At 57.5% G+C, this 115,343-nt stretch carries 93 protein-coding genes and 1 pseudogene; 45 read left to right on the forward strand and 49 right to left on the reverse strand.

Features of this window, described 5'->3' with window-relative positions; translation table 11 throughout:
- Positions 1-314: 314 nt before the first annotated feature.
- The 4 genes from SH661x_RS22385 (at position 315) to SH661x_RS22400 (ending at position 5,637) form a co-directional block, all read left to right on the forward strand.
- Positions 315-1,901 (forward strand): hypothetical protein, encoded by a 1,587-nt coding sequence (locus SH661x_RS22385; protein ID WP_437226231.1) that lies wholly within the window; start codon positions 315-317, stop codon positions 1,899-1,901.
- A gap of 202 nt (positions 1,902-2,103) precedes the next feature.
- A complete protein-coding gene (locus SH661x_RS22390) occupies positions 2,104-3,474 on the forward strand; it encodes a Gfo/Idh/MocA family protein (protein ID WP_437226233.1) in 1,371 nt (456 codons plus the stop codon).
- Positions 3,475-3,629: 155 nt separating this feature from the next.
- Positions 3,630-4,352 carry an RraA family protein gene (locus SH661x_RS22395; RefSeq protein ID WP_437226235.1) on the forward strand — a complete coding sequence of 241 codons (723 nt, stop codon included), beginning with the start codon at positions 3,630-3,632 and terminating at the stop codon, positions 4,350-4,352.
- A 154-nt stretch (positions 4,353-4,506) separates the two neighbouring features.
- Positions 4,507-5,637, forward strand: a complete 1,131-nt coding sequence (locus SH661x_RS22400) for an FtsW/RodA/SpoVE family cell cycle protein (RefSeq protein WP_437226237.1) — start codon at positions 4,507-4,509, stop codon at positions 5,635-5,637.
- 105 nt (positions 5,638-5,742) lie between these two features.
- Here the strand turns inward: SH661x_RS22400 and rlmB are convergent, their stop codons facing one another.
- Complete coding sequence (gene rlmB / locus SH661x_RS22405) at positions 5,743-6,474, reverse strand: 23S rRNA (guanosine(2251)-2'-O)-methyltransferase RlmB (protein ID WP_437226239.1); 732 nt, start codon at positions 6,472-6,474, stop codon at positions 5,743-5,745.
- A complete protein-coding gene (locus SH661x_RS22410) occupies positions 6,471-7,040 on the reverse strand; it encodes a nitroreductase family protein (protein WP_437226241.1) in 570 nt (189 codons plus the stop codon). Before SH661x_RS22410 ends, rlmB begins: the two co-directional genes overlap by 4 nt.
- Positions 7,041-7,226: 186 nt before the next feature.
- Between SH661x_RS22410 and SH661x_RS22415 the strand changes: the two genes are divergently transcribed.
- The 3 genes from SH661x_RS22415 to dtd all read left to right on the forward strand — a co-directional run bounded on the left by SH661x_RS22415 (position 7,227) and on the right by dtd (position 10,158).
- Positions 7,227-8,543 (forward strand): PQQ-binding-like beta-propeller repeat protein, encoded by a 1,317-nt coding sequence (locus SH661x_RS22415; protein WP_437226243.1) that lies wholly within the window; start codon positions 7,227-7,229, stop codon positions 8,541-8,543.
- Between the two features lie 55 nt (positions 8,544-8,598).
- Complete coding sequence (locus SH661x_RS22420) at positions 8,599-9,591, forward strand: phosphate acyltransferase (RefSeq protein WP_437226245.1); 993 nt, start codon at positions 8,599-8,601, stop codon at positions 9,589-9,591.
- A 117-nt stretch (positions 9,592-9,708) separates the two neighbouring features.
- Positions 9,709-10,158 (forward strand): D-aminoacyl-tRNA deacylase, encoded by a 450-nt coding sequence (dtd, locus tag SH661x_RS22425; protein WP_437226247.1) that lies wholly within the window; start codon positions 9,709-9,711, stop codon positions 10,156-10,158.
- A 46-nt stretch (positions 10,159-10,204) separates the two neighbouring features.
- On the opposite strand, the gene SH661x_RS22430 is transcribed toward dtd, so the two are convergent.
- On the reverse strand, positions 10,205-11,614 hold the full coding sequence (locus SH661x_RS22430) for a tetratricopeptide repeat protein (protein WP_437226249.1): 1,410 nt from the start codon (positions 11,612-11,614) through the stop codon (positions 10,205-10,207).
- A 795-nt stretch (positions 11,615-12,409) separates the two neighbouring features.
- On the opposite strand from SH661x_RS22430, the gene SH661x_RS22435 reads away from it, so the two are divergent.
- From SH661x_RS22435 to SH661x_RS22445, 3 genes are all read left to right on the forward strand, one after another.
- Positions 12,410-13,369, forward strand: a complete 960-nt coding sequence (locus SH661x_RS22435; protein ID WP_437226251.1) for an HAD family hydrolase — start codon at positions 12,410-12,412, stop codon at positions 13,367-13,369.
- Between the two features lie 93 nt (positions 13,370-13,462).
- Positions 13,463-13,966, forward strand: a complete 504-nt coding sequence (locus tag SH661x_RS22440) for a 3-hydroxyacyl-ACP dehydratase FabZ family protein (RefSeq protein ID WP_437226253.1) — start codon at positions 13,463-13,465, stop codon at positions 13,964-13,966.
- Positions 13,967-14,010: 44 nt separating this feature from the next.
- Positions 14,011-14,736, forward strand: coding sequence for a 3-keto-disaccharide hydrolase (locus SH661x_RS22445; protein ID WP_437226255.1), 726 nt, complete (start codon positions 14,011-14,013; stop codon positions 14,734-14,736).
- 46 nt (positions 14,737-14,782) lie between these two features.
- Here the strand turns inward: SH661x_RS22445 and SH661x_RS22450 are convergent, their stop codons facing one another.
- From SH661x_RS22450 to flgB, 14 genes are all read right to left on the reverse strand, one after another.
- The gene (locus SH661x_RS22450) at positions 14,783-16,177 is read right to left on the reverse strand and encodes an HD domain-containing protein (protein ID WP_437226257.1); all 1,395 of its coding nucleotides are present in this window, start codon (positions 16,175-16,177) and stop codon (positions 14,783-14,785) included.
- Positions 16,178-16,477: 300 nt separating this feature from the next.
- The gene (locus SH661x_RS22455; RefSeq protein WP_437226259.1) at positions 16,478-16,966 is read right to left on the reverse strand and encodes a hypothetical protein; all 489 of its coding nucleotides are present in this window, start codon (positions 16,964-16,966) and stop codon (positions 16,478-16,480) included.
- A gap of 213 nt (positions 16,967-17,179) precedes the next feature.
- A complete protein-coding gene (gene flhB / locus SH661x_RS22460; RefSeq protein ID WP_437226261.1) occupies positions 17,180-18,244 on the reverse strand; it encodes a flagellar biosynthesis protein FlhB in 1,065 nt (354 codons plus the stop codon).
- 186 nt (positions 18,245-18,430) lie between these two features.
- Positions 18,431-19,189: a flagellar biosynthetic protein FliR gene (locus SH661x_RS22465; RefSeq protein WP_437226263.1), complete on the reverse strand. Its 759-nt coding sequence runs from the start codon at positions 19,187-19,189 to the stop codon at positions 18,431-18,433.
- A complete protein-coding gene (locus SH661x_RS22470) occupies positions 19,186-19,455 on the reverse strand; it encodes a flagellar biosynthetic protein FliQ (RefSeq protein WP_437226265.1) in 270 nt (89 codons plus the stop codon). The genes SH661x_RS22465 and SH661x_RS22470 overlap by 4 nt, the downstream gene beginning before the upstream one ends.
- A gap of 84 nt (positions 19,456-19,539) precedes the next feature.
- On the reverse strand, positions 19,540-20,469 hold the full coding sequence (locus tag SH661x_RS22475) for a hypothetical protein (protein ID WP_437226267.1): 930 nt from the start codon (positions 20,467-20,469) through the stop codon (positions 19,540-19,542).
- A complete protein-coding gene (locus SH661x_RS22480; protein WP_437226269.1) occupies positions 20,462-20,935 on the reverse strand; it encodes a flagellar export protein FliJ in 474 nt (157 codons plus the stop codon). Before SH661x_RS22480 ends, SH661x_RS22475 begins: the two co-directional genes overlap by 8 nt.
- Positions 20,936-20,974: 39 nt before the next feature.
- Positions 20,975-22,306, reverse strand: a complete 1,332-nt coding sequence (locus tag SH661x_RS22485) for a FliI/YscN family ATPase (protein WP_437226271.1) — start codon at positions 22,304-22,306, stop codon at positions 20,975-20,977.
- Entirely contained in the window at positions 22,224-22,910 is a 687-nt protein-coding gene (locus SH661x_RS22490; protein ID WP_437226273.1) for a FliH/SctL family protein, read from the reverse strand. The genes SH661x_RS22485 and SH661x_RS22490 overlap by 83 nt, the downstream gene beginning before the upstream one ends.
- A 16-nt stretch (positions 22,911-22,926) precedes the next feature.
- Positions 22,927-23,901, reverse strand: a complete 975-nt coding sequence (locus SH661x_RS22495; protein WP_437226275.1) for a FliG C-terminal domain-containing protein — start codon at positions 23,899-23,901, stop codon at positions 22,927-22,929.
- Positions 23,902-23,969: 68 nt separating this feature from the next.
- Entirely contained in the window at positions 23,970-25,508 is a 1,539-nt protein-coding gene (gene fliF / locus SH661x_RS22500) for a flagellar basal-body MS-ring/collar protein FliF (RefSeq protein WP_437226277.1), read from the reverse strand.
- A 33-nt stretch (positions 25,509-25,541) separates the two neighbouring features.
- On the reverse strand, positions 25,542-25,850 hold the full coding sequence (fliE, locus tag SH661x_RS22505) for a flagellar hook-basal body complex protein FliE (protein WP_437226279.1): 309 nt from the start codon (positions 25,848-25,850) through the stop codon (positions 25,542-25,544).
- The gene (gene flgC, locus SH661x_RS22510) at positions 25,850-26,302 is read right to left on the reverse strand and encodes a flagellar basal body rod protein FlgC (RefSeq protein WP_437226280.1); all 453 of its coding nucleotides are present in this window, start codon (positions 26,300-26,302) and stop codon (positions 25,850-25,852) included. The genes fliE and flgC overlap by 1 nt, the downstream gene beginning before the upstream one ends.
- A 74-nt stretch (positions 26,303-26,376) precedes the next feature.
- On the reverse strand, positions 26,377-26,730 hold the full coding sequence (gene flgB, locus SH661x_RS22515; RefSeq protein ID WP_437226282.1) for a flagellar basal body rod protein FlgB: 354 nt from the start codon (positions 26,728-26,730) through the stop codon (positions 26,377-26,379).
- A 556-nt stretch (positions 26,731-27,286) separates the two neighbouring features.
- Between flgB and SH661x_RS22520 the strand changes: the two genes are divergently transcribed.
- Together SH661x_RS22520 and SH661x_RS22525 are read left to right on the forward strand one after the other, a co-directional pair.
- Positions 27,287-28,855: a sensor domain-containing diguanylate cyclase gene (locus tag SH661x_RS22520; RefSeq protein ID WP_437226284.1), complete on the forward strand. Its 1,569-nt coding sequence runs from the start codon at positions 27,287-27,289 to the stop codon at positions 28,853-28,855.
- Positions 28,856-28,981: 126 nt separating this feature from the next.
- Positions 28,982-30,925, forward strand: a complete 1,944-nt coding sequence (locus SH661x_RS22525; protein WP_437226286.1) for a protein kinase domain-containing protein — start codon at positions 28,982-28,984, stop codon at positions 30,923-30,925.
- A gap of 49 nt (positions 30,926-30,974) precedes the next feature.
- Here the strand turns inward: SH661x_RS22525 and SH661x_RS22530 are convergent, their stop codons facing one another.
- Positions 30,975-32,762, reverse strand: a complete 1,788-nt coding sequence (locus SH661x_RS22530; RefSeq protein WP_437226288.1) for a hypothetical protein — start codon at positions 32,760-32,762, stop codon at positions 30,975-30,977.
- 337 nt (positions 32,763-33,099) lie between these two features.
- Between SH661x_RS22530 and typA the strand changes: the two genes are divergently transcribed.
- The 3 genes and pseudogenes from typA to SH661x_RS22545 all read left to right on the forward strand — a co-directional run bounded on the left by typA (position 33,100) and on the right by SH661x_RS22545 (position 39,902).
- Complete coding sequence (typA, locus tag SH661x_RS22535; protein WP_437226290.1) at positions 33,100-34,920, forward strand: translational GTPase TypA; 1,821 nt, start codon at positions 33,100-33,102, stop codon at positions 34,918-34,920.
- 255 nt (positions 34,921-35,175) lie between these two features.
- Complete coding sequence (gene hrpA / locus SH661x_RS22540) at positions 35,176-39,081, forward strand: ATP-dependent RNA helicase HrpA (RefSeq protein ID WP_437226292.1); 3,906 nt, start codon at positions 35,176-35,178, stop codon at positions 39,079-39,081.
- Positions 39,082-39,122: 41 nt separating this feature from the next.
- Positions 39,123-39,902 (forward strand): annotated as a pseudogene (locus SH661x_RS22545) (zinc-dependent peptidase).
- A 3-nt stretch (positions 39,903-39,905) separates the two neighbouring features.
- Here the strand turns inward: SH661x_RS22545 and SH661x_RS22550 are convergent.
- Positions 39,906-41,258: a PhoPQ-activated pathogenicity-related family protein gene (locus SH661x_RS22550; protein ID WP_437226294.1), complete on the reverse strand. Its 1,353-nt coding sequence runs from the start codon at positions 41,256-41,258 to the stop codon at positions 39,906-39,908.
- A gap of 264 nt (positions 41,259-41,522) precedes the next feature.
- On the opposite strand from SH661x_RS22550, the gene SH661x_RS22555 reads away from it, so the two are divergent.
- Both SH661x_RS22555 and SH661x_RS22560 read left to right on the forward strand, forming a co-directional pair.
- Positions 41,523-41,927: a hypothetical protein gene (locus tag SH661x_RS22555; protein ID WP_437226296.1), complete on the forward strand. Its 405-nt coding sequence runs from the start codon at positions 41,523-41,525 to the stop codon at positions 41,925-41,927.
- 372 nt (positions 41,928-42,299) lie between these two features.
- Positions 42,300-44,099 carry a sensor domain-containing diguanylate cyclase gene (locus SH661x_RS22560; RefSeq protein ID WP_437226298.1) on the forward strand — a complete coding sequence of 600 codons (1,800 nt, stop codon included), beginning with the start codon at positions 42,300-42,302 and terminating at the stop codon, positions 44,097-44,099.
- A gap of 27 nt (positions 44,100-44,126) precedes the next feature.
- Here SH661x_RS22560 and SH661x_RS22565 read toward each other — a convergent pair whose 3' ends face one another.
- Positions 44,127-44,810 carry a hypothetical protein gene (locus tag SH661x_RS22565; RefSeq protein ID WP_437226300.1) on the reverse strand — a complete coding sequence of 228 codons (684 nt, stop codon included), beginning with the start codon at positions 44,808-44,810 and terminating at the stop codon, positions 44,127-44,129.
- Between the two features lie 269 nt (positions 44,811-45,079).
- On the opposite strand from SH661x_RS22565, the gene SH661x_RS22570 reads away from it, so the two are divergent.
- Both SH661x_RS22570 and rho read left to right on the forward strand, forming a co-directional pair.
- On the forward strand, positions 45,080-45,994 hold the full coding sequence (locus tag SH661x_RS22570) for a DUF6655 family protein (protein WP_437226302.1): 915 nt from the start codon (positions 45,080-45,082) through the stop codon (positions 45,992-45,994).
- 1,055 nt (positions 45,995-47,049) lie between these two features.
- Entirely contained in the window at positions 47,050-48,984 is a 1,935-nt protein-coding gene (rho, locus tag SH661x_RS22575) for a transcription termination factor Rho (RefSeq protein ID WP_437226304.1), read from the forward strand.
- A gap of 207 nt (positions 48,985-49,191) precedes the next feature.
- Here the strand turns inward: rho and SH661x_RS22580 are convergent, their stop codons facing one another.
- Positions 49,192-49,443, reverse strand: coding sequence for a hypothetical protein (locus SH661x_RS22580; RefSeq protein ID WP_437226306.1), 252 nt, complete (start codon positions 49,441-49,443; stop codon positions 49,192-49,194).
- A gap of 533 nt (positions 49,444-49,976) precedes the next feature.
- Here SH661x_RS22580 and SH661x_RS22585 point away from each other — a divergent pair.
- The 4 genes from SH661x_RS22585 to rsmD all read left to right on the forward strand — a co-directional run bounded on the left by SH661x_RS22585 (position 49,977) and on the right by rsmD (position 52,807).
- Complete coding sequence (locus SH661x_RS22585; RefSeq protein WP_437226308.1) at positions 49,977-50,570, forward strand: hypothetical protein; 594 nt, start codon at positions 49,977-49,979, stop codon at positions 50,568-50,570.
- A gap of 207 nt (positions 50,571-50,777) precedes the next feature.
- Positions 50,778-51,338 carry a response regulator gene (locus SH661x_RS22590; RefSeq protein ID WP_437226309.1) on the forward strand — a complete coding sequence of 187 codons (561 nt, stop codon included), beginning with the start codon at positions 50,778-50,780 and terminating at the stop codon, positions 51,336-51,338.
- Between the two features lie 79 nt (positions 51,339-51,417).
- Positions 51,418-52,047, forward strand: coding sequence for an FHA domain-containing protein (locus SH661x_RS22595; RefSeq protein ID WP_437226311.1), 630 nt, complete (start codon positions 51,418-51,420; stop codon positions 52,045-52,047).
- Between the two features lie 145 nt (positions 52,048-52,192).
- The gene (gene rsmD, locus SH661x_RS22600) at positions 52,193-52,807 is read left to right on the forward strand and encodes a 16S rRNA (guanine(966)-N(2))-methyltransferase RsmD (RefSeq protein WP_437226313.1); all 615 of its coding nucleotides are present in this window, start codon (positions 52,193-52,195) and stop codon (positions 52,805-52,807) included.
- 60 nt (positions 52,808-52,867) lie between these two features.
- On the opposite strand, the gene SH661x_RS22605 is transcribed toward rsmD, so the two are convergent.
- On the reverse strand, positions 52,868-53,140 hold the full coding sequence (locus tag SH661x_RS22605; RefSeq protein ID WP_437226315.1) for a hypothetical protein: 273 nt from the start codon (positions 53,138-53,140) through the stop codon (positions 52,868-52,870).
- 313 nt (positions 53,141-53,453) lie between these two features.
- Here SH661x_RS22605 and SH661x_RS22610 point away from each other — a divergent pair, with 313 nt between their 5' ends.
- From SH661x_RS22610 to SH661x_RS22620, 3 genes are all read left to right on the forward strand, one after another.
- Positions 53,454-54,848, forward strand: coding sequence for a phytoene desaturase family protein (locus SH661x_RS22610; protein ID WP_437226317.1), 1,395 nt, complete (start codon positions 53,454-53,456; stop codon positions 54,846-54,848).
- A gap of 110 nt (positions 54,849-54,958) precedes the next feature.
- Positions 54,959-55,174 carry a hypothetical protein gene (locus SH661x_RS22615; RefSeq protein WP_437226319.1) on the forward strand — a complete coding sequence of 72 codons (216 nt, stop codon included), beginning with the start codon at positions 54,959-54,961 and terminating at the stop codon, positions 55,172-55,174.
- 314 nt (positions 55,175-55,488) lie between these two features.
- On the forward strand, positions 55,489-55,797 hold the full coding sequence (locus SH661x_RS22620) for a hypothetical protein (protein ID WP_437226321.1): 309 nt from the start codon (positions 55,489-55,491) through the stop codon (positions 55,795-55,797).
- A 13-nt stretch (positions 55,798-55,810) separates the two neighbouring features.
- Here SH661x_RS22620 and SH661x_RS22625 read toward each other — a convergent pair whose 3' ends face one another.
- The 4 genes from SH661x_RS22625 to SH661x_RS22640 all read right to left on the reverse strand — a co-directional run bounded on the left by SH661x_RS22625 (position 55,811) and on the right by SH661x_RS22640 (position 61,092).
- A complete protein-coding gene (locus SH661x_RS22625) occupies positions 55,811-56,161 on the reverse strand; it encodes a DMT family protein (RefSeq protein WP_437226323.1) in 351 nt (116 codons plus the stop codon).
- A 120-nt stretch (positions 56,162-56,281) separates the two neighbouring features.
- On the reverse strand, positions 56,282-57,523 hold the full coding sequence (locus SH661x_RS22630; protein ID WP_437226325.1) for a DUF1015 domain-containing protein: 1,242 nt from the start codon (positions 57,521-57,523) through the stop codon (positions 56,282-56,284).
- A 104-nt stretch (positions 57,524-57,627) separates the two neighbouring features.
- Complete coding sequence (gene ettA, locus SH661x_RS22635; protein WP_437226327.1) at positions 57,628-59,301, reverse strand: energy-dependent translational throttle protein EttA; 1,674 nt, start codon at positions 59,299-59,301, stop codon at positions 57,628-57,630.
- 270 nt (positions 59,302-59,571) lie between these two features.
- Positions 59,572-61,092, reverse strand: a complete 1,521-nt coding sequence (locus SH661x_RS22640) for a Gfo/Idh/MocA family protein (protein ID WP_437226329.1) — start codon at positions 61,090-61,092, stop codon at positions 59,572-59,574.
- A gap of 240 nt (positions 61,093-61,332) precedes the next feature.
- Here SH661x_RS22640 and SH661x_RS22645 point away from each other — a divergent pair, with 240 nt between their 5' ends.
- A complete protein-coding gene (locus SH661x_RS22645; protein ID WP_437226331.1) occupies positions 61,333-61,641 on the forward strand; it encodes a hypothetical protein in 309 nt (102 codons plus the stop codon).
- 122 nt (positions 61,642-61,763) lie between these two features.
- Here the strand turns inward: SH661x_RS22645 and SH661x_RS22650 are convergent, their stop codons facing one another.
- Positions 61,764-64,859, reverse strand: coding sequence for a PVC-type heme-binding CxxCH protein (locus SH661x_RS22650; protein ID WP_437226333.1), 3,096 nt, complete (start codon positions 64,857-64,859; stop codon positions 61,764-61,766).
- 589 nt (positions 64,860-65,448) lie between these two features.
- Between SH661x_RS22650 and aceE the strand changes: the two genes are divergently transcribed.
- The 3 genes from aceE to SH661x_RS22665 all read left to right on the forward strand — a co-directional run bounded on the left by aceE (position 65,449) and on the right by SH661x_RS22665 (position 69,895).
- Positions 65,449-68,175, forward strand: coding sequence for a pyruvate dehydrogenase (acetyl-transferring), homodimeric type (aceE, locus tag SH661x_RS22655; protein ID WP_437231237.1), 2,727 nt, complete (start codon positions 65,449-65,451; stop codon positions 68,173-68,175).
- A gap of 183 nt (positions 68,176-68,358) precedes the next feature.
- Entirely contained in the window at positions 68,359-69,468 is a 1,110-nt protein-coding gene (locus SH661x_RS22660) for a rhomboid family intramembrane serine protease (protein ID WP_437226335.1), read from the forward strand.
- A 40-nt stretch (positions 69,469-69,508) separates the two neighbouring features.
- On the forward strand, positions 69,509-69,895 hold the full coding sequence (locus SH661x_RS22665) for a hypothetical protein (RefSeq protein ID WP_437226337.1): 387 nt from the start codon (positions 69,509-69,511) through the stop codon (positions 69,893-69,895).
- Between the two features lie 29 nt (positions 69,896-69,924).
- Here SH661x_RS22665 and SH661x_RS22670 read toward each other — a convergent pair whose 3' ends face one another.
- The 8 genes from SH661x_RS22670 to SH661x_RS22705 all read right to left on the reverse strand — a co-directional run bounded on the left by SH661x_RS22670 (position 69,925) and on the right by SH661x_RS22705 (position 80,012).
- The gene (locus SH661x_RS22670) at positions 69,925-72,675 is read right to left on the reverse strand and encodes an MGH1-like glycoside hydrolase domain-containing protein (protein ID WP_437226339.1); all 2,751 of its coding nucleotides are present in this window, start codon (positions 72,673-72,675) and stop codon (positions 69,925-69,927) included.
- A 68-nt stretch (positions 72,676-72,743) separates the two neighbouring features.
- A complete protein-coding gene (locus SH661x_RS22675; protein ID WP_437226341.1) occupies positions 72,744-74,702 on the reverse strand; it encodes an amylo-alpha-1,6-glucosidase in 1,959 nt (652 codons plus the stop codon).
- A gap of 341 nt (positions 74,703-75,043) precedes the next feature.
- Positions 75,044-75,835 (reverse strand): phosphoadenylyl-sulfate reductase, encoded by a 792-nt coding sequence (locus SH661x_RS22680; RefSeq protein ID WP_437226343.1) that lies wholly within the window; start codon positions 75,833-75,835, stop codon positions 75,044-75,046.
- Between the two features lie 263 nt (positions 75,836-76,098).
- The gene (locus SH661x_RS22685) at positions 76,099-76,299 is read right to left on the reverse strand and encodes a hypothetical protein (protein ID WP_437226345.1); all 201 of its coding nucleotides are present in this window, start codon (positions 76,297-76,299) and stop codon (positions 76,099-76,101) included.
- A 183-nt stretch (positions 76,300-76,482) separates the two neighbouring features.
- On the reverse strand, positions 76,483-77,187 hold the full coding sequence (locus SH661x_RS22690) for a hypothetical protein (RefSeq protein ID WP_437226347.1): 705 nt from the start codon (positions 77,185-77,187) through the stop codon (positions 76,483-76,485).
- A gap of 90 nt (positions 77,188-77,277) precedes the next feature.
- Entirely contained in the window at positions 77,278-77,979 is a 702-nt protein-coding gene (locus tag SH661x_RS22695) for a hypothetical protein (protein WP_437226349.1), read from the reverse strand.
- A gap of 136 nt (positions 77,980-78,115) precedes the next feature.
- The gene (locus SH661x_RS22700; RefSeq protein WP_437226351.1) at positions 78,116-78,532 is read right to left on the reverse strand and encodes a DUF2752 domain-containing protein; all 417 of its coding nucleotides are present in this window, start codon (positions 78,530-78,532) and stop codon (positions 78,116-78,118) included.
- A 358-nt stretch (positions 78,533-78,890) separates the two neighbouring features.
- Positions 78,891-80,012 carry a citrate/2-methylcitrate synthase gene (locus SH661x_RS22705; RefSeq protein WP_437226353.1) on the reverse strand — a complete coding sequence of 374 codons (1,122 nt, stop codon included), beginning with the start codon at positions 80,010-80,012 and terminating at the stop codon, positions 78,891-78,893.
- A gap of 318 nt (positions 80,013-80,330) precedes the next feature.
- Here SH661x_RS22705 and SH661x_RS22710 point away from each other — a divergent pair, with 318 nt between their 5' ends.
- The 3 genes from SH661x_RS22710 to SH661x_RS22720 all read left to right on the forward strand — a co-directional run bounded on the left by SH661x_RS22710 (position 80,331) and on the right by SH661x_RS22720 (position 83,001).
- Entirely contained in the window at positions 80,331-81,365 is a 1,035-nt protein-coding gene (locus SH661x_RS22710) for an aldo/keto reductase (RefSeq protein ID WP_437226355.1), read from the forward strand.
- Between the two features lie 8 nt (positions 81,366-81,373).
- Entirely contained in the window at positions 81,374-81,820 is a 447-nt protein-coding gene (locus SH661x_RS22715) for a hypothetical protein (RefSeq protein ID WP_437226357.1), read from the forward strand.
- A 155-nt stretch (positions 81,821-81,975) separates the two neighbouring features.
- Complete coding sequence (locus SH661x_RS22720; RefSeq protein WP_437226359.1) at positions 81,976-83,001, forward strand: sugar phosphate isomerase/epimerase family protein; 1,026 nt, start codon at positions 81,976-81,978, stop codon at positions 82,999-83,001.
- Between the two features lie 86 nt (positions 83,002-83,087).
- Here the strand turns inward: SH661x_RS22720 and SH661x_RS22725 are convergent, their stop codons facing one another.
- From SH661x_RS22725 to SH661x_RS22740, 4 genes are all read right to left on the reverse strand, one after another.
- On the reverse strand, positions 83,088-83,657 hold the full coding sequence (locus tag SH661x_RS22725; RefSeq protein ID WP_437226361.1) for a hypothetical protein: 570 nt from the start codon (positions 83,655-83,657) through the stop codon (positions 83,088-83,090).
- Positions 83,636-83,899, reverse strand: coding sequence for a hypothetical protein (locus SH661x_RS22730; RefSeq protein WP_437226363.1), 264 nt, complete (start codon positions 83,897-83,899; stop codon positions 83,636-83,638). The genes SH661x_RS22725 and SH661x_RS22730 overlap by 22 nt, the downstream gene beginning before the upstream one ends.
- A gap of 217 nt (positions 83,900-84,116) precedes the next feature.
- A complete protein-coding gene (locus tag SH661x_RS22735) occupies positions 84,117-85,337 on the reverse strand; it encodes a hypothetical protein (RefSeq protein WP_437226365.1) in 1,221 nt (406 codons plus the stop codon).
- Between the two features lie 432 nt (positions 85,338-85,769).
- Positions 85,770-88,721, reverse strand: a complete 2,952-nt coding sequence (locus SH661x_RS22740; protein WP_437226367.1) for a hypothetical protein — start codon at positions 88,719-88,721, stop codon at positions 85,770-85,772.
- A gap of 467 nt (positions 88,722-89,188) precedes the next feature.
- Between SH661x_RS22740 and SH661x_RS22745 the strand changes: the two genes are divergently transcribed.
- Positions 89,189-91,375: a hypothetical protein gene (locus SH661x_RS22745; protein ID WP_437226368.1), complete on the forward strand. Its 2,187-nt coding sequence runs from the start codon at positions 89,189-89,191 to the stop codon at positions 91,373-91,375.
- 101 nt (positions 91,376-91,476) lie between these two features.
- On the forward strand, positions 91,477-92,232 hold the full coding sequence (locus SH661x_RS22750; protein ID WP_437226370.1) for a hypothetical protein: 756 nt from the start codon (positions 91,477-91,479) through the stop codon (positions 92,230-92,232).
- Between the two features lie 41 nt (positions 92,233-92,273).
- Here SH661x_RS22750 and epsC read toward each other — a convergent pair whose 3' ends face one another.
- Positions 92,274-93,209, reverse strand: coding sequence for a serine O-acetyltransferase EpsC (gene epsC / locus SH661x_RS22755; protein ID WP_437226371.1), 936 nt, complete (start codon positions 93,207-93,209; stop codon positions 92,274-92,276).
- 681 nt (positions 93,210-93,890) lie between these two features.
- On the opposite strand from epsC, the gene SH661x_RS22760 reads away from it, so the two are divergent.
- From SH661x_RS22760 to SH661x_RS22780, 5 genes are all read left to right on the forward strand, one after another.
- Positions 93,891-94,223: an FmdB family zinc ribbon protein gene (locus SH661x_RS22760; protein ID WP_437226373.1), complete on the forward strand. Its 333-nt coding sequence runs from the start codon at positions 93,891-93,893 to the stop codon at positions 94,221-94,223.
- Between the two features lie 37 nt (positions 94,224-94,260).
- The gene (locus SH661x_RS22765; RefSeq protein ID WP_437226375.1) at positions 94,261-95,646 is read left to right on the forward strand and encodes a sensor histidine kinase; all 1,386 of its coding nucleotides are present in this window, start codon (positions 94,261-94,263) and stop codon (positions 95,644-95,646) included.
- A gap of 37 nt (positions 95,647-95,683) precedes the next feature.
- On the forward strand, positions 95,684-97,114 hold the full coding sequence (locus SH661x_RS22770; protein ID WP_437226377.1) for a sigma-54-dependent transcriptional regulator: 1,431 nt from the start codon (positions 95,684-95,686) through the stop codon (positions 97,112-97,114).
- Between the two features lie 31 nt (positions 97,115-97,145).
- Positions 97,146-97,667: a hypothetical protein gene (locus tag SH661x_RS22775; RefSeq protein WP_437226379.1), complete on the forward strand. Its 522-nt coding sequence runs from the start codon at positions 97,146-97,148 to the stop codon at positions 97,665-97,667.
- Positions 97,668-97,811: 144 nt separating this feature from the next.
- Positions 97,812-99,008 (forward strand): rhomboid family intramembrane serine protease, encoded by a 1,197-nt coding sequence (locus SH661x_RS22780; protein WP_437226381.1) that lies wholly within the window; start codon positions 97,812-97,814, stop codon positions 99,006-99,008.
- Positions 99,009-99,029: 21 nt separating this feature from the next.
- On the opposite strand, the gene SH661x_RS22785 is transcribed toward SH661x_RS22780, so the two are convergent.
- From SH661x_RS22785 to SH661x_RS22795, 3 genes are all read right to left on the reverse strand, one after another.
- Positions 99,030-99,776 carry a hypothetical protein gene (locus SH661x_RS22785; RefSeq protein ID WP_437226383.1) on the reverse strand — a complete coding sequence of 249 codons (747 nt, stop codon included), beginning with the start codon at positions 99,774-99,776 and terminating at the stop codon, positions 99,030-99,032.
- Between the two features lie 265 nt (positions 99,777-100,041).
- Positions 100,042-101,250 (reverse strand): 2,3-bisphosphoglycerate-independent phosphoglycerate mutase, encoded by a 1,209-nt coding sequence (locus tag SH661x_RS22790; protein WP_437226385.1) that lies wholly within the window; start codon positions 101,248-101,250, stop codon positions 100,042-100,044.
- A gap of 316 nt (positions 101,251-101,566) precedes the next feature.
- Positions 101,567-104,710, reverse strand: a complete 3,144-nt coding sequence (locus tag SH661x_RS22795; protein WP_437226387.1) for an inverse autotransporter beta domain-containing protein — start codon at positions 104,708-104,710, stop codon at positions 101,567-101,569.
- 478 nt (positions 104,711-105,188) lie between these two features.
- Here SH661x_RS22795 and SH661x_RS22800 point away from each other — a divergent pair, with 478 nt between their 5' ends.
- From SH661x_RS22800 to SH661x_RS22810, 3 genes are all read left to right on the forward strand, one after another.
- The gene (locus SH661x_RS22800) at positions 105,189-106,367 is read left to right on the forward strand and encodes a type IV pilus twitching motility protein PilT (RefSeq protein WP_437226389.1); all 1,179 of its coding nucleotides are present in this window, start codon (positions 105,189-105,191) and stop codon (positions 106,365-106,367) included.
- 93 nt (positions 106,368-106,460) lie between these two features.
- The gene (locus SH661x_RS22805) at positions 106,461-108,341 is read left to right on the forward strand and encodes a GspE/PulE family protein (RefSeq protein WP_437226391.1); all 1,881 of its coding nucleotides are present in this window, start codon (positions 106,461-106,463) and stop codon (positions 108,339-108,341) included.
- Positions 108,342-108,461: 120 nt separating this feature from the next.
- A complete protein-coding gene (locus SH661x_RS22810) occupies positions 108,462-108,785 on the forward strand; it encodes a DUF6793 family protein (protein ID WP_437226393.1) in 324 nt (107 codons plus the stop codon).
- A gap of 48 nt (positions 108,786-108,833) precedes the next feature.
- Here the strand turns inward: SH661x_RS22810 and SH661x_RS22815 are convergent, their stop codons facing one another.
- From SH661x_RS22815 to gap, 6 genes are all read right to left on the reverse strand, one after another.
- A complete protein-coding gene (locus tag SH661x_RS22815; RefSeq protein ID WP_437226395.1) occupies positions 108,834-109,199 on the reverse strand; it encodes a hypothetical protein in 366 nt (121 codons plus the stop codon).
- A 173-nt stretch (positions 109,200-109,372) separates the two neighbouring features.
- Positions 109,373-110,248, reverse strand: a complete 876-nt coding sequence (locus SH661x_RS22820) for a serine/threonine protein kinase (RefSeq protein WP_437226397.1) — start codon at positions 110,246-110,248, stop codon at positions 109,373-109,375.
- 160 nt (positions 110,249-110,408) lie between these two features.
- Positions 110,409-111,248: an acetyl-CoA carboxylase, carboxyltransferase subunit beta gene (gene accD / locus SH661x_RS22825; RefSeq protein ID WP_437231238.1), complete on the reverse strand. Its 840-nt coding sequence runs from the start codon at positions 111,246-111,248 to the stop codon at positions 110,409-110,411.
- Between the two features lie 224 nt (positions 111,249-111,472).
- Positions 111,473-112,033, reverse strand: coding sequence for a histidine phosphatase family protein (locus SH661x_RS22830; protein WP_437226398.1), 561 nt, complete (start codon positions 112,031-112,033; stop codon positions 111,473-111,475).
- 11 nt (positions 112,034-112,044) lie between these two features.
- Positions 112,045-112,734, reverse strand: coding sequence for a ribulose-phosphate 3-epimerase (gene rpe / locus SH661x_RS22835; RefSeq protein WP_437226400.1), 690 nt, complete (start codon positions 112,732-112,734; stop codon positions 112,045-112,047).
- Positions 112,735-112,973: 239 nt separating this feature from the next.
- Positions 112,974-113,993: a type I glyceraldehyde-3-phosphate dehydrogenase gene (gap, locus tag SH661x_RS22840; protein WP_437226403.1), complete on the reverse strand. Its 1,020-nt coding sequence runs from the start codon at positions 113,991-113,993 to the stop codon at positions 112,974-112,976.
- Positions 113,994-114,484: 491 nt separating this feature from the next.
- Here gap and rpmI point away from each other — a divergent pair, with 491 nt between their 5' ends.
- Together rpmI and rplT are read left to right on the forward strand one after the other, a co-directional pair.
- On the forward strand, positions 114,485-114,688 hold the full coding sequence (rpmI, locus tag SH661x_RS22845; RefSeq protein WP_437226405.1) for a 50S ribosomal protein L35: 204 nt from the start codon (positions 114,485-114,487) through the stop codon (positions 114,686-114,688).
- 167 nt (positions 114,689-114,855) lie between these two features.
- Positions 114,856-115,215 (forward strand): 50S ribosomal protein L20, encoded by a 360-nt coding sequence (rplT, locus tag SH661x_RS22850; protein WP_437226407.1) that lies wholly within the window; start codon positions 114,856-114,858, stop codon positions 115,213-115,215.
- Positions 115,216-115,343: the final 128 nt, after the last annotated feature.

The raw sequence follows: 115,343 nt of genomic DNA on the forward strand, positions 1-115,343 counted from the left end.
CGGCCCTGAACTGGAACGATGTGCGTCAAACTGGAAATGCGGATACGGAATTCTTTACGCGGGTCGATACTGGATTCAACGACGATTGTCAAGCGCCCCGCCAGGGCGGTTTCGCGTTTCAACCGGTTCATTCGGACGTTCCGGCCTGACCAGACCCCGTCCAACTTCCCGTGATTGTTCGACAGCAGGGAGTTGCATCGTTGAGTCACATTTTTGACAGTTCTCGCTTTTCCTCGAAAAAACTCTTCCCGAGACCGGTTCCGACACCGTGCTGGAACGTTGCAGTCCGCCTGCAGCGGCGATAACCTGAAGGAATGACCGCAAAACCTTCGCCACAGCCTGCTGATGACAATCTCGAATCCCTCGCGCACGACCTGCTGGGGATCGACTTCAACGCCAATGACGACTCCGACGAGCCGCTCGAGGTCGACGGCCTGGGGCTGGAGGATCTCGGCTTCGGTCCGCCGAAGGAAGCACCCGCTGCAACACAGCAGAGTGCTGCCGCTGCGCCGGATTCCGCGGATGACGAAGATCCGCTCGCCTGGCTCGTGAAAGCTGCCAAAGCACCACCGGCACCCGTTTCGCGACCTCAGCCCATCGATGACTGGGATGACGATTTCGGCGGCGGGCTGGGAGATGATCTGGACGACGAACCGGTCAGCTCAGTCACAATCTCAAAATCCAAGTTTGAGCGGGTCGAACTGGTTTCGGACGACGAGGGCCCGGAAGCTGCCTCCCAGGATCTCGACGAAGAAGAGGATTCTGAAGAAGAGCCGACCGCTCCCGCTGAGGATGCCGCTGCCAAGGACAAATACTGGGACGCCCTTGAAGGGTGGGACGGCTGGGAAGACAAAGCATCCGAGTCCACATCAAGCGGATCGCGAAGCGGTGGTTCTCGCAGTGGTGGACGCGGCTCCCGCCGAGACAGCGGACGCGGTTCCGACCGGCGTTCGGATCGACGATCGGGATCTGGTCGCCAGCGTGAGGAATCCCGCGTCGAAGAAACTGCACAAGAACCAATCCCGTCGACTTCAGCGGAACCGGCTGAAGAAACCCGAAGCGAACGGCCGCGTCGGGAACGGTCCGGTCGCAATTCCCGCCGACGCGGAGAGCGGACTTCGGAAGCCTCGGAGACCCGGGCACAGAACCGGGAGCCTCGCGATGTCGATGCTCCATCGAGCGAACAGCGACCTCCCCGTCAGCAGAATGCTGGGCGCGGCGGTCGCAAGGAGCGTTCTGATGAACCCCCAGTCTTCGTGGAACGTCTCCCTCGCAACTCGCGGGAAGAGAGCTCCGAACGACGCCCGGAGAGAACCCGCAAACCTCAGTCACCTCCACCAGCACCGGTCGCGGAGGATCTGGATGACGATTTCGGTATGGGCGTGCTGAGCGATCCGACTCCGCCGACATCGAAACCTGCCCGCCCACAGCAGAAGAAAGTCGTTTCAGAGTCCTTCGACGATGACGACTTCGGAGGCGGAATCGACGACGACTTCGAAGATGACGTTGTCCCCGAGAGCACCGTTGCCAAAGTGGAAGATTCCGATGATTTCGGTGCCGGAATCGATGACGATTTCGACGCGAAGCCCGAACCCCGTCGTCGTCGCCCACCTCGTCGACGCCGAGCCTCTTCGCCCTCAACGCAGACTTCAGATTCCGCAGCTTCAGAACCGGTCTCCCGGTCCCGGGGACGCGAGGAAGAACCGGCGGCAGCCCCAGCGCCCGCCCCGAAGCAGAACTACGATGACATTCCCACCTGGGAACACGCCATCTCTCTGCTGGTCAAGAAACAGGGACGGAGTTCCGGCAATCGTCGCGGCAGTGGAAGTGGTTCAGGCCGCGGCGATGGAAGACGCCGAAGCGGCCCGCCCCGAGGTGAACGCCGCAGCAGCGCCGAATGATTGGCTGAATCGGCAGTGCCAGACCGGGTTGGCTCCACTCGCAATTCATCGGGAATTGTGAGCACTGGACCGAAGCGCGCGGGCGAGTGAGCAAATTTTTGCACAAGCTGCCCAGAACTTTCAGGGTCACTTGAAAGTTTTATCGAATCTGCGAGAGTTGGGGATATCAGTCCCATCCGATCCTTCCTGGAGACTCTGTCCCATGCCCTCCTTCGGTCCCGCCGATCTCACCCGCCGCGACATGCTCAAAACCTCTGGAAAACTGGCTGCCGCAGTTGTTGCTTCCCAGCTGGTTCTTCCGAAAGCATATGCGAGCGAAGACAATACCATCGACCTCGCCCTTGTCGGTTGCGGAGGCCGCGGAAGCGGTGCTGTCGCTGACGCCTTCTCAAGCAACGCCGGCCCGGTGAAGCTGAAGGCCATGGCTGACGTCTTCGACAGCAAATTGTCCAGCAGCTACAACGCCCTGAATGCCCGGCACGGAGATCACGTCGATGTTCCGCCGGAACGCAAGTTCATCGGTCTGGATGCTTACAAAGAAGCAATGGACTGCCTGAAGCCTGGCGATATTGTCATTCTGACCACCCCGCCGGCATTTCGCGCTGTCCAGTTCGAATACGCGATCGAAAAAGGTCTCAACGTCTTCATGGAGAAGCCGGTCACGGTGGACGGACCGACTTCCAAGAAGATGCTGGAGCTGGCAGAGAAGGCTTCGGAAAAGAATCTGAAATGTGCTGTCGGCCTGATGTGCCGTCACAGCCCCGCCCGAGGCGAGTTGTTCAACCGGATTCAGGACGGAGAGATCGGCGATCTCAACCTGCTGCGGGCTTACCGCATGCATGGTCCGGTCGGTTCCGCATTTGTCGACCCGTTCACGGGCGGGATGTCGGAAGTGCTGTTCCAGATTGCCAACTTCCACGGATTCCTGTGGGCCAGCGGCGGTTGCTTCAGCGACTTCTACATTCACAACATCGATGAATGCTGCTGGATGAAGAATGACTGGCCTGTGAAAGCACAGGCTTCCGGCGGTCGACATTACCGCGGCGACTATGTCGACCAGAACTTCGACAACTACTCCGTCGAGTACACCTTCGCTGACGGTGCGAAGATGTACCTGTACGGTCGGACGATGCCGAACGTGAAGCAGGAATTCGCAACCTACGTTCACGGCAGCAAGGGTTGTGCAGTGGTCTCTGAAAACGGCCACTTCCCCGCCAAGGCCCGGACCTACTCCGGCCAGAGCTTCGACAAGTCGAAACTCATCTGGCAGTATCCGGAAACGGAAGGGAATCCTTACCAGTTCGAATGGGCTCACCTCATCGACGCGGTTCGGAACGACAAGCCGTACAACGAAGTTCCGCGTGGTGTGAAGTCCAGCCTGACCACCTCCATGGGACGCATGGCTGCTCACACTGGCCAGGAAATCACCGCGGACGAAATGCTCAACTGCGAGCATGAATTCGCTCCGGGCCTGAAAGATCTGAAGGCAGATGGTCCTGCCCCGGTCCAGATGACCGAGAACGGCAAGTATCCCATCCCTGCTCCGGGACTGAAGGGCAAACGGGAATACTAAGAGATCTGGTATTTCGAATTCAGGCGATTCAGGCGCATCCACGCATGAGTCGCCTTTTTTCGTATCTGCGAAGTTGAATGCTTGTCCCGAACAACATCTACTATCGTGGTGATTCCGTCCGTCTCCCGACACTCCTTTGAGCTCCCCCAATTCACATGAACAAAACGACGCTGGCTGAACTTGCACGTTACGACACCCCCACCGTCTGCAACGTGATCGAGCTGTTCGATGTTCGCCCGCGGAACACGGGATACATGAATGGGTCGATCCGGTCCTGCTTCCCGGCGCTCCCACCGATGGTCGGGTTCGCACTGACCTCGACATTTCGCAGCATGGCTCCTCCACCGAAAGGGGGAAGCTACGGCGGACTGACAGACCAGATCGAACTCTATGCCGATCACCCCGGTCCCCCGGTGATGGTCTTCCAGGATCTGGACGAGCCGACCGCCGCAGCGACCTTCGGCGAAGTCATGTGCACGATGTACAAGTCCTTCGGTTCGGCCGGCCTGATCACGTCCGGCGCGGGTCGGGATCTGGATCAGGTGCGCGTCCTCGACTATCCGGTGTTCACAAACGGCACGATCTGCTCGCACGGATACTGCCACATTCCTCAGCTCAATGTGCCAGTCACCGTCGGCGGCATCGTGATCGAGCCCGGAATGCTCCTGCACGGAGACTGCAATGGGGTCACGACAATTCCGATTTCCATTGCCAGCGAGATTCCCGACGCCTGTGCAGAACTCATGGCTGCTGAGCAGGTCGTGCTGGAATACTGCCGGAGCGGCAACATCAACCCGAAAGGATTGATCGCAGCCCGAAAGGAATGCACCGACATGATCGACACCCTGGCAAAACGGCTGACCCGCAAGGCGAATTAGCCCCTGCTTCAGAGGAATTCGGAACCACGACATCCGACCGGATTGTTGAACTGCTCTTTTGATCGTCCCCGGCAGACTTTAGTATGGGGACGGCGGGCTGGCTGGGAAACGGATTCCCTGCCGAAGTTCAGTGATTCCAACGCGGCTGAAGTGCATGTTCCAGGGACGGACCATCCCGGTCCCCTTCTGCATCGTCTTAACGGCGATGCTGTCGATCATCTGGCTCGGAATCTCGGGGATCGCCCGGGGTGACGAACTCGAGGGAGGTTCGCAGTTCGCCAGCCGACAGGTAGTGTGGCTGGCACTGGGATCCATCGTGGCGACCGTCACCGCGATGATTCCCTATCAACGGTTTCGCGGGATCAGCTACCCGTTCTATGCACTGACCCTCGTCCTGCTCGTTGCGGTTTATTTCTATCCCGCGCGATTTGGTGCCCGTCGCTGGATCTTCGTCGGTCCGATCTCCATTCAGCCATCGGAACTGGCCAAGCTCTCGTTCATCCTCGTGATGAGCGAGTATCTGATGTTCCGGAAGAATCATCGAACCTGGATCGGCTTGATCCCCCCATTCGTGATGACGTTGCTGCCGGTCCTGCTGATTCTCAAAGAACCGGACCTGGGGACGGCACTGCTGTTCTTTCCTGTTCTGTTCGCCATGCTCTACACCGCCGGTGCCCGACGCTGGCACCTGGGACTCACGGTTCTTGCCGGGGTTGCGGTTTCACCCGTGGTCTGGACCAACATGAGCGCGGAACAGAAATCTCGCGTGACCGCAGTCTTCCTGCAGCGGGACGGTGAAGCCCCTGACATGGAAGACGGGTATCACCTGCACCAGTCCAAGCAGATGCTGGCACTGGGTGGAGCGTGGGGAAGCGAATGGAACGGAGCTTCAGTCGAAGCGTCTCAGGCTTATCGACTCCCCGCTGGCCGGACTGACTTTGTGTACTGCCTCGTGGGTGAGCGCTGGGGTCTGGCGGGAACGCTTGGAACGCTGTTTCTGTTTTCACTTCTGTTCGCCGGGGGTCTTCAGGTCGCTGCCATGACTCGTGACCCGTTCGGTCGGTTACTCGCAACGGGGATTGTCTCAATCCTCGCAGCCCAGGTGATGATCAACACAGCCATGACAGTGGGACTTGCTCCTGTCACCGGGATTACCTTGCCGCTGATGAGCTACGGAGGGTCGAGCCTGATCACGACCGGCCTGAGCATGGGAGTCCTGTTGAACATCGCCCTCTCTCCGGGCTTCGACGTCGCGGGTCAGCCATTTCAATTTGGGAGCGAGTAACAGTCTGTCAGAGTACGAAGCGTCATCGAGTGCATCTGACTTCTTGTTGCTTCGTGCAGAGAATGCACTTGCTGACGCTGCGTGCTCTGAAAAAAAGCTGTCGAACTACGAACGTCGACTCAGACTCGCCATGAGAATTCCCGTCGCGACAGAGACGTTCAACGACCCCACCGCCCCACGTGCGGGAATGCTGCACAGCTGATCGCAGCGATCCTGCGTCAGTCGCCGGAGACCTTTCTCTTCATTGCCCACGACAAGTAACCAGCGGCGGTCGCGATCAATTGTGTCGACGTCTTCGGTTGCGTGCTCGGAACTTCCCAGCACCCACATCTGATGTTTCTTCGCCACTTCCAGACCCTGGGCCAGATTCGTCTGCAGCGTGAACGGAACGTGTTCCACTCCCCCGGAGGCGACATCATAAACCGTCGGAGAGAGCGGTGCGGACCGATCCACTGTCAGAAGAATTCCCTGCACGCCGAAGAAGGCAGCTGTGCGGAAGATCGCTCCCACATTATGCGGATCCTGCAGCTGATCCAGTGCCAGCCACAGGCCGCGGGCCGGTTCTGCCGCGAACAGTTTTTCCAAGGTGATCCCGGGCTTCTCTCGCACGATGGCAAACGTCGTCCCGACTCGGCCCCCTTCGCGATCTCGACGAGGGCTGTGATCCCGCTGCAACGGCTCACGGATGGCAATTCCAAGATTCCGTCCGACTTGCAGGACGCGCTTCCACCCTTCGTTCGCGCTGGCCCGGCTGGCGTGAATTTCCAGAACATCTTTGGGACGGGCTTCAAGCGCAGCCAGGACGCTGTGCGGATTGGTCAGTTTCAACGAATTCATGGGTAGCTGGTCGTAATTTCTGAAATCGGTTTTCGTCGTGCTTCGGGAATGGTGGCAGGGTATCCGTACCAGACCAGTCCGACAATCCGCTCGACCGCTGGATCAATCTTCAGCAGCTGGGCAACATCCGGATGCTGCAGGAAAATGTTCGTCGACCATTTCGTGCCGATTTCCCTGGACCACAGAAAGAGCATCAGATTTTCAATGGCACAGCAGACCGCGGCATAGTTCTCCTGATCCCGCACCGGATCCGGTGACGACTGACAGGTGACCACCATCCAGCCCGGAATGCGTGACCATTTGTCGGCCTTCTTGCGGGCAGCATCCGCCCCTTTTTGCGATGTCAGCAGAGCAGTATTGATTTGAATCAGTTGAGAAGCGGTCTGCTCGCCGAGGAGATAAAACCGCCACGGTTCGGTCATCTTGTGATTCGGCGCCCAGCGGGCCAGTTCGATCGCCTGCAGGATCAGGTCTTCCGGGGGAAGTTCCACCCGAAAGTCATTAATCGTTCTGCGTGTCCGCAGTGTCCGGGCAAACGGATCTTCCGCCGGCGAGGCTTCCAACATGACATCATCCAAAATCAAGATCTTGAAAACCGGTAGAATACTCCACGTGATCCCTCTTTCGATAGCGATGCTGACAGGTCGCGATCGACTGTCATTGAAATTCTTTGATGGACTCGACAAACCGGCCATCCATCTCCGAAACTTGAGTTCTGCACTCCTCCCGTTGCCCCGGCCAGGACCCTCCTCATGCCGCGATCTGCCTGCAGTCTGCTCACCGCATTCCTCTTCAGCATGGCGACACATCTGGTGACCGGCGCGGACCCGCAATCGCTCTCATGGCCTGATCGGGGCGGCCCCACCTGCGATGGCCACGCGGCTGCTTCTGACAGCGTCGGACTGCCGACAACCTGGGACGAAGCCACTGGAGAAAACATTGCCTGGAAGGTCCCGCTGCCGGAATTCGGACATTCGACTCCAGTGATCGGCGACGGGAAGATCTGGATGACGACTGCGACAGAAGACGGGACCCGTCAGTCCCTGCTCTGCCTCGATGAGATGACCGGGAAGACGCTGCATCATCAACTGCTCTTCGAGAACGAGTCCCCCGAGCCGCTCAACAACAAGGTCAACACATACGCCTCCCCCTCCTGTGTGCTCGAACCGGATGCTTTGTACGTTCACTTTGGTTCTTATGGGACAGCCAGGATTGATCCCCGGACCCTGAAGGTGATCTGGCAGCGGCGCGACATCGAATGTCGGCACTTTCGAGGCCCCGGGTCGTCTCCTGCCATCTTTCAGGATTTACTTATTCTGACGTTCGACGGTATCGACCATCAGTTTCTCATCGCTCTGAACAAACACACGGGAGAAACCGTCTGGCGGACATCGCGAAGCACGGACTATGGCGACCTTGACGAAAACGGAATGCCTCGCGGCGAAGGAGACTATCGAAAGGCTTACAGCACCCCGTCGTTGAAAGAAGTTGACGGAAGGATGCAGCTCCTCTCAACGGGGTCACGCGCCGCCTTCAGCTACGATCCTCTCACCGGCGAAGAGCTCTGGACGATCACGCACGACGACTTCAACGCTTCGTCCCGCCCCCTGTTTCATGATGGCCACACCATCATCAACACAGGCTCGGGCAATGCCAATCTGGTCTGTGTCGACCTGAATTCCACAACCCGGGGCAACGTGGATAAAACGCATGTGTTATGGAACCGTGAGAAGGGGAACTCGGATCTTTCGAGTCCCATTCTGATCGGCGATCGCGTTTACATGGTCACCGGAAATGGAGTCGCTGTCTGCATCAATGCGGACACTGGTGACGAAGTCTGGAAGGCCCGGATCGGCGGAACGTTTGTGGCTTCACCCGTGACAGCCAACGGCCTGATCTACTTCTGCAATGAAGAAGGAGTCACCGCGGTGATTGAAGCTGGCGACGAGTTCAAGGAGGTCGCAAAAAACACTCTGTCCGAGGGAATGAGGTCTTCCCCCGCCATCGCACACGGGGCCCTGTTCCTGCGGACCTTCGGGCATCTTTACAAGATCGCCTCCAGGCCCTGAGCTGGTCGCCCGCCACGTGATTCGCGTGATCGCCCGACGAAATGGACGTCGTTCGATGGATGGATCGATCCCGACCAGTCACAATGAGCGGGCGATCAAGTTTCGAAATGACTGCTCCTCCAAAGTCGAGTGGATATTCATGCCTTTGAAGAGTTTTCAATCTCTGTACGCTGCTGCCGATGAAACGACCAGTCCGGTTGCCGTTGCGGCCGCCGGTGGTGCGGATGCCACCGTGATTCAGGCTCTGGACCTGACGCGTCGCCGAGGCTGGGTCCGCCCGATCCTGACCGGCGATCCACAGCAGATCCGCGAAGTCGCCCGCCAGATTGATGTGGACCTGGCAGGCTTCGAGATTATTGAAGAAGCAAGCGACTCCGCAAAAGCCGCAGTCCGATCAGTTCGCAGCGGTCAGGCTCGACTGCTCATGAAAGGTCAGATCGCGACCCCTTCACTCATGAAGGCTGTGCTCGACAAGGAAGACGGGCTTCGGACCGGAAAAACCATCTGTCAGGTGGTGCTGATGGAAATCGAGAAGGACCAGCGTTCCTTCCTGATGACCGACACCGGGGTCACGATCCAGCCCACGCTCGAACAAAAACGACAACTGATCGAACTGATCGTCGACACCGCCCATCGGCTGGGAACGGAGTCTCCGCGCGTGGCCCTGATGTCAGCGACGGAAAAGGTGACACCCGCCCTCCCCGATACACTGGAAACCGAACAACTCGTCAAACTCGGTAACGAAGGGGCCTTCGGAAATTGCCTTGTTCAGGGGCCGCTGTCGTTCGACCTTGCATACGCATCAGAAGCGGGCCAGCGAAAAGGGATCTCCGGAGAGGTCACCGGAGCCGCTGACGCCATGGTCTTCCCGGATCTGCTTTCTGCGAATCTGACCGTCAAGGGGATCATGTATACCGCCAACTGCAGCTTCGGCGGAGTCCTTCGGGGAACGACGAGTCCGGTTGTCTTCATGTCCCGCGCGGACAGCGTCGAGACACGAATCAATTCCCTCGCTTATGCACTCCACCTGCTGCGGGAAGGTGATTAGCAGCTCATTTTCGAATCACGTTTAGCTGCACACTTGAAGTGTGCAGCTAAACCACATCATCACCTGGACTCTTCAATAACTCCCTGACCTCCGTCCCCTTCCCCCTGCGTACCACACATGCGTGCTGTCGTTCAACGTGTCACCTCCGCCAGCGTCAGCGTCGATGGAGAAATCATTGGGCAGATCGGAAGCGGCTTCCTCGTTCTTCTCGGAGTGACGTCTGACGATTCCCAGAAAGACGTCATCTACCTCGCAGAAAAACTGTGCGGCCTGCGGGTCTTCGAAGATGCCGAAGGGAAGATGAACTGTTCGATCGAGGAAGCAAAGGGGGCCATGCTGATTGTCAGCCAGTTCACCCTGTACGGAGACTGCCGTAAGGGACGCCGCCCCAGCTTCATCGACGCTGCCCGGCCCGAGATCGCCCAGCCTCTTTACAACAGTCTGGTTGCAGAGATCCGGGGACACGGAATTCACGTGGAAACCGGACGATTCCAGGCCCAGATGGCTGTCAGTCTGGTGAATGACGGTCCGGTGACCCTGCTGCTCGACAGCCGCAAAGTTTTTTAAAGTCCCCTCGGCCTGAAACGCCGTCCGGGTTCAAGCGGTTGCGTCCTTATTGAACTTCCGGTGCCGGACGGGCAGGGAGATTGGCCGATTCCTCGTAGCTCGCCTGTTCGATGACCATTTCACGCGGCTCCGCTTTCTCGACTGCCACAGTTGCGTCGGTCAGGCGTTTTTCGAGACCGGCTGCGAACTGTTCATCCGCACTTGCCAGCTGTTCATCCCCACTGGCGCGGAACTGTTCAGCCCGACGCCGATAAGCTTCCGCCACCCGTGCATCAAACCGCCGTGCGGATTCGTAATCAGCAATGGCGTCACCGAACTTCTCCAGAGCAAACTGGGCATCCCCCCGCAGGGATAACGTTTCGTAACTGTGTTCCCGTTTGAGCACTTCCGTACAATCGATGACTGCACCAGCGTAGTCCTGAGTCTGTAAACCCAGCTCTGCACGGGCAATGAGCGCCTGCAGATGGTTCGGGACAATCGCCAGGGCATTCTGAATCGACTTGCCTGCTTCGGCATGACGGTTTTCAATCAACAGATGGCGGGCCCGGGCAGCCCAGGCGTCCGCATCCCGAGGGGACCGCGCCAGTCGCACGTTGAGATCCGTCAGCGCACGGAGCCAGTCGACGTGCGCCAGATCTTTGGCAGCGGCCGCCGAATTCCCATCCGCCAGATACGCATCCGAGCGCGAAATGTAGTGCTGAAGCTGGTCTGGCTGCAGGGCGATCGCCTTGGTCAAATCCGCAATGGCGTCGACAGGGCGGTTCAACTTCAAATGAGCCCGCGCCCGGTTCGTGAGTGCATTCAGATAGTTGGGATCCAGTTCGAGCACGCGGGTGAAGGACTCCACAGCCGGTTCGAACTTCTCGAGGTGCAGGAGCGCGAACCCCCGATTGTTATGGGCGTCGAGATAATCCGGCTTGGTGTTCAGGGCGTTGTCAAAATCCTTGATCGCCTGCTCATAATTCCCTTGAGCGACCCAGACCAGACCGCGATTGTTGTAAGGCTGGGCATACCCCAGATCGAGACCGATCGCGTCGCTGAAGTCCCGCTCCGCCCGGTCATACTGCTTGGTCAGGAGCAGAAAATAGCCCCGTGTGTTCAGGAACTTGCCGTTGTCCGGTTCCAGCTTCAGTGCGGATGACATGTCGGCAATCGCCTGGCTCAGGAGATTGACTTCAGAGCAGATGGCAGCCCGTTTGACGAACGCATCCGTCCGGTTCGGATCCTGCGCAATCGCCCGCGTCAGCACTTTGACAGCCTCATTGAACTCCCGCTTCTTCGCGAGTTCGTCAGCCGATGAAAGCAGCTCTTCATAAGGAACCGCAGGAACTTCCGGAGTCACCTCAGCGGGTGTGACTGCGGCGGTCTGCATCAGAGGTGCTTCGCTGTCACTTTTTCCACAACCTGAACCTGCCAGGAGGCCCGCAACGGCCAGCACACTCAGAGATCGCTTCATGACTCGTTCCAGTCCATTGGCTCGAGAGCTTAATGCTATCGGATGATGGGCAACATCTTTCCCGGTCCCCCATCCATTGGGGAAACAATGGCGGACTTGTAACCGCCGGGGCGAGAACAGGTCAACGGGGGTTTTGGGCGCGGACCGGTTTGGCAACAAGCATGAGGTTGATTCGAACCGTCGAGGTTCGCGATTGGCAGGATGGCCAAGGAGAAGAGACACTGACGGTCACGCAGATTCTGACCATCGGAAAAATCTGACTATCAACAAAAGAAGCAGCCACCGGACGGGCCTGACCGGTGGCTGCTCAAAGTTGCTGTCAGTGCGGGCCAACGCCGACAGCAACGTTATTTTGTACTCGTACGTAGTAAAATTCAAGGGTTAAACTGTAAAAAATATCGTGTACGACAGAACATTTTGTAAGATGAACTGGCAAAACAATTTAAGTGCCTTTTAAATGCAAGTTCACAAATAAAATTGGTAAAACAATTACCAAATCTCCCAGAATCCCCTAGGGTGTCACCCGAAAATCCCTGCTGAAACCGGACGCTCGCCCACGTCCTAGAGTGCCATCCTCGGAACTCACCTCAGTCACTGAAGCCGGTTTCCCACCACTTGGGGACCGAAGTACGGCATTCTTCGTTTTTCGCTCAGAGATCTCGGGGCCAGCTGACACTCCACTCCGGTTCTTCAGTCCCGAGGACGGGCAGAGTGACGGCTGGATGCAAATTCGCAACTGCGGTAAGCTGCCCCCAACGGATTTCCAGATTCCCCCTAGGTAGAAACGCGTCACTCATGCCCCTGGGTCTCGCTGAGTATCTTGTCAGCCTGGAAGAGCGTCCCGACCTGATCTGGCCACAGCCCCCCGCGGTCGTTCCCCTGAAAGCCAGACCCTTCCTGAATCCGCTCCCCGGGATCCGCCTCGTGACGTTCAACGTCTACGGAACTCTGCTGCAGATTGACGGCGGAGATCTGCTTCACCTGCACCCGCAGGAATTCCGGATGCAGATTGCCATCGAAAAGACGATCAAAGAATTCAACATGTGGAACAGCATGACCCGTAAGGCAGGTCAGCCCTGGGAAGCGATGCTGCGAATCTATCAGTCGACGGTGGAAGATGTCGGAATGGCTTCCACCAAAAAGAAGGGGGACCTGCTGGAACTGGATTCCCGCAAGGTCTGGAAGAAGATTATCGAGCGCCTTCAAAAGAACGAGTACGTCTGGGATGAAGGCAAGTATGGCGATCTGGAAGACTTCTCCACCAAGGTGGCGTATTTCTTCCACGCGAGCCTGCAGGGGACAGCTTCCGAACCGACCGCCGTGCAGATTCTGGAACTGCTCCGGCAAGGAGGAATTCGCAGCGGGCTCATCGCGGACGGACAGGCATTCACCCTGCCCCAGCTCTTTCACCAATTGAAAAAGCAGTCTTCAAGCCACTCTGTCCGGGACCTGCTGTCGGCGGATTGCGTGGTGATTTCCAGTCAGATCGGCGTCAAAAAGCCGTCGGAGACCCTGTACCGGCAGGCTGTCAGTCAGTTTGAACAACGGGGAATCGCCCCTGCCCAAGTCCTGCATGTCAGCCATCGACTGACAGATGACCTTGCAGTGGCAAAGAAATACGGTTTTCATACAGCCTTGTACGCTGCGGACAAGACCTGTTGCCGTGTCCAGGGAACGGATCTTCAGAACCCGGCCTGGAAACCGGACAGGTTGATCACTCAACTGGGCCAGTTGCGGGAGATCCTCAGTTTATAAGTCTGTGTCATTCTCGAATGCATCCCTTCGAGATCGCAGCGAACAATGTTTAATTCGAGTTGTTTCTGAAAAATTTGAACGGAATCTGGATACATGCCTGCCGAACCCATCTTCGACTACAAACGGTTCAACTATGACAAGCCCCTGTTCACCCTGGACGACATCCGCAAGGTGAACCCCCAGCGGCACGAGATGGAACAGCTCTCCGGCATTGTGCATGTCGACACGGCTCAGCACGGACTCATCGGTTTCAAGGAAGTGACCGACGACGAGTTCTGGATCAAAGGACATATGCCCGGATTCCCGCTGATGCCAGGTGTGATGCTCTGTGAAGCTGCCGCTCAGCTGGCCGGATTCTATGCCCGCAAGTACGACATTCTGAAAGCCGGCGACTATCTGGGATTCGGCGGGATGACCGACGTGCGATTCCGCGCTCCGGTCTATCCAAATTGCCGGTTGATCATTCTGGCCCGCGTCACGAAATACAAAGAAAAGCGGATGGCTCACTTCGAATTCCAGGGCTTCGTCAATGACAAACAGGTCTACAACGGCGAAATGATTGGCGTCCCCATCAGCCGTGAAAACGAAGCCCGATAGCCCCCTTAAAAGCCACACTCTGCTCCCTGCGAAAGCCCCACCTGATGCGAAAACTCCTGCAAACAACTCTTGCCCTGCCCTGCCTGCTTTTGGCTGCGGTCTGCCATGCTGAAGAAATCCCCGGCTTACCGAAGGCCTTCATTGACGGCAACGGGCCAGGCTGGCGGGCACTCACGCTGGATGACTTCGACCATGTGAACTGTGATCCGGACACATGGTCAATGCGGGACGGAATGATTCATTCCACCGGCAAGCCGGTCGGCGTGATCCGCAGCAAGCAAAAGTTCACCAATCTGGAAATCGTGGCGGAATGGCGTCACCTCGAACACGCTGGGAACTCGGGCATTTTTCTCTGGGCACCGGATGAAGCATTCACCGACCTGAAGCCGAATCAGCTGCCGCGAGGAGGAATCGAAGTCCAGATCCTCGACCTGGGTTATGCGGAGAATTACGAGAAAGAGAATGGGAAGAAGTCGGACTGGTTCACCACTCACGGTGATGTGTTCCCGGTCGGAACATCCAAAATGACTCCGTTCCCTCCGGTCTCCGCAAACGGATCTCGCAGCTTTCCTCGCAAGGAGCTGACCAAACCCAGCAGCGAGTGGAATCACTATTACGTCCGGGCGATCAACGGCGAAGTCCGCCTCTGGGTGAACGGCGAAGAGATCTCCGGCGGGAACAACTGCCAGCCGGCAACAGGCTTCATGTGCCTGGAATCCGAAGGGGCCCCCGTCGAGTTTCGCAACTTGAGAATCCGCGAACTGCCGTGATGTCCCGTTCAGCCGCACACTTCGAGTGCGCGGCTGAATTCTTCTGTCACATATTCGTTCGGGCGTCCATAGCGTCGCCCAGCACGGAGTTCAACGCGGCGTTGAGTTCCGTATCGTGATCATGCGTCTGGCAGTAGATGCGGAAGATCAGGAAGCTGACAGGGATGGCTCGGAAGAGTTCATCATCATGCAGCTCCTGGATTCCGCTGCCGGGGTCATACAGAAAATTCTGCCCCCCAGCCGGGAGCCGACCGCTGGGCCGGTGATAATGCTTGGCCACGTCAATATTCAGCGGAATCTCGCGGATTTCGACGGGAAGTTTCTCGCGGACCCGCTTCAACACGAGTTCCGGCTCCGAGAAGATTGTCATCCGCTCGCCGGTCGAGGAATGGAAATTCACCGTCCGCTCGCAGGCCATCTTCCACCCGGTCTTGCGGGAGAGGATCGACCGCCAGCGTTCTCCCAGAGCACGCTGCTCCGGGTCGGAAGAATAGGCCCAGCGTTGAACGTCCACCAGAAATGACGATTCGGTGAAGTTCAGATAGTCTTCCAGATGATCCAGCGGGTTACCGGTAAACAGGTAACTCATCGTGGCTGCGAAGATCTCTTCGATCGCAATGTCGAGTGCGCGAACCGTGCGATGAAAGTAGATCATCCGGAACAGGTTCGCCCGTGTCTCGATGAAATGAATGAGCGACGGGAGTCCTCGCACATGCATCGTCAGCCCTTCTTCCGTGAAGAAGCTGTAGTGAATCAGACGTGACACATCGAATGACTTTGTATTGAAGCCGGTCATGTAGGCATCACGCAGCACGAAGTCCATGTTGTCCACGGTGTAGATGCCGCTGAACAGGGCTCGCAGTTTTCGCAGCCAGGCAGGATGACCCGTTTCGCTGGCGCGGGGGCGGCGGATGAGCCACGCCACCTGATGGGGATCCAGCTCCTCCAGCGGCTGAAGTTTGCCTTTGGGATTGCGTCGAATCCCGCGAATCAGGTTGCCCAGATCCCGCTCGATGATGACGGCCCCGATGTCCTCATGCGTGATCCCGAACTGATCCAGATAGTGATCATCGAAGAAATGTCCGAACGGTCCGTGTCCCACATCATGCAGCAGAGCGGCAATGCGAACCAGACTTTCGACGTACGCCCGCGACGGGCAGTTCGGACAGACTTCATGCAGCGAATCGTACCATTCATCGATCACTCGCGACGCCAGATGCATCGCCCCGAGGATGTGTTGGAAGCGGCGATGTTCCGCGCTGGGAAAGACCCACCATGCGGTCTGCAACTGGTGGATGTGCCGCATCCGCTGGACCCAGGGATGATCGATCAGTTCCTGTTCCGAAACTTCATCTGCCGGAAGCCCCGACCGGGCGATGAAGGGGATATAACCATGAATGGGGTCGTAAGCCAGGCTTTCGGAAACAAAATCGCGAGTCATGTGGATGCGGTTTCGTGATGCAAACAAAAAACGTTTCGCCGCAATCCCACAGGGATGCGCAGCCGTCAGGCAAAATGCAGCGACCGCAGCAATCTTAGAACATCGTGGAGAATTGGACTACGGCGAACAGGGGGTCGGATTGCCGAGAGTATCTCGTACTCTCCGTGTGCGAGACCCCGCTCTTCCGCCGACGACGTGTGCGGGTTACGGAATGGCTGAACTGCACAGACAGGCTGTGCAGTTCCCGCTGGTCAACCGAGGTCAACAAGCGGCACAGGTTTGAAGAGGCGGTTCAGGAGGCTACTGACCGGCAGCGGCCAGCTTTCGCTCTTTCGCCTCCAGCACTTCGAGGCGCTTCTGCTCCGCCCGCGCGCGTGCCTGTTCTGCTCGTTCTTCACGCAGAGAGATCCCTGCGCTGGCTCTTGCCTCTCGAGCTTTGGAAGCCTGCAGCGCCAGACGCTGTTGTTCGAAAGCCCGTTGCTGCATGGCAGCAATTCTGGCTTGGTGAAACGCCTGTTGCTGCATCATCGCCTGCATCTGCTGTTGAGCGGCGAACTGGCCGACCATGTTAACGGCCGCCATGTTTGCCCCACCGCCCGCGCTGAAGCCCGGGCCCCCGACGCCTCCTCCGAAGCCGGCAGCCCCAGATGAAGGTCCACCTCCACCACCGCTGCTTCCTCCACCGCCGTTCATGCACTGGGCATGCACCGCCGATGCTGTCAGACACAGCACGACCGAGGCACAGAGCACATGCCTCCCCCACGACAAAATGGACCGACGCACCATCATCGTTTCCTCCTTCTCGCATCGAGAAATTGAAGATCAGTCCACGGCGCCCCGGCTGGCATCAGCTGCGGGATGGCAACGCCGAGGATCAGAGAAGGAAACGGAAACAGGTTTCCCGCTTCAACAACACGATTTCAATTCGAAGTTGAAATGCGTTCGGACGCAGTCGATGTGTGAACATCGCGAATCGGGAGACTGACGTCTCCCACTCGCTGATTATCGCCCGTTTTTCAGCTTGTAGACGTAGGCCAGAATCTCAGCCACAGCCCGGAAGTATTCCAGCGGAATCTCTTTGCCAACATCCGCGAGCGCGTACAGAGCCCGGGTGAGCGGCTTTCGTTCCAGAACCGGAACGCCGTGTTCACGGGCAACATCCGCAATGCGACGGGCAAACGCCCCGCTCCCCTTGGCCACCACCTTCGGCGCTTTCATCACACCGGATTCGTATCGCAGTGCCACCGCATAGTGAGTCGGATTTGTAATGACGACCGTGGCCTTGGGAACGTCCTGAAGCGTCTTCCGCTGAGCGGCGTCCCGCTGCATCCGTCGAATCCGTGCCTTGATCTGCGGATCCCCGTTCTCAGCCTTGTTTTCATCTTTGACTTCATCACGCGTCATCCGCAGCTTCTGTTCGTTTCGCCACCAGCGGAACCCGTAGTCGGCCGCGCCCCACGTCAGAGCAGCCCCGGCCATCGACGTCATCAGCTGCACAATCATGTCCCAGCCGAGCTGCACCGAATGCTCGAGTGATCCATGGGCGTCACGCTGAATCGATTTCTGCCAGGCGAAGAACAGCACTCCGGTGATACAGCCCAGAGTGGCGACTTTCACCACAGCCAGCAGACCTTTGACCAGACTGTCGAGCGACCAGAGCCGCTGAAATCCCTGCACCAGATCCAGCTTCTGCCAATTGGGTGAAAGCGGTTTTGTGGTGATCAGAAATCCGGTCTGAATCTGCGAGAGCACCAGATTGACCCCGAGAAAGACGATCGATGCGGTCCCGGCAACCACCCAGAGATGGCTCACAAGCCAGCCGACGGCCATCTGCGTCGAACCGACTCCCCAGCTTTCACCGGAGAGATTCAGGATGCGGGACTTGAGGAGTTGCTGCATCTGGGTCGCCATTGTCGGCACCATCCAGATGGCAGCGACAGCCACCAGAGAAATCGCCACAGCGCTGTTCAGGTCCGGACTGAAGACGACCTGTCCATCCTCGCGGGCTTTTTCGCGCCGTTGCGGTGTTGGATCTTCTGTCTTGTTGTCGTCAAATCCCTCGGACATGGCGGTGGGCGGCTAAGTGGCTAGAGAGGAATAGAAAGTACGAAATCCGAATTTCGAAATCCGAAACAAGCACCAAGTTCGAAATCTGAAATTGGAAAGAGTGTCTCCTGAGTCAACTGGCTTTGGGTATTGGTGCTTTGAGTTTGTTTCGTATTTGATGCTTCGAATTTCGGATTTTATTCCAACCTACAGTCCCGAAAACCGAACAAAACTCTGCAGCGAGTGAACCATCCCCGCGAGCATGCTCGGCAGGAACCAGATCATTCCACCCAGTCCGACGATCAACCGGATCGGGCCGCCAAACGTGAACAGATTGAACTGCGGTGTCTGTCGCATGATGAACAGCGTGGCAACCATGCAGGCGAAGAGGATGATCCCCACGGGTGCTGCGATTCCCAGCCCCAGATGAGTGGTCTTTAAAATGCTGCCGATAATCCATGACTGCTCGGGCAGCACCCAGGTGCGTCCCAGCGGAAAGGCATCAAAACTGACATTGAACAGCCGCAGAAACTCGTGGTGCATGTTCGAACCGAAGAAGAACAGCACCGCAGCCACTTCCAGAAGCTGCGACACGACATTGGATTCGCCCGGTTCTGTCGCGGAGGTCACCGCTGCCATCGTCAGACCCATTTCCTGAACAATGTAAGCTCCCGCAACCCGGACCGGAACGAGAATCAGTCCCAGCAGCCACCCGAGGGCTGCCCCGAACATCGTTTCCCGAATGCCGAGCCAGACAAGCAACATCCAGTTGTCGGTCACCGCAGGATTCAGACTGAGGGCCACTCCCGGGATCACCTTTGCCCCCCAGAGTGCAGTGAGGGCAACAACCAGTCCGACTTTGACCGTATTGGGAACGTTCGCCCCCGAAAAAGGGGGAAGAAATGCCACGAAGCCACCCACGCGCAGGAAGACGAGCAACAGCGCCAGGGCCAGGGCAGTGATCACTGAACCGCCTCCAGCATGTGATAGATCATGCGTGAGGTGAAGCCCATCGCCATCTTCAGGCTCCAGGGCAATGTCACCATCATCACCACCGCCACGCCGATAATGCGTGGAGCGAATGACAGCGTCTGCTCCTGAATACTCGTGACTGTCTGCAGAACGCTGATGACGCCGCCGATCAGAAGACTGGCTGCCACGGAAGGAAGCGTCAGCACCAGAGCTGTGAGCAACAGATCTCGCAGGATGCTGGCAGTCTGCATCACGTCCATGTGAGTTTTCCCATGACAGCTGAAAGGGATTCAGGCGGGGTTGTGTGACATTTCGACAGGAAACGCAATCTCAATCCGGACGAATCACCGGCGAGCGGCGGTCTTTGCCGGAGGTCGTTTCAGGTTCCGAAACTTCTCAATGAGCAGCTGCACCAGCTTGGGGTCATCGATCGCAGAAAGGATCTTGGCCGCTTCCCGTTCTTCCAGGTTGCGAAGAATCTGCACGGCAATCTCCAGTTGCTGTTCGCCGTCATTGGCCATCGACTTCAGCACTTCCGCAGCTTTCTCCGGCTCCATGCTCTGGATCCATTGCGAGAGCCGCTTGGTGTTATCCATGTGTTCTTCGTCGATCTCGACCCGTTCATGCTTGATCTGCTGCATTTCCTCAGCTGCATTGGCCTGATCCTGCAGGAACTGCGAACGGGTCTGTTTGAGTTTCTCAATCAGCATCTCAGCCTGTTTGAGCTGCTCCGCGACCTGCACGCGCAGTCCATCGATCTCCTTGCGTTCACCCTCAATATCCGCCTGGGCCAGCTGGTGCTGAACGCGGCGCTTCTGCAGCGCCTCTTCCTGCAACTTCACCTGATTCTCGCGCTCCTTCACTCCCATGCCGTAACGCAGGAGCTCTTCCACGCTCATTTCGCGAGGACGAATCGGGACAGGCATCTGCCCGTCAACAGGCCCTTTGGTCAGGACGCCTCGCACGGGGGGAGGATTCGTCAGGGAGAGGGCGGGAGCACCGTGCGAATCTCCGTGCCCGTCTGTCGATGCTGCAGCATGGCCATGTGCTTCCGCCGCAGGGCTACTTTCAGAATGTGAGTCTGACGCATGTAAACTCGAAGCGGCCGCATGTGAGCCGTGTGACCCCGAACTCGCGTGTGCCCCGTGACTGCTCCCGGACGATGCCCCATGGCCGGACTTGCCCAGGACGTTGTTCTGAACATACCACGATCCGCCCGCTGCCAATGCGAACATCGCCACACCAAATCCCAGCATTGCCAAGATCTTAACCATGGATGCCTACCTCGTTTTCCATAAGTTCCGGCTGCTTCCACCGGAAGATGGCGACATCGTCCATCGCCTGCTGTTGTTCCTGCAGCATGTCGCGACGATACGCTTCCTTTTGTTTCTCGATCAGTCGTTCGAGCCGTTCGACCTTGGAATGAGCGGACTGATATTTCGACCGGGCAACTTCAAACACCTGCTCCGCTTTCAGGCAGTCGTTCTGAGCTGTCGTCACTCGATCGGACGCTGCCCCCAGATGCTGATGCAGACCCAGAATGACTGTTGACTGGCGGGCCTGCAGCATCGCCCGGTTAACATCTCTGCGAGCGGTTTCCAGTTCGTCGATCGCAACTTCCACCCGCGTTTGTGCAGTCATCCAGGTCGATTTCGCGCGCGCCATCTCCAGCTCTGCCATACGGCTTTGCTGCCGGCAGATCTCATGGACTTTCTGGAGACTGGATCGAAATCGTTTCATCGTGAGTGAACTCAACGAACCAAAAACTCAGGGAACTTCTCACGCAGCTTTTGGCGTCGTCCCTGATGTCTTCAATTTGAACATTGCATCAAGCATCTGCGGGAAAGGGGTCGCCCGTCCGATCTCCTGTTTGAGAAACGCCAGGATCTGCGGCATCAACTGAATGGCTTCATCGATCTGGGGCGAGGCCCCTTTCTGATACATCCCGAGCTGAATCAGGTCAGAAACATCTTCGTATGTCGCGAGAATCTGACGCATCTTCTGGGCCGCCTGCTGATGCTCTTCCGACGTCACTTCCCGGAAGAGTCGGCTCAGGCTGTGAAGCACATCTACAGCGGGATACTGACCACGGGATGCGATCTTGCGGCTCAGGACGATATGGCCATCGAGAATCGACCGGGCTGCATCGGCGATCGGCTCGTCCATGTCATCTCCATCCACCAGCACCGTAATCAGTCCGGTGATCGAGCCGACATCGTCATTGCCGAGCTTCTCCAGCGTCCCCGCCAGTAACGTGTAGACAGAAGGAGGATAGCCACGCGTGCCGGGGGGCTCGCCCCGCAGCAGCCCCAGTTCCCGCTGGGCGAAGGCCAGCCGGGTCAAGCTGTCCAGAAAGAACAGCACATTTGAACCGCGCGACCGGAAATCATCAGCGATCGCCAGAGCACTGCGGACCGCCTGAATTCTCATCAACGGCGTTTCATCAGAGGTCGCCACCACCACAACGCTGCGACGACGTCCTTCTTCACCCAGACAATCTTCCAGAAAAGGGAGCACTTCGCGACCGCGTTCACCCACCAGGCAGATGACGTTCAGGTCGGACGTTGCATGCTTGGCGATTTCCCCCATCAGCGTGCTTTTTCCGACGCCGCTGCCGGCGAAGAGTCCAACCCGCTGTCCCTGACCGATCGTCAGCAGACCGTCAATGACGCGTTGTCCGGTGACCAGCGGCTGTGTGATTCGCTGACGTTGAAGGGCCGAGGGAGTTTCCTGATCGACCGGTTTCCATCGTCGTACGGAGAGAGGACCGGCATTGTCGATCGGCTGTCCCAGCCCATTGAGAACTCTTCCCAGAAGTGAATGACCAACGGGGACCGACACCCGCCGTCCCATGGCGATCACTTCACAGCCAGGTTTGAGACCGGTGCTGTGATTGAAGCTCATGATCTGCGACTGTTCATCCTGAACTCCGACGACTTCAGCCAGCAGCCGTTCATCATCAGCGGTACGAACTTCACAGATTTCTCCGATCGCGGCCGGAACGCGGGCGGTCAGCATCTCCTGCACGCTACGCAGTCTCCCTGCGGTCCGGAAAACGTCGCAGCGACTGGCCTTCGACTTGAGAGCGGCGACGTTCAATCTGAGTGTCATCCAATTCCTCCATCCAGTGACGACGAATTTCCGAAAGCCGCAGGCTGATGTCCGAAACCTGCATCCGCCCCGCATCGTTTTCCACCCGGCAGCCACCGCGGGCCACTCCGGGATCGGCTCGTAAGGAGACCTGATCAGCACGCCAGGGTGCCGGCTGCTGTGCCAGTCGCCGTTGCAGAAGTTCCAGATCTTTGGGGTGCAGTGAAACGACAGGAGCGGAGTCGATCCCCATGGCAGAAATGGCCTGCTCCACGAGCTTCTCGACTCCAAACTGATCCTGAGAAATCGCCTCGAAGACCAGATGCGAGGCGACGGAGATGGCCAGCTCCAGAGCGACCTGCTGCAGTTCGCCCAGGGACTGCTGGCGTCGCTGATCAAGGACGTCGAGGCTCGCGGCGATCGACTCGAGCAACGGACGGATGTCCGGTGGAGGAGGCGGGGCCGTTGTGACCGGCTGCCCTGACTCATTGGGGAAACTGGCTGCGACGGGGGCGGGCACAGGGCGCTGCGGCGCCGGGGGGGCAGGTCGCTCGATCGAATTTGTGCAACCTCGTAATCGAACATCGACGGGGATGTCCGACCAGAAGATTTGCTGACGGTGCATAATTGCGTCCTTGCCATTAATCCGCTTCCTGCTCCGATTCCGCGATTGCCTGAACCATGAGCTGACGCGAAGCCTGCAGCTGCGAACCGGAAACGTTGCGACGGAAGGACAGTTCTTCCTGCAATGCCGTCCGTGCCCGCTTGGAGAGGTTGTTCATAATCCTGTCCACCAGTCTCTCGTCCGCTGCGAACAGAGCCGTTGAGAGCGTCGAGGAATCGACCCGTGAGAGAACTTTCTGAATCTGGGCGTCCTCCAGATTCAAAAGGTCGTCGAACTGATACAGAGCCTGATTGATCAGAGCTGCCTGGGCGGGATCCTGTGCTTCCAGGGTTTTCAGGATTTGACGTCGTTTGCTTTTCTCGGTCGCGCGGAGCACATCCACCATGCGCTGGACATTGTCGTCATTCTTGCGAGGCTCTGCCGGGAGCGAGATCGCCCGTTCCACAATCGTGCTGGCGATCCTGCGCAGAATGATCTCCGGAGCGCGCGGGTCACGGCTCATTTCCCGGACGACGTTTTCCCTCTTCTCTTCCGGAAGCAGCCCCAGGATCTGGGCCACGCGTTTGGGAGAAACCACTTTTAACAGCAGGGCGACCGTCCGCGGCTGTTCGGATTCAAGGGCTCCGGACAGCTGGTACATGTTCATCTTTTCCAGATCGACCAGCGCGTCTCCGGAAAGAGTATAGACCGGCTGCGTCGACTGCTCGTCGCCCACCCCTTCGGAATCTTCAGGATCGTCTCCCTGATGCAGTTTGAGGCCGCCGGCTGGCGTCGCGAGAGCGAAACTGAAAAAGCGTTCAAACTCGTCAATCACCTGTGTCTGCTTGCGCAATGGAGGGGGCGAGGCAGAGACATCCTTCAGACGGTTCCGCAACAGCGAAGTGGTCTGCGGGTCAAGACATGCCAGCACCTGCTCGGCCGCTTCAGGTCCGAGGACGTGCAGTAATGTCAGAACGCGTTCTTCGCGAGTATTGGTCAGGGCCGCTGCCACTGTTCGAATCCGGGTTGAGTTTTATTTGGCTGTGAGAGTTTGAAGGGAGGATGTTTCGCAGGCTGCCGTCAGGAGGCTCTTCGCTGAGAAGGTCGGACTTCCGCAGGTTCCGCCAGCCAGGACCGGATAACTGTCGCTACTGCTTCGGGATTCTGAATCGCCTGCTGCGAAAGATCTGCGACCTTCAGGACGACCTCGGCAGGCATTGTTTCCTTGCTCTCAGCTTCGACGACGATCGGCTGCATGCGACGGATCACCAGCAGTCCCAGAACGAGCGCCACAATGGCTGCCAGTCCCAGAGAAATGTTGTGCAGCAAGGGAGCGTACTTCTCCCATGTTGTGTTCGTGGTGACCGGGGCAATCAGGTTCAGATTCCCCACCAGCGGAGCCGCAATCACTTCAATCTCATCCTGCCGGGCAGCATCAAAACCGACCGCCTGCTTGATGATCTTTTCAATCTGAGCGGTGGTGACGACTGCATTCGAAGCCTGCCCGTTCTCCCCGGAAGCCCCGTCGGGAAGCTGAACAACCGCAGCGACGGTCAGACGGCTGATCCGCCCGGGGACACGGTGAACCGTATCCTCGATCTTGGCATTCTCATACTGGGTCGTGTTGCTTTGAACTTTGGTGGTCGGGGGGGAACTGCCTACATCGGCTTTGAACGCGAGCTTGTCCATATGGTCCGGCGGCAGTCCAACCGTTCCCTTGGCCTGCTTCGTCCCGCCGATGGACGATTCGGAGTGAACGGTCTCCGACACTTTCACCTTGGCATCGGGATCGTACTTGATCTCTTTGGTCTGCGTATCAGTAAAGTCAATATCAGCCGTCACACGCACCACAGCATGGCCAGGGCCCAGCATCTGCGTGAGGATCGCTTCTGCCTTGGAAGAGAGATCTGACTCAACCCGGCTGCGATAGCTGAGCTGGCCGGTGACGTCCGCTTCCATTCCGGTCGAGGCCGAGAGCAGGCGGCCACTGGTATCGAGGACGGAGACATTTTCCGGGTCCAGGTTTTCGACACTGTGAGCCACCAGCGAAACGATCGAACGTGCATCCGTCGCAGAGAACAGCGCGTTCGGCTGCAGGTCGAGAATCACGCTTGCTTTGGCAGGGGCACGGTTCCGAATGAACGGACTCGATTCACCGGGGGTCAGGTGCACAGTCGCACCTCGCACACTTCCCAGCTGCATGATCGAACGGGAGAGACGGGTTTCCAGCTGACGCGTCATCCGGGCCTGATACAGAGTCGGGTCGGACCAGATCCCCTCGCTGATCTCGGGAGTCTCCTGCGTCGTCGTTGTCAGAACATCTTTGAGCGCCAGTCGGGTTCTGCTCAGAGAACTCTTCGGAACGCTGACCGAAGAACCGGCGTAATTCAGCTTGTAGCTGATGTTCTCACTCTCGAGCACGCTGACGACTTCCGCAGCCTGTTGCGGGCTCATCCGATCCGAAACGACGACATATTCCGGCGTGGTCGCCCAGAAGCCGACACCGCAGATTGTCGTGACAGACACCACCAGCGCAGCGACCATGCCGGCTCTCTGGCCCGCATTCCAGCGGCCCCAGAGCGCCTGCAGCTGAGTCGTCAAATTGTTCAAAACGTCCATGACATCTGCCTAGAACAGCGGGCTGCCGAAGATTCACACCTGCATCCGCATCACATCCTGATAGGCGGCAATCAGTTTATCCCTGACTTCCATCACGAGTCGAAACGCCACATCCGCCTTTGCGACGTTGATGGCCACATCATGGATGTTTTCCACTTCCCCGGTGAGAAGCTTGTTCATGTCCTGTGTGACCACCTGCTGCGACTGATCCACTTCCGAGAGCATCTGCGACATCAATTGCGAAAATGATGTCCCTCCCGCGGGCCGCGCAGCAGCATGTCCTGCCTCAACTTTGAGTGCAGGACCGCCGTTGACCGGAGATGTTGCCGAGTGGATCTGCATCAGCCTGTCGCCCTCATCAGGGACAGGGCCTGTTCAGCCATCTGTCGAAACGTCTGCAGCGATTTCAAATTGGCTTCATAGGCCCGGTTGGCCGTCATCAGATCGATCATTTCGGTCGGCAGGGCCACGTTCGGCATTTCGACAAAGCCTTCCGCGTCTGCATCCGGATGCCCGGGCATGTGCACCCGTGGGAGCGGGGTGCTGTCCGGCTGCACTCCCACGACCTGCACACCGTTCATGGCGGCAATGGTCTGTGGAGCGGACTGACCCCCGCCAGCTGCGGTTTCGTCCATCACCGCAGCGAAGACCACCTGCTGACGCCGATACGCCCCGCCGGCTGCGGAGCTGGTCGAATGCGCGTTCGCAATATTGTTGGCAGCCACTTCCATGCGGAGCCGTTCTGCCGTGAGTCCGGAGCCCGCGATGGATGTTGCGGAGAAAAGATTTCCCATCCCCATTGAATGCCCCCAGTCAGCCGCTTACCTGTGAATCAATTTCCTGAAACAAGTCGCACGTCCCGAAGCCGTCAGCTGGTCGCTCGTCGCATCAGATCAAACTGGCTCGACATAATCTGTGAGTAGGTCTGAAAGAGCATGGCGTTGCGGTTGAGCTGTCCAATTTCCCGGTCGATATCGACGTTGTTGCCGTCGGAACGTTCGTTCAGTCCCTTTTCCTGGACGACAACGGGACGGGGAACGTCCGTCGCCCCCTTGTCTCCCCCTTTCAGATGCGCTGCCAGCAGATCTTCAAACTGAACATCCAGGCGGTGGTATCCCGGGGTGTTGACGTTGGCGAGGTTCTGGCTGATGACGCCATGCCTGAGCTGAGCCGCTCCCATAAGCTGGCTCAAGTGGTCAATCTGCGGTGGGAGTGGAAACATGAGAGTTCTTTCACGCCGACACGGATGTCTGGTTAAAACATGGCGCCTCTTCCTCCCAATCGGCATAACCGGACTGAAATCTTTCTGGAAAAGAATCTTTCTTTTTCGAAAGCGGGACGACCTGCACCGAATTCCCCTTCCTGCCCGGCACAAATAACCGCATCGCGACTATTCATCGCAGACATCGCAATCTCTCCAAATGGTTTCCCGCGCATTCCCCCCTCGAGACGTGTGGGCTTTTCACCACATTGTGAGCAAAAAATCATCATCCCCCTTCGATTGGAGATATGGATAAGCAGGAGAATTTAGAGATACGAGGCGACCCCGCGGACTTACGAGGGGACTGCGGAGTCGCATCGGAAATGACCAGTGAAATCGACTTGCCCGGATCGCTGATGAGAACAGGCGACGTGGTCCGCTGATATTTCAGCCCGCGTCGGACCCGCCTCAAACACGCGATCGATGATTTATTTTTCGCGGCAGTTGAACGATTGATTCAGTTTGCCAGTCGCGTCCCCGCCGCGAACAGATGGTTATTAAGACTTTGGAAAATCGCATGGACAGCCAGCTTCAGAGACTTTCACATTTACCGTCGCTTCCGACAGTCGCGGTTCAGCTTTTAAAAATGTTCGCGGACCCCGAAGTCAGCATCTCTGATGTCGTGTACGTTCTGCAGACTGACCCCGCCCTGTCCGGAAAGATTCTCAAGGCCGCCAACACCTCCCAGTTCGGGATGAAACGTCCTGTCAGCGATCTCCAGCGGGCAGTGGTGCTGCTGGGAAAGAAGTCCGTGATGGCGCTGGCGCTGGGCTTTTCGCTCGCTGAAGCCAGCATGTCCACCGGACCGCATGCGAATCTGTACTCCGACTTCTGGTTTCAGTCGCTGGTCCGCGGCTGCGCAGCTTCCCTGATCGCAGAAAACTACTCCAAGGTGGATGCCGGAGAAGCATTCACGATCGGTCTACTCGCCCGGATCGGTCGTCTGGCGATGTTGAACTGCGACCGCGATCGATTTGTCGCGTGTATTCAGAAAGCACAGGAAACCGGGGAGTCGCTGGATCTGCTGGAAGAGCAGTCGGCCAGCATTACCTCCATGCAGGTGACAATGCATCTGCTGCGGGAATGGAAGCTTCCCCCCCATTGTGTCGAAGCCGTCGGCCAGATGAATGTCTCGCTGGAGGAAGCCTGCGAAAACCGTCTTTCTGACGCACTGACTTTGACAGACGTCCTCCGGATTTCCGCAGCCTTCGCGGAGTTCTTCAGCGGTGAAAACCGGGGACTCGCCATCGCCAAGATCTATGAACTTTGCTGTACCCTGCTTGGTGAAACCGAGGAAGAGGTGAACCAGCTCGTCGATAAAGTCCGCGAAGAACTCGACCACCACAGCGACCTGTTCAGTGTCGACATGTCGAAGGTCGGTTCTCCCATGGAACTGCTTTCACAGGCAATGGGACAGCTCTCCATCCTGGCGGCCAATGCCTCCATGAACCGTGACGACGTCCCCCCCACATCGTCTTCCACCGAAATGCAGGAAGAGAATGGCCGACTCCGCAAACGAGTGCTGGAGCTGACTCAGTCTTCCATCACCGACGGACTTACCACCCTGTACAACCGCACCTACCTGACGCAGCACCTGCAGGAGCGAATCTCCAAAAGTGCTGAGCATCCGACCCAGCTGGGAGTCATTTTCGTGGATGTTGACCACTTCAAGAAGGTCAACGACACCCACGGGCATCTGGTCGGCGATGAAGCATTGCGAGTCGTCGCCCGGCTCCTGAAGGATGCTGTGCGGGAAACCGACATTGTCGCCCGTTATGGTGGTGAAGAATTCGTGATTGTGATGTCCGTTGCGGATGCTGCCGGCCTGTCACGACTGGCGGAACGCATCCGTGCGACCATCGAGGCCCAGACCATCGTCTGCGGGACCGTCCGGCTTCGCATCACAGCCAGCTTTGGCGGGTGCCTCGCCACTCCCAATGGATACTGTCCGGAGTTGGCAGGACGTATCCTCGAATCGGCCGATGCCGCCATGTACGCATCCAAGCGGAACGGGCGAAACCGCGTTACCATCGTGCCCGATCCTGTCACCATCGATTCCGTTGATCGCAAGCTGCAGCATGCGTGACCCACTCATACTCTGACAAAGACAACAGCAATAACCCTCGAACATCCTGATTTCCAAAGACTGACTTTTCCTGCAAACCACACACGATCCCGGCTGGCCGGGGAACGACGTTGACCGCCGACTGTCATGGCATCCATCACTCCACATGATCAACAACTGCTCGCCTGTCTGGCCGAGCTCGAATGGGACGGGGAATCGCAGCTGCCGATTCCACCTCAGTCGGTGATCGACTTTTCCGCGCGGGCGCGACAGCCGGACATCACCGTCCGAGCCCTCGCTGCGGTTGTGGAATGTGAGCCTGCACTGACTGCGGAACTCCTGCGCAACGTGAACTCCTGCGTTCGCGGTCTGCGACACAAAGTCGATTCCGTCGCCCAGGCCATTGCCCTGCTCGGAATCCCCACCAGCAATACCATTCTGCTAACGAGTGCTCTGTCCAATGCGGTTGAGCGAATCGATTCTCCACTCCTCTCGCCGGCAGACTTTCGCCGCGAAACCGTGGAACGGGCGATCTTCTCCCGTGAAGTCGCCCGTCAGATGGGACTGGACCAGACCGTCGCCTACACCGCTGCGATGCTGCAGGACATTCTCCTCCCTCTGCTGACGGCGCGGCACCAGATCGACTATCACGAGTATCTGCATCAGTCCGAACACGAATCGCTGGTCAGCTTTGAGCGGGAGCGATTCGGATGGACGCATCCCGAGATCACCGCAAAAACTCTGTTGAAGTGGGGCTTCTCCGAAACGCTGGCCCTGGCGGTTCTCAAACATCACGACTCCCCTGAACAACTGCTGGTCGGCAGCACCGAAGTCCCGATGTCGTTCCCCGTGGGCTGTTCCGCTTTGCTGATGGACATGATGCGTCAGTCGCCGGATGGCGTGACCCGCCTGATCGACCTGCATGCCATCGACCGACGCTTTCACGTCATGGACGTTGCCCTGTCCGTCGACGAATCGGTGAAAGAACTCAGCACGTCTCTGCACAATCCGGTTTCCCTGGTGCATCGGCTGCAGAATGCCATGCTGGACCAGCTGGAACATCGCCGTCGCCAGACCGTCTCTCCCGGACGGCAGTTCGGCAACTATGTGCTCGAAGAGAAACTCAAAGAAAGCAGCATGGGAGCCATCTTCCGCGCCCGGCACATTCGGCTCAGAAGACCAGCTGCGGTCAAGATCCTGCGAGCTGAACGCACGAACCGGGAGTCCATCGCGCAGTTCGAACAGGAAGTTCAACTCACGTCCAGACTCCGTCACCCGAACACGGTTTCCATCTTCGACTACGGCCACACTCCCGATGACCTGTTCTATTACGCGATGGAACTTGTCGAAGGACTGACACTTGCCGATCTGGTGAAATTCAGCGGACGAGTGCCGGACGGACGGGTCCTGTCCATTCTGCAGCAGACCTGCGGCTCACTCGCTGAAGCACACGAATTGAACCTTGTGCACCGGGACATCAAGCCCGAGAACATCATGATCTCGCAGCGGTCCAACCGCCCGGATCATGTGACGGTACTCGACTTCGGACTGGTCACGACCGTCAATCCCGAAAGCGGCTCGCTGACCGATTCGACCCGAGGAGTGATTGGAACTCCGTTGTACATGTCGCCGGAAGCGGCACAGGGGCGCGAGAACATCTGCCCCCGCAGCGACCTGTATTCCATTGCCGCGGTCGGATACTACCTGCTCACCGGGACACCGCTGTTCACCGGCCGGACTGTCCTCGACGTTCTGCATCAGCACATGCGGTCCACTCCACTCACGCCGACAGAACGCTGCGATGCCGGCGTCTGCCCGGAGCTGGAAAAACTCCTCATGAAATGCCTGCAGAAGAATCCCGAAGACCGCCTCCCTTCCGCACTCGCACTCTCGGAAGCCCTGTCACGCTGCGTTCCGATGACCCCCTGGACACCTGAAGACGCTCGAGAATGGTGGCGGGACTATCAGGATCATCAGCGAGAGCAGAACGAGACGAGCCCCGGCGAAGAGGACCTGTTTGCTTCCACCCTGGTCTCAACGAACCTCGGTGCTCTCTCCCAGCTGGACCAGACCGTCATCGCTCAGGAATGATTCGATCGCTTCCGGGCTGTCAATCACGATTGAAGCTGACAGTCTCGCATCAAAGCAGGACACCAATGGCAATTCCGGCGAGCATGACAGCGGTGGCACTGGCGAGCTGCCACATGCGGCCCAGTTCCGGAGTCTCTTCGTCCGACAGGGCCGCACGACTTCCGATCCATTTCAGGATTGAGCTGGGAATCTTCATTGTCAGATTGCCGACCACGATCCACTCCAGAAAACGGGAGATCTGCGAAGCTGCGCGGATCGGCAGGAGCAGACAGATGTTGATCATCCCTGGCACATAGAACTCGGATCGAGCCAGACGGCGCACGCTTTCCCAGCGATCCCCCGATGGCCCGGCCTGATACCCCGGTTCCCGCCACGTCCGCGACACAACAAGCCCGATCAACATCAGAATCCCCGCCACATCCGGGCGGACAAGACTCAGCGAAGGACTCAGGTTCAGCCAGTACGGTCCCAGGATGGCACCCGCGACGATCACCACTGTCAGCATGGCCCACACCAGCCACCCCGCTGCACTGATTCCCGTGGAAGGAACGCTGAGAGTCGGTTCATCGACGCTCTGTTCATTCAGCTGTGTCTCACGGAAGAGGACGATCGCAATGAGAAGTTGGCTGAACATCGCTCCCGCGAGCAGAAGCGACTTGCTCAATGGGGGCATTTCGGCGTGATTCCAGACATTGGAGAATGTCTCCTCCTGCCCCAGAATTCCGACGCAGAGCAAGACGACACAGGCCGTCAGAATCACGGATGCGACACGGATACTCCCATGTCGGCCTTTCAACTGTCCCAGCCCCAGCGTAATGAACGTCAACAGCCAGATCTGGCAAAGGGTCAACGAAAACCGTTCCCCAGCTGCGGCTGCATTCGCTCCCAATCCGAGCCAGATCAGTCCCAGTTGTGCAGAGGCGATATGCACCATCCGGGCGGGGCCTCGCGCGCCTCCCCAGGCCATGAGACTCAGGATGAATGCTGAAAGGCCGCCAGCCCCAGTGAGCAGAAGAAGCGTGGCATCGAACGAAAGGAGCAACGGAAACCAGCGATGCAGCAGAATCATCGCCGGTCCGAATCCAAACGCAATGACCCAGGCGGCGTCGCGGTAATTCCTCGCTGCCGGAGCAGTCCAACTGAGCAATGGGTACATCCCGCAGCGAAGCAGAATTGACCCCACCATCAGGGACAGAGCCGAGTCACATAACGCAGTCCCACCCGCGGTCAGTTGATTCAAGATTGTCGGATCGCCAATCCGGTGCAGTTCGGTCGTCGGCAGCACCATTCCCAGCGAAGCCAGTCCCAGCAGCCAGAGCAGATCTGCGATAGTGAACCAGATCAGGCATCCGGCAGCGGAGCGGGTCCGCTCGCTGTCCGTGGTTTCCCGTCCCAGCACCAGAGCGAGCATCCAACCGGAAAAGCTGATTGCTCCCAACTGAACCCAGGCATTCTGCGAAATGGCAACAACCTGCACCGCTGCGACCAGGAGGAGTCCTCCCCAGGCTTCGCGACGTTTCGCTTCGGGAAACGTTCCGGGAGCCTGCGGCCAGTTCAGAATGGAGAGGAGAAAAACAACGGATGCCGGAAGCCAGCAGACCGCCAGGCTGTCGTTGAACTGCAAACCACTCAACATGATGAAAGTGCTGGCCGGAGAACTTCCTGTCGCCCCCCAGAAGCCAACCAGGACAGCCGCTGAAAGCAACGTTCCCCACAGCACTCCGCGGTGAAACGTTCGGCGAAACGTGACGTCCCACAGCAGGATGAGTGCGGCTGCGAGGAGGCAGGTGAGCGGAAATGCGAGTGAAGTCAGCTCGGCAGAGTGCAGCAGATTCATTGTGCCCTTCCTTGCGGCGACTAACTATAAGTCACAACACTGCAAACGTTTAAGAATGTAAAAGACTGTTCGGAATAATCAGAAATTGCCAGCCCCAGAGGATCTGTTATCATAAATTTCCGAACAAAATTGAAATCTCGCTGCTGCAAGGTTCGCGGAAAATCTGTATTATTCTTCCCCCCAGAGGTCCATTTTCGCTCCGCAGCTCGGGAGCCCATGCGACGCGAGGGAAACCGCGTCAGCACGTTGAGTACCACCTTCATCCCTGAAAAAGCTGATGGAAGTGGTGCGTTTGGACCCTGCAAGGGACTGCCTTCTTCACACTGGATTCGCATTCATGCGTCGTCAAAACATTCGAAACATCGCTATCATTGCACACGTTGACCACGGCAAAACCACGCTGGTGGACGCCCTCCTGCGGCAGAGCGGTCAGTTCCGCGATACCCAGCTGCAGGGCGATTGCATTCTGGACTCCAACGATCTGGAACGCGAGCGAGGAATCACGATTCTCGCGAAGAACATCGCGGTGGAATACAAAGGGGTCAAGATCAACATCATCGACACCCCGGGCCACTCCGATTTCGGCGGGGAAGTCGAACGCGTTCTGAAGATGGCCGACGGAGCTCTCATCCTCGTTGACGCCTTTGAAGGCCCCAAGCCGCAGACCCGCTTCGTGCTCAGCAAGGCACTCGAAGTCGGCCTCAAGCCGATTATCGTCGTCAACAAGATCGACCGCCCGGACTGCCGCCCGGAAGACGTGATCCTGGAAACGGTCCACCTGATCGAAGAACTCGGACACGAAGACTCTCTCGAGATCCCCTACATCTTCGCCAGCGGTCGCTCGGGATATGCCTCCCACGACCCGACGGCGCGTTCCGGGGATATCCTCCCGCTTCTGGACATGGTGCTGGAACACATCCCGGGACCGATTGCGAACGTCGAAGCCCCGTTCCAGATGATGACCACATCGCTGACATGGTCGAACTATGTCGGTCGAATTGTGATTGGCCGAATCAACAACGGCCGGATTCGTCCGGGAACCAAAGTCGCCATCATGAAGGCCGACGGTTCGACCAAGACCGCGACCGTGGAAACAGTGGAACTGTTCGACAAACTTGGAAAAGTCACTGCCGAGATGGCTGAAGCGGGGGACATCGTCGCCCTCACCGGCCTGGGCGATGCCGAGATCGGAGATACTCTCGCCGATCCCGCCAATCCGGTTGCCCTGCCCCGTATCACCGTGGACGAACCGACCCTCTCCATGGTCTTCACCATCAATTCGTCTCCGCTCACCGGTCGCAGCGGCGGCAAGTTCCTGACCAGTCGCCACCTGCGTGAGCGTCTGCAGCGTGAATTGCAGTCCAACGTCGCCTTGCGGGTCGAAGATGGAGATTCGAAAGAGACCTTCCGCGTCTCCGGCCGCGGGCTGCTGCATCTGTCGATTCTGATCGAGACCATGCGTCGTGAAGGGTTCGAAATCTCCGTCGGCAAGCCGGAAGTGATCCGCAAAGAGATCGATGGCAAGTGGCACGAGCCGTTCGAAATCCTGGAAGTGGACGTTCCCAGCACCGACGTCGGAACCGTGATTGAAGTGGTCGCTGGCCGGAAGGGACAGATGACCGACCTGACCGGCGGTGTCGGAACCCATTCACATATCGTCTTCAATATCCCGGCTCGCGGATTGATCGGACTGCGAACCCGGTTGCTCAACGCGACCAAGGGAGAAGCCATCATCCATCACCGCTTCGACGGATACAAACTGATGGAAGGGGACATCCCCCGCCGCAAGAACGGTGTTCTGATCTCTCAGGACGACGGCAAAGTCACCGCCTACGCCCTGTGGAAACTGCAGGAACGTTCGGAACTGTTCGTTGCTCCGGGAACGGATGTGTACGAGGGCATGGTCGTCGGCGAGAACTCCCGCGACAACGACCTTGTCGTCAATCCCGTTCGTGAAAAGAAACTCACGAACATGCGTGCTTCAGGCTCCGATGAAAACATCATGCTCGCCCCTCCTCGCGACATGTCGCTGGAGATGGCCCTTGAGTACATCGAAGCGGACGAGTACGTGGAAGTGACCCCGGAAGCCATCCGCCTGCGGAAAATCTGGCTGAAGGAAACCGACCGCAAGCGCAGCCACCGTGTGGCGACTGCGTGAGCCGGCCCAGCAACCGTGAAAACCACGACGACACGCCTCCCCAGAGGCGTGTCGTTTTTTCATTGGGACGCTGCACCAGCAATACACCCGGAGTGGTGAGTCAGGGTCCAGAGATCCTTGAAACGCTCAGCCGGAAATCTGCTCTGGACTCTCTGCTCTTCGCTCCGGACTTCCTCAGTTTCAGAAGGCAGTCTCCAGCGAGTGTCATCCAGCTGCATTCCCCATTTCTCCCGCAGGGTCTAAACTGGTCCCTGCATGAACGAAACGACACAACCATCTCTGGAGGAACTGTCCCATCGCGTTGAACAGACAATGCTGACGGACCGCCTGCAGCTGCGCAACGCACTCTCCACAATCCGGCATCTCCGGCAACAGGGAAAACCGTTTGACCGGAAGCTGGCCCGGCTGCTGTCCGAGCTGGAACCGTCTGAGAAGCGGTTCCGCACCCGCTGCGAGAAGCTGCCGAAGATCGACTACGACAATCAGCTGCCGATCTTCGAAAAGAAACAGGAGATCATCGACGCCCTGTCACAGCATCAGGTGATCGTCGTCTGCGGCGAGACCGGTTCGGGAAAGTCGACACAGCTGCCGAAGATCTGCCTGGAAGCGGGACGCGGGATTGCCGGGATGATCGGGCACACGCAGCCACGTCGAATCGCTGCCAGAAGCGTGGCGGACCGCGTGGCAGAAGAACTGGGATCCCGGGTCGGCGAAGCGGTCGCTTTCAAGATCCGCTTCACAGATACCACGTCGCCCCGCACCTACATCAAGCTGATGACCGACGGCATTCTGCTGGCCGAAACTCAATCAGACCGATTTCTCAATCTGTATGACACGATCATCATCGATGAAGCCCATGAACGCTCGCTGAACATCGATTTTCTGCTGGGATACATCAAGCGGATCCTGCCCAGCCGTCCCGAGCTGCGGGTGATCATCACCTCCGCCACCATCGACGCCCAGCGATTCGCACAGTTCTTCGGCAAGGAAGCGGCCCCTGCACCAATCATTGAAGTCTCCGGACGAACATACCCGGTCGAGATCCGCTATCGACCACCGGTCGAAGATGAAGGCGAGATCGACTGGCAACGCGCCACTGCCGATGCCTGCGAAGATCTGATTCTCGAAGGGCCGGGAGACATTCTCGTTTTCATGCCGACCGAGCGGGATATCCGTGAAACCGCCCGCGTGCTGCAGGGGCGAAAGTTCGGCGGAATCGGAAATCAGGTCGAGATTCTCCCGCTGTTCGGGCGTCTTTCTGAAAAGGAACAGCACCGCGTATTCGAATCGCATCCGGGTCGAAGAATCGTCATTGCGACGAATGTGGCAGAATCATCACTGACGGTCCCCGGCATTGTGTATGTCGTCGATCCCGGAACCGCCCGCATCAGTCGATTCTCCACAGCCTCCCAGGTTCAGCGACTTCCGGTCGAACCCATTTCACAGGCATCTGCGAATCAGCGGGCCGGACGATGCGGCCGTGTCGCGCCCGGGATCTGTGTGCGACTGTATTCGCCCGAAGACTTCGCAGGTCGGGACGCGTATACGCCACCGGAGATTCAACGTACCAATCTGGCCTCCGTTCTCCTGCAGATGAAGGCGCTCCACCTCGGACGGATTGAAGACTTTCCGTTTCTGGAGCCCCCCAGTTCGGGAGCTGTCCGATCCGGATTGAAGACGCTGTTCGAACTGCATGCCATTGACGATCAGGAAGAACTGACGTCCATCGGCAAAGCAATGTCGAAACTTCCTGTCGACCCTCGCATCGGTCGGATGATCCTGGCAGCAGCAGACGAACACTGCCTGGAAGAGCTGCTGATCATTGCCTCGGCACTGGAGCAGCGTGACCCTCGTGACCGTCCGCTGGACAAGCAGCAGGCGGCCGACGCCGCCCATCAGAAATTCAAGCACGAGCGTTCGGACTTCCTCTCGCTATTGAAGCTCTGGGACTTCTACACCGACCTGGAAGAGAAGCTTTCCGGAAGCAAGCTGCGAAAGGCCTGCCTGCAGAATTTTCTTTCGTACAACCGGATGAGGGAGTGGAAGGAACTGCATCGACAGCTGCGCGAGATCGCGATCGATCACGGCATCAAGCCGACCGAACGGCGGAATCAGGAAGATTCTATCCATCGCGCGATTCTCGCCGGCGTACTGGCGAATATCGCCCTGCGCAGCGAGACCCATGAATACACAGGATCCGGTGGCCAGAAGCTGTTTCTCTGGCCGGGGTCCGTTGCATTCGCTGGCAAGCCGAAATGGATCATGGCCGGCGAACTCGTGGAGACAACACGACGATTCGCCCGCATGGTCGCCCCCATTCAGCCGCAGTGGATTGAACGGCTGGCTGACCATCTCGTCAAAAAAACCTACAGCGAACCGCACTGGGATTCGAAGAGTGCCTCGGTCAAGGCATTTGAAAAAGTGCTGCTGTTCGGGCTGCCGGTCGTCCCCCGTCGTGAATGCCGGTACGGCCACATCGACCCCAAGGTCAGCCGGGAGATGTTTATTCAGCATGCACTGGTCGAAGGGGACTTTCAGACGACAGGAGAGTTCTTCAAGCACAATGCTCAGCTGAAAGCGGAGATGTCCGAGTGGCAGGCGAAGCTGCGACAGGGATCGCACTTTGTCGGAGAAGAGACAGAGTACGATTTCTACGATCAGCGTATTCCCGCCGACGTCTTCGACGGTCCAACGTTTGAGAAGTGGCGGAAGCAGACGGAAGCTCATCATCCCAAGCTTCTGTGGATGACACGTGAAGATCTGATGGTGGATGACGATGCTGCTCCCCGTCAGGCAGCGTTTCCGGATCAGCTGAAGATCGGGACCATGCAGATTCCGGTGGAATATCATCTTGAGCCGGGTGCTGCCGACGACGGCGTCACGCTGCTGGTCCCGCCCGAGGGATTGAATCAGCTTTCCACGGAGAATCTCAGCTGGCTCGTCCCGGGACTGCTCGAAGAGAAGATTGCTGCACTCATCAAGACGCTTCCAAAGAACCTGCGGACGTTGTTCGTCCCGGTCCCGGAGACCGCTGCCGATCTCGCCAAAGAGCTGGAATACGGAAAAGGGGATTTGCTCTCGAAGTTGTCCGAGGCACTTCGAAAGCGATCCGGAGAGTATGTCCCGGTCGAAGCATTTGAACCCGCCAGGCTGCCTGAACACCTGAAGTTCAACATTAAGGTCGTCAATCAGAAAGGGGAGACTCTCGCATCGGGACGGAGTCTGCCAGAACTGAAGTCGCAAAACAATCAGCAGCAGTCCCAGGCGATTCAGCAGATCACCGATCAGAAGTGGCAGCGGGACAACATCACTGCATGGAACTTCGGTGATCTCCCTGAGCAGATCCAGCTGGTGCGAAACGGAGTGACCGTCGTTGCGTTCCCCATGCTGGTTCTTGGCGAAAAGGGAATCTCCTTACGACTGGCCGATACGCGCCTGACCGCAGCCGCTTCAACCCGCCGGGCACTCGTGAAGATGTTTCTGCTCAGCGACGAAAAGAAGCTCGCCGAACAGGTCAAGAACCTGCCGAAGATCGATCAACTCAGCGTACTGGCCCTCGCACTCGAAGACGGAAAACAGTTTCGACAGCACCTCGCCTGGCGACTCGCGGAAGCGGCGTTGTTCCGAACAGAATCCATCCCCAAGTCTGAGGTGGAGTGGAATGTCCGTCTCAAGCAGGCACGCGGCTTGATTTCCATTGCAGCTCAGGATCTGCAGGCGGTTCTCGGTCCACTGTTCGCCGAACTGTCATCGGTGCGGCGGCTCGTCGAGAAGAAGCATCCCCCGGCGCTGGCCCCGCTGATTCAGGACCTGAAACAGCAATATGCCGAGCTCACGTTCTCCGGCTTTCTGGCAGAGGTTCCTCTCACATGGCTGCAGCATTACCCCCGGTATCTGCAGGCAATGACGCATCGATTCGAGAAAGCGACAGCGGGTGGCTTTCAGAAGGATCGAAAACTTCAGGAGCAGATCGCTCCGCACTGGAGACGTTCGCTGCATGCCCGCGAACAACTGGGGGTGAGCTGGCTGTCACACCAACAGCTGGTCCTCTATCGATTCCTGATTGAAGAGTTTCGAGTCTCACTGTTCGCCCAGCAGTTGCGAACGGCAGTCAGTGTTTCAGAAAAACGGCTGAACGAGCTGTGGAAGGAACTGGCCTGAGCGAAGCGTTTCAGGCTGCAGCATTCCGGAAAGTGAATGGAATGATTTTCAGTTGGTTCAAGTCGCGGCGCCGTGCCAGAATTCTGACAGAACCGTTCCCGGCAGCCTGGGATGAAATTCTGCAGCGTTCCATTCCTCAGGTTGCGGTGTTATCTCCCGAGCAACAGACGAAGCTGCGCCGACTCACACAGATCTTCGTGGCAGAGAAGAACTGGGAAGGAATCAACGGTCTTGAACTGACCGAAGAGATGAAGGTGACGATCGCGGCCATGGCCTGACTGCTGGTCGTGGGGTTCCGGGAAGACGAACACTTTGACCACGTGCTTTCCGTGCTCGTCTATCCGGACAGCTACGTCATGAAGAATACTCAGGCTCTCGGGACGACAGGTGTGCTCGAAGGGGAACAGGCCCGCGTCGGCGAAGCCCATTATCGCGGCCCCGTCATCCTCGCCTGGGCCGACATTGAGTTGACCGCTCGCAATGAAACGTTCGGGCGCAATGTCGTCCTCCACGAGTTCGCCCACCAGCTGGACATGCTGAACGGACGAGTCGCTGACGGGGAACCAATTCTTGGGTCAGTGGAGAAACTCAACCGGTGGAATGCCGTGATGCAGTCCACGTTCGATCAACTTACCACAGCCTGCCGAACCGGACAACGAACTCTCATCGACTGCTATGGAGCCACCAATCGGGCCGAGTTTTTTGCCGTCGTCACCGAACTGTTTTTCGAAGGCCCGACCCCGCTGCGACACTGGCATCCGGAAGTTTATCAGCAGTTCTGTGAGTATTATCAGCTGGACCCCGCACGCTGGGGAACGTAACACCTATTCCCAGTTGACGAGTGTCGTCAGTGCATATTCCAGCGGCCCATATTGAAAGACCATCGTGCCAAAGACGGCTGCATGCTGGCCGTCAGGGCGCTGAAACTGCCCGGTATATGATCCCGAGTCTGCACTCAGATTCTTTGCAGTCCATTTGGAATCCCGAAAATCCTGACTGGATGAAGTGCAGCTCCAGAGCAGAGCTTTCTTCGGCTCCTGAGGACAGGTCATGGAGACTCCCAGCGTGCCGTTCTCTTTGGTGAGCGTCCACTTCAATTCCGGCAGCGTCTTCCCCTCAACCACATGATGAAAGAATGCTGCCAGTGTCTGTAAACCCAGATCACGACCATCCGCGCCGTCATCCAGATTGTGCCCGGCGTTCGGGATTCTCAACTGACTTGTCGAACCCGAAAGTTCCGACCAGTACAGGCTCATGGCATCGACTGCCCAATACCGGTCGTTGGCCCCCACGATGAGCAGTTTCGGAATCTTGATCTCCCGGCGGTACGTAAACGGATCCATCATTCTCCACAGTTCACCTTCACGGCCATCGACCGGAATACCGCTTTCGTGAACCAGCCCTTTTCTGGTGTAATCACTGATCTGTTCGCTGTAGAAGCCCCAGGTCTCCTTCTGATGTTTCATCTGCTCGGGGAAGTTCAGCACGTCGATCACCATGGGAGCGGTCCCGATGATCCGGGAGTCGGCAGCAGCTGCCAGCCAGCTCGTCCAGCCCCGTTTCGAAGCTCCTGTAATCACAAATGAACTGACGGGCTGATCCAGCTGTTCCTTTGAAAATGCCTGCAGGGCATCCATGGCCCGCACGGCACTTTTCACCATCGGGAACAGCAATGGCCACGTCGGGTCACCCGTCTGAAGATATTTCAGCCACGTCTCAGAGATCAGGTCGTCTTCCTTGCGTCCCTCCAGCAGAGGCTGATTGGGAACGTGATGCAGCATCGCCACGCGGGCACCACAGTATTTTGCCAGCTGCAGTCCGAGGGGAAACTCCTTCGGGTTCGGTTCTTTTCCGACACTCCCGCCGGTCACAAAGAGCAGCATCTTGTCTGGATGGACCACTTCCGTCGGCTCGTAGACCATCAGGGCATGTTCCCAGACAATCCCCTGCCACTTCTGCGAGACCAGATGCAGTCGATACACATTCCCCAGCGGGGTCGGGATCGTTTCCTTCAGTGTCCAGCTGAACTCCGGATCCGCCTGCTCCATATAACCTTTGAGCTGAGGAGGCGGGCTCTCCGGGACGGTGGCCTTGATCAGCTCCTGGGCAGCCAGCTGGGAAATCAGACAACTCCACGCCAGCAGTAAACCTGAGCACCGACCGAACCGGGAAGCCATTTGTTTTTCCTTCATTCGAACCAGCAAGTTGAGGCCCGTACTGTCACTGACCCCGGGAAGCCCGAGACATTGATGCGAGAGAGACGACATGTGGCCTACCCTGCGAAAGAGTCTTCAGTTTTCAGATTTTCGTCAATAACGCACAACCAACGAAAAAAACAGCCCCGACTCAGCCTGGATGAACCGTGTCATTGTGACCGGCCAACGGAGTGATAGACTCCGGATCTGCGTCGCTTCAGTTCCGAGTTTTCTAAAGGATCTGTTATGAAACACTTCGTCATGGTTCTGTGTGCTGCGTTCATGTTCTCGAGACTTGCGGCTGCTGCCGAACCAATCGGAGAGTTGCGTGCGATCGACTGCCAGGAGGGTCTGGAGTTCGATGTCCCCGCCAAGCCGGGAGACATCTTGCAGTTTTCATTTTCTGGAGGAGTCTATCCCGGAGGGATGATTGACAACGTCAAAGTCACCATCGACGGCAAGTCTGTCGAGAAGCTGGGAGTGGTGTTTGTTCCCGAATTCAGTGAAACCGGGGAACGACTGCTCGGCGGGATCAAGATCTCAGCTTTCTTCGCGGTGAAAGGGAAAGCCCACAGCCTGCTGAAACTGACCCCCACGGGAGAGGACGTGGAACCGAAGACCTACAAAATCAGGATCGTGCCTCAACCCTGAGTGAACGTTCAGCACAAGACAGAAGTCACGAGCCCTTCCGCGGAAACGTCGAGGGGCATTCTTTTTCAAGGGGAGTAGATAATGCCCACTGAAAAGGGGTGAGACTGCAGTGGAATCCGATCTACCTTTAACGACTTTTCCGATCACACCCCCTTCAGCAGATATGCCACCAACGATGGACGCATCACTTGCTGGCACCGCCAAAAGGATGTGTGTTTTCTACAAGTTTCTGCGGTTTTCCATATATTCTCGACATACATTTTTGGAGAACGAATGGTCGGGTCAGTTCTGAAGATGTCATTTGAATGGGGCTGACCTTGAGAGATTCCGCACACGGTGCTCGTGTGTTGCCTTCGTCGACAGGGTGTCAGAATGCCGCCGCCTCAATTCGCGAAAAACTTTGCATGCACAGACTCCCTGACGCCAGACCTGATTGAATTCGACTGGAAATCCGCTTCGATTCCTCATCCGGAAGACTGGGCTCCTCCCCTGCTGGCGGCGGCCCGAACCATCCAGTCATCGCCGGTGCCGATGATGCTGCTGGTGGGACAGCAGGGAACGATGTTCCCGAATTCTCCCATGAAATGGCTGCTTGCCTCACAGTCGGAAGAACAGGCGACCGGATGCTCTGTCCTGGAATACCTCCCCCACTGGGCCGAATCCTACACGCATGCCTGGTCGGGGACGACCTGTCGACCGGGACTGCCGATACGATGCTGTCCCGCGAAATCGACCACGGTCTCCTGGTTCCATCTCGACTTCGTGCCCATTACCGAAGAAGACGGGACTGTGGTCGGAGTTCAGGTTGTCGCCACGGATGTCACGTATTACATCGAACGCATTCGCTCTCTTTATGAAACCGAACAACGCTTTCGACTGGCGATGGAATCCTCGGGGATGGTCGGAATCTGGGATCTCGACGTCAGAACGAATACCAGTACGGCGGATGCCAACGTGGCCAGAACCTTTGGGCTCGACCCTGCCGACTGTCTGAACGGTGTTGATGACAGCGTGTTCATCCGAACCCTTCACGAGGATGATCGCGCGCGAGTGTATGAAACGCTGCAATCCGCAATCCGAGAGAACAGGCCCTACCGATGCAAATATCGCGTCATTCCCCAGAACGGTCGCCTGCGCTGGGTGATTACTTCAGGAAAGCCATGCTTCAATGAGAACGGCGAGCTGATTCGACTGCTGGGGATTGTCGTTGATGTCACCGACCAGATGGAGACCGCCATCGCCCTGGAAGAGAGCCGCTTCCAGTTTGAAACGCTGACCGAAACTCTGCCTCAGATTGTCTGGAGCTGCGACGGTCAGGGGCGGCATGATTACTTCTCCCGACGCTGGAGCGAATTCACCGGCATTCCGCCACAGGACATTACAGAAGAGACGTGGAAACAGCTCGTCGACCCCGAACACTGGGAAACCGTCTCCGCAACCTGGGACGAGGCTCGGCGGGAAGGCAAGCCGTACGACATCGATTATCGGTTCCGACACCATTCTGGAGTGTTCCGATGGCTGCGGGTCATGGCGTTGCCGATGCGGGATGACAGCGGCCGCATTACCCGGTGGTTCGGGACCAGCATCGACGTCCACGACACTTATCTGGCAACCGCTGAACGCGAACGACTCTCGCAGGAACTGGAACGCATTGCCACAGAGGATCAACTAACGGAAGTTCTCACGCGTCGTGCATTCGTCGAACGGGCCAAAGTTGCCCTGAACCGGGCCACGCAGCAGGAAACCCCCATTGGCCTGATCATGCTGGACATCGACCACTTCAAATCCATCAATGACACGTACGGGCATCCCGGGGGAGACAAGGTGCTGACGATTGTCGCCAGACGCCTGAAGGCTTCCCTGGACGAAGCCGATCTCGTCGGCCGGCTGGGTGGAGAAGAGTTTGGCGTCCTGCTCCATCAATGCAACGACTATCAGGCTCACCATGTCGCGGAGCGGCTTCGCAGAGCCGTTCACCAGAATCCGATCGCCGTGGACGACCATCTGGAAATTGCAGTCACCATCAGTGTGGGGGTCACAGCGAAAGTGCCACGAGCCGAGAATCTGGACGATCTGCTGCTGATTGCTGACAAGGCCTTATACGCTGCGAAAACCTCAGGTCGAAATCGAAGCGTCTTCTTCGCCGACCTCATCGAACAGGTATCGGTCTGATTCGCTGACTCTTCCTTGCCAGACAGGCTACTGAATCGGCAGGAGCATCGGGAGCGGATAGTTATTGTAGAGCAGGAACGGCCAGTAGGCGTCCAGCTCCCCAACCGAGATCGGATAGGGCTGAGTCAACTGCGGGCGAGGATTGACCACTCTTTGCGGAGTGTCCGTTTTGTTGACCACGGTCGGCCGCATCTGCCCGAACAGGATCTCCACGGTCGTGTCGTGGCGATAGCTGGGGTTGGCCAGATACTCAGCTCGGCGGTAAGGAATCGACTTGTAGACCGCGTCATATCGGGCGATCAGGTCTGGAACTTTTTTCTTTTCCAGAGGCACAATCTCGACAACCCATTCCTCTTCGACGGGCTGTGAGACAGAAGGAGCGGTGTCTGCCGGGGCCGGCGGGATCATGGGCGGAACGACCTCTGAATAGGCATCAGGCACTTCCGGACTCGGGACCGGACCGGGTGCCGGAGGTTCAATGACGTCTCCGGAATCGCTCACCTCCGGGAGGGGCGGAACCATGACCGGCTTGACGGGAGATGGCTGGGAGGGAGGGGGGAGTTCAACGACGGAATCGGTCGGCTCCGGCTCGGGAGCCGGCAAATCCTGGGACCGACCGGTCAACGGCAGAATCGCCCCTCCGAGCAGCAGGGTCGCGACTGCAACGCGGAAATACCGCATCGAAATCCGCGAGGAAGCGGGATTCCACATAATTTCACCTCTGGGGACTCACGGTCTTTAAATAACGCCCCAACGACCCTAAATCCCCAGGTCTACCGTTGTCAAAATGGGTTTTCCGCATTCAGAAAGTTTTCCCGGATGCCTCTCTTCTCGCGAGTGACGCAAATTCCGCTTGGTGGAATCGCCGCTCCCAGCGTAAGATCCCGCCCCTTCCGTTTGATTCCCTCCACGTTCTCGCTCGAAAGACCTGTAAACCTGCCTCCGGTTTCTTCGAAATTTCAGCCCTCCACCATGGAACGATGACGCCGAACTTCGCTCCTACGACTGGTCATCGCCGGCTGTCCCGATGCGGCCAGGGAGTGATTGCGCTGTTACTGGTCTGTGGCATCGCGTGTTTGCAGGGATGCGGAACAACGAAGTCGAACACCGCTACGGAGCAGTTACTGAACTCCGATGCTGTTGATGCGTCGGTCGCGAAGATCGACTTTACGCCGCTGAAAGGTCAGCTGGTTTACTTCGACACGAAATACATGGTGAATCATAAGGGAGTGGGGTTTGTCACAGCCGAGTACGTGATCAGCTCGCTTCGACAGCAGATGATGGCGGCCGGCCTGCTGCTGCAGGAGAAGCCGGAAGACGCCGATTACATCGTGGAAGGTCGAATCGGAACCCTGGGAACCGACAGTCACGAACTGGTGTATGGGGTTCCCTCCAGCAGCCTGAGTGCAGCTGCCACTGCCGCTTCGGCCCTATCGGGAGTCCCGGCAGCTCCGACGATCCCCGAAATGTCGGTTGCCCGCAGAAACGCTCAGGCGGGGGCTGCCAAGATTGGTGTCTTCGCGTACGACCGGGAGTCCCGAGAGGCCATCTGGCAGTCCGGAATTTCCGTTGCGCGGTCGACTGCCCGCGACGTCTGGGTCTTTGGCGTGGGACCGTTTCAGCGTGGAACGATCTATAACGGGAAGACGCGATTTGCGGGTGAGTCTCAAGATGCCCCGATCGCCAGCAAGCGGGAGGGGTTCGCCGGAACGATCGCAGATTATCGGGATGAGAACATTTTTCAGCCCCCGCTCCGGAAATCTCGTGGAGAGAACTCGGATGAGGCGACGGGGGATGGAGTCCATCAGGCAGCGGGGAGTCAAGAAGGTGGGGTTGTACCAGCGACACACGCAGCCCCTGCTTCGGCGGCCCCGGTAGTTCCTCCAAGTCCATAAAGCCCTATTGACTTTCGGGTAGGAAATTGCCGATAGTAGGCCTCAGTTGACGATTGACATCGTTCGATCGGAAGCTAACATTCGAGTAATGGCATTGCTTCAGTGGCGTCCGTTGTTGACGGTTCTTGAAATCAGGTGATTTTAGACCACCAGGGCGTCTTCCCAGTAGCGGCACTTGCTGTGTTCGCTTTGAAGCGCGATGATCTTTTTCGCCACGGTGTCTCGACACTTATGTGCTCGGTCACCATGTGTGTTCGCAGTGTGGCCGGGTTTGTGGGGCGTCACGTGACGACGAAATCCCGCATGGCAGCAAGCTTGGTGCGCATCTGCAAGGGCGGAATAATCGGACAGCTTTGAGGCGACAGATTCTGATCAGGGCCAAAATCAGTTGTGTCTGTATGCACTTCGATCCGCATCCGTTCATGTGCGGTGGCGAATTTGCAGGGTTGGGCCAGCTGAAGGTCAGTGAAGCGGGCAAGCAGTTGCCACATCCGGCATTAAGCAGTCCGGAGTCGAGTATTCCAGGAAGTTGAAATACTGATTGAAAGGCGAGTCGTCCGGGGACCTGCTGAGCTGGATTGGCGACGGCATTCCCCAGGAATCACCCCATCCGGCCGCGTTATGGCGCCAGGAGCGGCGGTGCTCAGACGAACGGGATCTGGCCAGAATTGCGGGATCTGTTTGTGAGCGCAACTACTTCGGGTTCCCGAACGCACTGGCATTCGAAGAGATACCGGATTCCGGTCTCGACCTTCATCAAAACGACCGGCGTGACCTCCCACACATCCCGGCATGAAGCATTAGAAGTCACGGCTCGGTAGTGCTCGAGCTGTCAGAAAGTTGCGATCGGAGAACTGGTTGTCTTGTTCCCTCACGGTTTCAGGTTTCTCGAGAATCTTCAGCTTGAAGAGGACCGCAGGGAAATCCGCTGTGCAGAACAATCAGGAGTTTCAGAAGTCCACTCTCGGTTCAGCTTTCGAGAGTCTGCCCTGCAATTCCCAGCAACCTTGACGGTTCCCCTTTAAACATCAATTGATCTAGTCAGGTTCACTCGTATGCCTCCCAAAAGCTCCTCGTCCTCCAGCCCCCGACGCTCTTCCACCACGCGCAAACCACGCAAGAAGGAAGAAGCTGCCGTCGATTCTGAAGTCGTCGCTTCCTCCGCTGAAGCCAGCGCAAACGATCAGGACTTCGGCGCTGGCATTGTCGAAGACGAGCCTGCTCCTCCCAAGGCACGCTCTTCACGGTCCAAGGAAAGCCGCGAAGAAAAAGCTGCCGCACGGGCTGCCGAGCGTGAAGAAAAAGCCGCCGCTCCTGTCGAAGAACAGGAAGCTCCTGCAGAACCTCGCCGTGAATCCACACGGGCCCCTCGCGGCACACGATCCTCGCGATCCCGCGCCGCTCAGGAAGAAGAACGTCGGCCAGCTCCCGTAGAACGGTACGAAGACGAGCCCGTAGAACCTGTCCGCGAAGCAACACTCTTCGATCTGGATGACGTCGATCTCGACGATGATGATCGCGACGGCCCGTCCGATTCCGCAGAAGATCACCCCGCCCGCGAAGGGGGAGGCGAAGGTGATGATCAGCGTCCCCGTCGCCGCCGTCGTCGTCGCGGTCGCCGTGGAGACGGCCCCAACCCGACCGGCGGTCAGGGTGGAGGCAGCAATCAGGGACAGAACCGTTCTGGCGGTGGAAACCGACAGGGTGGATATGGTCAGCAGCGGGATCACAACAACAATCGCCGTCGCGATCAGCCGCAGGGTCGAGGAGGCCGACAGAACTCCGGTTCCAATTCGAACTCCGGCCCCGGCAACCGTGGACGACGAGTTTCCAAATTCGAACAGAATGCCGCTCCGAGCGAACCCGTTCCAATGAGCGGAACAATCACCGGCGTGCTCGAACTGCACCCCAAGGGGTACGGCTTCCTCCGCTCCGCTGACAACGACTACAGTGCTCGCGAAACAGATGCCTTTGTCTCCAGCTCGTTCGTCGAGAAGCATCATCTCCGTGAAGGGATCATGCTCACCGGAGATATCGGCCCGGGAACACGCGGACAGGGTCCTCGCCTTCTCACCATCAACTCCATCGATGGGGGAAGCGTTGAAGACTACGAGAAACTCAAGCACTTCGACACGCTGACTGCCATCAATCCGTTCGAGCAGATCAAGCTCGAAACCGGTCCTAAGCCGGTCACGATGCGAGTCATGGACCTGCTCACGCCGATCGGCAAAGGCCAGCGTGCACTGATCGTCGCTCCGCCCCGAACCGGAAAGACGATGCTGCTGCAGGACATCGCGAACGCGGTCAGCATCAACCACCCGGAAATTCACCTCATCGTGCTGCTCATCGACGAACGGCCGGAAGAAGTGACCGAAATGCGACGGACCGTGAAGGGCGAAGTGATCGCTTCCTCCATGGACCAGGATGTCGAAAGCCACGTCCGGATCAGCCAGCTGATCATCGAACGCGGAAAACGGCTCGCCGAAGCAGGCAAGGACTGTTTCATCCTGCTGGACAGCATCACCCGAACCGCCCGTGCATTCAACAAATGGGTGCGTGGCGGCCGTGATTCCAAGATCCAGACCGGGGGTCTCGACGTCCGGGCGATGGACATTCCCCGCAAGATGTTCGGAACCGCCCGCCGCTTCGACGAAGGTGGCTCGCTCACCGTCTGTGCCACCGCACTCATCGACACCGGCAGCCGGATGGACGATGCGATCTTCCAGGAGTTCAAGGGAACCGGAAACATGGAACTGGTGCTCAGCCGCGACCTCGCCGAAAGGCGGATCTGGCCGGCACTGGACATCAGCAAGTCGGGAACCCGTCGTGAAGAGAAGATCCTTGACCCGGATCTCCTCGAAGGAATCATCATGCTGCGTCGCAGCCTGGTCTCGATGAGCCCGACCGAAGCCATGGATCAGCTGATCCGAACCCTCGCGAAGTTCGACACGAACCGTGAGTTCCTGCAGAAGATTCGAGCCGTGCTGTAAAGAAAACGGCCCGGTTGAATCTCAACGTGAATGCGAAGAAGCCTGCAGATTCTGCAGGCTTCTTTTTTTAATGAGCCACGACCCACGAAGCCGTATTTCACCACGACGGGGATTCGGCATCGCCCGTTGGCAGCCCTGAAATGAAAAAGGCAGACCACACAGGTCTGCCTTGGAATGGATCATCATTCAGATCGGGTCCGATTCCGTCTACGGAACCTGGCCGTATGCTTCAGCTGCAGCTTCCTCCTGCTGAACGCGATATTCTTCCGCAGCACGGACGGTTTCGGGCAGCAGGAATTCCGGGCCAGCCGGGAAGAACTGGACGTCATCCCGCAGGTAATAAGCGGAAGGGAGCGTCTGGCCGCCAATGTTCGTCTGGCAGCCGCAAAGCCCGCTGCACGACACAATGCCGCCCAAAATCAAGGCGAACTTTGTCGCGAATGTTCGTTGGACGTTCATGCCGATTGCTCGCGTCTTTGTGGGAATTTGACCTGTCAAAACTCGGACTGTCGCGGATCTTCGCTTCCACGGCAGGTGCACGTGGAATTCCAACTTGAATCCACGCATCAGAGTTATCGACCGCAACCTCTCGCCCGCTCCAGCAAAATCAGAAAAAACGGCATTTCAGGAACATTCGGCACATTTTCGGGTATGGCCGCCCTGCTGTACCAGCCCTCCCGAACCAACACAGGTGGGAAAAGCACAAAGATCAGCCGACGATGATCCTGCCGGCGGGAATTCTCAGCTCCCAAGTCTCGCATTCACCCCAGCGTCTCAAACTCCTCTTGTTGCTTTGCCGAAGAACAGACTAACTTCCCGTACTCACGAGAACGAAGAAATTCGCAGTTTTCGGGCCGGCTGAGAAGCATCATGTGTCGTACGCTTTCCGCGCTGGCCCACCCCCGTCAATGAGGGCCACCCGCTCCTCAAGGAAGAGAGATTTCCGCACTGGCGCCGCTCGCCGCCCGGAAGTCATCATCAGGAGAATCAAAATGTTTCAGTGTTCGGTCAGGATGACCGGATATGCCATGGCATTGTCACTGTGGAGTTGTCTGCAATGCCTGGCCGCTCCTCCACAGCAGTCGCTGTACCCGATTGCCGTAGGCTCAAAATGGATTTATGAAGCGGCGGGCAATCAGCTCGTCGAAGAAGTCACCGGTTACGACATCGTTGACGGTGAACGCTGTGCGCGGGTTGAAACCAGCATCAACGGAAAAGTGGTCGCCTACGAACACCTGGCATTCCGGTCCGATGGCCTGTACCGCGTTTCCATCGCCGGCGAACGCGTTGTCCCGCCTCTCTGCTTTTTGAAGTATCCCTCGCCCAAGGGAGGTCAATGGGCCGTCGCCTCGCAGGTTAACGGGATTGAAATTGCAGGACAGTTCTCGCTGGGCCAGGCCAATATCACGGTCCCGGCCGGAGAGTTTGATGCTGTCACCGTGCATGGAACCAGATTCGAATCCGAGGCTGGTCCGCTGGAATTCACGTACTACTTCGTGCCAGGAGTCGGTAAGGTGAAGCAGGTGATCTCCACCAAAAACAAGTCGACAGAACTGGTGCTCAAGGAATATCAGCCGGCGCGGTAAAACGATTCCCGCATATGCCCCGTTGACGCGCTGTCCAGAGAACTCGCCAAAACTGCAATTTCCACCGCGACCGTCCGTGGGGTCAGGGGTTACAAGTGCAGCGGGAGCGCGTTCTGCCGAGAACGGCAGTTGCCAGCGCTGATCGAAACAGATTACGATGCATTTCATTGAACTCATTCATCGAACTTATGCTGGCGTGGAATGCTCATGCGCGATGCATTGACTCCCGTCGAAGTGATTGTCAATCGGATCCTGGTCGTCGAAGGGGACCGGGACGAAGCAGAGTTTCTCAAGAACTTCCTGCAGAAGCACCGCTTTCATGTAGACATCACGCGTGACGCCGGACAGGCCCGCTCGACGTTTAACATGCATCAGCCCGACTTCGTCATTCTCGAGGCGATTCTGCCGAATGAAGTCTCGGGTTATGAAGTGTGCGAACACCTGAAACGGGAGAAGAACTCCGTTCCGGTTCTCATGCTGACAGCCATCGACATGGATGATTCCCGGGCATTGGCGCACCGGGTGGGCGTCGATGCCTATATGACCAAACCTTATGATCCAGAAGAACTGCTGGGCCAGATCCGCACGGTCGCTGAGTCAGTCTGGCACCGCACTCACATGGGTGAAGACCCACAGGCAGGCGATTCCGAGAAACTTCGCTTCTCCTGCACTGAATGCGGTAAACATCTGAAAGCAAAAGCGGCTCATCGAGGCAGAACATTGAATTGTCCCCGCTGCGGGCAAGCGGTGATCATTCCTCAAAATTGACGAGAACAGTTCACGCGAGCGGGCGATGTCAGTCACCCGCTCACCGAAGAAAATCATTTCCCCGCACAAGGAATCGAGCATGGCAGCGCTGCCGATGATGCTTGAGATTCAAACAGGCAAACACAAGGGCCGTCGCGTCAAACTCACCGAAACGGAAGTGATCGTCGGCCGCGGCGAGGAGTCCGGAATCCGGATCGCCTCAGCGGAAGTCAGCAGGGAACATTGCCGGCTGATTCCGGATCATGGGCGAGTTCGAGTGATCGATCTGAACAGTCGCAACGGCACGTTCGTTGATGGCCGTCCCGTGAACGGCGAACGGATGCTCAACCCCGGGGGCTCGTTAACCGTCGGACCACTGACGTTCGTCCTGATTGGAAACGAGGAATCGGCGACGCTGAAGACGGCGGTTGCTCTGAAAGGGAAATCCGGAGTCGGCGACAAGCTCTCCGACGACGAAATTGCCAACTGGCTCTCGGACAGTGAAATTCCCACCACCAGTCCGGATGCACCAACCGAAACCGCGATCATCAAGAACGCTCCCACGACCGAGCCGGCTCAACCCGTTGCACAGCAGCCACCCTCCTCCCTGCTCTCTTCCTCGCACCTGCAGGTTGCCAAACGCCGCGAGTTCAAATCGGTGGCTGAGGAGGCCCAGGACATCATCCGTCGGCATTATGAGATGCTCGCCCAGGAAGAAAGGGCCAGCTGAAGTCTCGCCCTGCAGCAGGAGAAACGCGTGCGTCGGATTCAGCGGTTTTCTTCGATTTCATTCCTGTGAATTGTGCTTCACCGTGAAATCGACTCTGATGCTCCCTACTGAATCCGTTTCCTGACCTCTGTTCCGCTTCTTCTCCATGCGAATCATTGCTGGCAAATATCGTCGACGCCTCCTTCAGACCAGCCCCGGGGAAGTGACTCGCCCGATCACCGATCGGGTCAAGGAAAGCCTGTTCGAGAACATTTCCCAGCGTCTGCATGGAAAACGGGTCGCCGATATCTTTGCAGGTACGGGGACCATCGGTCTCGAAGCGCTCTCGCGGGGAGCAGAATGCGTCACCTTCATTGAGAAGGACAAAATCGCCCTGCAGCTGCTGCGGGAGAACGTCGCCTCACTCAAGTGCGAAGAAGAAACGTTGATCTGGCCGGCGGATGTGCTCCGCTGCTCGTTCAAACCGAAAGGGAAAAAGGCCCCGGGATTCGCACCGTTCGACGTGATTTTCTTCGATCCGCCTTACAAGATGGTTCCGGCCATGAAGACGGGTTCGCCGCTGTGGCTGTCTGTCGCGAGGCTGGCGAAGGACGACGTCTCCTCTCCCGGAGCAACGATGGTCCTACGCGTCCCCGAACGTGCGGAGTATGATCTTCCGCCGCAGTGGAGCGTCAACTGGACGCTCACCATGTCCAACATGAAGATCCACATCTGCGAGCGAACCGCGATCGAGAACATCCCGGGCGAGCGGGAGACGTAAGTCTCCCGATACCGGACGACATCGATCAACACGCCCACAATGGAACTTCACCAGCCGGGACTACGCCGGCCACTCGTGACCGCAGGCGTTGCAGCTGAAGCCGACCAGCGTTCCGGTCCCCGGGACCATCCGGCCGTTGCGTCCCCAGACGCCGTTGTTCAGTTCAATCGACTCGACCGTGACCCGGTCACAGATCGGACAGCAGCGGTTTCGCAGCTGCAGCCGGGCGCGTTCTTTGACTGAGTTTCCCCGCTGAGAAGCGAATTCCTGGAACGAGAGAATCCGGGGTTCATCGCCAACGTCACAGTCGGCCACCAAAGCAAGCTGGCTCATCCTTGAGTCCTTTTTTCACAGCATGTGAAGTCTGTCAAAGTGATGCATTCCCTGCAGCACGAGCGGCAAATTACCCTCAGTTCCCCGCCTCGGCAACAGAGCATTCGTACAGTTCCTGCCGGTCCAGGCCCACTTCACTCAAGATCTGGTAGGAAACCGCCGAAACTGCACAGGATCTGGAGGAGAAATTTCGGCAAAAATTGCCGATTTCCTGAGCGAGATTGTTCTCAGCGGGAGTCGCCGGTAACGTTTAAACTTCCTCGCGAAATACGCGATCAGAATCGGCGACAGCGTTTTTGGATGAGAGCCTCGAGTGAAGTACGATACGGTCATTATTGGTGCAGGAATGTCCGGGCTGGCAGCGGGGATCCGACTGGCCTACTACGACAAAAAAGTCTGCATTCTCGAACGCCATACCACGATCGGCGGGCTGAATTCCTTTTACAGACTGCGTGGCCGGAATCATGATGTCGGCCTCCACGCCGTCACGAATTTTGCCGCGCCGGGAACCCGTACAGGACCACTGGCAAAACTGCTGAAGCAGCTGCGGCTCCGCTGGGACGACTTCGACCTGTCACCTCAATGCGGATCGTCGGTGGTGTTCCCCGGGCACCGGATCCAGTTCACCAATGACTACGAAGCGTTCCTCGACAATGTCTGTCAGGAGTTTCCGGACCAGGCTGACAACTTCCGCAGACTCGTCCAGCACATCGAGCAGTTCGACGAATTGAACCTGCACCAGGCTGCGGTCTCTGCCCGAAAAGTGGTCAGCGAGTTTCTCAGCGATCCGCTGCTGATCGACATGCTGTTCTGCCCGCTCATGTTTTACGGTTCTGCCATTCCGCATGACATGGACTTCAATCAGTTCGTGATCATGTTCAAGAGCATCTTCAAAGAGGGGTTCGGGCGCCCCCGTGAAGGGGTCCGGCAGATTCTCAAAACCCTGGTCAGGCACTTCAAAGCCCTCGGGGGCGAACTCAAACTGCGGGCCGGAGTAAAGGAGATCAAGATTGTCGACGGCCGCGCGGTAGGGGTTGTGCTCGACAACGGAGAATTGATTGAAGCAGACAATGTGCTCTCTTCAGCTGGCGTTGTGGAAACAGAATCGCTGTGTGATCCGGTGGCAGCTTCACAGCAAGTCTCCTCGCACGCACCCGGTGAAGTCTCCTTCAATGAAGCGATCTTCGTGCTCGACTGCCAGCCGAGCGAACTCGGTCACAAGGAGACCATCGTCTTCTACAACAACGAGGGAACGTTTCACTACGAACCGCCACGCGATCCGATCGACCTGCGCAGCGGCATCATCTGCTCTCCCAATAACTTCATTTACCCGGACGGGCAGCAGCTGGACGACGGTGTCATCCGGATCACCGCGCTGGCCAATCCCGAGTACTGGATGACCGCCCCTGAAGACGAATACGTCAACGCGAAGCACGCCTGGTGCGACCGCATGGCGAAGTCCGCGGTGGAACATATTCCGGACTTCCGCAGCCACGTGATCGACATTGACGTCTTCACGCCCCGTACGATCAAGAAGTTCACCGGACACCTGAACGGTGCCGTCTACGGAGCCCCAATGAAAGTCCTGGACGGCACGACCGGGGTGAAGAACCTCTTCCTGTGCGGAACCGATCAGGGCTTCCTGGGAATCATCGGCTCGATGCTCTCAGGGATCACCATGGCGAACAACCACTTGCTGCGTTCGTGAGTGAATTTATGCGGTCACCCACACCAGCTTTCTTGTTGCCGCCAATAGTGGAATGAGGGTAGAATTCGTTGAGGAATTAAATCCATTTAGCTTCCATGAACGAGCGAGCCATGAGCCAGCCAATGACACTGGACGATGTTCTCGATGCTGCCGAGCAACTTGATCTCGACGCTCAGGCCGAGTTGGTTGCAGTTCTCAACCGTCGTATTGCTGAACGGGGACGAAAGCGGGCGACAGATACCATTGCACAGGCCCGGCAGGAGTTCACAGCTGGAGAATGTCGACCGATGACACCCAGTGAGATCCTGCGGGAAGCGCGCTCGTGAGTCGCATCCTGCTGCATTCGGCAGCGTTTGGGCGAGACTTGCGCAGGTGGCTGAGAGTTCATCCAGACTCAGCTTCTTCAGTTGAGTCCTCTCTGGAACAAATGTCCGCTGATGTCACACATCCCTCTTTGCGAACACACAAATTGCGTGGTTCACTTGCCGGATGCTGGGCCTGCAGCGGAGGCTACGACCTGCGAATTGTGTTTGAATTCACGCAACACGATGGCCAAGAGGCCATCTTACTTCTGGCCCTTGGAACGCACGACGAAGTTTATTGACCTTCTGCGCTGAGGCACATTGAAGGACGTCCAGCAATGAAGCTGATTCAATACCCGCTGATCCTGACTGGAATTCTCCTGACGATCTCTCTCCTCACAGATCTCAGCCTGACGATGTTCGGACCGATGACTGCAGATACTTATTACCTGCCTCTTCGATCAGTTGCCATCTCCGACGAACATCGCGAGGAGATTGAAGACATCCTCATCAAAACTCACCGAGATCTGATTGCTCACCAGCGAAGATACTGGTTCGCAGTTCATGGATTTGCGTTGTGTGCCGTAATGCTATCGTTGATCGCAACAACCCGCATCCCAATCTGCAAAGACGACGCTTCTGCGTAGCTGCCTGTTTTCGCTACGACCGGAAGATGAAGTAGACCGCTCCGCACATACATAGCCCGGCCCACAGGAAGTTGATGTTGATCGGCCGGTTCATGTAGTAGACCGAGAACGGAACGAACACCGCCAGCGTCACCACTTCCTGAATGATCTTCAACTGCCCCAGCTGAAGGTGCTGAGCGTTGCCGTATCGATTGGCGGGGACCTGCACCAGATATTCAAAGAAAGCGATCAGCCAGCTGATCAGGACTGCAATGTACCATGGCTTTGTCGCCAAGTCCTTCAGATGCCCGTACCAGGCGAAGGTCATGAAGATGTTCGAGATCGTCAGCAGGAAGACAACCACACCGATGGCGGAAAAGTTCATAATTGCCAGGTCAGTAAGAGTATTGCGGAGTCCAACAAGGGATTGAGTTCGAGTGCTATACGCGTTTAGCCGCACACATTCCGTGTACGGCTAGAGCGAAATCCTGATTTCACAATAAAATTACTTGAGCAGTGCGATGACGAGCCCGCTGCGAATCTTCGGATCGAACCAGGTCGACTTCGGCGGCATGAACAGGTTCTGCTCGCAGACGTCGACAAACTGCTGCATAGTCACGGGAGCCAAAGACAACGCGAAGTCGTAGTCCCCTTCGTCAACCCGCTTCACCAGATACGCAGCATCCTTGTTCCCGCCGACATAGTTGATGCGTTTATCGCGGGCATCGGGCATTCCCAGAATGCTGTCAATGATGTGTCGCTGAATGATGTCTGAGTCGATTGATTCGGCAGCGTTCTCCGGATTGAACGAACCGGCTTTCGGCGTCAGTTCATACCATTCGCCCCCGAGATAGAGCCCGAACTTGCCGACGGTGGCGGGCCGGTACGGACTGATTTTCCCCAGAGATTTCACCTCGAACTGGGCACCGAGTTTCTGCAGGAACTCCGCAGGCTGCAAACCATTCAGCGGCAGCAGACGGTTGTACGGTTCCAGGCCCAACCGCGAGGTCGGGAAGAAGACGGTCAGGAAGTGGTCCAGTCCCATGGCAGCGGCTGCAGCACTGCGGTGATTCCCGTCCGCCACGTAAGCTGCCGGCTCCTTGGCAATCAATGCGATCAGTTCAGACTTGGTTTTCTCATCGCTGATCAGCCATGAACGATGGAGATTTTTGTCCTCGTCCAGTGTTTCGAAATCACACGCAGACGCCTGTGTGATGCGGGTGAGAGCGGCCAGCAGTTCGCCATGAACATCGTTGACGGCCAGGTTCACTGTCCCGAAGTCGGCGTCGGTCGCTTTCAGGAGCTGGGCACGGCCTTCGGCCTTCTCAGGGCGAATTCCTTCATTACGGACCACGCTCCCTTGCGGAGTTTTGTCAGTCCGAATCTCGGATGTCAGCCCGAAACCGCCGACTCCCAGCTGAGGCTCATTCGGCCGCTTGGGGGATGTGATGGAATAAACCCAGAGGACATCTTTGGCTTCCCGCATGAGAGGAGACTTTTCAAAGAGTCGCATCTCGCTGGTAGCGTGAGCCAGAGCTTCCGCACAGCCGTCTTCAAGCATGTCGGCCTCAGCGGCCGTGTGACAATGCGGCATCGTGATCTTGAGGACGTTCTCAGGTCGTTCCTGAATCAGGTCCCAGACCTCCTTGTCGCTCTGGAACTCATCATAGTTCGGAGCGCTCACATGAAAGGCAGCAGAGGAATCTACAGGGACCAAAGCACGATGAATCGGACGAAGTGTGGGCATGTCGTGATCGTTATAGGACTGAAGTTCAGTGAATCGAAGGATCTGAAGAAAGTCGCCGTATCAACTGCGACCCGTTTATGTTCATCCTTGTCGTCAACGTGTTGCTATCGTTTGAGCGGCTTGTACTTGAGGCGGTGGGGGCGGTCGGCGTCGGCTCCCAGGCGTTCTCGCTTCTGGATCTCGTACATCTTGTAGTTCCCTTCGAACCACACCACCTGGCTGTCCCCTTCGAACGCCAGGATGTGGGTGGCGATGCGGTCCAGGAACCAGCGGTCGTGGCTGGTGACGACGGCACATCCGCCGAAGTTGCTCAGCCCTTCCTCCAGCGAACGCAGTGTTTCCACGTCCAGGTCGTTGGTCGGTTCGTCCAGAAGAATCAGGTTCCCGCCAGAACGCAGCAGCTTGGCGAGATGGACTCGATTCCGTTCTCCTCCGGAAAGGTCCCCCACGAACGTCTGCTGTTCGGATCCTTTGAAGTTGAAACGACCGCAGTAGGCTCGGGCGTGAATCTTCGTCTTGCCGACTTCGAGCATGTCCTCGCCGCCGGAAATTTCTTCGTACACCGTCTTCTTGGGGTCGAGAGCATCACGGGACTGATCGACATATTCCAGATCGACCGTTTCCCCGATGCGGAGTGAACCGCCCGTCGGCTCCTGCAGGCCCATGATAATTCTAAACAGTGTGGTCTTACCGGCACCGTTGGGACCGATGACTCCCACAATCCCCCCAGGCGGGAGGTTGAAGCTCATATTTTCAAAGAGCAGGCGGTCCCCGAACGCCATGGTCAGGTTCTCAGCCCGGACCACCAGTTCTCCCAGCGGTCGACTGACCGGAATCTGAATCTGAATCGCGTCATCGCGTTCATCGAACTGCTGGGCAGCCAGTTCTTCGTAACGCTGCATACGGGCCTTGTTCTTCGTGGCCTGAGCCTTGGGCGACATCCGCACCCACTCAAGTTCCTTCTTCAGAGCCCGCTGGCGCTTGTCTTCTTTCTTCTGTTCAACATTCAGCCGGGCCTGCTTCTGTTCGAGCCAGGCAGTGTAATTCCCTTCATAGGGGTAACCGTGACCGCGATCCATTTCCAGAATCCAGCCAGCCACATTTTCGAGGAAGTAACGGTCGTGGGTGATCGCCACCACTGTCCCGGGGAACTCGTGGAGGAAGCGTTCCAGCCAGCCGACCGACTCAGCGTCCAGATGGTTCGTCGGTTCGTCCAGCAGCAACATATCCGGATTCTGCAGCAGCAACCGGCACAGTGCGACGCGACGTTTCTCACCCCCGGACAGATGTTCCACCAGAGCATCGCCATCCGGGAGACGCATCGCCTCACAAGCCATCTCGACCGTGCGATCCAGTTCCCACAGATTGCCGTGATCAATTTTCTCCTGAACCGAGGCCTGCTCTTCGAGGAGCTGATCCATCTCCTCCTGGGAAATCTCTTCGCACAGCCGCTCGTTGATGGCGTTGTAGCGATCCATGATCGCCTGAGATTCCGCGACAGCCTCCGCGACGCATTCCTGCACCGTCTTCGTGGGGTCGAGCCGGGGCTCCTGCGGGAAATATCCCACTTTGATTCCCTTGGCGGGACGGACCGACCCCATGAAGTCCTTATCTTCCCCAGCCATGATCCGCATCAGGGTACTTTTCCCCGAGCCGTTATCGCCGATCACTCCGATCTTGGCCCCTGGAAAGAAGGAGAGCCAGATGTTCTCGAGCACGACTTTCTCGTCGTACATGCGAGTCAGACCCTCGATGGACATGATGTATTGCTGAGACATGGCGGAGCACAAAAAGGGAATAGAGGTCAGGGAAAGAAATACGTTGGTCAGCTGCGACTCGAAGAGAAGCCCGTATGACAGAACTCCATTATTGCATGATCAGAAAGCCGCGTGGAGCGTTCATAGACGTTCCAATACGCAGAAACAACCCGAACGACGAGTTTTTCCTGCTCGGGAAAAATGAAGGCAGCCGGACGGACGGTCCGGCTGCCGAGATGACATTCTACCAGCTGTTGATGACGTGTAAATCAATGCTGATTCATGCGTCGGTTATCCCCGAACTGCGGGGGAAGTGCCCACACGGGCCTGCTGTGGCGAGGCTGCCGGGACGACGTACCCCGGGCGATAATCCCGAGTCAGCATCTTGTTGGCGGGATCGTTCGTGATAAACCGCTCCTGGGCAGGGTCCATTTCCAACCACGGACCGACCAGCAGCTTCGGATCATTGAGGTCGACACCGTTGGCCTGAAGGTGTTCGGCCATCCGTTTCCAGGAGTCCGCCCACAGCGGATCTGTCGAAACCTGTTTCTCGATTTCTTCAGCGGATTGATGCTCGCCCAGCAGGTGACTGATCGCCCCCGTGTGACACAGAGCACTGGAAATGTGACCTTCCAGAATGTCGCCGGTCAGGTCAGTGTGCTTCCCGGACCGGACGGCGTCGAAGAAGTTGTCGAAGTGTCGCTTGGTCGCGTCTCCTTCCGTCTTCCACGATTCGATCTTCTCTCCATCCGGTGAGAATGCCGTCGCCTCCACATAACTGGGAACGACGACGTATCCGTTCTCGCACTGGATGATCACTCCGACGGTCGAACCCCGGTAGGAGTCCATTCCCGTACCGTAGTTGAGTTCCTTCTTCGGAAGTCCACGCGTTTCGAAAATCAGCGGGGCTTTTTCGTAAGCGTGATACACGATCTGAGTGTTTGGCGTATTGCCCGCATCCTCATATCCCAGGCGGCCGCCGATACTCATCACGCGTGGTGACAGTGACTGTTCTCCCAGAAACCAGCGGGCGATGTCCATCTGGTGAATCCCCTGATTCCCCATATCGCCGTTGCCGGTGTTGAAGTCCCAGTGCCAGTCGTAGTGAAGTTTCGGCCGATAAATATCGACTTTCGCAGCGGGTCCGCACCACAGGTCGTAATTGAACGAAGCGGGGAATTCGAGCGGCTTATCAAGCTTGCCGATACTCTTGCGGGGCTTATAGCAAGTGCCGATGGCATACTGGATTTTTCCGAGTTTCCCTTCCTGCACGTAATTGACAGCCTCAATGAGCGCAGGGCTGGAACGGGACTGGGTTCCGCACTGACAGATCTTATTCAGTTCGCGCGCCCAGCCGACCATCTGACGCCCTTCCCAGACATTGTGGGAGACCGGCTTCTCAACATAGACGTGCTTGCCCGCCTGCATGGCGAGAATCGAAACCAGCGAGTGCCAGTGATTGGGGGTCGCTGTGCTGATGACATCCACATTCGGATCTTCCAGTGCCTTGCGAAAATCCTCTTCGAGCTTGGGTGCCCGCCCCTGTCTCATTTCCACCGCCTGGGCTTTACTGGCCGCCTGAGAAAGGTCCGGGTCGCACAGGTAAAGAACTTCGGCGTCGACCCGCCCCGCGATCTGAGAAAGATGCTCTGCACCGCGCCCCCCGGTACCGATCATCGCGACGCCCAGCTTATCGTTGGCGCTTTTACTCTGAACGGTGTCGTCAGCCCGCAGTTGATGCCGTTTGAATGCACGACTTCCAGCAGCAGCGGCCGCTGTGGCCTGAAGGAAATATCGGCGCGACAGAGACATGGTAACCTCTCCTGATTTCACGAGATCTGAGGCATGATTTTTCAAGAAATCAACAAGGCTTGACTTCGATTTCAGTATACAGCACCGGGAGTTCCCCCGGCAAATCCACTCCAGTTTTTTGACACCTCCCCATTTGTGGCTTAGGGTTGGAATGTCCTGAGGAGTCGCAGGGCTTGTACCCCTATTTTTCATGAGGTGACCGGAATGGACAACATGGGCCGGAAAGACCGAGAGCATTCTATGCTCAGCACATCGACGATTCTCATTCTTAGCGGTTTTCTGCTGGGAATGTCTGTGGCACACCCCCTCGGGGATCTGTCGTTTTACATCTTTACCTGTGGGCTCACCGGACTGGTGGCGTATCTGACCTTCGAAATGACAGGTTTGAGAAACGAACGGACAATGATCCGGCACGACCAGCGGTTGATGGAAGCACGGCTCCTTCGCCACGTCGGGCTGAGCCTGCAGCAGTCCTCGCACGAGCACCACGAGAAGGACCGCCTCCTCGACTGGCTCCGCCGCGAGACAGAAGCTCTTTCACGATCGTGATTTAAGTTTTTAAATCCCGGCGAATTTGATCAGGCTTTCAACGCACAGAGCGCGGAGAACGCAGAGAAAGAAGAAATCCTCTTACTCCGCGAACTCGGCGCTCTGTGCGTTTCAAAAACTCTTCACTCCCCCGCCTGACCGTCCAGCGGAACCTGTTGCGGTGATTGCAGATAGGCGATCAGATCCCGAATCTGTTCGGACGTCAGCTTCTCCAGCTGCCCCTCAGGCATCGGCGACTGCGTTGTCCCTTTCATCTCTTCGATCTCACTCTTCTCCACAGTGAGTTTTTCTGTCAAAGACTGCAATGTGATCGTGCGTTCAGTCTGCTCGAGGATCACGCCGTTGAGCACTCGCCCATCCCTCAGTGCCAGAATGGTCATCCGGAAATCCTTGTTGACCACTGCGCTGGGGTCGATGATGTTTTCAAGCAGGTAATCGAGATTTGAGCGGTTCGACCCGGTGAGATCCGGCCCGATCGTCTGCCCCTCTCCAAAAAGCCGGTGACACTTAGCGCACGATGCATTGTAAAGAGCCCGGCCGTTCGAGACGTTGCACAACCGGAGGACGTCCGGAGTCAGCTTCGTCTTCAGCTCAGCAATCTGAGCCCGCTTGTCTTCAGGGGTATCCCGCAACTGCCCCCAGACGTCAGCCACGGTTCGACTCAGTTCATCATTTCCCAGGCTGTGAATCTGTCGAACGTGATAAGCGGTCAGATCAGCACGCGGAATTTCTCCGTTCGCCACCGCCTCTAACAGCAGCTTTGCAAAGCCGGCTCTGGAGACCAGGATGGAAATCACCTGCGGACGTCCCTCAGGGGGAAAGTTGCGATATCCCTTGATGAGGGTTGCGGCGATTTCCGGGTCATCGAACAATGCCAATCCGCCGGCAGCGACAGTCGCCATTTCGCGATCGGCCAGCAACTGCTCGCACATCTTCCGCAGGTTCGGGGGGCGACTCTCGATCAGCTGCGCCAAGGCCGACCGTCTGGCTTCAATTGGAGTCTGGGGGTCAAGGGCGATGGCCTTCATTTCATCCAGTGCCCGGCCGTCCCCGAACAGGAGGTTCAGTTCCCGGAGCCGCTCGACAACGGCAGGATTCTTCGAATGTTCCAGCTGCAGCTGCACAGCCCCCCAGCTCACGGGAGGAACTGCTTTCCGCCATCCACGCAGTGCTTCGCTGATCCCATTCAGAATATCGAGGGCATAAGCATCCGGCTGCGTGGCTGTGAAGGTCAGCAGCTTGCTGAGAGGTGCGGGCCTTTTTTCAATGTCCTCAGCCAGGCGGCGGGCAATGAGTTTGCGAGTAAGAGGCCAGGTACAGGCTGCTGCGACGGGCAAAATCGACTCCGGTTCCGAATCGGCCACGGGAATCAATCCGTACCAGACCAGGAGCGGCAGGTTATGATCGCCTGCATCTTCCGTGCGGGAAACGAGGGCCTGTGCAAGCGCCGCTCGATTGCTGACCGGAAGACGCTGGAGTGTGGAAGCGAGAGTCAACCGCACCAGTGCTGACGAATCCTTCTTCGCCATTTCCGTGAACAGGGGGAGAAGTGTCGCGGCGGCGGACTTCACGTTGGCGAGCGTCTCTGAACTCTGAAAAACCGGACCGAGCGGACCGTCCAGGGGCCAGGAATCGGTCAGCATGCGAACGGCCCAGCAACGGATCGGTTCACGGGGGTTGTGCAGCTGTTGAATCAGAAATTTCTGATCAACACCATCAATGACGAACAGGGTCATCAGGGCGCGAACCTGATTCCTGACGGACTGGTCCCCTTCGAAGAGGGCCATCAGGGATTTCACGGTTCCCGGTTGAAGCTGTCCGGCAGCCTGTCGTTCATCCAGTATCAGACGCGCCTGCCGGACTTCCCATTCATTGTGCGATTCATGCAGCCTGACGAGTTCTTCATCGGAGAGCTTCCGCATGTCGAACGGTTCGACGGGTCGCGGGTCTCCGTAGGTCACTTTGAAGATTCGTCCGCTCGTCCGATGCACCCCGGTGCGATCATGACATTCTCCGGTGTCGCTCCAGTCGAGAATGAAAACGCCTCCATCCGGGCCGGAAGAGAGATCGATGCCTCGAAACCACGAGTCCGAGCTGATGAGGAGATCCTGATCATGTCGGCCGACGAATCCACTTTCCGACCGCTCGAGGATTTCGTTGTTGAGTCTTCGGCCGTGCAGATTCACGGTAAACAGATGCCCCTGATAGCGCTCGGGCCAGTTGTCTCCCTGGTAAATCATGGCACCGGAATGGGCATGCCCTCCCCCCATTTCATTGGCCGCCCCGTCGCGGGATTTCGACCAATGCTGGCCAACGTCGAAATGCCAGTGATCCGCGTGCTGATCGATCAGCTGATAGACACGGGGATTGGGATCGCGGCTGGTCCCCTGACTGAAGTGCGCCCCCGGGAACAGATGCCAGAGATGCCCGTTCACGGTATTGACCATGAAGCACTCCCCGAGGGCATTCCAGTCATGCCCCCACGGATTGGTGGTGCCGGTCGCGACCACTTCGACTCGTTTACTTGCCGGATGGTACCGCCACATCCCACCCCGGAGGCTGACCCGTTCTTCACGCGCAGTCCCCGGCGTTCCCAGGTCCCCCGGACAGGAGTGACCGCATCTCCCGTAAAGCCAGCCGTCGGGCCCCCATCTCAGGCCGTTGGCAAAGTTGTGATAGTTGGCATCCGCGACGGTGAAGCCATCGAGAACCACCAGGGCCGGACCATCGGGAACGTCATCGCCGTTGGCGTCCGGGACGAAGAGCAGCTGCGGAGGGCACAGCAGCCAGACTCCGCCATGACCGACCTCGACGCTCGTGAGCATCTGAACGTCATCCGTGAAGACCTTGCGGGAATCAAATTCCCCGTCGTGATTGTCGTCCTGAAGGATGATGACCCGATCCCGCAGACCGAGGTCGAAGCGGATTTTCCCTTCAGCGTAGGTATAGTTTTCCGCAATCCAGAGCCGTCCCTGACTGTCCCAGGTCATGGCAATGGGATTCTGGACGTCCGGCTCCGCTGCAAAGAGGGTCGCCTTGAATCCGGGTGGGAGCTGAATCGCGTCGAGGGCAGCCTGTGGCGGCGTCGCCAGCGCCTTCGCATCATCTGCCGAATTATAGGGTTCCGGAAAATCAGCCCCTGCACACAGGTTTGCCAGCCCCAAAAATCCACAGAACAGCAGCCCCTGCCACGAATGTGAACTTCTGCAGGTGCGCATGCATCCCTCCATCACAGATCCGAATTCGCCCCGTCCGTTTTAGACTGACACATCCGGATGTTTGTTTCCAGTCCGACTGCAATGCTGAACGGGGGGTTCGTCCGATTCGCATGCGAGATGTCTCAGCCCGGAGCTTCCCGATTCCAGAGCTTGGGAATTGCTAAAATTCGAACCGTGAATTCCAACTCCTGCCCACTCGGCCTCCTGCGATTTCATGCAGTCGAAAGCCCCGGGGAGGCCTCATCTTATGCGGTCAGACTGACGATCTCATGACACAGCCCAGGTTGCAGCGGCTGCGGCTCAACCACGGCTGAACAGGTGTGTCAAGACCATCTGCATCAATGAACTCAAATGGAATCCAGGTTCTTCACCAGCTGGGGTTTTGATCAGAGCGAACCCTGTTAGAATACAACGTCCCTTCCGGAGGATCCGGTTGGACAATGTCATCTGATCACATCGGGATCCGGAGGACTCTGCTCCCCCGCCCCACTCGATAGCCCACAAATTCGAAACGCATCCCAGTCCGGAATGCGTTGTTATTGAAAACCAAAGAGATTTGCACATGGCCACTGATGAAGCTGTCAACGAAATGGATGAAGTCGCCAAGACAGCAGTCGAAGGTTCCCTGGAGGGGATCGACACACAGGAACTCGAGGAGTGGTTCGAGTCCCTCGAAGATGTCCTCCATCGCTACGGTCCGGAAAAGACCCAGCAGCTGCTCGTGCATCTCCGTGAGCGGGCCTATCACCGTGGCGTGATGATGCCCTTCTCCGCGACGACACCGTACATCAATACCATCCCGGTCTCCGAGCAGCCGCGTTACCCCGGCAATCTGGATCTCGAACGGCAGATCAAGTCCATCATCCGCTGGAACGCGATGGCAATGGTCGTCCGTGCCAACAAGAAGACCGAAAAGTACGGAGCAGTCGGCGGACACATTTCCACCTACGCTTCGTCAGCGACCCTGTATGAAGTCGCTTACAACCACTTCTTCCATGCCCGCACCGCCGATCACACCGGCGACATGGTTTACTTCCAGGGGCACGCTTCGCCCGGAATGTACGCCCGTGCTTTCGTGGAAGGTCGCATCAGCGAAGATCATCTGGAAAACTTCCGACAGGAAACCCGTCGCGGCACTGGACTCTCCTCCTACCCGCATCCGTGGCTGATGGAAGACTTCTGGCAGTTCCCGACCGTCTCCATGGGACTGGGACCGATCTGCTCCATCTACCATGCCCGCTTTCTCCGTTACATGGAACATCGCGGCCTGCTGGACACTTCCAAGTCACGCGTCTGGGCCTTCCTGGGCGACGGCGAAATCGACGAACCGGAATCACTCGGAGCCCTCACACTGGCTTCACGGGAAAACCTCGACAACCTCGTCTGGGTCGTCAACTGCAACCTGCAGCGTCTGGATGGTCCCGTTCGCGGAAACGGAAAAATCATTCAGGAGCTGGAAGGGGCCTTCCGCGGTGCCGGCTGGAACTGCATCAAAGTGGTGTGGGGAGGCGACTGGGATCCTCTGTTCTCACGCGACTACAACGGCAAGCTCGTCAAACGCATGGGAGACATTGTCGACGGCCAGTATCAGAAATACAGCGTCTCGCAGGGTGACTACATCCGCGAACACTTCTTCGGCGGCGATCCGGAATTGCTGGAACTCGTCGATCATCTCTCCGATGAGCAGCTGGAGAAACTCCGCCGAGGCGGTCACGACCCCGAGAAGGTTTTCGCGGCCTACAAGGCTGCCACAGAGCACCGGACCGGCCCGACCGTCATTCTGGCGAAGACCATCAAAGGTTACGGGCTGGGTGAAGCGGGCGAAGGACGTAACGTCGCCCACAACACCAAGAAGATGAACCTGGACGAACTCAAGCAGTTCCGGAAGCGGTTCAGCATTCCCATCGGCGAAGACGCCGTCGAAAAGATGCCGTTCTACAAGCCCGCTGAGGACAGTGAAGAGATGGCCTACCTGAAGGCCAAACGCGAACAGCTCGGCGGTCCCATTCCGGCCCGTAAGCCCACCGCGGAACGTCTCGAAGTCCCCGGACTCGACGACAAGGCCTTCGCCCGCCAGCTCAAGGGAACCGTCGACACCAAGTCCGAAGCCAGCACCACGCAGGCCTACGGAGCAGTGATTCAGGGACTGATGCGGCACAAGGTCATCGGAGACCGCATTGTCCCCATCATTCCGGACGAAGCCCGTACGTTCGGAATGGAGTCGATGTTCAGCACCTTTGGCATCTACTCCAGCAAGGGACAGCTGTACGAACCGGTCGACCGCGTCAACGGCAGCCTGATGTACTACAAGGAAGCCAAAGACGGACAGGTGCTGGAAGAAGGAATCAACGAAGCCGGAGCGATGAGCTCCTTCATCGCAGCAGGGACTGCCTACAGCAATCTCGGCATGAACATGATTCCGTTCTACATCTATTACTCGATGTTCGGATTCCAGCGTGTCGGTGACCTCATCTGGTGCGCCGCTGACAGCCGGGCCAAGGGATTCCTGGTCGGCGGAACTTCCGGCCGGACCACTCTGAACGGAGAAGGTCTGCAGCACGAAGACGGCCACAGCCACCTGATCGCCACCACCGTTCCTCAGCTGCACTCCTATGACCCTGCATTCGCCTATGAGCTGTGCGTGATCATTCAGGACGGCCTGAAGCGGATGTATGCGGACGGAGAAGAAATCTTCTACTACCTGTCCGTCTACAACGAGAGCTACGAGATGCCCGCGATGCCCGAAGGAGATCACGTCTCCGAAGGGATTCTCAAGGGGATGTACAAGTTCAGAAGCACCGACAGTGCGGAAGGTCAGGAGCACCGTCCGCAGCTGTTTGGTTCGGGAACCATCCTGAATGAAGTGCTGCGTGCCCAGGCGATCCTCAAAGAGAAGTACAACATCGGGACCGACGTCTGGAGTGTCACCAGCTACAGCGAGCTGTGCCGTGACTCCATGGACGCCGAACGGTGGAACTTCCTCCATCCGACCGAACAGCCCCGTCAGTCCTTCCTGATGAAGCAGCTGGACGGTATTCACGGCCCGTTCATTTCCTCCAGCGACAACGTGCGACTGGTGGCCGACCAGATCCGGCAGTGGATCCCCGGCAAGTACACCGTGCTGGGAACCGATGGCTTCGGCCGCAGCGATACCCGGCCCGTCCTCCGTCGCCACTTCGAAGTGGACGCCGAATGCACCGCTTACGCGACGCTGCAGGCCCTCTCCGAGTACGATGCCTTCGACGTGAGACAGCTTCCGCAGGTCCTCAAGGATCTGGGAATTGATCCGGAGAAGATCAGTCCACGACTGGCGTAAGTCCCAGTTGAATTCTGTCGAATCCCGTTTAGCTGCACACTTCACGTGTGCAGCTAAACTTTTATGGCTCCTATGCCGTCCGCCGTATTGTCGATTCTTCTTCCGGGTGATATTTTCCAGTGGAAGATCGGCCCCCTGACTTGAGTGAATGTCACGGTGACGAACTTGAGCCAAGGGCCCGGCATGAAACGTTTCTGTCCTTCCTGTCATCGACCGCTGCAATCGAACGCAAAAATCTGCGTCGACTGCGGGATTGATCTTTCGACAGGCCGCTCGATCCGGATTACGCATGGATTCGACAAGAAACGGGTCTACTCAACGACTCGGGATATTCTGAATGTCGCCAGCTGGTTTGCTCCGATTGGCGTCTTCCCGATCCGCTCCGAAGCCTACGCGACTCGTGAACCGTTCGCTGCCTGGGCCATTGTTGTCACGATCATTGTCTTCAGCACCCTGTTCTGGACAGGGTCATCCTCGCCACGCGTTCAAAGGTCGCTGAAACAGGCGATGCTCTGGTGCGGCACAGAGCCTCCCAGCAGTGAACTGATTGAAGCTCTTTACGAGTACACCGACCGCGGGAACCTGGAGGCGTACGACGCTGAGCTGGGCCGGCTCGAAGCGCTCATGCCGGAGACGGATCATGAGGAACTCGCCCAGCAGGCACTTGCCAATCTGCCTGTTCATGAACGGGTGATTGGCGAATTTCGGGTCTACCAGCTTCTCAGTCATGCATTCCTGCACGGTGACATCGTTCATCTGGCAGGGAATATGATCGTGCTGCTGATCCTGGGATCCAAGATCAATGGGGTCACCGGGAATGTGGCTTATCTGCTGCTGTTTGCGTTCTTCAGCATCACATCGGGACTGGTGGAATATGTATCGCTGATCGGAGAGCCGTCGATTGCCTGTCTGGGAGCATCCGGCGTGGCCATGGGAATGGCGGGGATGTACCTGATCCTCTTTCCCGTTCAACGGGTACACGTCGTGGCCTGGATTCGCCCGGCGGTGTTACTGATGAAGATCTTTTCCTGCCCGGGCATGGTCATCGTTCTGTTCTACATCGTGTTCGATGTCATCGCTGTTGCGTTTTCCTGGAATGACAGCACTGCCCATTGGGCCCATCTGGGCGGGTTCATCACCGGCATCGTTGTCGGTCTGGCCTTGTTGCTCGGACGTCAGGTGGACAGTCATGGCGCGGACATCCTGTCCGTCTTTATGGGACGCGGTGCCTGGGAGTGGATCGGGACTCCCAGCGAACGAGCCGAGTCTTCCATTCTCTCAAAGTGGCCGTAACGTTCCAACTTCTCATCCGCAATCGAAGGACTGGTGATCAATGCTCGTGCTGCTGATGGACATGATTGTCATCTGGTTCCTTCTGAACTTCTTCTCGGATGAGAACTGGGATGACAGAAAAGGAATGCTTTTCGTGATCACGCTGGTGATCGCATTGTGCGGCGGCGCGATTCTGACGTTCTTAGGTCCCTATCTCGGATTCTTCAGCCTCGGGGTTTACGTCCTCGCAGGGGGCGTGCTGCTCAAATTCCTGGCAGATCTCGACTGGCAGAGAGCCTTTCAGGCCATGAGTGCGTTCCTGGTCTACAAGGTCATCCTGATCGTGCTCCTACTGCTCGTATTCGCCGGCTTGTCCACCGGATCGTGGGACGAAGAGGAAGTCCGGTTCGACCGACCCGCTTCTCAGCAGACCGCTCGAATTTGCTGAGTCGGCCGCGATGAGAGAGCCGCCCTCCCTTACGGACGAGCTTCCGCGATATTCTCCAGCAGCAGTGAAACCAGCGACGTCCAGCCTGTCTGATGACTTGCTCCGCAGCCGCGTCCGTTGTCGCCATCGAAGTATTCGTAGAACAGCACCAGATCCCGCCAGTGGGGGTCGTCCGCATACCGGGATTCCTCTCCATGCGCCGGGCGCCGACCGGTCTCATCACGCAGGAACAGTCGGGTGAGCCGGTGTGCCAGTTCGCACGAGACCTGCTTGAGATTCATCCAGTTCCCCGAACCTGTCGGGCATTCCACCTTCAGAGTATCTCCGTAGAAATGGTGGTAGCGTTCCAGCGACTCGATCAGCAGGTAGTTGACGGGAAACCAGATCGGCCCCCGCCAGTTCGAGTTGCCTCCGAACAGTCCCGTCGTCGATTCCGCAGGATCGTAGTTGACACGGTGTTCCGCCCCACCCGCCTTGCAGGCATAGGGATGTTCCAGATGAAACTTCGAAAGCGCCCGGACGCCGTAAGGAGAGAGGAATTCCTTCTCATCCAGCAGGTAACGGAGCATGCGTGCCAGACGTTCCCGCGAAGGAATTGCCAGTAACCGGCGGTCGTGAACTTCATCCCCGATCGATTCCGGATCCGGCTGCATATATGAAATGTGCTGCGCGAGATCCGAGCGGTATTTCAAAAACCAGTCGAGCCGCTTTTTGAATCCCGGCAGGGCATCGATCTGCCCCTGATCGATCACTTCAACTGCAAAGAGCGGAATGATCCCGACCATGGATCGCACACGCAGAGGGAACGTCGCTCCATCCGCATCCAGGACGTCGTAGTAGAACCCATCCCCCTCATCCCAGAGTCCTGTCCCCCCCAGCGTGTTCATGGCATCCACGATTTCCACGAAGTGTTCGAAGAACTTGGACGCGATGTCTTCGTAGGTGTCGTCGAACGTCGCCAGCTCCATCGCCATCGCCAGCATCGTCAGGCAATAGAATGCCATCCAGGCGGTTCCGTCCGCCTGCTGCAGGTGACCGCCCGTCGGAAGCGGTTTGGAACGATCAAACACTCCAATGTTATCCAGCCCCAGAAAGCCCCCGGCGAACAGGTTTTTCCCATCCGGGTCCTTGCGGTTCACCCACCAGGTGAAGTTCATCAGCAACTTCGTGAAGACCCGCTTGAGGAACGGCACATCGCGTTCGCCGCGATTCCCGGTCATCTTATAAACCCGCCAGCAGGCCCACGCATGCACCGGGGGATTGACGTCGCTGAAGGCGAATTCATACGCGGGGAGCTGCCCGTTGGGATGCATGTACCACTCTCGCAGAAAGAGCAGCAGTTGCTCCTTCGCGAAGTCTCCATCCATGCGTGCAAACGGGAGCATGTGGAAGGCCAGGTCCCACGCTGCGAACCAGGGATACTCCCACTTATCCGGCATGGAGATAACGTCGCGGCTGAAGAGATGTTTCCATTCCTGATTCCGTCCGAATCGATGCCCCTCGGGCGGAGGAGGCTGATTCGCATCTCCCTGCAGCCATTCCTTTACCACGTAGTGATAGAACTGCTTGCTGGTGAGCAGACCTGCATAGGATTGCCGGCTGACAGCAGCCTCATCCTCTGTCTGCCGGGGAGGGAGGGCAGCTGCATAGAATTCATCACATTCGCGTTGTCGGGCTGTAAAGATCTCATTGAACTTCGCCCCGAATGCCTGTCCTGGAGCTTCATCCACTCTGGTCAGCCGGAGTTCAACGGTCTGACACGTTCTGGCAGGAAGTGTCAGGACGTAATGGGCAGCTGCCTTGGTCCCCACCTCTTGCGGCTGAATTGCCTCCCTGCGGCCATGCACAACGAACTCGTGGAACGCATCCTTCACGTACGAATGCGGATTGCCGTAACCAAAGAGACGATGTGAATTGGTGTCGTTTTCGGTGAAGAGAATCTCCGGCAGCGTTCCGTGAGGAGATGGGCCCGCTGTCCATTGAAATCGTCCCAGAGTGGAATGATTGGCCAGCACCTCGGCCCCGGATTTCCGTTCCAGATGCGGTTTCAATTCGGTCTCATCGAACTCGCAGCCGAAGCTCCAGGTGTTTCTGAACCACAGGGTCGGCAGCAGATGCAGCGTCGCTTCGTCGGGTCCGCGATTGGAGATGGTGACGCGAATCAGGATGTCGTCCGGGCCTCCCTTGGCGTACTCGGTCAGCACATCGAAATACCGGTTTTCATCGAAGACCCCGGTCTCAAGCAGTTCGAACTCGGGATCATTACGACCACGTCGACGATTCTCTTCCACCAGCCTGTCATAAGGAAACGCCGCCTGCGGATACTTGTAGAGCATCTTGACGTAGGCGTGCGTCGGCAGAGAGTCGAGATAGTAGTACGCCTCCTTGACGTCTTCACCATGATTCCCTTCCGGACCAGTCAGGCCGAAGAGCCGCTCTTTGAGGATCGGGTCATTGCCATTCCACAGCGAGATCGCAAAGCAGAGCCGGCATTCACGGTCGGTGAAGCCCATCAGACCATCTTCGCCCCAGCGGTAGGCGCGGCTGCGAGCGTGATCATGGGTGAAGTAGTCCCAGCACTCGCCCGTGGCGGAGTAGTCTTCGCGAACGGTCCCCCATTGCCGTTCGGAAAGATATGGCCCCCAGCGTTTCCAGTTGGCTTCCCGCGCAGCTGCTGCCTGCAGGCGAGCATCTTCGGCACACGGCGGGGCCGGAACCGCGCGGCCCGCTTTTCGATAGGCTGCGGGAATCACCGGAGACTTCTTCGATCGATGGGCCATGAGGCAATCCTGTGAACTTTCATGCGGTGAATATCCAGCATCGCGCGCACATGATAGACCATCCCGACCTAATCTGTCGCGAGCATGGTTTCGAGGATTCGCAGCAGTTCCCCCAGAGACCAGGCCTGAAACGGACATCCACGCGGGATCTGACGCGAGCCCGTCGCCTGCTGGGTCGGCTCGCCGTCCGCAATTTCGGAAACATGTCCCAGTCCCGCTTCATCAAGATGATTCAGAAGTGGCTGGACGAACCGGGCCCGGGCAACGGTTTTATTTCCGTCAGTCTCTCCGTGCACACGTAACCATGCTTCCACGAACGGTCCCATCAGCCAGGGCCAGACGGTCCCCTGATGGTACGCTCCATCCCGCGCGCGAACATTTCCCGTGTAATGAGGTTGATAGGCCGGGTCAGCCGGCTCCAGCGTCCGCAGTCCCAGCGGCGTGAGCAGGAGTTTCTCAACCGTGTTCACGACGCTCTTCGCCTGATCGGGCTCGAGCAGGGAAAGGGGAAGGCCTCCGACAGCGAAGATCTGATTCGGGCGGATGCTTGCATCGACCCTGCCGGGCTGATGGTCGACGTCCACGACATCAAACAGGCACTGACGTTCCGGGTTCCAGAAGCGCCGTTGAAAACTGGCCTTCGCCTGATTCAACAACTCCCGCCAGCTGGGATCGAACTGGCTGGCGAACTGCAAAGCGTTGATCCACAGTGCCTGAATCTCGACCGGCTTTCCAATGCGGGGCGTGACAATCCAGTCACCCACTTTGGCATCCATCCAGGTGAGCTGGACACCGCTGACTCCAGCGGCGAGGAGTCCATCGGAATCGGCCCGGATCTGAAATCGGGTCCCCTGCTGGTATCCCACGAGAATCGAAATGACCGCCCGGCGAAGTTGATTCCGTTCGTCGATCTGAAGTGTCTGTCCGTTCTTTTCCAGCGTATTCAGATAGTCCTGAACCGCGATGATGTACCACAGCGAGGCATCGACCGAATTGTATTCCGGCTGCGACTTGCCATCCGGGAATCGATTGGGAAGCATCCCTTCGGAAATGGTCCCTGCCCAGTCGCGAAGGATTCTGCCTGCATCTTCATAGCGTTCGGTGGCCAGACACAGACCTCGCAGGGAAATGAAGGTGTCACGTCCCCAGTCGGTGAACCACGGATAGCCCGCGATGATTGTCTTGCGGGGGCCGCTGCGAACGATGAACTGGTCCGCTGATCGATGCAGCCGCGAAGGGAACTTCAATCGCCGCACCCGCTCAATACGTTCCAGCCGGGAAACCAGCTGTTCGACCGATTCGTTCGCCTCCGTCTGCAGAGTTCGCTCGCCGGAAGCTGTGAAGATCAGAACCGCGGGGGAGTGATTCAAGTCGAAGCGAAACGTCCCGGGCGACGCCAGATCTTCACAGTCATCAAGACCCCGTTCCGCTTCGGCGGTATAGAAAAACCGTCTGAACCACAGCGGTTCCATGGTGTAGGCCCCGTTCGAAAGGGCAACGATCTGGGGAACGCCCTGATACGGTGACCAGACCAGTCGTTGACTGTCGCCGGTGTGCTGAAACTCGAAGGCGCCGTTCTCCAGATGGAGCGAATGGTAATCCCTGCCGGAAATCAGCGGACGAACCATCAGCTGAACGGGATCATGGCGGGCTTCAAGAAGGGACCAGCGGATCACCACTGCCGACGAATCTCGAGGGACAAAGATCTCCTGACGAATCTTCGTGCCGTCTTCGAGGGCATAATCCCACGTCGGCCAGGGCCCGGCCTGGAACCCCTGAATCAGGCGATCCCCGTGAGGGTGGATCACGTTGGGCAGGTAACGCTGCGAAGACAGAGCAGAGATTCCAGCGGCCGTCTGGACCTGAACCTCCATTCCGTTGACGAGGACAAAGCGGGAATTGTCCGCCGGACTGGCTGCCAGCAGAAGCGCGTGATAGCGCCGAGTTCTGCGCCCGGAGATCGTTCCAGAGGCAAATCCCCCCAGGCCATCGGTCTCCAGCCATTCGCGATCGGTCTGTTTCATCATGTCTGCTCTTCTCCGCCCATGACTTCATTCCAACCTGTGCATGGCGGATTCGTCAATGGACTGAAAGTTTCCCAACGGATAAGCTGCGATCGCGCAGTTCCACACACTTTGACTTGAGGAGTCAGTACGATGGGTGATCGCGGCAGCAAGGACAAAGGACAAAAAGAACAGAAGAAGAAACCCCAGCAGACGCTGAAGGAGAAGCGCAAGGCCAAACAGGACAAGCGCAGCGGCTCTTCCGGAAGCTGATGTTCAACACCGGCGAGCGGGAGACGTCATTCTCCCGATGTCTGGAAGAAATTAAAAAGAGTATCGGGGGGCAATCGCCCCCCGATCACCGATCAGATCACAAAGTCGGTCTTCTGACCCAGAATGCGGTCGACCAGATCCTGCGAGAGCTCAATTGACGCAGATGAACCGTCGTCGACGTCCGTTGGGTTGATTCCGCAATATTGCGACCAGGGTCCCAGGTGTCGCCAGCGTCCAGCACGCTTCGGCTCTCCGGGAAGCACCGGCGTGGTGCAGCGATTGCAGCCAATGGTCGAGAACCCCTGTGCATGCAGCGGGTTCACAATCACAGGATGTTCTTCGAGGTAGGCTTCCATCTGCTCATCGGTGAAGTTCGCAAGCGGATTGATCCGCACTGTGTTCATCTCGACGTCAACCGCCAGGATTGGGCAGTCGCCCCGTCTTCCGCCGTCAGCGCGACGCAGGCTGCCGATGAAGGCATCATATTGACCTTTGACCGCCAGCAGCGGTTCCACCTTCCGCATGTGGCAGCATTCTTTCTGTCCTTCAACAGACAGGTACAACACGCCGTACTTCTCCGTCTGCTGGGTCATGGTCAGCGCCGGCGTGAGAGTGCGGACAGAGAGTCCGTATTCATTGGCGATGCGGTCACGTGTCTCGAGGGTCTCCTGAAACATCACGCCGGTATCGACGAAGAGCACCGGGACGTTCAGCTTCAGTCGCGAGATCATATGAGCGACAACGCTCCCGGACTGCTGCATTGCCGACAGGGAAGCGAGTCTGTTTCCAAATGTCAGGCTGGCCCAATGCAGGAGTTCATCGGGGGATCGATCTTCGAAAGTCTTGGCCAGCTGATTCAGCTGCGCCTGCGTCAAACTTGCCATCAATTATCCTTCAACACTTCCATATTTCTGACCCGCGCCGCAGCTTCCCGATTCTCAGGGCCCATGGTTGCAGTTTCGGCGGCGGGGTCGCATTCAGACAGTCGTTCGTGATTGGTCCCGAAGTGTAGGGGGACGCCGATTTCCAGACAAATCGATTTCCTCAGAGCGGTCCGGAAAGGGACCATCGAGTCGCAGTTTCCGCAGATTTCCCGCGATGAAACCCTGCAGAGATCAGGATTTCGAAGATTTTCCCCGAGTCGGTCTCAGACGACCCAGGTCTGGAAATCGACCTGATCCAGTTCGCGATCACTCGAACAACAGGGGAGCGGCCGAACCTCCGACAGCGGCCCCTCTTCAATCTCCGACCGCTCCTGACACGTCGAGGGGCGGTCTGCCTGCAGCAGGTCATCGCATTCCAGATTCAGTGGATTTTCATCGAAGAGCATGGGATTGGGAGTATTCATGGCTGCCCTCCGGAGTCGGAAGCAAGAAGTGCGGTCTCCGTATTTTAAATAGATTCTGTCCCCGGGTCACTCAAATTCCATGTGGGAATTCAGATTTCGAGGAGTGGGCGCGGGTTCTCGCACTCGGAGAGTGCGAGGTACGTAGGCCGCACTCTCCGAGTGCGGCATTTCTCTCGGTTCACCTCAGTTCGCCCAGGAGATCATGTCTCCCGTGAATCGCTCGTAGAACAGGAACCCGATCCTCTCACTCAACCGGGAAAGGTATTCCGACTGGAAGGACATGAGCGACTGCTCGTTCGAGGATCGGGGCACCCGCGTGGGAAACTCGAAGTCGAGTTCCTTGGTGAAGATCCGCTCTCCTTCTCCGGTGAACTTCTTGTCGACCATCTCCATTTCCACAACATGGATGTACGCTTCTGACTTGCCGCGATACAGAGTCGTGCTGCTTCCCTCATGCAGGGTGAATTCGGCCAGTTCAACTTCAATCACATAATTAGCGCCAAACGCCTTGCCGATCTCAGACGCTTTTTCCCAGTCCGGATTGGCATCGGTCCAGGCCTTCACATAATCCGGGTGAATCATCTTGATGTGATTCTGTCCGAGCCGGTACGCCACCGCTGTGGCAATCTGATCGTCGATCTGTGGAAATTTCCATTGCAGCTCTTTGGGAGCAAAGCAGACCACAGCCACCGTCTTGCCCGGTTCGCTCATCGACTTCCCGGTCTCTGCATCGAAATCGGGTTCGATGGTCGGAGGACCATGCAGCAGATAGCTGAGGAGCACGAACTGCGTGCACCCGGAACTTCCGATGCAGATCAGGCAGGCGGCCAGTAGTCCACGGATCATGGCACGTCTGCTGCGGACCGGAGGAGATTGAAGCGTCGTCATGACAGTTTCCACGGGGGAGATACGTTGATGCGTTGTTTCAGGCTGTCTTGTCTGATCTGAGTTGTGTCGTCTGGCGGACGGACGGCTCTGCTAATTGGCGTACAGTTCGCTGCGGTTGACGGTATAAAACGCAGCCCCGAGATTGTCGGCCAGCCGGTCAATGAACCGCCGGATGAAAACGTTCTTGGGGGTGGAATCGACAGCGACCGGGTAGGTCGTGGGATAGCTGGAGCGGAACGCCTGTTCGAAGACCTGAACCGCGTGGTTGGCCTCGGTCTCTTTGCGAACCTCGTAGCCAATGATTCTTCCCGTGGCATTTCCACGATAGAAGTTCGGGCTGGATTCTTCCTTGTAAGAGAATTTCTCCAGCTGGATATGCATGATGTAATCGCAGCCTTTAACCTCGCGGGCCAGCACCTGAGGATCGAAGGTCCCCCCGAGTCGATCCAGAACTTTCGCTGCCGAGTCGGGGTGCAGCACCGTGATTTCATGCCGTTTCATCCGGCGAATCAGCTCTTCTTCGACATCTGAAGTGAGAGTGCCGAAGGCTTCCTGAACCAGTGCGGGAGCACTGACGTAAATCAGCACACTCTTCTTGTCTTTTGCTAATGAGATTCCAGTAGCCTGCTCGAATCCGGAAATCTGGACCGGATCTCCCAGCAGCACCTTGGTCATCATGACCATCGTGTTGATGCAGCCGGTCTGAGCAAACAACAGACTCGCTGCCAATGAGACAAGCAGGCATTTGCGAGTAAATCGCAGTGCCGGCCTGAAAGCTGGAGGATGGTGCATGAACGTGGTCCTTCACGAGCCGCAAAATCATGGAAGACGAACAGAGTTCGCTCGTCTTCCATGACTTATGGAAGAATCCCCAAAGTGGATTCTTCGATCACACCGGGTGATCTGCTTTTCAGGGGGGAGGAAAAAATCAGGAGGCCATCAGTCGTGCAATCCATTGCACCAGCGTGATGACGCTGAGAAAGGTCAGGATCCAGGAAAGGAGGGGAAGGGGGGAATGGACTCGAATCAATCTGCCCTGAAGACTGCTGAGCAGTCCCCAGAACACAAACATCAGACCGATCAGTGCTGCGGCAAAGCCGGCGGCGTTCGCACGCAGTGAACTGATCCATTGACCGCGTACGAAGTGTGCGAAGCTCGTCGTTCCACCACAGCCCGGACACGGCAGGCCAAACAGGATTTTGAATAAACAGGGGGGAAGGCCGAGCTGCTGATGGCTGCCAAACCCTCGCGGGTCAGGAGTCACCAGAAGACAGGCCAGGAAGCCGCCGAGGACCATCAGACTGATCAGGCACAACACAAGACGTTGCGACTGGCTGAGCGGCACTCTGGAAGCTCGAAAAGGGAAAGGAATTCAGGAATGGAAGCCTGTCTTAATCGTGCAGCCTCACAGCGACAACCCCACTTCATCCGCCCTTCGGCACCGCTTTCGACCGAGCATCCCCGAATCCAGAGTATTTTGCAGTCTTTTCGCTGGAATTCGCACAAAGACTGAAGAAATCCACGGAAGTCGCCGCACAGACGCCGCTGGCAGGTTCTGCCGATTCCAAAGCGGGAAAAGCCAATTCATCCCCAGCCCCGGGGTCGCTGCAGAGAAATTTCGGAGCAGAATTCAGCGTTCGCGATCGAATCGATCGACGCTCTGGCACCAAAAACAGCCCTCGCCGGCGTCCGCAAAGCCTGCTTTATTCGGATCGGCGACGCATCGACTCGAACTGGCAGTCCTCAGCCCCCCGATAACGGGCGCGCGGGCGGATCACTTCAGGCGACTCGCATTGCTCGAATGCGTGACAGCTCCACCCCACCAATCGTGCCGCTGCAAACAGCGGGCGGAACAGATCCCGATCCAGCTCCAGATACGTGAACAGCCGGGCCAGTGGCCAGTCGACGTTGGGAGGGAGCCGACGGTTGGTCCAGACCGCCCGTTCGACAGCATCCGCCAGCTTCTCCAGATCTGTTCGACCGCAGGCGTGCGAAAGACGTTCACATTCCAGTTCGAGAATGGCCGCTCGCGGATCGTAGTCCTGATAGACCGGATGACCGAATCCGGGAATGCGTTCCTCGAGTGGCTGTTCTGCCAGCCACTCCTCCGCGCGATCAGCTTCACCAATCTCATGCAGCACATCCAGAGGCCTGTCGTCCCCGCCCCCGTGCTCGATTCCCGTAAAGGCATCCAGAGCCGCCAGCACCGGACTGTATTGATTGGATCGCACAGAACCGACGATCCGCGCAACAAAACTGGCCGGATTGAATTCATGTTCGGCAGCGACAATGAACGCCACTTCGAGCGCCCGTTCATACAGGGCACAGGGAATCCTGCCGGTGATCACGTAGTAGATGTTTGCAATGTAGCTGAGCTCCGGACGCGGATCGAGCAACGGCAACCCGTGTCGAGTCCGGTGCCAGGCTGCAATCAGCATGGGCACCCGGGCCAGCAGACGCAGCGTCTGCGAATGACCGGCGTGCAGAAGATTCTCGTGTGGCTGCGAATCAGTCAGATTGAGAAGCCCGATGCCAACACGCAGCACATCCAGTGGAGGATTGTGCACCGGCAGCATCTCATAGACCTGCTGTACAATCGACGGAAGCTGCTGCTCCTCGGAGATGATGCTGAGGAAGTCTGCGAACTGTTCTTCGTCAGGCAGTTCATCAAAGAGCAACAGGTGTGCGACTTCGAGGAAGCTCGCCTCTTCCGCAAGGTCATGCAGACAGAAGCCGCGATACTGGAGACCACCGTCGATTCGGCAGATTTCCGTTTCGCCGGCGATCACACCCTTCAATCCGGGGTGATACAGTTCGTGAGCCATGAAAAAATCCCTCCGTGGAAATATCAGACTCCGTCCGACTGGCACATCCTAACGCACTGATCCTGTCCATGTCACGCGAAAACTGTGAAGGATTTTGACCGTTCCCGAGATCCTTGCTTCCGTTGCGAAGTCGTTGACATCGAAGATCGTTTTCCTTGTCCAGCTTCTCCACAGTGCTACAGTGAGGCAGAGATCTGTGTGCCGATTTCCGCACACGTCCGATGCCAGCAGAGAAGAGATGTCCGGCCCGGCCCACATCCCACCGGCACCGAAACTCTGCCCCGCAATAACTGACATCAAGAGAGAAGAGACACAGCGATGGAATATCGTCAGCTTGGCAACTCCGGTTTGAAAGTCCCTGTCCTCACGTTTGGGACCGGCACTTTCGGTGGAAATACAGAACTCTTCAAGGCCTGGGGAACTACGGATGTCGCCGAAGCAACGCGACTGGTCGACATCTGCCTGGAAGCCGGACTGAACATGTTCGACTCGGCGGATGTTTACTCCAAGGGGGTGGCTGAAGAGATTCTCGGACAAGCCATCAAAGGGCGGCGGGATCAGGTGCTGATCTCCACCAAAGGGACATTCCGGATGGGGCCCGGTCCGAATGATCTCGGGTCTTCACGCTATCACATCACCGAAGCGGTGAACGGCAGCCTGAAGCGACTGGGAGTCGACCACATCGATCTGTATCAGCTCCACAGCTTCGATGCTCAAACTCCAGTCGAAGAAACACTCTCCACGCTGGACGGTCTGGTGAAAGCAGGAAAAATTCGGTACATCGGCTGCTCGAACTACTCCGGGTGGCATCTGATGAAGTCACTCAGTGTTTCGGATCGCTATGGGTGGTCGAGGTACGTCGCTCATCAGGCCTACTATTCACTCGTGGGTCGCGACTACGAGTGGGAGCTGATGCCACTGGGACTCGACCAGAAGGTTGGCGGCGTCATCTGGAGCCCGCTCGGCTGGGGTCGTCTGACCGGAAAGATTCGACGTGGCCAGCCCTTGCCGGAAGCAAGCCGTCTGCAAAGCCAGCTCGCCGTCGACAAAGGTCCGCCGGTTCCGTTCGAACACGTCTACAAAGTGGTCGACGCCATTGACGAAATTGCCCAGGAGACCGGCAAGACCGTTCCGCAGATTGCTCTCAACTGGTTGCTGCAGCGTCCGAGCGTGTCGACGATCATTGTCGGTGCACGTAACGAAGAGCAGCTCAGACAGAATCTCGGCGCGGTCGGTTGGAACCTGACCCCCGAACAGGTGGCGAAACTCGATCAGGCGTCTGCGTTGACCCCCGCTTACCCGGTCTGGCATCAGCGAAGCACGTTTGGAGATCGCAATCCTCCAGCGGTCTGAGAATTCGAATGTTCGGGCTGACGTGGTATCAACTGTTCAACGACGTGGAAGCGGTGCTCTGGGGCATCGCTTCCATCACCGTTCTGTTCAAAACCCCCTGCAGCACGCCACAGCAAGTTTGGGCCGCGCGTCTAGGGGCGCTGTCGTTCTTTGTGTTCGGCATCACCGATCTCATTGAAGCTGCGCATGAAACCTGGATTCCACTCTGGCTTTGGGGACTCAAGTGCTTGTGCGGCGTCGGACTGATTTCATCCCGCTACATGTGGAAAGGTTGGAACCGGTTTCGCTGGACCGACCGGGAATTTCTATTCGGAGTCGGCTGCCTGCTGGCGGTTCTTGTTTTGATCAAGCTGCAGCATTCCTCCTTAAACCAGTCCCTGCCCTCTTCACAAACGAGAAAATTGAATCCTCTGGAGCACCGCGAGCGGACAACCGCAATCCGGCTGGCGGAATGACGCCAATGATCGCTCTGGACATCTTCCCCTTCGACAAAACCCGCTCATCACATAAGGGGGCGTGGTTCGGTCGACAAAATGAATCGAATTGTCCATGCTGACATTCTGAATTTGACTGCCTTGGCTTTCATCGCTTGAAACGGAGAAAACAGAACATGTCTCACGAGTACCCAAAGCTGCACAATGCGATGTGGCCCGGTTTGGTCGGGAAAGAGCCCGGCACCGACAACCCGCCAATTTCACTGGATCGCATGCTGGAATTGACCGCTGCAGCTGAAGTGAATGGTGTCAAGTTCGACGGCATCGACTACTTCCTGTTCCATCCGCACACCGATCCAGATGCGAGCGATGACGAGATCAAGGCGATCGCGGACAAAGTCGCTGGTTACGGGTTCACCATCGGTTCGCTGGTCGCCCCGATCTGGCCGGGCACCGTGGGTGATTCCGCCATGGGAGATGCTGCCGCGCGTAAGAAATTCGTGCTGGCGGTGGAAAAGGCCTGCCGCATCGCCCGTATCTTCAATGAACATGGTGTCCGTCAATACGGCGTCATCCGGATCGACTCCGCGACCGGCCCCGCTGCCTGGTACGATGATCCTCAGGGAAACACCAAGAAGATCGCGGAAACATTCCGGGCTGCCGCTCAGGTCGCTGCCGATCATGGAGAGCGCCTGGCTGCCGAAGGAGAGATCTGCTGGGCCGGAATGCATTCCTGGAAGAACATGGTCGACCTGCTGGAGGCCGTCGGCATGCCCGAAACGGTCGGCTTCCAGGCAGACCTGGCCCATACGTACCTCTACCTGATGGGGTACAACGCTCCGGAACATGCCCTGCTGAAGGAAGGTTATTCCGACGCGGAGTTCTGGGCTGCCTACAAGAAGATGACTGACGCTCTTCGTCCCTGGACCATCGACTTCCATGTGGCCCAGAACGACGGCAACGTGCACGGCACCGGCAGCCACGACAAGACCGGCAAGCACTGCCCCGCCGATGACCCCAACGGGAAGCTCGATATCGTCAAGTGCGCCGGCTATTGGCTGGAAGGTGCCGAAGAACGCGGAATCGAACACATCTGCTGGGACGGCTGCATGTTCCCCAACGCCATGCTGGAAACGCCAGCCACGTGGAACACCATCCTCAAAGCGATGATCAAAGTCCGCGACGCTCACGGCTGGGAATAATCCCGTCCACCGCAGCGAGCTTCGGATGCTCATCTGAAGAGTTCAAACCATTCCGCCGGTCAGCCCCACCGCTGATCGGCGGATTTTTATTTCAACGGCTCAGCGACAGACCGGAGCTTACGGAGCAGCGCCTCAACCTCGAGCTCTTTCGACCACTGATTGAGATATTCCTGATCAAGCCAGGAGTACTGGAGTTCATAGACCCGAAGCGAGTCCTGAAACTGCTTTTCACTTCCACCAGATGCCTGGCACCAGGCGAGTTTGGCGAGAATGGTATCTTCAGGACTGCTCACATCGACGGACAGGCCGTCGATGACTCGCGGCTGTTTGCGGTGAAAACGAGAGGTGTCAAATGGTGAATCTGTGAGGATCCAGAAGTCGACTTTGTCACCAGTTCGCAGATCAAGAAGATTGAACATCCGCTCCTGGGAAATCGCCTCCATGATCGCATCGCGAGACAAGTAAAAGTTGGGAGAAGTGAACTCGCTGATCAAAAAGTGAATCTGATCCGGCCGAATCTGAATCACGAGGTCGATATCGTGCGAAGAACGGGGTTCCCCCTGCAAGCTGGAAGCGAGCGAGCCGGTCACCATCACAGGGACCGCCGCAGTTTCCAGGACCCGGATCACATCGCTTAGTAATTTCGATTGTGACATTTTGCGAGTCGGTCCAGAAACAGCTGGTGAAATTCCACTTCCGGCAGGTCCGGAAACCGATCCCGCAGCCCTTCCCGAAAGACCCGTTTCGTGAGATCAGACAATTCGAAAGACTTGGCTGCCCGCGCTTCGGGCCCCATGGCCTCTAACACGCGGAGGTATTCCTGGTGATTCGGTCGCGACTTCAAAATTGCCTTTTGAGCGGTCACCAAATCTGAATTGTCGTTTGTCTGCTCGTTCATGAATCGCTGGAGTGCGTTGGTGCGGTCGATTTGAACTTTAACTTAACTCAACGGACGTTGAACTTCCAATCGCCCCCTCCTCGTCACGCCCTCTCAACGCGGCCGGAAGTGAACAGCGACAGGAAGAACCGTGTCTTCGGTCACTCCCGGCACGAAAAATACGAGCGGGGAACGCTGCTCCCCGCTCGTACATGTGGTCATCAAATACACCTGCTGATTACTCCGAATCGGATGGCAACTCGGCCGGGTAACTCGCAATCAACTCAGGCATGGGGACGGTCGGCGGGACCAAAGTGATTTCAGAAGCTGGGGACTCCGGTTCGACTGGGGACGACTCCGTCTGACGACCTCCTTCTTCCTTCTCTTTCTTCGGACTTTCTTTCTCCGGCTGACGGTCGCGATTCATGCGAGGGCCGCGGCCCGGACCAAACCCCGGTCGAGGCCCACCTTCACCGCGTCCAAACTCTGGTCGACGATCGCCGTCGCGGTCTCCGCGAGGTTCACGTGGGCCCCCCTCTTCAGGCAGAGGACGATTCGCTTCCGGACGTGGGCCTCGCCCAACCCCTTCCCCACGGGGTGGGCTGTGGCGTTCCCCTTCCGGGCGAGCACCCGGACGTGGATGATCCGGAGAACCTTTTCCATCCCTGTCGGCATGCTGTGGTGGGCGATGTCCCAGTCGTGCATGTTCGACATGACGACCGCCCTGATCCGCACGAGGACCTGCATGACGCTCGGTTCGTTCACCTTCCTGCTTGATCCAGGGACGATGGTGACCATGCTCGCCGAATGATCGTTCGAAGCGATCACCATGGAAGCGATCGAATCCCCCACGTTGGCCAAAGCCTCCGCGTCCTGCATCACGGTATGAGTGCATCGCAAAATGGCGCGGCCCCGGTCCGGAGAAGTGACGCTCCGAATGAAGGTATCCACCACCATAACCAAACCCTCGGCCGGCAAAATGAGGAGGCTGTCTGAATCCAGTCCGACCATGAAAGCCGGGATACGAGTCACGACCGAAGCGTGAAAACTGCCCCCGATGGAACCGATGAGCCGTCTGTCGATGCCAGCCCTGATGTGACGTCCGGACATGCGTCCGTCCGCGATATCCCCAACCTCGGCCGGCATGTGGATTGTGTCGTGCCTGCTGCACATGCCCCTGCAGCTTACTGGCCGCTTTGGCAAACTCTTCACGGCTGATTGACCCGTCTTTGTCGGCATCCAGTCGGTCAAAGAGGCCATTCACTCGCGCAGCTGAGTTTGGCTTGGCGCGGTGCTGATGATCTCCTTTGCGAGCAGCCGGCTTCTTTTCGGGCTTCTCCGATTTCACTTCGTCGGCAGGTTGCTCCTGATCGGGCTTCGTGGTGTCGTCGGCAAAGGCAACGCTCGACAGACATGTCATGCCGAGCACAAGGAACGAGAGTTTCCAGTGAGTGCGCATACAGGGACTCCTTGAATGCATGGGGGCCAGCGGCGGAAAGGGGCCGCTTCCGGGAACGCAGAGATCTTCCGTTTCTCAACGAGACGTTCGCTCCTGCATCACGCTTCAATCACAAGCGGAATGCAGCCTGGCGAAATCGACAGCTTCAACGGGAACGTGTTTCGGACGTCGCGAATTTGTCCGAATCTGATACCACTTGAAACACCCCGGGCCGGAAATGGTTCCGGTGGTTCCCGGAAGATTTCTGAGACTCCTGCGTCTGGCAGAAAATCGCCAACCAGCAATCAAACCCTGGCGTCAATAAACGTAGAGCAGATCGTTTCCATCCCGGACGCCTCCGTCCCCTCAAAACAAGATCCCACAAATGAGCCGACGCCCGGGAGTCTCTTGCTCGGGCGTCGGGGAATGTCGCAGGTGACTGTGGTCCGTTTTTCAGGGACCAGTGGAGATCACACGAATTGCCTGATCCTGGAAAACGGGATCCGCATAGTCTTCGGCATCGAGCTTCAACGTGACTTTCGAAGTCCCCGGCTGTTTCGCCAGGAGAGCGAGGTGGAAAGTCTCCTCCGCACCAGGAAGAAGTTCAGTCAACGCACGGAAGACAACCTGTTTTCCATTCTGATCGTACTCAACCGGTCCACGTGCCGAGACGAATTCCATCCCTTCCGGAAGAATGAACGTTGCCTGCACGTTTCGGCCGGCAGCGGTTCCGGAATTCTTGAGAGTCATCTGCAGCGTGACCCGTTCATTGACCAGCACAGTCCGCTGATCCGCACGATAATCGGGAGTCAGCTCGGCGAAGCCTTTGACACTCAGAACGGTCTCCAGCGAACTCTGGTTACCGGCATCATCGGCAGCGACGATCCGTCCGATATGCTCGCCAGGCTGCTTGGCAATGTAGAGCAGACTGATTTCGCGAGCCTGACCGGGCTTGAGTTCATCGAGCTTCCAGGTGACGACGCGTGAGCGGGAATCCCAACGGCCCCCCCCGGGGATGGCCGTCAGTTCAACACCGGGAGCCAATTTTTCCTGAACGGTGATTCCCTTCAATACTTCCGAAGAGGTATTGGCGACTTTCAGCATCACATTGGCAGGGCGACCGACAAACCGGTTTTCCGGACCGGTCCGTGTGATCTCAATCCGGGACTTGATCACGCTGACGTCCGCCCGTGTCTCGTCGTGAGTCTTTCCTTCATTGGTGACCATCGACTGGATGGTGTAGACCCCTTCCCGCTCAGCCTGAACCTGAAGATCGATGATCTTTTCCGCCCCGGGAGCGAGAACTCCGCTTTCGTATTCCAGATCATTTCCACCCGGATGCTTCAGACCCGGCGGCAGTATGGTCCGCAGAAACACCGACTTGGCGACTCCCTGTCCCTGATTCCGCAGGGTGAACTGGAAGCTCATTGGTTCGCCATGCACAACTTCCGTCGGCCCCGTCATGCCGATGGTCAGTTTTGGAGCATTCACTTTGATGCTCGCGGAGACTGTCGATGCGAAGGAGACCGTCGCCACGCTGCCGATCTGGCCGGCTTCAATCGGAACAACCTTCAACTGAATCTTGCGTTCTCCACCCGGTTCGATGGTTCCCAGCTGCCAGCTCAACTTGCCATCGTTCAGGTAGGCTTGTGGAATGGTCCCTTCCAGCTGTGCGCCACGTGGAATTCGGTCCTCAACCACGACGTCCTTGGCGTCGCTGCCTCCGACGTTCCGGATGATGATCGCGTAAATCACCGACTCACCCACTTCAGCTTCTGTGGGGGCGATTTTTTCAATTTTCAATTCGGGAGACTGCGGACCACGTGGAGCGTTGACGTCCAGTTCCGCGGTTCCGATCAACTGATTCGGAGTGGCCGCAGGTCCCGGGCTCGGGGGAATGGAAGCCCCACCCAGTTCGGGCATCACTTCCAGATTGTTCCCGGGAGGCACCGATGACGGAGCGGGCGAACCCTGCAGAGAAAATGCTGGAACCTGGGGAACGGATGGCTCTGGCAGGTTCAATTGCGTGGCAGGAATCGGCTCTGTGGGAGGCAACTCCGGCTTGGCGGCTGGGGGCAGAGGCAGCGGCAGCACCTCACTCATGGAAGCCGGGCTGGGAGTCGGTTCGACAGGTGCTGCGCGAGTCGACGAATTGGGAATGATGTCCGGCAGGACTTCACCGGTCGGGGGAAGCGGCGGCATGGAAGGAGGCCCCTGCTCTCCTGCCACGGGCTGAACCCCGGTCGGTTCGCGCAGACTTCGCAGCTCGGGTGCGAATCCACCTGCGGGGGTGACTTCAGGAAGCACTTCCGGTTCCGGCTGAGCCGGCAGTTCGGGAGCTGCTGTCGGAGCTGCTGTCGCGGGAGGAGCGCCAAACGGGTCAGACGAAAACGGGTCGCCAGCGGGCATCTCGCGAGTCGAAGGTTTCTCGGCTGCTGGCAGTGTGGGAAGCTCAGCCGGCATCAGCGGGGCAGCCTGAACGGGTCTGAGTTCCCGAGGAGCATCCACCGGGAAAACGCCACCGACGGTGCGTGCGGGTGCCAGCTCCGACTCGACTGCATCGGCAGTAACAACTCCTGAGTCCGATGCATCAGGGTCAGCTGCAGGGACTTCCATCCCCCCGAGCTCGGACCCCGTGGGGAGCAAGACCGGACCGGGATGCGAAGGGGGCAACCGGGTCAGACCCGGCATTTCGCGGGATCGTCCGACAGCCGGAGTTGGCTCGGGGAGTTCCGGAACAGTTTCCGCCATGGCAGCGGGACCAAATCGATTCGCGGGTCGATCCGCAGGTTCAGGGAGAGTCGCAGCAGCCAGTGTGGGCACCGGTTCAGACTCGACAGACTCCACCTGCTGATTGGGCAGCTCTGCGAATTCCTCGGAGGGACTCTCCGAGTTGGCTGCAAGCTCTGCGGGCATCGATTCGGTGGCAGGCAGGGGTTCGAGTTCGGAATTGCCAGCAGGAAGCGATTCGGGCAACGGCTGGGGGACTTCATTCATTCGCGCATTCGCGGTGCGCTCATCTTTGAAAAAGAGCGGAAACTCCGAATCATCCAGCTTTTGATCAGGTTTGGCTGCAGGGGCGGGCGAGGAAGTACTTGCCAGCGGGTCAAATGTCTGGGCCTCTTCGCTGTCCGATTCGGACTGCGTGGGCGCGGCAGCCAACGTCGGCCCCGGTTCCTGAGCGGATTTCGCCCCCGTCAGATTGAGCGGACGCCCCCAATCGGAAGCAGGTTCCGTGGATTCTTTCTCTTCAGCCTCGGGCGACTGCTCCTGCAGGGCGACAAACTCGCCGGGATTGATCTTATCCGCAGCCGTTTTCAGCCCGTCATGTGCCTGCCAGACAACAAAACAGCTGCTGCCAATAACACTTCCCAGAACCAAAAACTTGACGAACAGGTTCTGCATTTCAGGGAATCCTTTCCCAGCCGGCTGTTGCATCCGCAACAATTCTGGAACTCGAAAACTGGGGAATCGCACGTTGAAATCGAGGCAAATCTCAGGTCAGCCGATTCGTGCCGCCCGCACGCATTCGGAATTCATCGCCATTACAATCGGCAAAAACTGCTGATTGTCTCTCGAGTCATAGCAAAAAGTACAAGGAGAGGTAAAGGCTAAGTCTGATCGGCGGAATTCGCCGAAAAAGAAGTTGTTTTTTGTCCCGACCCTGTTTGAATGCACGAAATGGGAACAATACACTGACTGGCTGAAACTGAAGGATTGATCCGATCGACTAGATGGGGAAGCTCAAGCCGGGTTTACGGATTGCTTAAACCGTGCCGATGCCAGCTCGTCCCGTGGCCGATACAACTGAAACGTGCTGTCTTACTCGGGACCTGCTGGCCCCTGGAGATCGCATTCGAAATGGAGTGCAAATGCGCAAACGCCAAAATCTGACTTGGACCATTCTCTGCAGCTGCCTTTCAATCTGGGCAGCATCGAGAAGCTGGGGATTTGAAGACGGTGCGAATCCCGTCGGGCTGAACGGCCTGATTCCATCCTACGCCCCGGAAGGTCTGACCGACGAAGACTTCAAGAACCTGCAGGAGTCGATCGACGCCTCCTGGAAACCCTGGGTTGAAGAAACCGGGAAATTCGTCAAAGAATTCTACGAAGGAAACGCCCAGACCGTAGCCGAACAACGTGTGGCACTTCAGCGGCTCCAGGTCAAACTGGGAACGCTTGAAAAGGCACTGGCTGATCCCCGCTACCGTTCGATTCATCGGCAATTGCAGTCGCTGTATGGAAAACTGGGACCTGAGGCGAGCCTCGCTCAGGCCTTCCTCGATACGCTGACTCTGGAACCCGCCGCCGCCCGCGCAGAACGCCTCGAACCGGCATTCAACCAGCTGCATCAGGCTGTCGACGCCCTTCAGGCAGATCTGAAGACCTACCGCAACGGAAACGACTGGGTCACCTGGATCCGCCTCGACCAGCTGAAGAATCTGAAAGCAGACGACCCGGCCGCTCCTGCGATCGTTGATCAACTGCTGACCAAACTCGGAAACCGCGAAACCTACACTCCGGAAATCCGCGACTTCGTCAGCCGTGAACCGTTCCTCGCCGTCGAAGACGCGCTGCAGGCCATTCACAACGCCGCAACTCAGGAAGTCGTCTCCGAACCGGCCGAACTTCGTTCACTGTATACACAGCTGATCGAAGCACTGAACGCCTATCACACCGAGCCCAGCACGCCAAACGAAACGAAGATCCGACAGATCCTCGAAGAAGTGCGAGCCAAATCTCCGGATGGCGGAGTTGCCGTCGCCGGCGCGCTCGGTCGCAACTACCTGAACTACAACCTGCGTCTGGCCGTGTCCGAAGGATTCGTCAACCGGTTCTTCTCGGAAACCCGACGTGAGCAAAGCCAGATCCGTGATCGGGTGATGCAGGCCAGCGTCTATGGATACCAGTGCTCTGACGTCACCACCCGTCTGGATCTGGTCCCCAGCGAAGTGAACGCCAAGTTCAATCTGCAGCTCACCGGGACCATTTTCGCCAACACAAACGGCGTCACCAGCCAGGCCACGATCCACACGATCGGCCGTCACAGCTTCAACGGCAGCAAACTGGTGGCTTTCGACGGACAGAATTTCTACCTCGAACCCGGACATGTTTCGGCTCGGGCAAACAATCAGACCGTTGGAGCAACCACGAAGTTCAGCCGCGTCCCCCTCTTCGGGCGGGTCGCCAACAACATTGCTGTCCGCAAGGCCAACGAGTTGCGTCCGCAGACGAATGCCCTGGCTGTCCGGAAGATCACCGATCAGGTCAGTGAAGAACTCGAACGCGAAGCAGCTGAACAGTTCGCCAACGCCAGCAAGCAGCTGCAGACCAAGACCTACGGACCGCTGCGGAAGTACAATCTGTATCCGGACGTCATGGCTCTGAGCACAACCGATTCCGAGCTGCGGCTCTGGACCCGGCTGATGGATTCCGATGAAATTGCCGGATCGCAGGCAGTCCCCATCGCGTCCATTCCTTCCGACGGCATGGTCGCACAGATTCACGAAAGCCTGCTCTCGCACGCCTTCGACCGTCTGGGCCTCAACGGCAAAACCATGACGGAAGATGAAGTCCGTCAGTTGCTCGAAAGCCGCCTGAGCGAAATTCTCGATCGCAAGGTCGAAATTCCGAAGCCCGCCGGCCAGGCGGACGCCTCGGAACAGGCTGCCAATACGCTCGTCTTCGCCGAAGAAGATCCAGTCCGTTTCACGATTCGTGACGGAGTGGTCACCGTATTCATTCAGGCCGGCTTGAAGCGGGACAATGGGGACGACATCCCCACACAGATCATCTCGGTGCCCTTCCAGCCGACGCTGCAGGGCGACAAGATCATCCTGACCCGCGGCAACGTTGGTGTGAAGCCTGTCGTTCGCCCACCCAGCGTCGCTGCTCAGGTGGCCCGTGCCCAGGTGATGCGACAAAAGATTCAGAGCGCATTGCCCGAACAGTCTGTGAACCGCACGATGGAAGTCAAAACCCAGAACGACAAAGTCGTGAAGCTGACTGTCGCAGACATCGTCGCTGAAGGGGGCTGGCTGGTGCTGACGATCAAGTAATCGTCTCCCACATCGCCTGATGATTGGACTTTAAGAGCGTTTAGTCGCACACTTCACTGGTGTGACTAAACGTTTCTTTTTTTGATGGCTGACGATCCGGCATGAGCGAATCCAAAGACCTGACCCCCAGCGAAAAGATGCGGGCAGCGTTGCCAAACGATTCCCGGGATTCCCGCACCCGGCCCTGGCTGGCAATCCTGACCGGCATGTTCGCCGCCCTCTTCCTCATCGGCTGCTGCGTTTGCGGCATCGCAGCCTGGTGGTTTCGCCCTCTCATCCGCGAAAACCCCGAGCAGGCCAAATCCCTGACCCAGCAGATTGTCGACATTGCCATTCCCGAACCGTTCCAGCCCCATGGGCTCATCGACTGGAATCTTGCCTTTGTCATGCACCTGCGGGGGGTCTACTACGAGCGATATGTTGGAGACGGAGTCCTGACGCTGCTGGAGGTCAACACACAGCTGTCGCACGATGAGACCATCCGCAACCACATCCGCAAGACCTTGCTGGAAGAAGGGGCGGGAGGCACCGAATTGATCGTCGACCATTCCCAGACGCACCGCGAGATTTTCACGATCTCAGGGCAGCAGATCCCGTTTACTTTCGAGGTCGCCCGGGACGGAGCGGAGATCTTCCATCTGGTGGAAGGAGTCTTCCCCGGCAAGAACGGCCAGGTCCTGCTGACGATGCGAGTGGACGAACTGCATTGGAAGAACGAGGCCGATTTCGCAGCTGTCGAGCCGGGGAAACCCGCTTCGATCGTCCCGATCTGGGTCTGGGACATGATCTCGTCCATCGGGCATCCGCCGCGTCAGGACTTCGTCCCGTCGGGACAGGAATCAGGGGATAGGAATTAGGGGTTAGGAGTTAGCGACCCACTACCCACTACCCACTACCCTCACGACGCTTCCCGCAGTCGCAGCAACGGTGTCTCAATCGACACCATCGTATTGGGCGGGACGCTCTTCGTCAGCCAGACGCTGGCGCCGACCACGGAATTCTCGCCGATGACCGTCATCCCTCCCAGAATGGTGGCATTGGCGTAAATCACCACGCCATTTTCCAGCGTGGGATGCCGCTTGGTTCCCCGTACCAGGTTCCCTTCACCATCCTTGGCGAAGCTGACTGCTCCCAGCGTGACCCCCTGATAGATCTTCACCCCCGTGCCGATCTTGCAGGTCTCCCCAATCACGACGCCGGTCCCGTGGTCGATGAAGAAGGAAGGGCCAATCGAAGCTCCGGGATGAATATCAATTCCGGTCAGGCTGTGGGAGTGCTCCGACATCATCCGGGGAATCAGTGGAATTTTCTGCCGGTACAGCTGATGGGCGATGCGATGCACCGTCACCGCTTCCAGACCCGGATAGCAGAAGATGATTTCATCCAGACCGCTGGCCGCCGGGTCGCCGTCGTAGGCTGCCTGAACGTCTGTCGCGAGCAGCTTCCGCATCTCCGGCAGCGATTCCAGGAACTCGATGGCCGCCTGCTGGCCGCGAGCTTCGAAATCCATGAGTTTCCGTTGATTGCAGTCGGAGCCGTGCTGACGATCGTAATCGTATCTCAGAGCCCGGCTGATCTGCTGGGTCAACTTGTCGTGGAGACCGTCAATCAGGTCGCCCACATAATACGTGACGTTCCCCAGGTGCAGGTTCTGGCGACGCCGGTAGCCGGGATAGAGGATCTCTTTCAGGTCGTCGAGGATTTCGACCACAGCTCCGGTGCTGGGAAGCGGACAATGCCCCAGGTGATTGACGGTGCCAATGTCCTGATAGCTGTCCACGATACGATCCGTGAGCGAGCTGAGCTGTTCTTTGAGACGAAAATCGGTAGCCATGTGTGTGATCCGAAGCAGAATCGCGTTGAATTCCGACCGCCTGCCGGGCGTTCGGTCCCCATCCTGAGCAGTTTTCCGGCCTCCCGCCGGTCAGCGACACAATTCCCGCTCCCGCCGGCAACCGGGCCAAGCTGGCCGTCGGGCAGGGGAGATCCATCGGGTCATAGAGTGATACGACTCGATCAGCATCGTCATCGCAATAATACCACAAGCGACCAGAAGTGAGATATTCCGCTTCGCAGTTGATCGTAATTCCCGACAGGCCCTGAGACAGAGAACTCAACACATTCCCTTGTCTGAATCGCACCCGGGACACCCAGGCGCGTTCTCTGAAATTTTATCGCGGCCAATTTCGGACGATCAAGCGTCGTTACAATCGGATGAAAACAGAGCCGGACTGTATCGAAAATTCTTTCCCCGCTGACGGAACTGCCAGCGAACTTCTCCGAATCGTCACCCCTTCACATCTTCACTCAGTTTGACAAGCGGTGAAACGGATTCCCCTGCTCTTCGACGAATTCACACGGCGAATTCCGCCGATTCCCCACGTTCCCGCTCACTCATTTTCGTCAGGCGACTTCGTCAAAAGCTGCGACAATCTGGCTTTGCACCGACCGCCGATGAGTTAGAATTCTCCTGTCGACAATTCTTCTCCCTGTCCACCACGCGACATCTTCTCCCATGCCAATTTACGTCTACGAAATCATTTGCGACGACGGCTCACCCGGAGAAACCTTCGAGGTGCTGCAGCGGATCTCCGATCCCCCGTTGACCCAACATCCGGAAACCGGAGTGCCAGTCCAGCGTGTCATTCAGCCTCCGTTCATCGGCGGGACATGGTCCGACGGGGCGATGCACAAAAACGTTTCTGACGACCAAAAGCTTGATCGACTCGGATTCACCAAGTACGTGAAGGCGGGCGACGGATTCTACGAGAAGCGGGCCGGCAAGGGGCCGGACGTCATCTCGCGTGACGCTCCGCTCCGGGGGGACAGTCTCGGGCACCTGGACTGATCGCAGGCCGATTCCTCCCGTGGAGACAGAGTTCCGGATGCGCTGGCCCATTCGAAATCAAATTCTGCTTCCGCTGGTGGCCTTGCAACTGCTCGTGGTGGTCGGCGTGACCTGGCTGGCTGCCTGGTCCTCCCTGCGTCGCGTCGAAAGAGATGTCCGCAGTCGATTTCAGGATCTGGCCACGACAATTCAAGGGTCAAACTTCCCTCTTACGTCGACGGTGCTCGAACAGATGCACCGTCTCTCGGGGGCAGATTTTCTTATCCTGAGCCCGCAGGGGGAGATTCAGTCCTCCACTCTCTCCCCCTCCGAAACCCGGGAGCTCCAACGGAACCTTGACGAGAACGAAAAACCTTCGAGCAACACAGCAAATGCCGTCCGCGTTGAGCAGAGGTCCTATCTGACGAACCGCGTGCCGATTCGCCATTACGGGTCGCCGGCCGATGTGTTGATTCTGTACCCGGAGTCGCAGGTTCAATCGGCTCGAGATGATGCCATTCGCGGCCCGGTTCTGCTCGGACTTCTCACCCTGGCACTCACCACGATTGCAGTGATCTTCGTCGCACAGAGGATCGGCAAACGGATTCAGGCCATTGAGCGTCAGGTGGCGAGGGTCGCCAGTGGAAACTTCGAGCCGATCCCCTTGAAGAGTCGCAGCGACGAGTTGAGAGACCTGTCGGCGTCAGTCAATCAAATGAGTGTGCAGCTCGACCGCATGGCCAGCCGCATCCGCGAGACCGAGCGAGCGGAGCTGGTGAAACAACTGGCTGGCGGCATCGCTCATCAACTCCGGAATTCGCTCACCGGCGCCCGACTCGCGCTGCAACTGCATCGTCGCCGATGTCCACTTGAAAACGATGAGAGTCTCTCGGTCTCCCTGCATCAGTTGTCACTCACGGAAGAGCAGATTCGCGGGCTTGTGGCACTCATCCGTGATGAGCACCGTCCTCGCGTTGCGGGATCGCTGAGTGCCATCGCCAGCGAAGTCGCAGCCCTGGTACGCCCGATGTGCGAACATCGACAGATTCGCTTCGACTGCGCCGGACCAGACGAAGACCTTTCGCTGGAAGACGCGGATCAAATTCGTGCAGCGATCCTCAACCTCTGCATCAATGCGATTGAAGCAACCTCCACAGGGGGAGCGGTACATCTTCGTCTGGAAGCTCGAAACGGCATCGCCACGATTGATGTCACTGACGACGGCCCCGGGGTGACCGCAACAGAACTCGGCCGGATTTTCGACCCCTTCCATTCCACCAAGGCGGACGGAATGGGGCTGGGACTGGCATTGGTGAAACAAACTGCCGAAGATCATGGCGGGAGCATTCAGTACCTGCGTGAGGGTTCAACCACGACCTTCCGGCTGACCTGTCGGGGCCAGTCCGGACGGCCTTCCTCACCACGCATGGAAGCGGTCCCCTGACCAGGCCGACGTTCACAGCTGCAGCATCGAGTCTTTTATGAGCCGGATTCTGGTTGTCGACGACGAACCTTCGATCTGCTGGTCGTTCGAGCAGGCCCTCAGCGATGCTGGCCACGTGGTGACTTCCGCATCGACTGCCGAAATCGCCTTACAGGCGATGGAGACCTTTGATCCGGAACTGATTCTGCTTGATTACAGACTTCCCGGAATGGACGGTCTGTGCGCGATTCGCGAAATTCAATCAGCCAGTTCTCCGGCTCCCGTCATTCTGATGACTGCTTTCGGGAGTCTCGATCTGGCAGTGAACGCCCTTGGGCAAGGGGCGTTCGATTATCTCCCCAAGCCATTCGACCTGGATGATGCCGTCGCGGTCATCACACGCGCACTGGCCAGCAGGGACGCAATACTGACTCCCCGGCCTTCCCACTCAGACTCTCAGTCGGAGATCGTCGGAACCTCGCGAGGGATTCAAGAAGTCTTCCGGCAGATTGCTCTCGTCGCCAGACTCAACGTCCCCGTATTGATCTCCGGGGAAAGCGGTGTGGGAAAAGAACTGGTCGCCCGCGCGATCCACCGCTACAGCGGACGTCACCCCGACAAGTTCATTCCCATCTGCGTCCCCGCCCTGAACGAAAGCGTCCTTGAAAGTGAGCTGTTCGGACACGTGCGGGGAGCATTCACCGGTGCCGATCGCAACCGGCTGGGACTGCTTCAACAGGCACACAGCGGGACAGCATTCTTCGATGAAATCGGCGATATCCCGCTGGCCCAGCAGATCAAACTGTTGCGAGTCCTTGAAGATCGCCAGGTCGTCCCGGTCGGGGGAGATGCTGTTCAGGCTGCGGAATTTCGACTGATCGCAGCAACACATCAGCCGCTGGAGTCGATGGTCGCACAAGGCACCTTCCGACAGGACCTCTTCTATCGGCTGAATGTCTTTCGAATTCATATCCCGCCATTGCGTGAACGGGTCGAAGACATCGCAGCGCTTGCGGAACAGTTCCTGAAGCAGATGGATCCCGACGGATTGATTTCGCTCAGCGAAGAGACGCTGACGGAATTGAAGCGGCGTCGCTGGAAGGGAAATGTTCGCGAACTCAGAAGCGCCATTCAACATGCAGCGGTACTCTGCCGGACAGGGGTGATCACTCCAGACTGTCTGCCTGCCGAGATGCCCGACTTCCAGCCGGCCCCTCCTTCCACCATCGAACAGATCCTCTCCGTGCTGCAGGGCTGGGCGGAGCAGCAGATCCCCACTGCCGATCCCAATGACCCGCAGAGTTTGCTTTACGAACGGTTCCTGCAGGTCTTCGAACCTCCCATTCTCTCTGCTGCTTTGACTGCAGCGAAGGGGAATCGGAAGTCAGCGGCGGACATTCTGGGGCTGCACCGGGAGACTCTTCGCAAGCGGCTTCGAAGACATGGTCTCGAGGAGAACGACTCCACGGACGCGATGAATTCCCGTTGATAATCATGTCTTCAAGAGTATTGTATTCGAAATGAGCAAGGGGGAACTGCTGACGATCTGGCTGGTGCGGATCTCCATGGTCTGTTACCTGCTCAGCCTGATTCTGCAGATCACAGCATGGGAGACGACCTCACAGCAGCGGCGGGCACGCTGGCTCTGGACGATCGGCTATTTATTTTTCCTGCTGCATCTGGCAGCCGCATTTCATTATGTGCACCACTGGAGCCACACGCACGCTTATGAAGTCACCGCCCAGCGAACAGCGGAAACAGTGGGCATGCGTTACGGGGCAGGGATCTACTTCAATTATGCCTTTATGATTGTGTGGGGAATCGACGTCCTCTGGTGGTGGACGGGTCTGCAGCGATACCGGACACGCCCCGGATGGATCACCTGGTCAATCCAGGGTTTCATGGCCTTCATTATCCTGAACGCCACCATTTTCTTTGCCATCACCAGCATCCGTTGGTGGGGAATTGCAGGAGCAATACTGCTGGCGAGCCTGGTCGTTGTGCAGACAGTGAGACGACGCCCCTCACAAACAGTGCCGTGAAACAACATTGGCATTAAATTTATGTAGTACTGACCGCGTCGAACTTCATAAAAACGAATCTGCGTCAAAATCTGCATAATTTCTGATCCATCAGACAGACGGAAACGTTCCCGGAAAGCATGCTGAAATGACTTTTGCTTCCTGATGCGGAACACCAACGTGCTATTCCCGATTGGTACCGATGCACCCCTGTATCACCGCCCCATCGGAACGGTGCTTCTGTTGATCGCCTACGTCGCCGTTTTTGTGGCGACAAATGGAGCGAGGCATCCCGAGGCATGGGGACCACACTCCAACACCGGTTTCGGGCCGGATGTCTGGGTATCTTCAACCTTCTTCCACATTGGTGTCGGTCACCTGATCGGCAATTTGATTTTTCTCTGGTCGTTCGGACTGATCGTGGAAGGAAAGATCGGAACTCTGCGATTCCTGTCATTCTACTTCGCGGTCTGCCTCTCCGTCGGACTCTGGATGAAGCTATCGCCGGGCCACTCTGGAAACTTCGATGGAGGTGAAAAAGGGAATTCCGCAGCGATTTATGCGTTGATGGCCATTTCACTCATTTGGGCTCCCATGAACAATTTTGAAATGGTCTGGTTCAACCGCTTCGGGAGACATCACGCCGGAACCGTGGAGGTGTCAGTCCTGTGGGTCTCGCTCGTCTTTCTGATTCTCGAAACATTCCTCGCGGTGAGTTCGGGATTCCGAATGGGTAGTGCCGTCGTCCACCTGAGCGGAGCTGCCATCGGTGCTGCCTTCGCAATTGTCATGCTGCGAAAGGGCTGGGTCGACTGCGAAGACGGAGACCTGTTCACTGTCTGGAAACGGGACGTCAAAGCCAACGCCCTGCTCACCTCTGCTCCGGAGATTCGACACCAGGACCGGTCGGCGCTCAAGACCGCCCAGCGGCAGAAACAAACCCCCGAGGAACTGAACCGAAAACTTCTCGCACATATCAGCGCCGGAAACTTCAAAGCTGCGCATCAGGTCTTAATGCAGCTGAAGCGTTGTCGAGCAACCGGGGACGAACCTCGTCCCGCCGACCTTCGGACACTCATTCGCGGCCTGGCCAAGGATCGGCTCTACCCGGAAGCAGCCTGGACGATCGAGGAGTGTTATCTGCCCCGCAGCCAACAGCCGGAAAACAAGATCCGACTCTTCCTCGCATCAATTCTCGTCAGCGAACTTCATCGCCCGCGCGAAGCTCTGCGGCAGCTGACAAAGATTGACGTGAACTCTTTACTGCCCGACCAGAAAAACGATTACCTGAAAGTTCAGGCTGAAGCTCAGAGACAGATCGACGACGGGGTGGTTGAGATCGCACCCCGAGATCACTTCTGAAACTGAAGGGACACGCCCGACTCAGGCATTCGGATCCCGCACCTGCACCTGCAGGGCTCCCAGCAGTTTGGTGATCGCTTCTTCTTTCTTGTTGATAAAGAAGACATTGTCCAGCACGATCGCGCGGCGTTCGTTGCTGGGATGCAGAATCAATCGCCCAGAGCGGAGCAGCACGAACTCAAAGATGTCGTTGATTTCTTTATCGATCCGCAGGTTGGGCGAAGAGAACCGTTCCAGGTCACTCAGGACTCCGTGGTGATGCAGCAGCTCGTTCGGACGGACTTCCCAGTAGTCGAGCCTAGCTGTGAAGAAGACCGTCAGATAGATCCCCCCCATGACCGTGGCGTACAGAAGGAAGAACGTAGAGTTCGCGACCGGATGCATTGAGAGAATCCAGCGATGCAGATGCGGCAGCAGATTCGGGCTGTAGACAATCAATAGAAAGAACCCCAGCACCAGTGCCGTAATCACCGCGAATAGCAGAAGTGATGTCGAGCGGGGAAAGTCGAACGACAGCACCACCAGATTGAGCGCCAGCACGATCAGGAATGTCCAGCTCCAGAAATGAGAGGCGATCGCGTTGACGTTGGCGTTGTCGACCTCGCGGCCGAACAGATAGAGAAAAATCCCCGCCGCGATCGACACAAACCACGACGGGTACATGAAGACGATCTTGGGGTAAGAGACCAGGATCACCCCTTTGTCGACCTGGGGAGCCTTGGCGACTGCATCGGGATCAACGGTGATGGTGGACTTGGTATTCGCCATGTTTTCTCTCTGTCGAGATTTCTCTGGGGCCGATTGATTCACCATCGTGAACGCTTGAACTTCGGTCCGGGATCAACCGATCCCGAACCGAAGAACAAAAAACTGTGGAACTCATTTGAAACGCAGAGTTCTCGGAGAACGCAGAGAAAAAAGAGATTCCCGGTGTTCTTCTCTGTGTCCTTGGCGACCTCTGCGTTTCGACTCTTTTCATTGCAACACAAACAGCTGGAAACGGGAGACCGAAGCCTCCCGCTCGCCGACTTGATTATGCGCCAAACTTCTCCAGCCGGTCGGCGTGAGCCAGGGCCAGCGGCGTCAGGTACTTGGCCGGGAACTGACCCAGACCGCCCAGGCGGCAGTTCGATTCCCCGAATGCTTCACTTCCATCGAAGCGACAGCGATCAGCGACAATCATCGTCGGGACCGGATGCCAGCTGTGCGACTTCATCTTGCTGGGGGTACTGTGGTCGCCGGTGACGATCAACACGGTCGGGTTCAGAGCGGTGATCGCAGGAATCGCAGCGTCCAGCTCTTCAATCCGTTTGACCTTGGCGTCGAAGTTGCCGTCTTCTCCGGTGGAATCGGTGTACTTGAAGTGGATGAAGAAGAAGTCGTAGTCGTTCCAGGCCTGCTTCAGGCGGGCACACTGATCGCCGATGGTCTGGCCGGCATCCAGCACATCCATGCTCACCAACCGCGCGAGACCGCGATACATCGGATAGACGGCAATCGCGCCAGCCTTTGTGCCGTAGCATTCTTCGAAAGTCGGGATCGGCGGACGCTTGGCGATTCCGCGGAGCATCAGGAAGTTCGCGGGGGCATCGTTCTTCAGAACTTCGCGAGCCTGCCGCAGGAATTCCTTGGCCACTTCGACAGTCTTGGCGGAGGCTTCATCCCGGGCCACCGGATCCAGAGGAGCAACCCCGGTCGATTGCGGATCGGTGTCGTCGACATTCCCACCCAGGCCAGCGGCGCGGAACACGACAACCAGCCGGTATTCCTTGACGTGCTGTACGAAGACTTCCACGCCTGGAATCTTGATCTTGTTCAGCTTCTCGCACAGAGGAGCAGCTGCTTCAGAAGAAATTCGTCCGGCGCGACGATCGGAAATCAATCCCTTCTCGTCGAGCGTGCAAAAGTTGCCCCGGATTGCGACATCGTTCGGCCCGAGGTCGAAATCGATCCCCAGTGCCTCCAGCACGCCGCGACCGATCTGAAACTCCAGCGGATCGTATCCAAACAATCCCAGATGTCCGGGACCGCTCCCCGGTGTGATCCCCGGAATGACGGGGGTGCTCAGCCCCAGCGTGCCCCGCTGTGCCAGTGCGTTCAGGTTGGGAGTGTTGGCGGTTTCCAGTTCGGTTTTTCCACCCGGTGCCAGTGGAAGCCCGCCCAGTCCGTCAGCGACCAGCAGGACAATTTTCGAATCATTCTTCTTCTGCAGTTCTTTTGTCAGCGTGTGAATTTCGCTCATCAGTCACTCAAATTGATTGTCGAGGGACGGCAATCAGGGGGATACAAACCGCCCAGTTTCTGCCATAAGTTTTCCGTCGACAATTTAGCAACTCGCTGGGGATGGGGCGAGCAGAGCCGGGAATTCACAACAAAGCTGCGGCTGCGAGCGGATTTTTCCAGCTGAAAAGACCAGCTACGGCCGGTGTCCTGCTGAAAGCTGCAAGAGCATCTGCAATCACGTCGCAGGGTCTGCCAGAGGCCTGCGACGTGGGAATTTCGATCCATGATTGCTGCTGCGGTTTGAATATTCACACAGGCAGATCTTCAGGAATTGATTACGGGAAGATTACCGGCGTATCGTTGATGATTACCCGGCCTCGACCTCCGCTGGCGGGGAAGGAATAGGTCGTGGTCGCTCCGGTGATGGTGTTGCTGGCGGTGGAGAAGAACGTCACCAGTGGGGGGTCTCCGTCCGCTGCGGTGAACGCAGCAACCACAATTCCGCGATCTACGAAGGTATTGAACTGGGACAGGTCGATCTTGTTATTGTCGAGGGCAATCTGCGACCCGTCTTCGATCGAGGTGAACAGGATCCCGGTCCCTCCTCCCGCATTATCCTTGATGATATTGCTGGCCATCGCCACCGCAGAGGCTTTTCCGAGCAATGCCCGAATGGCGGTCTGATTCATCCCGTTCATGTTGATCTCGTTGGCGTCAGCAATCACGTTGGCGGGAGCTTGCGTCTCGAGATCGATCCCGATGGAATTCACCCCGGTCAATGTGATCAGGTTCTGATTGGCGTAGATCTGCCCCAGAGCTGTGCCGCTTCCTGTACGCAGCTGGATGGCAGTCTGTCCGGTCTGACTTCCAGCGATCGTGTTGTTCATGGCATAGGCCAGGACACTTCCCGTCCAGTCCATCTTGGCAGCGATTCCTCCTGCGGAGCTGAGCTGAACCGCATTGTTGCGGAACGCATAGGTCAAAGACGAGGTTTCCCCTCCCGCCAGAGTCTCTGCGGTGAAGAACGTCCCGGGCATGTTCGTCACCAGATTGTTGCTGACCGATGCGGAATAGGTTCCGACCTTGTCGACGACATAGCGGATTCCGAGATTCGAACTGAGAGGATTGTTTTCGAAGTCCGACTGATACACCTGCAGCTGCGTCAGGTTCTTGGCATCAATCAGCATGTCGGTCGTGCCAGTGACTTTGGAGCCGGCAATAATGAGCGCTGCTCCCCCATCCACTTCAGCCATCTTGCCGTTGTCGGTGAAGTCGACGGACTGAAACCCGACGGTGCCGGCATTCTCCATCAGGACAGCCACATCGGTATTTTTGATGAATCCGCCGCTGCTGACGGTACTGCCGTCGCCGAACACCAGGAAGCTGCCTGTCGTGTCGACCAGTCTCAGACCGACAGCCCCGCCATCTGCCTTGATTTCAGTGAGCGAGATACTGACGGACGAATCTTCGATGTCCGCCACCGGAGCTCCGATGGTGTTGAGATACCCGTTACTGACGAGCAGTGCGTTGTCGTCGCGTGAATGAATGGCGGCTGCCCCTTGAGTCTGGATGTCGACCGCCCCAAAGCCGATCAGGCCTCCGTTGTCATTGGATTCAATCCCACCCCCGTAGGTGCCGCCCGCGTTGCGAATCACCAGTTTCTCAAAGGTGATCACGCTCGGGGTGATGGTGGTCACGTCATCCGTTGTCGTGGTGGTCCCTTTGTCATCCACCTCTTCCAGGCGTTCCATGTTTTCGATTTTCAGGGCAGCCATCGCTGTCCGGCGAATGATCACGTCATCCTCGAATGAGATGCTGCCGAGACCGCCATCAATGTGAATTCCGTACCCGGTCGTGTCTTCAACATAGATGTTGTCCAGGTTGAGCACGTCGTCGATGTCGATGATGGAGAGGCCGTTCCCGCCGCTGCCGCTGACAGTCAGGTTGGAAACCGAGCTTCCGGTGATTCCATCCAGATAAACCCCATCTCCAGTCGAGTTTTCGACCTTCACGTTGCTGATGCGAACATTGTTTTTATCCTGAGCCACGATTCCGCGGCCCTGCGAATCGACAATGGAAATCCCCGCGATGGTCGTGTTGTTTCCCATCGTGACAGCGTCACCGGCAGAGCCCTCAATCCGGGGAGTTGCCCCGGTTGACGATCCTCCGGGAACATGGAACCAGCCATAGCGGTCGTCCCGCATCCGGAAGGCGGTCCCTTCACCCAGAAGAGTCTGTCCGTCCTGTAGAACGACAGTATCGCTCACAACCGTCCCGCTGTGCATGTAAATCAGATTCGGAGACTGTGCAGCACCCTGGGCAGCGGTGATGGAAGTGAATGGATCGTCCACAGTCCCTGTGCCGGGCCCGCCGGTATTCTGTCCGACATGCTGCACGATCAGGACGGTTCCATCCGGATTCTGAGCAACGACGCCCGCGTCAATCTTGGTGCTCTTCGCGAGAATCACGTTGTAGTTACGATCGACGAACCGCCGCAGCTGTCCCTGCAGACTCGTTCCCGGCAGTTCCCGGGTTCCGAACTGCCAGAAGACGCCAATGTTGAAATTGGTCCCATAAGTATTGTCGTGAGTCACGGATGTCAGCGTTCCGATTGCCGGGACAATGTTTCCCTGCAGCTGAAGCTTGTAACCGTTGATGTCGGCGACTTCCGCACCACCCTGGAAGTGGTACCATCCCGCACTCGCCTGCACCTGGTGGGATTTCATGAAGTCCCCCGGCAGGTATGCCTGAAAGTTAATATCCAGACCGGTCATTGCCTTCCCGATCCGGTTCCGGACGTCGAAGAGAATGTTGTGCTCGTTGAATCGTTCGTTGATGATTGTCTGGGAGAGTGTTTTTTCCGTGGTGCTCACAGGCATGTAGACGTTTCCGAACAGTCCGGCCATCTCCATGCGGGCTTCCCATCCGACTGAGAGCTGCTGGAACGATCGACCAGTGGAATCGTCTGAATCATAGAAGCCGTTGATCCCGAACAGGGCCATTTCACTGGGCTCGATGAATCGGAATCCGACCCCCGCGTTTCCGCCCACTTTCCCTTCGGTGTTGATGAATCCCCGGAAGTCTCCGAAGAGAATCTGATTGTTCATCTGCAGGTAGGGGAACAGCTCGACCGGCACGATACTGTGATCACGACCGAACGCCGGCAGTCCGATGAATCCGATCCGACCGTCGATGCCGCTGGCGCGATCGACCTTGTCGTTGTTCGGGATCATGGTGCGGTCGACGAAATTCGACTCCACGTCCGGGAACGACAGCGTCCCGGATTCGTCCTCAGGAAAGACGAAGGACTTGGTGGCTTCTGTCTTCTTTTCAGCCGGCTTCTCGTCCGGAAACTCCTGGGCGAGCCCCAGAGTCGAAGCGGATAGACAGGCGCACAGCCCGCTGGCCTGCAGGAATCGCCGCAGCGGGGTTCGAACGCCGTTGGAATTGACCGGGCGGAATTTGAGGAGATTTCTCATTGCAGGCGAGATTCGATTGAAAGGATGACGGAACCGCCATGTGGGGAGGAGGCGGTTTAGTAACGCCACCCGGCCCGATCCGACAAGACGGAGGGGCGGAATCTGGTCGATGCAATACCGAAATCGGACGAAAAATCAGAATTTTGGCTCAAGTCCGGCAGAATCCGCCGTGTCAAAACGTCGATTTGATGGGAGATCTCCCCGTCCGGTGCACGTTGCTGGAAGCCCGTGGCGGAGAGCCCGGAGTCGAGAGCAGGAGATTTGCTGGAATTCCTCCTGACTTCTGGCTCTGGACTCTCGACTCCGGGCTCTTGGCTCCTCCAATTTGTGACAGGAGAGCCAACAGCCCGGGTGGCCCAGCATTTTGAAGCAGCCCTGAACGTTGTTACACTGAAATTGCAACGACGATCATTCGGGAGTCGCTGCACCGGCTTGATGTACCAGCGGCCTTGCACGCTTCATTTTCAGGACAACGTTTATGTCATCACATTCCAAGCCCGCCGCACCAGCGGCGCCGGCGGAAATCGCTGGCCCCCCCGTCATTGACAAAAACAAACCGGAACCCGAAATCAACAAGCTGTTCCGGCTCCAGATCAAACATGGGGCGTCCGACCTGCACCTGCAGACCGACAAGCCCGCCATGCTGCGGGTCAAAGGGGAAATCCGGGAACTGAGCATGCCCCCCCTGAGTGCCGAGACGCTCTGGGCGATGTTCTATGAGGCCATGGACGACCGCAACAAGCGGATCATGGAGAATGACGGCGGAGCCGACTTCGCCCACATTGTCCCGTACGAAGGGAAGAACTGGCGATTCCGTGTGAATCTCTTCAAGCAGCTGGGCAAGCCCGGAATGGTCGCGCGAAAGGTGGAACAGTCGATTCCTCCTTTCGAAGGACTTTATCTTCCCCCCATCATGGAAGACCTGTGCAAATATGACCAGGGAATGGTGCTGCTGGCAGGGGTGACCGGATCCGGAAAGTCGACGACCATCGCGTCGATGCTCAACTGGATCAACAGAACCTATCGCAAGCACATCCTGACGATCGAAGACCCGATCGAATTCGTGTACACCGCGGACAAGTGTCTGATCAATCAGCGTGAAATCGGTATGGACGTCGTCGACTTCCACGTCGCGATGAAACACGCGGTGCGAGAAGACCCCGACATCATCCTCGTGGGTGAAATGCGTGACCAGGAAACCTTCGAAACCGCGATTCACGCGGCCGAGACCGGTCACCTGGTGTACGGAACGATTCACGCTTCCGGAGCTCCGGGAACCATTCAGCGTATTCTGGACCTGTTCCCGCAGAACATGCACAGCGCCATCCGTGCCAGTATGTCCATGAACATGAAGGCGATCGTCGGACAGAAACTTCTCAAGACGATCGTCGACAAACCCAGCCGCGTCCCGATCGTGGAAATCATGCTCTTCAACGCCACGGTCCGCAAACTCGTGCAGGAAACCATGGACGAAAAACTCGCTTCCGCCATCCGCATCGGCAAGGATGAAGGAATGCAGGTGTTCAACGACTCGCTGTACTCCTTCGTCCAGCGTGAGTTGATCGCACGGGCAGACGCTTTTGAAATTTCTCCAAACGTGGAAGAACTCAAGATGATGCTCAAGGGCATTCAGGTGAAGGCTCCAGCGATTCTGTAGCATTGCCGCAGCGGTGGAAACCGAAAGGTTCCCATCGCATGGGTCGCAGACAGTTCGGGCTCACAACAGATTGAATTCAATTCGGGAAACCCCGTGAAACACTCTCTCCCCTCGACTCAATTCGCATCGATCATCCTTGTGGCTGCAATGACGATCATGCTGACTGCCTCGTCGGCAGAGAGCGTTTTCGCACAGGGAACTCCTCCACCCACAGGAACTGCAGCGCCCGCTTCCGCTCCTCCCCCGACTTCTTCAGGGACGAGTTTTGGCAAATACCCCCTGACGCTCGATCCGTTCATGCGGGGGAATACCGTCCCCTCACGTCCGGACCATCCAAAACTGCACGTCAATGCTGTTCCCGAGGCGGGTCGATATCTCGCCGACTGGAAGATTGTCCTGATGATCGGCGTCTTCGCATTCTGGCTGTACTACGCGAACTGGGTCCACGAAGACAGCCGGGGACTGAAGGTGCGACCTGAATTCTGGAACAGCTGGATGCTGGGAGGCGGTGTCCTGGCAATCCTTGCAGGTCTCCTGATGCCGACGTTTCCTGTCAGCGTGGGAGGACTGGCTCTGGCAATCGGCTGCCCGCTGGGACTGTATGTCTGGGAGCGGAACCTGCAGGTCCCGGAAAGCCGTCGTGTGATGACGCCTGCCCATCTGGAAGGCTGGTCCCGCCGGCAGCTGGCGAAAGTCGGGATCAATCTGGCCCGTAAGGATCGTGTCGACCCGACCACCGGTCCGCCGATTACGTTCCTGGGCAAGTCACGCACCGGCCAGAAGGATGTCAGCCGCTCCAAGCAGGTGGAAGCCTCCAAAGGGTATGTCGCCGCCAAGGAACTCGTTTACGACGCTCTTCTGCGTCGCGCGACCGACATCCACCTGGAGCCGAAGGAATCGGAACTTGCAGTGCGTCTGCGTATCGACGGGGTGATGTTCCCTGCGGAATCCTTCGACAAGGCCACCGGCGATGCTGTTACCAACATCATCAAGGTGTTGTGTGCCATGGACATCACCGAACGCCGCCGGTCTCAGGACGGAAGTTTTGCAGCGGTTGTGGAGAACCGGGAGATCGATTTCCGTGTCGCTTCCCAGGGAACGCGTCACGGCGAAAAGGTCAGTATGCGTATCCTGGACCAGTCCAACTCGGTCAACAAAATGGCGCAGCTGGGGATGCGGAAAGTTGTTCAGGATAAACTCATCGAGGTCATCAATCAGCCGCACGGGCTGCTGCTCGTCTGCGGACCGACCGGAGCCGGTAAGTCCACCACGCTGTATACGGCCATCAACGAGCTGGACGCGTTCGAGAAGAACATCATCACGGTCGAAGACCCTGTTGAATACAAGATGCCCAACGTGACGCAGATTGAAATCAACACCAAGGGGGGAACCACATTCGCCCAGTCACTGCGCAGTATTCTGCGACAGGATCCGGACGTTGTGATGATCGGGGAAATTCGAGATGAAGAGACCGCCAAGATCGCCTGTCAGGCCGCGAACACCGGTCACATGGTGTTTTCCACGGTCCATGCCAATGATTCTATCACGGCGCTTTACCGAATTCTCGACCTGAAGGTCGAGCCGTTCATGCTCTCGACAGCAATCTCAGCCATCCTCGCTCAGCGACTGGCCCGTCGTCTCTGCATGCAGTGCCGACAGCCCTACGCCCCGACGGCAGAGCTGCTTAAACAGGTCGGACTGCCTGCCGGCAAGATCAAGGAGTTCTATCAGCCTCCCGCGGGCGACAACCCCTGCACCAAGTGCGGAGGAACCGGTTATCACGGCCGCGTCGGTGTGTACGAATTCCTGTATTTGAATGAACGGATGAAAGACCTCGTGCGCGACAATGCAGCGATGTCGGCCATCCGCAACGAAGCCCGTAAAGATGGCATGTTGTACATGGCTGAAGAAGGGCTTAGACTTGTAGTACGTGGCGTCACTTCCGTCGACGAGATTCGACGCGTGGTGAAATAGGTTCGGATCAAAAGACGCAGCTCTGGGGAAGTTCAGCCTCGGGACGACGCCGTCTTTACTGATCCGGCGAAATCGCGAATAGTTCTCAATGACTGAAATCATGTGAGAGGAGTGACAGGCATGCCGTTATTTGAAATCGAAACCAGTGCCCACATCATGATCGGCTGGGCAGAAAGTGACGATCAGGCCCGCGAGTTCGCCCACGAGCATTACCCCGAGGAAGAGATCACCCGGGTCACCAAACGCCCCCGCGATGTCTGGGTCATCTCCAAGAGATTGCTGGGACTGGAAAGTGTCAGCGATCCCTGCGACACCGCTCGCGACTGCCTATCCAAGGCCTCTGGAGACAAAGTGCACGCCATCCGGCTTTACATGCACGAGACCGGCGTCGACCTGCATGAAGCCCAGAAGACCATCGAAACAAACATGTCACTGGGCTGGTAAAGCCGGCACCTGCACGATCAACTTCACGTTCCCGCAGAGCCACTCACTTCACGTGCGTGGCCCAAAGTCTCCCATCTGTTGCGGCAGACTTCCCAGTCGGGACGACACCGTTTCCCCCGCTCGGGCAGGGTGGCCGGCAATGCTTTCGCGATTGGGAGTCGTCTGTCGCGGAACGAATCCCGACCCCGTGCGATGAAAGACGAATCGCAGCCCGCAGCGCCCGCACTCAAGTTCGGTCCCGATTCTCTCGGATTGCAGCAGTATTGCGTCAATGAGCCGATTTCCACACAATCCCGTCACGAGATTGATCGACTGCTGACAGTGCGGACACATCAGAGGAAGTTCCCGCCGTCCTGAGGAGCTGGACTCGACCGGGGATTCATGGCCGGGGTGGATCCGAATTTCACTGATCATAAAACACTCACTCCTGCGTCGATCACTTTGGACCTGGATGTGAGTGTTATCGCCACAGCCATGACAGCTAGTTGGCATAGGTAATTTCAGAAGCGGAAATTTGTCGCCAGGAGACTGACGAACGCAACTGGAATTCAAGCGCCCGTTCAACTCGCCAGCGGGCGGGTTACGGACTACTCCCGGGCCAGCCGATTCGCGGCATCACGCAGTTCATTGACCATGCGACGGGTCGTCCGCCACCGCTGATCCGGGTCCCGCTCCAGCCCCTTCATAATGGTCTCAGCGACCTGCTGATCCAGATCCGGAATCAGCTTCCGGATATCCTTGGGGGGAGTATTCACATGCTGCAGCACTGCTTCCATGGTGTCCGCCGAGGGCCAGGGATACTGCCGGGTGAACATTTCGAAGCAGGTCATCGCGTAGGAGAAAATGTCGATCCGCTGGTCGGTCGGCAGTCGCTTGATCAGCTCGGGGGCCATATAGGCAGCGGTCCCGGTCCGGTTGCCCGGCTTCCGGAACTCCGGGGTGTTGGGGACCATCAAACCGAAGTCGATCAACTTGATGATGTTGTCGTTCGTGACGAGGATGTTCCGCGGGCACAGGTCGCGGTGAATCCAGTCGTTGACGTGCAGGTAATCCAGCGCCTCGCCGATCTGGACGCAGTATGAAAGACAATAGGTCTTCATTCGCTCGTTCTGGACATCGACCAGATAACTCAGACTGCTTCCTTCCACGAACTCCATGACCAGGTACTGCTCATCCTGGGTGGTCAGGCCGTGTTCGAGCGTCCGCACGACGTTTTCGTGGTTCATGACCGTGGCCATGACCCCTTCGCTGGGACGGTTCATTCCGATGAACCGTTGTTCGAGCCGCAGAGTCTTGGCTTTATCCAGCACTTTCACAGCGACCGTGCGACCGGTCTTGGTATCGATGGCCTTCCAGACCTTCGACATACTTCCCTGCCCGACGCGGTTCTGCAGCTGAAACCGGCGCTCGATATCGACCTTCGCGGGTCGGCCGCCTGAGAAAAGTCGTTGCAGGAAACTCATCGCCGGTACCGCCAGGGTGAAAACTGAAATTCCTGTTCAACTTGCAAAAGGATTTTGAAACGCGGAGATCGCAAAGGACGCAGAGAAATTTCAAGAGAATCCCATCTTCATTCTCTGCGAACTCAGTGGACTCTGCGTTTCAAACTCATTTTCAATGACTTTAATGTCCGCGAGATGTTCCGCAGTAATCGATGATGCGGGCGATCTCGCTTCTCAGCTCTTCGCGACTGACGATGCGGTCGACGAACCCATGTTCCAGCAGGAATTCACTGGTCTGAAAATCATCCGGCAGCGGCTGCTTGATGGTCTGGCTGACGACACGCGGACCGGCGAATCCGATCAGGGCCTTGGGCTCTGCGATAATGACATCTCCCAGCGAAGCAAAGCTGGCGGCCACTCCCCCCATCGTCGGGTTGGTCAGGACGGAAATAAACAGTCCGCCTGCTTCGTGAAAACGACCGAGCGCTGCGGAGACTTTGCCCATCTGCATCAGGGAGAAGATCCCTTCGTGCATGCGTGCTCCCCCGCCGGATCCGCTGACGATCACGAGCGGCAGCATCGACTGAGTCGCTTCTTCGATAATCCGGGTCAGCTTCTCACCGACCACGGACCCCATGCTCCCCATGATGAACGCGGAATCGGTCAACGCCAGCAGCAGCGGGCGTCCACGCAGGTATCCCCGGCCGACCACGCAGGCTTCCTTCAGCGAGGTCTTCTTCTGCTCTTCGGCCAGACGATCCTTGTACGGTTTCTTGTCGACAAACGTCAGCGGGTCGACCGGAGCCAGTTCGCTGAAGCGTTCTTCGAAGCTTTCTTCGTCGAGCAGCTGCTGAATCCGGACTTTGGCAGAAACGTAGAAGTGGTGACCGCACTCCGGACACATCCGGAAATTCTTCTCCAGATGCTTTCGAAAAATCGTGGCGGAACACTCTTCACAGCGAAGCCACAACCCCTCGGGGACGCCCCGCTTTTTGCGGGGGCCGCTGCCGGCTTCTGGCATATCCGGAATCGGGTTGACCACGCTGGGTTGAACTGTCTCGGGACCGGTGCTCATAGGATCAAGTTACTCGATTCAAAGTCCCCGTCGATAGGAAATCAGATCTCGCACTGCAGCAGCATCCACTGCATCGCGATCGGGGGCGACGGGAATCGGTCCATCTTCTGAACATCAGCCCGATTTGTCGAGTCCAATTAGACTTCGGACGAAAATCGGGCACTCACCCCTCAGTGGGCGACAGCGTCGAGCAGTTCCACACGGCAGCAGGTTCCCGGCCGCGTCTCCGCTCCTGCGGGAGCCTGCGTGGCGCCGCTCAGAAGACGGACCACCAGACTGGCGACCGGTTCCGAGACGACGATGGCAAACGATCCCCCACGACGGACCGGCTTTTTGAGTGCCCGCTCCACCCGCTCAGTCAGCTCCTCGGGCAATTCGCCACATGGAGGGCAGACCGACTCGGGAGCGTCTTCCCACTGCCGGAAAACTCGGGACTGCTTCTGACGAATCTCGCTACGGGAAAGTCCCTGCCACAGCCCCAGGTTCGAATTGGCCAGCCCGTCCAGAACTTTGACGGGAAGGTCCAGCTCCTGACCGAGCTTGCGAGCTGCAGAGAGAGAAGGTTCCGAGGGAGACGTATAGATCAAATCCAGATCTGCGTCCCGCAATGGGCTGACGAGTTTTTCAACCTGAGCGATCCCACAGGCATTCATGGGAAGGTCAAGTGCACCTTGAATCCGATCCTGGACGTCGAAGTCCGTCTCACCAGGCCGAACCACAAACTGTGACATTTTACATCCATTCACTCGGCCGGATTCGTTCGAGCAGCTGCAGCCAGGGATTCCATCTCTTCGATGGCGGTCCGGTAGCAGCTCTGATCAAAGATCGAACTTCCAGCAACATAAACTTCCGCGCCCGCTGCAGCGACCAGTGAGATGGTCTGAGGACCAATCCCGCCATCGACAGAAATCAGCGTGCCGGTACCAAACAGCTCCCGGACCTCTTTGATCTTGTCCGGAGAACTGGGAATAAACTTTTGTCCTCCGAAACCCGGATGGACACTCATGACCAGAACGACATCGCATTCGCCCCGGCATTGATTCAGGGCACTCACCGGTGTTTCCGGATTGAGTGCAATCCCCGCCAGACGCCCCGCGTCCCGAATCTTTCGCAAGACCGGAACAGGGTCGCTCAGGGCTTCAATATGAACCGTGATCCAGTCGCAGCCGGCTTTGATGTAATCATCCACCCACCGCATCGGATCATCGATCATCAGATGCGCATCGAGCGGCAGCGACGTCTTTTCGCGAATCCGCTCGATCACCACGGCGCCATAGGTCAGATTCGGAACGAAGTGACCGTCCATGACGTCCAGATGCAAACTTCTCGCGCCCGCCTCCTGCAAACGGGTGATCTCCCGTTCAAGGTTCCCGAAGTCGCACTTCAGCATGGAAGGAGCGACGAGCGGGGTGGAAGGACGCAGGTTCGACATCGATGAAAGCCCACCTTCAAAGCCGATTCGCATCGGCAGTCACATTGTACGGATTGTCCTGCAACTCAACAAAAAATCTGCAGACAGACAGAGGCAAATCACGAGCCGAAAACCGAGCGGTCACACACGGAAATTGCAACCTGTTCTGCAAACATGACTTCTGGTTATGGAGAAGAAGCCGTTTGCCGGCAGTTGCTCGGCAAACGGCTCAGAGGAACAAACAGACTGATCGCTCAGCGTTACAGCTTTGCCATTTTGGCAATCAGGTCAGCAGTACGGTTCGAGTAACCATACTCGTTGTCGTACCAGCTCAGGATCTTCAGCAAGTTGCCGCCGATCACCTGGGTCCAGGCACCAGCGAAGATGCTGCTGTGCGGGTTGCCGATGATGTCCGCGGAAACGATCGGATCTTCGGTGTACTCGAGAATCCCCTTCAGCGGGCCTTCTGCTGCAGCACGGATCGCGTCGTTGACGTCCTTGGCAGTCACGTCTTTCTTCACCACAGCGACCAGGTCGGTCACGCTTCCGGCCGGAACCGGAACTCGCAGCGAAATCCCGGTCAGCTTGCCGTTCAGGTCCGGCAGCACTTCACCCACTGCTTTGGCAGCACCGGTCGAAGTCGGGATGATGTTCAGAGCAGCTGCACGAGCACGGTACGGATCAGAGTGAATCTGATCAGAGACCCGCTGGTCGTTCGTGTAAGCGTGAACGGTCGTCATCAGACCTTTCTCGATCCCGAACGTTTCGTTCAGAACCTTGGCAACCGGCGCGAGACAGTTGGTCGTGCAGCTGGCGTTCGAGACGCACTTGAACTCAGGCTTCAGCTGATCGTCGTTGACACCCATCACGCAGGTGAGGTCCGGCTTGTCTTTAGCTGGAGCGGACAGAACAACCTTGGAAGCACCTGCTTCGAGGTGGCTGTCGTATCCGGGCTTATCTCCCGAAGCACGGCCGGTGAAGAAACCAGTCGACTCGAGGGCGACTTTGACACCCAGTTCTTTCCACGGAAGCTTCCGTGGGTCTTTCTCAGCCACAACCTTGATCTTCTTCCCGTTGACGACCAGGGAGTCCCCTTCGGCCTTCACTTCGCCGGGGAAACGACCCTGCACGCTGTCGTACTTCAACAGCATTGCCAGAGCCTTCGGATCTCCCAGGTCATTGATGGCGACAATGTCGAACTCGCCAGCTCGAGCCATCATGGCGCGAAAAGAAATACGACCGATACGTCCGAAACCATTAATTCCAACTGTCACTGCCACGAGTTGATTCTCCAAAATTTTTGTGAGACGTCACGAATTCTTCTTGTGAGCGAAAGATTGTACCCGTCGCGAACGTCTCCGCCAGCGAAGAGGGTCTCAAATGAACCTGATTGCAGACAAGCAGGGGACGTCTCCTCTCAGAATTGAGATGGCAGGGGACGAACGTTGATGGGTTCGCAACCGAACCGCAGGAATGGGAAGTGGATCTCGCACCAGACAATCTCGCAAATTTGATCAAATCAGGAGCAGTTCCAGTCAAGCTGCCCCCAACGATTCACGACTACTATGGGACTCGTGTCAGGCCAGCCCTCGGGACGGAAACGCCGCAAACCTCCACAACCCACTCCCAGAGCGACGGTTACAGCAAACACAAGAAGCCGACACCCTGTTCCCTGCCGGGGAGTCTGAAAATCCCTCACGGCGGACTGGAACTCGAACCGAGGTTTCGCCTACACTCCCCGCTTCGATTTTTTCGCAGAGATGGTGAAGTGATGCCTAAAGCAAAAACACACAAGGGAATTGCCAAGCGGTTCAAAGTCACGGGATCTGGCAAAAAAGCCAAACACCGTGCTGCCAATCGCGGTCACATTCTCGGGAAGAAGAGCGGTAAGCGGAAGCGCCAGCTGCGGAATGGCGGCATCGTGTGCGGCGCCAATGCCCGGATGATCGTGGAAGCGGTTCGTCCCAGTCTCTAGTCGCGGTGAAGAGAATTTTCTCCGACTCTCTCCTCCGGACGCCAGCTGCGTCGCTGCGAGGAAAGAATTTCGGAATTCAGTTTATTGTCTGGATCAATCCTGCGGGTTGATCCTGTTGTGATCAGTCAAGGCAGCGGTGTTGTCGCTGCGTCAGAGGAATTCGAGTCATGCGAGTTTCATACGGAAAAGCCCGGCGGAAAAAGAAAAATCGCATTTTCCGGGAAGCCAAAGGCTTCTGGGGTGGGCGGAGCAGCCTGTGGCGGACAGTTGCAGAGTCCGTTGTCCGGGCACGTGCCTACGCGTTCCGCGACCGTCGTGCGAAGAAGCGAGAATTCCGCGCTCTGTGGGTCACCCGTATCAATGCTGCCTGCATGTCCCGCGGCCTGCGTTACTCGGAATTCATTCACGGCCTGAATCTGGCAGGGATCACCCTGAACCGGAAGATGCTGAGTGAAATTGCGATCTTCGAACCAGCTGTGTTCGATGAAATCGCAAACTCCGTGAAGACCGCTCTCGGCAAAAAGTAATTCTGCCAGAGTATGATTCAACGAAAGCCCGCCTGCACTCAGGCGGGCTTTTTTGCTGCGCAGTCAACAGCATTTCAGAGCACGAAGCGTCAGCGAGTGCATTTGTGAATAGAACGCGGAATGCACTT

It is taken from the genome of Planctomicrobium stercoris (genome assembly GCF_051465655.1).
Taxonomy (GTDB): domain Bacteria; phylum Planctomycetota; class Planctomycetia; order Planctomycetales; family Planctomycetaceae; genus Planctomicrobium.

Bases quoted from the DNA above. Each gene is read 5' to 3' on its own strand.
- SH661x_RS22385 (WP_437226231.1), top strand. From the start codon at position 315: ATGACCGCAAAACCTTCGCCACAGCCTGCTGATGACAATCTCGAATCC.
- SH661x_RS22390 (WP_437226233.1), top strand. From the start codon at position 2,104: ATGCCCTCCTTCGGTCCCGCCGATCTCACCCGCCGCGACATGCTCAAA.
- SH661x_RS22395 (WP_437226235.1), top strand. From the start codon at position 3,630: ATGAACAAAACGACGCTGGCTGAACTTGCACGTTACGACACCCCCACC.
- SH661x_RS22400 (WP_437226237.1), top strand. From the start codon at position 4,507: ATGTTCCAGGGACGGACCATCCCGGTCCCCTTCTGCATCGTCTTAACG.
- rlmB (WP_437226239.1), bottom strand. From the start codon at position 6,474: ATGAATTCGTTGAAACTGACCAATCCGCACAGCGTCCTGGCTGCGCTT.
- SH661x_RS22410 (WP_437226241.1), bottom strand. From the start codon at position 7,040: ATGTTGGAAGCCTCGCCGGCGGAAGATCCGTTTGCCCGGACACTGCGG.
- SH661x_RS22415 (WP_437226243.1), top strand. From the start codon at position 7,227: ATGCCGCGATCTGCCTGCAGTCTGCTCACCGCATTCCTCTTCAGCATG.
- SH661x_RS22420 (WP_437226245.1), top strand. From the start codon at position 8,599: ATGGATGGATCGATCCCGACCAGTCACAATGAGCGGGCGATCAAGTTT.
- dtd (WP_437226247.1), top strand. From the start codon at position 9,709: ATGCGTGCTGTCGTTCAACGTGTCACCTCCGCCAGCGTCAGCGTCGAT.
- SH661x_RS22430 (WP_437226249.1), bottom strand. From the start codon at position 11,614: ATGAAGCGATCTCTGAGTGTGCTGGCCGTTGCGGGCCTCCTGGCAGGT.
- SH661x_RS22435 (WP_437226251.1), top strand. From the start codon at position 12,410: ATGCCCCTGGGTCTCGCTGAGTATCTTGTCAGCCTGGAAGAGCGTCCC.
- SH661x_RS22440 (WP_437226253.1), top strand. From the start codon at position 13,463: ATGCCTGCCGAACCCATCTTCGACTACAAACGGTTCAACTATGACAAG.
- SH661x_RS22445 (WP_437226255.1), top strand. From the start codon at position 14,011: ATGCGAAAACTCCTGCAAACAACTCTTGCCCTGCCCTGCCTGCTTTTG.
- SH661x_RS22450 (WP_437226257.1), bottom strand. From the start codon at position 16,177: ATGACTCGCGATTTTGTTTCCGAAAGCCTGGCTTACGACCCCATTCAT.
- SH661x_RS22455 (WP_437226259.1), bottom strand. From the start codon at position 16,966: ATGATGGTGCGTCGGTCCATTTTGTCGTGGGGGAGGCATGTGCTCTGT.
- flhB (WP_437226261.1), bottom strand. From the start codon at position 18,244: ATGTCCGAGGGATTTGACGACAACAAGACAGAAGATCCAACACCGCAA.
- SH661x_RS22470 (WP_437226265.1), bottom strand. From the start codon at position 19,455: ATGGACGTGATGCAGACTGCCAGCATCCTGCGAGATCTGTTGCTCACA.
- SH661x_RS22475 (WP_437226267.1), bottom strand. From the start codon at position 20,469: ATGGTTAAGATCTTGGCAATGCTGGGATTTGGTGTGGCGATGTTCGCA.
- SH661x_RS22480 (WP_437226269.1), bottom strand. From the start codon at position 20,935: ATGAAACGATTTCGATCCAGTCTCCAGAAAGTCCATGAGATCTGCCGG.
- SH661x_RS22485 (WP_437226271.1), bottom strand. From the start codon at position 22,306: ATGACACTCAGATTGAACGTCGCCGCTCTCAAGTCGAAGGCCAGTCGC.
- SH661x_RS22490 (WP_437226273.1), bottom strand. From the start codon at position 22,910: ATGCACCGTCAGCAAATCTTCTGGTCGGACATCCCCGTCGATGTTCGA.
- fliF (WP_437226277.1), bottom strand. From the start codon at position 25,508: ATGGACGTTTTGAACAATTTGACGACTCAGCTGCAGGCGCTCTGGGGC.
- fliE (WP_437226279.1), bottom strand. From the start codon at position 25,850: ATGCAGATCCACTCGGCAACATCTCCGGTCAACGGCGGTCCTGCACTC.
- flgC (WP_437226280.1), bottom strand. From the start codon at position 26,302: ATGGGAAATCTTTTCTCCGCAACATCCATCGCGGGCTCCGGACTCACG.
- flgB (WP_437226282.1), bottom strand. From the start codon at position 26,730: ATGTTTCCACTCCCACCGCAGATTGACCACTTGAGCCAGCTTATGGGA.
- SH661x_RS22520 (WP_437226284.1), top strand. From the start codon at position 27,287: ATGGACAGCCAGCTTCAGAGACTTTCACATTTACCGTCGCTTCCGACA.
- SH661x_RS22525 (WP_437226286.1), top strand. From the start codon at position 28,982: ATGGCATCCATCACTCCACATGATCAACAACTGCTCGCCTGTCTGGCC.
- SH661x_RS22530 (WP_437226288.1), bottom strand. From the start codon at position 32,762: ATGAATCTGCTGCACTCTGCCGAGCTGACTTCACTCGCATTTCCGCTC.
- typA (WP_437226290.1), top strand. From the start codon at position 33,100: ATGCGTCGTCAAAACATTCGAAACATCGCTATCATTGCACACGTTGAC.
- hrpA (WP_437226292.1), top strand. From the start codon at position 35,176: ATGAACGAAACGACACAACCATCTCTGGAGGAACTGTCCCATCGCGTT.
- SH661x_RS22550 (WP_437226294.1), bottom strand. From the start codon at position 41,258: ATGGCTTCCCGGTTCGGTCGGTGCTCAGGTTTACTGCTGGCGTGGAGT.
- SH661x_RS22555 (WP_437226296.1), top strand. From the start codon at position 41,523: ATGAAACACTTCGTCATGGTTCTGTGTGCTGCGTTCATGTTCTCGAGA.
- SH661x_RS22560 (WP_437226298.1), top strand. From the start codon at position 42,300: ATGCCGCCGCCTCAATTCGCGAAAAACTTTGCATGCACAGACTCCCTG.
- SH661x_RS22565 (WP_437226300.1), bottom strand. From the start codon at position 44,810: ATGTGGAATCCCGCTTCCTCGCGGATTTCGATGCGGTATTTCCGCGTT.
- SH661x_RS22570 (WP_437226302.1), top strand. From the start codon at position 45,080: ATGACGCCGAACTTCGCTCCTACGACTGGTCATCGCCGGCTGTCCCGA.
- rho (WP_437226304.1), top strand. From the start codon at position 47,050: ATGCCTCCCAAAAGCTCCTCGTCCTCCAGCCCCCGACGCTCTTCCACC.
- SH661x_RS22580 (WP_437226306.1), bottom strand. From the start codon at position 49,443: ATGAACGTCCAACGAACATTCGCGACAAAGTTCGCCTTGATTTTGGGC.
- SH661x_RS22585 (WP_437226308.1), top strand. From the start codon at position 49,977: ATGTTTCAGTGTTCGGTCAGGATGACCGGATATGCCATGGCATTGTCA.
- SH661x_RS22590 (WP_437226309.1), top strand. From the start codon at position 50,778: ATGCGCGATGCATTGACTCCCGTCGAAGTGATTGTCAATCGGATCCTG.
- SH661x_RS22595 (WP_437226311.1), top strand. From the start codon at position 51,418: ATGGCAGCGCTGCCGATGATGCTTGAGATTCAAACAGGCAAACACAAG.
- rsmD (WP_437226313.1), top strand. From the start codon at position 52,193: ATGCGAATCATTGCTGGCAAATATCGTCGACGCCTCCTTCAGACCAGC.
- SH661x_RS22605 (WP_437226315.1), bottom strand. From the start codon at position 53,140: ATGAGCCAGCTTGCTTTGGTGGCCGACTGTGACGTTGGCGATGAACCC.
- SH661x_RS22615 (WP_437226319.1), top strand. From the start codon at position 54,959: ATGAGCCAGCCAATGACACTGGACGATGTTCTCGATGCTGCCGAGCAA.
- SH661x_RS22620 (WP_437226321.1), top strand. From the start codon at position 55,489: ATGAAGCTGATTCAATACCCGCTGATCCTGACTGGAATTCTCCTGACG.
- SH661x_RS22625 (WP_437226323.1), bottom strand. From the start codon at position 56,161: ATGAACTTTTCCGCCATCGGTGTGGTTGTCTTCCTGCTGACGATCTCG.
- SH661x_RS22630 (WP_437226325.1), bottom strand. From the start codon at position 57,523: ATGCCCACACTTCGTCCGATTCATCGTGCTTTGGTCCCTGTAGATTCC.
- ettA (WP_437226327.1), bottom strand. From the start codon at position 59,301: ATGTCTCAGCAATACATCATGTCCATCGAGGGTCTGACTCGCATGTAC.
- SH661x_RS22640 (WP_437226329.1), bottom strand. From the start codon at position 61,092: ATGTCTCTGTCGCGCCGATATTTCCTTCAGGCCACAGCGGCCGCTGCT.
- SH661x_RS22645 (WP_437226331.1), top strand. From the start codon at position 61,333: ATGCTCAGCACATCGACGATTCTCATTCTTAGCGGTTTTCTGCTGGGA.
- SH661x_RS22650 (WP_437226333.1), bottom strand. From the start codon at position 64,859: ATGCGCACCTGCAGAAGTTCACATTCGTGGCAGGGGCTGCTGTTCTGT.
- aceE (WP_437231237.1), top strand. From the start codon at position 65,449: ATGGATGAAGTCGCCAAGACAGCAGTCGAAGGTTCCCTGGAGGGGATC.
- SH661x_RS22660 (WP_437226335.1), top strand. From the start codon at position 68,359: ATGAAACGTTTCTGTCCTTCCTGTCATCGACCGCTGCAATCGAACGCA.
- SH661x_RS22665 (WP_437226337.1), top strand. From the start codon at position 69,509: ATGCTCGTGCTGCTGATGGACATGATTGTCATCTGGTTCCTTCTGAAC.
- SH661x_RS22670 (WP_437226339.1), bottom strand. From the start codon at position 72,675: ATGGCCCATCGATCGAAGAAGTCTCCGGTGATTCCCGCAGCCTATCGA.
- SH661x_RS22675 (WP_437226341.1), bottom strand. From the start codon at position 74,702: ATGATGAAACAGACCGATCGCGAATGGCTGGAGACCGATGGCCTGGGG.
- SH661x_RS22680 (WP_437226343.1), bottom strand. From the start codon at position 75,835: ATGGCAAGTTTGACGCAGGCGCAGCTGAATCAGCTGGCCAAGACTTTC.
- SH661x_RS22685 (WP_437226345.1), bottom strand. From the start codon at position 76,299: ATGAATACTCCCAATCCCATGCTCTTCGATGAAAATCCACTGAATCTG.
- SH661x_RS22690 (WP_437226347.1), bottom strand. From the start codon at position 77,187: ATGACGACGCTTCAATCTCCTCCGGTCCGCAGCAGACGTGCCATGATC.
- SH661x_RS22695 (WP_437226349.1), bottom strand. From the start codon at position 77,979: ATGCACCATCCTCCAGCTTTCAGGCCGGCACTGCGATTTACTCGCAAA.
- SH661x_RS22705 (WP_437226353.1), bottom strand. From the start codon at position 80,012: ATGGCTCACGAACTGTATCACCCCGGATTGAAGGGTGTGATCGCCGGC.
- SH661x_RS22710 (WP_437226355.1), top strand. From the start codon at position 80,331: ATGGAATATCGTCAGCTTGGCAACTCCGGTTTGAAAGTCCCTGTCCTC.
- SH661x_RS22715 (WP_437226357.1), top strand. From the start codon at position 81,374: ATGTTCGGGCTGACGTGGTATCAACTGTTCAACGACGTGGAAGCGGTG.
- SH661x_RS22720 (WP_437226359.1), top strand. From the start codon at position 81,976: ATGTCTCACGAGTACCCAAAGCTGCACAATGCGATGTGGCCCGGTTTG.
- SH661x_RS22725 (WP_437226361.1), bottom strand. From the start codon at position 83,657: ATGTCACAATCGAAATTACTAAGCGATGTGATCCGGGTCCTGGAAACT.
- SH661x_RS22730 (WP_437226363.1), bottom strand. From the start codon at position 83,899: ATGAACGAGCAGACAAACGACAATTCAGATTTGGTGACCGCTCAAAAG.
- SH661x_RS22735 (WP_437226365.1), bottom strand. From the start codon at position 85,337: ATGCGCACTCACTGGAAACTCTCGTTCCTTGTGCTCGGCATGACATGT.
- SH661x_RS22740 (WP_437226367.1), bottom strand. From the start codon at position 88,721: ATGCAGAACCTGTTCGTCAAGTTTTTGGTTCTGGGAAGTGTTATTGGC.
- SH661x_RS22745 (WP_437226368.1), top strand. From the start codon at position 89,189: ATGCGCAAACGCCAAAATCTGACTTGGACCATTCTCTGCAGCTGCCTT.
- SH661x_RS22750 (WP_437226370.1), top strand. From the start codon at position 91,477: ATGAGCGAATCCAAAGACCTGACCCCCAGCGAAAAGATGCGGGCAGCG.
- epsC (WP_437226371.1), bottom strand. From the start codon at position 93,209: ATGGCTACCGATTTTCGTCTCAAAGAACAGCTCAGCTCGCTCACGGAT.
- SH661x_RS22760 (WP_437226373.1), top strand. From the start codon at position 93,891: ATGCCAATTTACGTCTACGAAATCATTTGCGACGACGGCTCACCCGGA.
- SH661x_RS22765 (WP_437226375.1), top strand. From the start codon at position 94,261: ATGCGCTGGCCCATTCGAAATCAAATTCTGCTTCCGCTGGTGGCCTTG.
- SH661x_RS22770 (WP_437226377.1), top strand. From the start codon at position 95,684: ATGAGCCGGATTCTGGTTGTCGACGACGAACCTTCGATCTGCTGGTCG.
- SH661x_RS22775 (WP_437226379.1), top strand. From the start codon at position 97,146: ATGAGCAAGGGGGAACTGCTGACGATCTGGCTGGTGCGGATCTCCATG.
- SH661x_RS22780 (WP_437226381.1), top strand. From the start codon at position 97,812: ATGCGGAACACCAACGTGCTATTCCCGATTGGTACCGATGCACCCCTG.
- SH661x_RS22785 (WP_437226383.1), bottom strand. From the start codon at position 99,776: ATGGCGAATACCAAGTCCACCATCACCGTTGATCCCGATGCAGTCGCC.
- SH661x_RS22790 (WP_437226385.1), bottom strand. From the start codon at position 101,250: ATGAGCGAAATTCACACGCTGACAAAAGAACTGCAGAAGAAGAATGAT.
- SH661x_RS22795 (WP_437226387.1), bottom strand. From the start codon at position 104,710: ATGAGAAATCTCCTCAAATTCCGCCCGGTCAATTCCAACGGCGTTCGA.
- SH661x_RS22800 (WP_437226389.1), top strand. From the start codon at position 105,189: ATGTCATCACATTCCAAGCCCGCCGCACCAGCGGCGCCGGCGGAAATC.
- SH661x_RS22810 (WP_437226393.1), top strand. From the start codon at position 108,462: ATGCCGTTATTTGAAATCGAAACCAGTGCCCACATCATGATCGGCTGG.
- SH661x_RS22815 (WP_437226395.1), bottom strand. From the start codon at position 109,199: ATGATCAGTGAAATTCGGATCCACCCCGGCCATGAATCCCCGGTCGAG.
- SH661x_RS22820 (WP_437226397.1), bottom strand. From the start codon at position 110,248: ATGAGTTTCCTGCAACGACTTTTCTCAGGCGGCCGACCCGCGAAGGTC.
- accD (WP_437231238.1), bottom strand. From the start codon at position 111,248: ATGCCAGAAGCCGGCAGCGGCCCCCGCAAAAAGCGGGGCGTCCCCGAG.
- SH661x_RS22830 (WP_437226398.1), bottom strand. From the start codon at position 112,033: ATGTCACAGTTTGTGGTTCGGCCTGGTGAGACGGACTTCGACGTCCAG.
- rpe (WP_437226400.1), bottom strand. From the start codon at position 112,734: ATGTCGAACCTGCGTCCTTCCACCCCGCTCGTCGCTCCTTCCATGCTG.
- rpmI (WP_437226405.1), top strand. From the start codon at position 114,485: ATGCCTAAAGCAAAAACACACAAGGGAATTGCCAAGCGGTTCAAAGTC.
- rplT (WP_437226407.1), top strand. From the start codon at position 114,856: ATGCGAGTTTCATACGGAAAAGCCCGGCGGAAAAAGAAAAATCGCATT.